This is a genomic window from Faecalicatena contorta, assembly GCF_001404335.1.
Classification (GTDB): Bacteria; Bacillota; Clostridia; order Lachnospirales; family Lachnospiraceae; genus Faecalicatena; species Faecalicatena contortus_B.
Genome location: NZ_CYZU01000009.1, coordinates 1 through 113,118, shown reverse-complemented (window position 1 = coordinate 113,118; position 113,118 = coordinate 1). Strand labels below are relative to the sequence as shown.

At 44.6% G+C, this 113,118-nt stretch carries 133 protein-coding genes, 1 pseudogene and 1 riboswitch (1 of these 135 only partly in view); of the genes and pseudogenes, 27 read left to right on the top strand and 107 right to left on the bottom strand.

Translation table 11 applies throughout. The annotated features are described in order from the left end of the window. The 21 genes from ARB69_RS06850 to ARB69_RS06750 all read right to left on the bottom strand — a co-directional run. Positions 1-1,778: the 5' portion of a terminase large subunit gene (locus tag ARB69_RS06850; protein WP_055152186.1), read on the bottom strand. The gene continues 7 nt to the left of window position 1, outside the view; only the first 1,778 of its 1,785 coding nucleotides appear in the window; its start codon is at positions 1,776-1,778; the stop codon falls past the left edge of the window. 42 nt (positions 1,779-1,820) lie between these two features. Then, on the bottom strand, positions 1,821-2,303 hold the full coding sequence (locus tag ARB69_RS06845) for a phage terminase small subunit P27 family (protein WP_055152184.1): 483 nt from the start codon (positions 2,301-2,303) through the stop codon (positions 1,821-1,823). Positions 2,304-2,394: 91 nt separating this feature from the next. Beyond that, positions 2,395-2,820, bottom strand: coding sequence for an HNH endonuclease (locus tag ARB69_RS06840; RefSeq protein WP_055152182.1), 426 nt, complete (start codon positions 2,818-2,820; stop codon positions 2,395-2,397). A gap of 69 nt (positions 2,821-2,889) precedes the next feature. Beyond that, on the bottom strand, positions 2,890-3,555 hold the full coding sequence (locus tag ARB69_RS06835) for a hypothetical protein (RefSeq protein ID WP_055152180.1): 666 nt from the start codon (positions 3,553-3,555) through the stop codon (positions 2,890-2,892). Position 3,556: 1 nt separating this feature from the next. Further along, entirely contained in the window at positions 3,557-3,946 is a 390-nt protein-coding gene (locus tag ARB69_RS06830) for a hypothetical protein (RefSeq protein ID WP_055152178.1), read from the bottom strand. Beyond that, positions 3,939-4,781, bottom strand: a complete 843-nt coding sequence (locus tag ARB69_RS06825; protein WP_055152176.1) for a ParA family protein — start codon at positions 4,779-4,781, stop codon at positions 3,939-3,941. Before ARB69_RS06825 ends, ARB69_RS06830 begins: the two co-directional genes overlap by 8 nt. A 306-nt stretch (positions 4,782-5,087) precedes the next feature. Beyond that, complete coding sequence (locus ARB69_RS06820; RefSeq protein WP_055152174.1) at positions 5,088-5,513, bottom strand: hypothetical protein; 426 nt, start codon at positions 5,511-5,513, stop codon at positions 5,088-5,090. Continuing rightward, positions 5,510-5,743: a hypothetical protein gene (locus ARB69_RS06815; RefSeq protein WP_055152172.1), complete on the bottom strand. Its 234-nt coding sequence runs from the start codon at positions 5,741-5,743 to the stop codon at positions 5,510-5,512. Before ARB69_RS06815 ends, ARB69_RS06820 begins: the two co-directional genes overlap by 4 nt. A gap of 303 nt (positions 5,744-6,046) precedes the next feature. Continuing rightward, positions 6,047-8,530, bottom strand: a complete 2,484-nt coding sequence (locus ARB69_RS06810) for a bifunctional DNA primase/polymerase (protein ID WP_055152170.1) — start codon at positions 8,528-8,530, stop codon at positions 6,047-6,049. A gap of 19 nt (positions 8,531-8,549) precedes the next feature. Beyond that, complete coding sequence (locus ARB69_RS06805; RefSeq protein ID WP_055152168.1) at positions 8,550-8,918, bottom strand: hypothetical protein; 369 nt, start codon at positions 8,916-8,918, stop codon at positions 8,550-8,552. Then, a complete protein-coding gene (locus ARB69_RS06800) occupies positions 8,902-9,483 on the bottom strand; it encodes a hypothetical protein (RefSeq protein WP_055152166.1) in 582 nt (193 codons plus the stop codon). Before ARB69_RS06800 ends, ARB69_RS06805 begins: the two co-directional genes overlap by 17 nt. A 489-nt stretch (positions 9,484-9,972) precedes the next feature. Then, positions 9,973-10,185 carry a hypothetical protein gene (locus tag ARB69_RS06795; RefSeq protein WP_055152165.1) on the bottom strand — a complete coding sequence of 71 codons (213 nt, stop codon included), beginning with the start codon at positions 10,183-10,185 and terminating at the stop codon, positions 9,973-9,975. Continuing rightward, positions 10,182-10,385: a hypothetical protein gene (locus ARB69_RS06790; RefSeq protein ID WP_055152164.1), complete on the bottom strand. Its 204-nt coding sequence runs from the start codon at positions 10,383-10,385 to the stop codon at positions 10,182-10,184. The genes ARB69_RS06795 and ARB69_RS06790 overlap by 4 nt, the downstream gene beginning before the upstream one ends. After that, a complete protein-coding gene (locus ARB69_RS06785) occupies positions 10,382-10,597 on the bottom strand; it encodes a hypothetical protein (protein WP_055152162.1) in 216 nt (71 codons plus the stop codon). The genes ARB69_RS06790 and ARB69_RS06785 overlap by 4 nt, the downstream gene beginning before the upstream one ends. Before the next feature lie 5 nt (positions 10,598-10,602). Beyond that, entirely contained in the window at positions 10,603-10,803 is a 201-nt protein-coding gene (locus ARB69_RS06780) for a hypothetical protein (RefSeq protein ID WP_055152160.1), read from the bottom strand. Further along, on the bottom strand, positions 10,800-11,078 hold the full coding sequence (locus ARB69_RS06775) for a Lar family restriction alleviation protein (protein WP_055152158.1): 279 nt from the start codon (positions 11,076-11,078) through the stop codon (positions 10,800-10,802). The genes ARB69_RS06780 and ARB69_RS06775 overlap by 4 nt, the downstream gene beginning before the upstream one ends. Before the next feature lies 1 nt (position 11,079). After that, on the bottom strand, positions 11,080-11,889 hold the full coding sequence (locus ARB69_RS06770) for a Bro-N domain-containing protein (protein ID WP_055152156.1): 810 nt from the start codon (positions 11,887-11,889) through the stop codon (positions 11,080-11,082). A gap of 117 nt (positions 11,890-12,006) precedes the next feature. Continuing rightward, positions 12,007-12,336 carry a hypothetical protein gene (locus ARB69_RS06765; protein ID WP_055152155.1) on the bottom strand — a complete coding sequence of 110 codons (330 nt, stop codon included), beginning with the start codon at positions 12,334-12,336 and terminating at the stop codon, positions 12,007-12,009. A 214-nt stretch (positions 12,337-12,550) separates the two neighbouring features. After that, positions 12,551-13,219, bottom strand: a complete 669-nt coding sequence (locus ARB69_RS06760) for a hypothetical protein (RefSeq protein WP_055152153.1) — start codon at positions 13,217-13,219, stop codon at positions 12,551-12,553. Between the two features lie 3 nt (positions 13,220-13,222). Beyond that, positions 13,223-14,080 carry an ORF6N domain-containing protein gene (locus ARB69_RS06755; protein ID WP_055152151.1) on the bottom strand — a complete coding sequence of 286 codons (858 nt, stop codon included), beginning with the start codon at positions 14,078-14,080 and terminating at the stop codon, positions 13,223-13,225. A 79-nt stretch (positions 14,081-14,159) separates the two neighbouring features. After that, complete coding sequence (locus ARB69_RS06750) at positions 14,160-14,351, bottom strand: helix-turn-helix transcriptional regulator (RefSeq protein ID WP_055152149.1); 192 nt, start codon at positions 14,349-14,351, stop codon at positions 14,160-14,162. A gap of 148 nt (positions 14,352-14,499) precedes the next feature. Here ARB69_RS06750 and ARB69_RS06745 point away from each other — a divergent pair, with 148 nt between their 5' ends. Beyond that, positions 14,500-15,027, top strand: coding sequence for a helix-turn-helix domain-containing protein (locus ARB69_RS06745; protein WP_055152147.1), 528 nt, complete (start codon positions 14,500-14,502; stop codon positions 15,025-15,027). Positions 15,028-15,201: 174 nt separating this feature from the next. Here ARB69_RS06745 and ARB69_RS06740 read toward each other — a convergent pair whose 3' ends face one another. Continuing rightward, positions 15,202-15,720 carry an antA/AntB antirepressor family protein gene (locus ARB69_RS06740; RefSeq protein ID WP_055152145.1) on the bottom strand — a complete coding sequence of 173 codons (519 nt, stop codon included), beginning with the start codon at positions 15,718-15,720 and terminating at the stop codon, positions 15,202-15,204. 14 nt (positions 15,721-15,734) lie between these two features. Next, positions 15,735-15,971, bottom strand: a complete 237-nt coding sequence (locus ARB69_RS06735; protein ID WP_055152143.1) for a helix-turn-helix domain-containing protein — start codon at positions 15,969-15,971, stop codon at positions 15,735-15,737. Between the two features lie 152 nt (positions 15,972-16,123). Here ARB69_RS06735 and ARB69_RS06730 point away from each other — a divergent pair, with 152 nt between their 5' ends. The 7 genes from ARB69_RS06730 to ARB69_RS06700 all read left to right on the top strand — a co-directional run bounded on the left by ARB69_RS06730 (position 16,124) and on the right by ARB69_RS06700 (position 20,796). Further along, entirely contained in the window at positions 16,124-16,849 is a 726-nt protein-coding gene (locus tag ARB69_RS06730) for an XRE family transcriptional regulator (RefSeq protein WP_055152141.1), read from the top strand. Positions 16,850-16,916: 67 nt separating this feature from the next. Then, a complete protein-coding gene (locus ARB69_RS06725; protein ID WP_055152140.1) occupies positions 16,917-17,828 on the top strand; it encodes a BRCT domain-containing protein in 912 nt (303 codons plus the stop codon). Between the two features lie 38 nt (positions 17,829-17,866). Continuing rightward, entirely contained in the window at positions 17,867-18,412 is a 546-nt protein-coding gene (locus ARB69_RS06720; RefSeq protein ID WP_055152139.1) for a Uma2 family endonuclease, read from the top strand. Between the two features lie 42 nt (positions 18,413-18,454). Next, complete coding sequence (locus ARB69_RS06715) at positions 18,455-18,748, top strand: type II toxin-antitoxin system HicB family antitoxin (RefSeq protein WP_055152138.1); 294 nt, start codon at positions 18,455-18,457, stop codon at positions 18,746-18,748. 75 nt (positions 18,749-18,823) lie between these two features. Then, positions 18,824-19,012 carry a type II toxin-antitoxin system HicA family toxin gene (locus ARB69_RS06710; protein ID WP_055152136.1) on the top strand — a complete coding sequence of 63 codons (189 nt, stop codon included), beginning with the start codon at positions 18,824-18,826 and terminating at the stop codon, positions 19,010-19,012. Positions 19,013-19,044: 32 nt separating this feature from the next. Continuing rightward, complete coding sequence (locus ARB69_RS06705) at positions 19,045-19,440, top strand: type II toxin-antitoxin system HicB family antitoxin (RefSeq protein ID WP_055152134.1); 396 nt, start codon at positions 19,045-19,047, stop codon at positions 19,438-19,440. Between the two features lie 201 nt (positions 19,441-19,641). Continuing rightward, complete coding sequence (locus ARB69_RS06700) at positions 19,642-20,796, top strand: tyrosine-type recombinase/integrase (protein WP_055152132.1); 1,155 nt, start codon at positions 19,642-19,644, stop codon at positions 20,794-20,796. Between the two features lie 600 nt (positions 20,797-21,396). On the opposite strand, the gene ARB69_RS06690 is transcribed toward ARB69_RS06700, so the two are convergent. Continuing rightward, positions 21,397-21,594 carry a helix-turn-helix domain-containing protein gene (locus ARB69_RS06690; protein WP_050639624.1) on the bottom strand — a complete coding sequence of 66 codons (198 nt, stop codon included), beginning with the start codon at positions 21,592-21,594 and terminating at the stop codon, positions 21,397-21,399. Between the two features lie 393 nt (positions 21,595-21,987). Here ARB69_RS06690 and ARB69_RS06685 point away from each other — a divergent pair, with 393 nt between their 5' ends. Then, a complete protein-coding gene (locus ARB69_RS06685) occupies positions 21,988-22,596 on the top strand; it encodes a hypothetical protein (protein WP_055152129.1) in 609 nt (202 codons plus the stop codon). Positions 22,597-22,814: 218 nt separating this feature from the next. Beyond that, the gene (locus ARB69_RS28030) at positions 22,815-24,047 is read left to right on the top strand and encodes an Ltp family lipoprotein (RefSeq protein WP_083487037.1); all 1,233 of its coding nucleotides are present in this window, start codon (positions 22,815-22,817) and stop codon (positions 24,045-24,047) included. Positions 24,048-24,152: 105 nt separating this feature from the next. Here the strand turns inward: ARB69_RS28030 and ARB69_RS28445 are convergent, their stop codons facing one another. Together ARB69_RS28445 and ARB69_RS06670 are read right to left on the bottom strand one after the other, a co-directional pair. Next, a complete protein-coding gene (locus ARB69_RS28445) occupies positions 24,153-24,575 on the bottom strand; it encodes a YkgJ family cysteine cluster protein (protein ID WP_055152127.1) in 423 nt (140 codons plus the stop codon). Continuing rightward, on the bottom strand, positions 24,572-25,162 hold the full coding sequence (locus tag ARB69_RS06670) for a hypothetical protein (RefSeq protein WP_055152125.1): 591 nt from the start codon (positions 25,160-25,162) through the stop codon (positions 24,572-24,574). The genes ARB69_RS28445 and ARB69_RS06670 overlap by 4 nt, the downstream gene beginning before the upstream one ends. A gap of 267 nt (positions 25,163-25,429) precedes the next feature. Between ARB69_RS06670 and ARB69_RS06665 the strand changes: the two genes are divergently transcribed. Next, positions 25,430-25,648 (top strand): hypothetical protein, encoded by a 219-nt coding sequence (locus ARB69_RS06665; RefSeq protein ID WP_055152123.1) that lies wholly within the window; start codon positions 25,430-25,432, stop codon positions 25,646-25,648. A 188-nt stretch (positions 25,649-25,836) separates the two neighbouring features. After that, on the top strand, positions 25,837-27,387 hold the full coding sequence (locus tag ARB69_RS06660) for an exonuclease domain-containing protein (protein ID WP_055152121.1): 1,551 nt from the start codon (positions 25,837-25,839) through the stop codon (positions 27,385-27,387). 281 nt (positions 27,388-27,668) lie between these two features. Here ARB69_RS06660 and ARB69_RS06655 read toward each other — a convergent pair whose 3' ends face one another. The 6 genes from ARB69_RS06655 to ARB69_RS06635 form a co-directional block, all read right to left on the bottom strand. Next, the gene (locus ARB69_RS06655) at positions 27,669-28,637 is read right to left on the bottom strand and encodes a LysM peptidoglycan-binding domain-containing protein (RefSeq protein ID WP_055152119.1); all 969 of its coding nucleotides are present in this window, start codon (positions 28,635-28,637) and stop codon (positions 27,669-27,671) included. Between the two features lie 46 nt (positions 28,638-28,683). Next, positions 28,684-29,115 (bottom strand): sigma factor-like helix-turn-helix DNA-binding protein, encoded by a 432-nt coding sequence (locus ARB69_RS06650; RefSeq protein WP_055152117.1) that lies wholly within the window; start codon positions 29,113-29,115, stop codon positions 28,684-28,686. A gap of 86 nt (positions 29,116-29,201) precedes the next feature. Further along, positions 29,202-29,405 (bottom strand): hypothetical protein, encoded by a 204-nt coding sequence (locus tag ARB69_RS06645; RefSeq protein WP_050639606.1) that lies wholly within the window; start codon positions 29,403-29,405, stop codon positions 29,202-29,204. A 37-nt stretch (positions 29,406-29,442) separates the two neighbouring features. Beyond that, a complete protein-coding gene (locus ARB69_RS06640) occupies positions 29,443-29,652 on the bottom strand; it encodes a hypothetical protein (protein ID WP_055152111.1) in 210 nt (69 codons plus the stop codon). 2 nt (positions 29,653-29,654) lie between these two features. Then, positions 29,655-29,777, bottom strand: a complete 123-nt coding sequence (locus ARB69_RS27890) for a hypothetical protein (RefSeq protein ID WP_255350406.1) — start codon at positions 29,775-29,777, stop codon at positions 29,655-29,657. An 80-nt stretch (positions 29,778-29,857) separates the two neighbouring features. Next, on the bottom strand, positions 29,858-30,064 hold the full coding sequence (locus ARB69_RS06635; protein ID WP_242857546.1) for a toxin-antitoxin system, antitoxin component, Xre family protein: 207 nt from the start codon (positions 30,062-30,064) through the stop codon (positions 29,858-29,860). Positions 30,065-30,201: 137 nt separating this feature from the next. On the opposite strand from ARB69_RS06635, the gene ARB69_RS27635 reads away from it, so the two are divergent. Together ARB69_RS27635 and ARB69_RS06625 are read left to right on the top strand one after the other, a co-directional pair. Continuing rightward, positions 30,202-30,519 (top strand): helix-turn-helix domain-containing protein, encoded by a 318-nt coding sequence (locus tag ARB69_RS27635; RefSeq protein ID WP_082202811.1) that lies wholly within the window; start codon positions 30,202-30,204, stop codon positions 30,517-30,519. Between the two features lie 55 nt (positions 30,520-30,574). After that, positions 30,575-31,045 (top strand): hypothetical protein, encoded by a 471-nt coding sequence (locus ARB69_RS06625; RefSeq protein ID WP_055152105.1) that lies wholly within the window; start codon positions 30,575-30,577, stop codon positions 31,043-31,045. Between the two features lie 54 nt (positions 31,046-31,099). Here ARB69_RS06625 and ARB69_RS06620 read toward each other — a convergent pair whose 3' ends face one another. The 26 genes from ARB69_RS06620 to rplS all read right to left on the bottom strand — a co-directional run bounded on the left by ARB69_RS06620 (position 31,100) and on the right by rplS (position 51,151). Continuing rightward, the gene (locus ARB69_RS06620) at positions 31,100-31,393 is read right to left on the bottom strand and encodes a phage holin family protein (RefSeq protein ID WP_050639602.1); all 294 of its coding nucleotides are present in this window, start codon (positions 31,391-31,393) and stop codon (positions 31,100-31,102) included. Between the two features lie 4 nt (positions 31,394-31,397). Then, complete coding sequence (locus tag ARB69_RS06615) at positions 31,398-31,622, bottom strand: hypothetical protein (protein ID WP_050639601.1); 225 nt, start codon at positions 31,620-31,622, stop codon at positions 31,398-31,400. A 95-nt stretch (positions 31,623-31,717) separates the two neighbouring features. After that, entirely contained in the window at positions 31,718-32,314 is a 597-nt protein-coding gene (locus ARB69_RS06610; protein ID WP_055152102.1) for a hypothetical protein, read from the bottom strand. 11 nt (positions 32,315-32,325) lie between these two features. Then, a complete protein-coding gene (locus ARB69_RS06605) occupies positions 32,326-32,874 on the bottom strand; it encodes a collagen-like protein (RefSeq protein ID WP_055152099.1) in 549 nt (182 codons plus the stop codon). Between the two features lie 13 nt (positions 32,875-32,887). After that, a complete protein-coding gene (locus ARB69_RS06600; RefSeq protein WP_055152095.1) occupies positions 32,888-33,649 on the bottom strand; it encodes a hypothetical protein in 762 nt (253 codons plus the stop codon). A 13-nt stretch (positions 33,650-33,662) separates the two neighbouring features. Then, a complete protein-coding gene (locus ARB69_RS06595) occupies positions 33,663-34,658 on the bottom strand; it encodes a phage tail tip lysozyme (RefSeq protein ID WP_055152092.1) in 996 nt (331 codons plus the stop codon). Beyond that, complete coding sequence (locus ARB69_RS06590) at positions 34,658-36,493, bottom strand: phage tail protein (RefSeq protein WP_055152089.1); 1,836 nt, start codon at positions 36,491-36,493, stop codon at positions 34,658-34,660. The genes ARB69_RS06595 and ARB69_RS06590 overlap by 1 nt, the downstream gene beginning before the upstream one ends. Positions 36,494-36,503: 10 nt before the next feature. Then, positions 36,504-37,166 carry a hypothetical protein gene (locus tag ARB69_RS06585; RefSeq protein WP_055152086.1) on the bottom strand — a complete coding sequence of 221 codons (663 nt, stop codon included), beginning with the start codon at positions 37,164-37,166 and terminating at the stop codon, positions 36,504-36,506. A gap of 1 nt (position 37,167) precedes the next feature. After that, positions 37,168-39,402 carry a hypothetical protein gene (locus ARB69_RS06580; protein ID WP_055152083.1) on the bottom strand — a complete coding sequence of 745 codons (2,235 nt, stop codon included), beginning with the start codon at positions 39,400-39,402 and terminating at the stop codon, positions 37,168-37,170. Between the two features lie 15 nt (positions 39,403-39,417). After that, positions 39,418-40,020, bottom strand: a complete 603-nt coding sequence (locus tag ARB69_RS06575) for a Gp15 family bacteriophage protein (protein WP_050639593.1) — start codon at positions 40,018-40,020, stop codon at positions 39,418-39,420. Beyond that, positions 40,020-40,466, bottom strand: a complete 447-nt coding sequence (locus ARB69_RS06570; RefSeq protein ID WP_055152080.1) for a hypothetical protein — start codon at positions 40,464-40,466, stop codon at positions 40,020-40,022. Before ARB69_RS06570 ends, ARB69_RS06575 begins: the two co-directional genes overlap by 1 nt. Positions 40,467-40,504: 38 nt before the next feature. Further along, positions 40,505-41,002: a phage tail tube protein gene (locus ARB69_RS06565; protein ID WP_050639591.1), complete on the bottom strand. Its 498-nt coding sequence runs from the start codon at positions 41,000-41,002 to the stop codon at positions 40,505-40,507. Positions 41,003-41,014: 12 nt separating this feature from the next. Continuing rightward, the gene (locus ARB69_RS06560; RefSeq protein ID WP_050639590.1) at positions 41,015-41,404 is read right to left on the bottom strand and encodes a hypothetical protein; all 390 of its coding nucleotides are present in this window, start codon (positions 41,402-41,404) and stop codon (positions 41,015-41,017) included. Positions 41,405-41,437: 33 nt separating this feature from the next. Continuing rightward, positions 41,438-41,779 (bottom strand): putative minor capsid protein, encoded by a 342-nt coding sequence (locus tag ARB69_RS06555; RefSeq protein ID WP_050639589.1) that lies wholly within the window; start codon positions 41,777-41,779, stop codon positions 41,438-41,440. Continuing rightward, a complete protein-coding gene (locus ARB69_RS06550; RefSeq protein ID WP_050639588.1) occupies positions 41,763-42,164 on the bottom strand; it encodes a hypothetical protein in 402 nt (133 codons plus the stop codon). Before ARB69_RS06550 ends, ARB69_RS06555 begins: the two co-directional genes overlap by 17 nt. 31 nt (positions 42,165-42,195) lie before the next feature. Beyond that, entirely contained in the window at positions 42,196-43,560 is a 1,365-nt protein-coding gene (locus tag ARB69_RS06545) for a phage portal protein (protein ID WP_055152077.1), read from the bottom strand. A 277-nt stretch (positions 43,561-43,837) separates the two neighbouring features. Continuing rightward, positions 43,838-44,236: an SRPBCC family protein gene (locus tag ARB69_RS06540; RefSeq protein WP_050639586.1), complete on the bottom strand. Its 399-nt coding sequence runs from the start codon at positions 44,234-44,236 to the stop codon at positions 43,838-43,840. A gap of 48 nt (positions 44,237-44,284) precedes the next feature. Further along, positions 44,285-45,481 (bottom strand): metallophosphoesterase, encoded by a 1,197-nt coding sequence (locus ARB69_RS06535; RefSeq protein ID WP_055152076.1) that lies wholly within the window; start codon positions 45,479-45,481, stop codon positions 44,285-44,287. A 14-nt stretch (positions 45,482-45,495) separates the two neighbouring features. Next, the gene (locus ARB69_RS06530; protein WP_050639583.1) at positions 45,496-46,386 is read right to left on the bottom strand and encodes a mechanosensitive ion channel family protein; all 891 of its coding nucleotides are present in this window, start codon (positions 46,384-46,386) and stop codon (positions 45,496-45,498) included. A gap of 12 nt (positions 46,387-46,398) precedes the next feature. Further along, positions 46,399-47,259: a peptidoglycan editing factor PgeF gene (pgeF, locus tag ARB69_RS06525; protein ID WP_050640009.1), complete on the bottom strand. Its 861-nt coding sequence runs from the start codon at positions 47,257-47,259 to the stop codon at positions 46,399-46,401. Positions 47,260-47,273: 14 nt separating this feature from the next. After that, a complete protein-coding gene (locus ARB69_RS06520; protein ID WP_055152073.1) occupies positions 47,274-47,636 on the bottom strand; it encodes a YraN family protein in 363 nt (120 codons plus the stop codon). Positions 47,637-47,783: 147 nt separating this feature from the next. Further along, positions 47,784-48,548, bottom strand: coding sequence for a ribonuclease HII (locus ARB69_RS06515; RefSeq protein WP_050639581.1), 765 nt, complete (start codon positions 48,546-48,548; stop codon positions 47,784-47,786). Beyond that, positions 48,541-49,086: a signal peptidase I gene (gene lepB, locus ARB69_RS06510; RefSeq protein ID WP_050639580.1), complete on the bottom strand. Its 546-nt coding sequence runs from the start codon at positions 49,084-49,086 to the stop codon at positions 48,541-48,543. The genes ARB69_RS06515 and lepB (ARB69_RS06510) overlap by 8 nt, the downstream gene beginning before the upstream one ends. Before the next feature lie 33 nt (positions 49,087-49,119). Then, the gene (ylqF, locus tag ARB69_RS06505) at positions 49,120-49,971 is read right to left on the bottom strand and encodes a ribosome biogenesis GTPase YlqF (protein ID WP_050639579.1); all 852 of its coding nucleotides are present in this window, start codon (positions 49,969-49,971) and stop codon (positions 49,120-49,122) included. 13 nt (positions 49,972-49,984) lie between these two features. After that, a complete protein-coding gene (gene lepB / locus ARB69_RS06500; protein ID WP_050639578.1) occupies positions 49,985-50,653 on the bottom strand; it encodes a signal peptidase I in 669 nt (222 codons plus the stop codon). A gap of 150 nt (positions 50,654-50,803) precedes the next feature. Beyond that, positions 50,804-51,151, bottom strand: coding sequence for a 50S ribosomal protein L19 (gene rplS, locus ARB69_RS06495; protein WP_025656905.1), 348 nt, complete (start codon positions 51,149-51,151; stop codon positions 50,804-50,806). A gap of 448 nt (positions 51,152-51,599) precedes the next feature. On the opposite strand from rplS, the gene ARB69_RS06490 reads away from it, so the two are divergent. The 3 genes and pseudogenes from ARB69_RS06490 to ARB69_RS28440 all read left to right on the top strand — a co-directional run. Then, positions 51,600-52,313, top strand: coding sequence for a CAP domain-containing protein (locus tag ARB69_RS06490; RefSeq protein ID WP_055152070.1), 714 nt, complete (start codon positions 51,600-51,602; stop codon positions 52,311-52,313). 272 nt (positions 52,314-52,585) lie between these two features. Then, on the top strand, positions 52,586-52,972 hold the full coding sequence (locus ARB69_RS06485) for a hypothetical protein (RefSeq protein ID WP_055152067.1): 387 nt from the start codon (positions 52,586-52,588) through the stop codon (positions 52,970-52,972). A 12-nt stretch (positions 52,973-52,984) separates the two neighbouring features. Next, positions 52,985-53,269 (top strand): annotated as a pseudogene (locus ARB69_RS28440) (type II toxin-antitoxin system PemK/MazF family toxin); the annotation flags it as partial. 309 nt (positions 53,270-53,578) lie between these two features. On the opposite strand, the gene trmD reads toward ARB69_RS28440, so the two are convergent. From trmD to ARB69_RS06435, 9 genes are all read right to left on the bottom strand, one after another. Next, positions 53,579-54,271: a tRNA (guanosine(37)-N1)-methyltransferase TrmD gene (gene trmD, locus ARB69_RS06475; RefSeq protein WP_055152061.1), complete on the bottom strand. Its 693-nt coding sequence runs from the start codon at positions 54,269-54,271 to the stop codon at positions 53,579-53,581. Continuing rightward, positions 54,268-54,774, bottom strand: coding sequence for a ribosome maturation factor RimM (gene rimM, locus ARB69_RS06470; protein WP_055152058.1), 507 nt, complete (start codon positions 54,772-54,774; stop codon positions 54,268-54,270). The genes trmD and rimM overlap by 4 nt, the downstream gene beginning before the upstream one ends. Positions 54,775-54,930: 156 nt before the next feature. Then, on the bottom strand, positions 54,931-55,161 hold the full coding sequence (locus ARB69_RS06465; protein WP_025656902.1) for a KH domain-containing protein: 231 nt from the start codon (positions 55,159-55,161) through the stop codon (positions 54,931-54,933). A 23-nt stretch (positions 55,162-55,184) separates the two neighbouring features. Continuing rightward, complete coding sequence (gene rpsP / locus ARB69_RS06460) at positions 55,185-55,430, bottom strand: 30S ribosomal protein S16 (protein WP_009003357.1); 246 nt, start codon at positions 55,428-55,430, stop codon at positions 55,185-55,187. 47 nt (positions 55,431-55,477) lie between these two features. After that, positions 55,478-56,833: a signal recognition particle protein gene (gene ffh, locus ARB69_RS06455; RefSeq protein WP_055152055.1), complete on the bottom strand. Its 1,356-nt coding sequence runs from the start codon at positions 56,831-56,833 to the stop codon at positions 55,478-55,480. Position 56,834: 1 nt separating this feature from the next. Next, positions 56,835-57,206 (bottom strand): YlxM family DNA-binding protein, encoded by a 372-nt coding sequence (gene ylxM / locus ARB69_RS06450; RefSeq protein WP_025656900.1) that lies wholly within the window; start codon positions 57,204-57,206, stop codon positions 56,835-56,837. A gap of 98 nt (positions 57,207-57,304) precedes the next feature. Beyond that, positions 57,305-58,216, bottom strand: a complete 912-nt coding sequence (locus ARB69_RS06445; protein ID WP_055152238.1) for a S8 family peptidase — start codon at positions 58,214-58,216, stop codon at positions 57,305-57,307. Between the two features lie 67 nt (positions 58,217-58,283). After that, positions 58,284-59,012, bottom strand: a complete 729-nt coding sequence (locus tag ARB69_RS06440) for a response regulator (protein WP_055152052.1) — start codon at positions 59,010-59,012, stop codon at positions 58,284-58,286. Beyond that, positions 59,009-61,687 carry a sensor histidine kinase gene (locus ARB69_RS06435; RefSeq protein WP_055152049.1) on the bottom strand — a complete coding sequence of 893 codons (2,679 nt, stop codon included), beginning with the start codon at positions 61,685-61,687 and terminating at the stop codon, positions 59,009-59,011. The genes ARB69_RS06440 and ARB69_RS06435 overlap by 4 nt, the downstream gene beginning before the upstream one ends. Before the next feature lie 434 nt (positions 61,688-62,121). Between ARB69_RS06435 and ARB69_RS06430 the strand changes: the two genes are divergently transcribed. After that, positions 62,122-62,355: a chorion class high-cysteine HCB protein 13 gene (locus tag ARB69_RS06430; RefSeq protein ID WP_081733163.1), complete on the top strand. Its 234-nt coding sequence runs from the start codon at positions 62,122-62,124 to the stop codon at positions 62,353-62,355. 284 nt (positions 62,356-62,639) lie between these two features. Here the strand turns inward: ARB69_RS06430 and ARB69_RS27125 are convergent, their stop codons facing one another. Next, the gene (locus ARB69_RS27125) at positions 62,640-62,786 is read right to left on the bottom strand and encodes a hypothetical protein (RefSeq protein WP_167702483.1); all 147 of its coding nucleotides are present in this window, start codon (positions 62,784-62,786) and stop codon (positions 62,640-62,642) included. 128 nt (positions 62,787-62,914) lie between these two features. On the opposite strand from ARB69_RS27125, the gene ARB69_RS06425 reads away from it, so the two are divergent. Both ARB69_RS06425 and ARB69_RS06420 read left to right on the top strand, forming a co-directional pair. Further along, complete coding sequence (locus ARB69_RS06425) at positions 62,915-63,712, top strand: hypothetical protein (RefSeq protein ID WP_055152046.1); 798 nt, start codon at positions 62,915-62,917, stop codon at positions 63,710-63,712. Further along, positions 63,672-63,950, top strand: coding sequence for a hypothetical protein (locus tag ARB69_RS06420; protein ID WP_025656895.1), 279 nt, complete (start codon positions 63,672-63,674; stop codon positions 63,948-63,950). The genes ARB69_RS06425 and ARB69_RS06420 overlap by 41 nt, the downstream gene beginning before the upstream one ends. Positions 63,951-63,990: 40 nt before the next feature. On the opposite strand, the gene ARB69_RS06415 is transcribed toward ARB69_RS06420, so the two are convergent. The 6 genes from ARB69_RS06415 to ARB69_RS06390 all read right to left on the bottom strand — a co-directional run bounded on the left by ARB69_RS06415 (position 63,991) and on the right by ARB69_RS06390 (position 68,550). Further along, complete coding sequence (locus ARB69_RS06415) at positions 63,991-64,464, bottom strand: acyl-CoA thioesterase (RefSeq protein ID WP_025656894.1); 474 nt, start codon at positions 64,462-64,464, stop codon at positions 63,991-63,993. Further along, a complete protein-coding gene (locus ARB69_RS06410; protein WP_025656893.1) occupies positions 64,465-64,950 on the bottom strand; it encodes a hypothetical protein in 486 nt (161 codons plus the stop codon). Between the two features lie 9 nt (positions 64,951-64,959). Further along, positions 64,960-65,700 (bottom strand): tRNA pseudouridine(38-40) synthase TruA, encoded by a 741-nt coding sequence (gene truA, locus ARB69_RS06405; RefSeq protein ID WP_025656892.1) that lies wholly within the window; start codon positions 65,698-65,700, stop codon positions 64,960-64,962. 66 nt (positions 65,701-65,766) lie between these two features. Continuing rightward, the gene (locus ARB69_RS06400) at positions 65,767-66,168 is read right to left on the bottom strand and encodes a DUF2809 domain-containing protein (RefSeq protein WP_025656891.1); all 402 of its coding nucleotides are present in this window, start codon (positions 66,166-66,168) and stop codon (positions 65,767-65,769) included. A 112-nt stretch (positions 66,169-66,280) separates the two neighbouring features. Continuing rightward, positions 66,281-68,326, bottom strand: coding sequence for a ferrous iron transport protein B (gene feoB / locus ARB69_RS06395; RefSeq protein ID WP_025656890.1), 2,046 nt, complete (start codon positions 68,324-68,326; stop codon positions 66,281-66,283). Continuing rightward, on the bottom strand, positions 68,323-68,550 hold the full coding sequence (locus tag ARB69_RS06390; RefSeq protein WP_025656889.1) for a FeoA family protein: 228 nt from the start codon (positions 68,548-68,550) through the stop codon (positions 68,323-68,325). Before ARB69_RS06390 ends, feoB begins: the two co-directional genes overlap by 4 nt. 217 nt (positions 68,551-68,767) lie before the next feature. On the opposite strand from ARB69_RS06390, the gene ARB69_RS06385 reads away from it, so the two are divergent. Together ARB69_RS06385 and ARB69_RS06380 are read left to right on the top strand one after the other, a co-directional pair. After that, positions 68,768-69,751 (top strand): putative ABC transporter permease, encoded by a 984-nt coding sequence (locus ARB69_RS06385; protein WP_055152043.1) that lies wholly within the window; start codon positions 68,768-68,770, stop codon positions 69,749-69,751. A gap of 63 nt (positions 69,752-69,814) precedes the next feature. Then, complete coding sequence (locus tag ARB69_RS06380) at positions 69,815-71,935, top strand: EAL domain-containing protein (protein ID WP_055152040.1); 2,121 nt, start codon at positions 69,815-69,817, stop codon at positions 71,933-71,935. Between the two features lie 388 nt (positions 71,936-72,323). On the opposite strand, the gene ARB69_RS06370 is transcribed toward ARB69_RS06380, so the two are convergent. The 3 genes from ARB69_RS06370 to ARB69_RS06360 all read right to left on the bottom strand — a co-directional run bounded on the left by ARB69_RS06370 (position 72,324) and on the right by ARB69_RS06360 (position 74,503). Further along, positions 72,324-72,941 carry a signal peptidase I gene (locus ARB69_RS06370; protein WP_055152034.1) on the bottom strand — a complete coding sequence of 206 codons (618 nt, stop codon included), beginning with the start codon at positions 72,939-72,941 and terminating at the stop codon, positions 72,324-72,326. 8 nt (positions 72,942-72,949) lie between these two features. Next, positions 72,950-73,459, bottom strand: a complete 510-nt coding sequence (locus tag ARB69_RS06365) for a hypothetical protein (RefSeq protein ID WP_055152031.1) — start codon at positions 73,457-73,459, stop codon at positions 72,950-72,952. Positions 73,460-73,585: 126 nt separating this feature from the next. Then, positions 73,586-74,503, bottom strand: coding sequence for a LysR family transcriptional regulator (locus ARB69_RS06360; protein ID WP_055152028.1), 918 nt, complete (start codon positions 74,501-74,503; stop codon positions 73,586-73,588). Positions 74,504-74,685: 182 nt separating this feature from the next. Between ARB69_RS06360 and ARB69_RS06355 the strand changes: the two genes are divergently transcribed. Continuing rightward, complete coding sequence (locus ARB69_RS06355) at positions 74,686-75,360, top strand: MgtC/SapB family protein (protein WP_050639559.1); 675 nt, start codon at positions 74,686-74,688, stop codon at positions 75,358-75,360. A 727-nt stretch (positions 75,361-76,087) separates the two neighbouring features. On the opposite strand, the gene ARB69_RS06345 is transcribed toward ARB69_RS06355, so the two are convergent. The 6 genes from ARB69_RS06345 to ARB69_RS06320 all read right to left on the bottom strand — a co-directional run bounded on the left by ARB69_RS06345 (position 76,088) and on the right by ARB69_RS06320 (position 84,497). Continuing rightward, positions 76,088-77,119, bottom strand: coding sequence for a LacI family DNA-binding transcriptional regulator (locus ARB69_RS06345; protein ID WP_050639557.1), 1,032 nt, complete (start codon positions 77,117-77,119; stop codon positions 76,088-76,090). A gap of 135 nt (positions 77,120-77,254) precedes the next feature. Further along, complete coding sequence (gene malQ, locus ARB69_RS06340) at positions 77,255-78,736, bottom strand: 4-alpha-glucanotransferase (RefSeq protein WP_050639556.1); 1,482 nt, start codon at positions 78,734-78,736, stop codon at positions 77,255-77,257. A gap of 17 nt (positions 78,737-78,753) precedes the next feature. Continuing rightward, positions 78,754-79,626 carry a carbohydrate ABC transporter permease gene (locus tag ARB69_RS06335; protein WP_025656881.1) on the bottom strand — a complete coding sequence of 291 codons (873 nt, stop codon included), beginning with the start codon at positions 79,624-79,626 and terminating at the stop codon, positions 78,754-78,756. Then, positions 79,626-80,468, bottom strand: coding sequence for a carbohydrate ABC transporter permease (locus ARB69_RS06330; protein ID WP_055152022.1), 843 nt, complete (start codon positions 80,466-80,468; stop codon positions 79,626-79,628). The genes ARB69_RS06335 and ARB69_RS06330 overlap by 1 nt, the downstream gene beginning before the upstream one ends. Positions 80,469-80,537: 69 nt before the next feature. Then, positions 80,538-81,899 (bottom strand): ABC transporter substrate-binding protein, encoded by a 1,362-nt coding sequence (locus ARB69_RS06325; protein ID WP_055152019.1) that lies wholly within the window; start codon positions 81,897-81,899, stop codon positions 80,538-80,540. Between the two features lie 345 nt (positions 81,900-82,244). Continuing rightward, positions 82,245-84,497, bottom strand: a complete 2,253-nt coding sequence (locus ARB69_RS06320; RefSeq protein ID WP_050639553.1) for a glycogen/starch/alpha-glucan phosphorylase — start codon at positions 84,495-84,497, stop codon at positions 82,245-82,247. Positions 84,498-84,701: 204 nt separating this feature from the next. Between ARB69_RS06320 and ARB69_RS06315 the strand changes: the two genes are divergently transcribed. Then, positions 84,702-85,586: an AraC family transcriptional regulator gene (locus ARB69_RS06315; protein ID WP_055152016.1), complete on the top strand. Its 885-nt coding sequence runs from the start codon at positions 84,702-84,704 to the stop codon at positions 85,584-85,586. A gap of 30 nt (positions 85,587-85,616) precedes the next feature. Here the strand turns inward: ARB69_RS06315 and ARB69_RS06310 are convergent, their stop codons facing one another. From ARB69_RS06310 to ARB69_RS06295, 4 genes are all read right to left on the bottom strand, one after another. Next, positions 85,617-86,447, bottom strand: a complete 831-nt coding sequence (locus ARB69_RS06310; protein WP_050639551.1) for a PHP-associated domain-containing protein — start codon at positions 86,445-86,447, stop codon at positions 85,617-85,619. A gap of 151 nt (positions 86,448-86,598) precedes the next feature. Then, the gene (locus tag ARB69_RS06305) at positions 86,599-86,802 is read right to left on the bottom strand and encodes a hypothetical protein (RefSeq protein WP_050639550.1); all 204 of its coding nucleotides are present in this window, start codon (positions 86,800-86,802) and stop codon (positions 86,599-86,601) included. A gap of 131 nt (positions 86,803-86,933) precedes the next feature. Beyond that, entirely contained in the window at positions 86,934-87,917 is a 984-nt protein-coding gene (locus ARB69_RS06300) for a DUF4203 domain-containing protein (RefSeq protein ID WP_055152013.1), read from the bottom strand. Between the two features lie 30 nt (positions 87,918-87,947). Continuing rightward, the gene (locus ARB69_RS06295) at positions 87,948-88,949 is read right to left on the bottom strand and encodes a helix-turn-helix transcriptional regulator (RefSeq protein ID WP_055152236.1); all 1,002 of its coding nucleotides are present in this window, start codon (positions 88,947-88,949) and stop codon (positions 87,948-87,950) included. Between the two features lie 704 nt (positions 88,950-89,653). On the opposite strand from ARB69_RS06295, the gene asnA reads away from it, so the two are divergent. Continuing rightward, the gene (asnA, locus tag ARB69_RS06290) at positions 89,654-90,664 is read left to right on the top strand and encodes an aspartate--ammonia ligase (RefSeq protein ID WP_050639547.1); all 1,011 of its coding nucleotides are present in this window, start codon (positions 89,654-89,656) and stop codon (positions 90,662-90,664) included. Between the two features lie 52 nt (positions 90,665-90,716). Here the strand turns inward: asnA and ARB69_RS06285 are convergent, their stop codons facing one another. From ARB69_RS06285 to ARB69_RS06255, 6 genes are all read right to left on the bottom strand, one after another. Next, complete coding sequence (locus ARB69_RS06285) at positions 90,717-91,328, bottom strand: C39 family peptidase (RefSeq protein WP_242857544.1); 612 nt, start codon at positions 91,326-91,328, stop codon at positions 90,717-90,719. Next, on the bottom strand, positions 91,321-92,850 hold the full coding sequence (locus tag ARB69_RS06280; protein ID WP_050639546.1) for a Na+/H+ antiporter NhaC family protein: 1,530 nt from the start codon (positions 92,848-92,850) through the stop codon (positions 91,321-91,323). Before ARB69_RS06280 ends, ARB69_RS06285 begins: the two co-directional genes overlap by 8 nt. Positions 92,851-93,772: 922 nt before the next feature. Further along, complete coding sequence (locus ARB69_RS06270; protein WP_050639543.1) at positions 93,773-94,648, bottom strand: ribokinase; 876 nt, start codon at positions 94,646-94,648, stop codon at positions 93,773-93,775. A gap of 123 nt (positions 94,649-94,771) precedes the next feature. Beyond that, positions 94,772-95,977, bottom strand: a complete 1,206-nt coding sequence (locus ARB69_RS06265; protein WP_050639542.1) for a DUF6070 family protein — start codon at positions 95,975-95,977, stop codon at positions 94,772-94,774. A gap of 114 nt (positions 95,978-96,091) precedes the next feature. Then, positions 96,092-97,333 (bottom strand): DUF6070 family protein, encoded by a 1,242-nt coding sequence (locus ARB69_RS06260; RefSeq protein ID WP_050639541.1) that lies wholly within the window; start codon positions 97,331-97,333, stop codon positions 96,092-96,094. Positions 97,334-97,494: 161 nt separating this feature from the next. Then, positions 97,495-98,058, bottom strand: a complete 564-nt coding sequence (locus ARB69_RS06255) for a DUF305 domain-containing protein (RefSeq protein ID WP_050639540.1) — start codon at positions 98,056-98,058, stop codon at positions 97,495-97,497. 193 nt (positions 98,059-98,251) lie between these two features. On the opposite strand from ARB69_RS06255, the gene ARB69_RS06250 reads away from it, so the two are divergent. Beyond that, complete coding sequence (locus ARB69_RS06250; RefSeq protein ID WP_050639539.1) at positions 98,252-99,175, top strand: LysR family transcriptional regulator; 924 nt, start codon at positions 98,252-98,254, stop codon at positions 99,173-99,175. A gap of 16 nt (positions 99,176-99,191) precedes the next feature. Here ARB69_RS06250 and metF read toward each other — a convergent pair whose 3' ends face one another. The 8 genes from metF to ARB69_RS06215 form a co-directional block, all read right to left on the bottom strand. Then, positions 99,192-100,055, bottom strand: a complete 864-nt coding sequence (gene metF, locus ARB69_RS06245) for a methylenetetrahydrofolate reductase [NAD(P)H] (RefSeq protein ID WP_055152010.1) — start codon at positions 100,053-100,055, stop codon at positions 99,192-99,194. A gap of 132 nt (positions 100,056-100,187) precedes the next feature. After that, positions 100,188-101,297 (bottom strand): sensor histidine kinase, encoded by a 1,110-nt coding sequence (locus tag ARB69_RS06240; RefSeq protein WP_055152006.1) that lies wholly within the window; start codon positions 101,295-101,297, stop codon positions 100,188-100,190. Position 101,298: 1 nt separating this feature from the next. Then, positions 101,299-101,946 (bottom strand): response regulator transcription factor, encoded by a 648-nt coding sequence (locus ARB69_RS06235; RefSeq protein WP_055152003.1) that lies wholly within the window; start codon positions 101,944-101,946, stop codon positions 101,299-101,301. Positions 101,947-102,001: 55 nt separating this feature from the next. Further along, entirely contained in the window at positions 102,002-102,583 is a 582-nt protein-coding gene (locus ARB69_RS06230) for a hypothetical protein (RefSeq protein ID WP_055152001.1), read from the bottom strand. A gap of 366 nt (positions 102,584-102,949) precedes the next feature. After that, entirely contained in the window at positions 102,950-103,123 is a 174-nt protein-coding gene (locus ARB69_RS26640) for a hypothetical protein (RefSeq protein WP_156320695.1), read from the bottom strand. Between the two features lie 110 nt (positions 103,124-103,233). Then, on the bottom strand, positions 103,234-104,151 hold the full coding sequence (locus tag ARB69_RS06225; RefSeq protein ID WP_055151998.1) for an NAD-dependent epimerase/dehydratase family protein: 918 nt from the start codon (positions 104,149-104,151) through the stop codon (positions 103,234-103,236). A 31-nt stretch (positions 104,152-104,182) separates the two neighbouring features. Next, the gene (locus ARB69_RS06220) at positions 104,183-105,877 is read right to left on the bottom strand and encodes a hypothetical protein (RefSeq protein WP_055151995.1); all 1,695 of its coding nucleotides are present in this window, start codon (positions 105,875-105,877) and stop codon (positions 104,183-104,185) included. A 74-nt stretch (positions 105,878-105,951) separates the two neighbouring features. Continuing rightward, complete coding sequence (locus tag ARB69_RS06215; protein WP_055151992.1) at positions 105,952-106,230, bottom strand: hypothetical protein; 279 nt, start codon at positions 106,228-106,230, stop codon at positions 105,952-105,954. Between the two features lie 234 nt (positions 106,231-106,464). Here ARB69_RS06215 and pepI point away from each other — a divergent pair, with 234 nt between their 5' ends. Beyond that, the gene (pepI, locus tag ARB69_RS06210) at positions 106,465-107,349 is read left to right on the top strand and encodes a proline iminopeptidase (protein ID WP_050639531.1); all 885 of its coding nucleotides are present in this window, start codon (positions 106,465-106,467) and stop codon (positions 107,347-107,349) included. 75 nt (positions 107,350-107,424) lie between these two features. Here the strand turns inward: pepI and ARB69_RS06205 are convergent, their stop codons facing one another. The 6 genes from ARB69_RS06205 to thiM all read right to left on the bottom strand — a co-directional run bounded on the left by ARB69_RS06205 (position 107,425) and on the right by thiM (position 112,731). Then, the gene (locus tag ARB69_RS06205) at positions 107,425-108,321 is read right to left on the bottom strand and encodes a damage-control phosphatase ARMT1 family protein (protein ID WP_055151988.1); all 897 of its coding nucleotides are present in this window, start codon (positions 108,319-108,321) and stop codon (positions 107,425-107,427) included. Between the two features lie 94 nt (positions 108,322-108,415). Beyond that, a complete protein-coding gene (gene cytX, locus ARB69_RS06200) occupies positions 108,416-109,618 on the bottom strand; it encodes a putative hydroxymethylpyrimidine transporter CytX (protein WP_050639529.1) in 1,203 nt (400 codons plus the stop codon). Between the two features lie 2 nt (positions 109,619-109,620). After that, a complete protein-coding gene (gene thiD, locus ARB69_RS06195; protein WP_050639528.1) occupies positions 109,621-110,448 on the bottom strand; it encodes a bifunctional hydroxymethylpyrimidine kinase/phosphomethylpyrimidine kinase in 828 nt (275 codons plus the stop codon). Positions 110,449-110,565: 117 nt separating this feature from the next. Further along, on the bottom strand, positions 110,566-111,243 hold the full coding sequence (locus ARB69_RS06190) for an HAD family hydrolase (RefSeq protein WP_050639527.1): 678 nt from the start codon (positions 111,241-111,243) through the stop codon (positions 110,566-110,568). Beyond that, a complete protein-coding gene (gene thiE, locus ARB69_RS06185; protein ID WP_055151985.1) occupies positions 111,240-111,923 on the bottom strand; it encodes a thiamine phosphate synthase in 684 nt (227 codons plus the stop codon). Before thiE ends, ARB69_RS06190 begins: the two co-directional genes overlap by 4 nt. Next, complete coding sequence (gene thiM / locus ARB69_RS06180) at positions 111,910-112,731, bottom strand: hydroxyethylthiazole kinase (protein WP_055151982.1); 822 nt, start codon at positions 112,729-112,731, stop codon at positions 111,910-111,912. The genes thiE and thiM overlap by 14 nt, the downstream gene beginning before the upstream one ends. A 73-nt stretch (positions 112,732-112,804) precedes the next feature. Beyond that, positions 112,805-112,913, bottom strand: a riboswitch (TPP riboswitch). Positions 112,914-113,118 lie beyond the last annotated feature (205 nt).

Sequence of the window (113,118 nt, the reverse complement as noted above, 5' to 3'; positions counted from 1 at the left end):
TCACTTTCTATAAATTTATCTATCTCATCTAAAAAGCTCGATGTGAACTCATGATAAATAGCCAGTTTAAATGCACACAGCACGGCATCCACCGGGTCAATCCTTTTAGTTGTCGCATCCTTATCAATCTTGATTAGCCCTTGGTTCTGCCGGATCACGGCATTGCTCATAGCATAATTCAGGAGCGGGTTGTATGTATACACAATATTCCGGCAGTAAGCCTGTTCCCGGAAGCCCTGTGTAGATTCATTCAGTGATTTGTGGCTCTGAAATACTTCTTCCACTATGTATCCCTCGTTCGAAAGATCCAGCATCAGCTTCGCCGCGTTGGCCGGGTCGAAGCATAGGCATTCTATTTCCCATCCATTCTCCCTGCATGTGTTCATGACATACTGCATAACTGCATTCTGGTCTACAATCGGCGTATTTGTTACCGTTAAGAATCCCATCCGCTCCCATGCGTCATAATCCACCTTGTCCTTCCTTTTCCGCTCGGCCATTTTCTCTCTATTTGGAATAAATGAATGCGAATACACTATATATTTGATGACTTCTTTCCCGGTGCTGTCATATTCACCTGACTGAAAAGGAATTATGAAGGCAACCGATGTTAAATCTATCTTTGCCGACATGTCAAAACCTACATAGACACTCATTCCCCTTGTGTTGATCGGGATCCCATTTACCTGGCACTTCTTCCATTTTGCCATATCCATGTATCCGTTTTCCTGTGCCTGTACCCAGACATTTAGCATCTTTGTCAGGAATGCGGTCATCTTTTCCGGGATTTCTTTGGCAATTTCAAAAGCCTCCCGTATTTTGGAACGCCCGTTTTCATAACTCATGCGGATAGGGTTTGCTTTCCACCAAAGCCGTTCATCTGCTATATTGTCCTGGTTCTCGTAATCATTCGGATCAAGTTCCAAAATGTCAACAAAATATGACTCATTCCATACATCCACGTCAGGATCCAGTATCCTGGAGCAGTATGCATATTCCTGCACATAACAAGGATATGTCAGATCTACTCCCGCAGTCGTAATGATCATGAGCAGGGACTCTTTTGTGTTCGCCCCCAACCCAAGGTCATAGAATTCTGTTGTCTGGTGCTGGTGATATTCATCCAGGATCAGTCCTGCGGGGTTGGTTCCATCACCTTTTTGCCCGTCCTCCTTACAAAGGGCTTTGATAAAGCTGCCAGTCTTAATGTGTTCAATCCGGTCACGGGTCAGCTTGAACTTAGAGCGGAGACTGGATCCATGAAGCATCAGCTGACATTCATTGAAAATAATTTTTGACTGGTCTCTTTTGGTCCCAGCCGTATAATACTCATATACCTCACCATTTTTTGTGGATTGGGTAGATATCTCATAGAGAGCAACCCCCGCCTCCATCTGGGATTTAGCGTTCTTCCTGCCAACCTCAATGAAACTCTGTTTGAACCGTTTCCGGCCTGTCTCCTCATGCCGCCATCCATATATCTGACAAAGGCAGAACCTTTGCCAAGGCGTTAGTATAATAGACTGGCCGGCTAAATCTCCCTTACTGTGCTTAAGCAGTGAAAACCAGTCAACAATCTTCTGTGCTTCTTCCTCGTCCCATATATATGGGAATGAGATTTCCTGCACATTTCTGGCTTCTGATTTTTTTATATCATCCAGAAACCGCCTGCAGGCCTGCTTATGCTTTTGGCAGCTTATATAATCCTCATTTTCCGTAAGCCTTGTGTCATTTAGGCATAGGCCTGCATATTCAATCAGCTGGTTAAGAATCGTCATACATCCTTTTTTCTCCTCACAAAAATAAGGCCTAGGGCGGCCTTAAATATTCCCAAACTTCTGTTTTATCATATCTTCTGTTTTTTCAGTTTTGGTTACTGCCGCTTTTAAACGGGAATCTATAGTAAGTCCGCATAAGGCAGCAAATCTGCGCATCTCTGCCGCATATCCTGCCTGGATGTCCACCATCGGGTTCTTCACGATAATTTTCCCGGTCCTTGTTTCCCTACTGATGCAGAATTCCTGATCTTTAAGGATCTCAGTTGCTTTAACATAGTTCGAATAAGCATTACAATAGCCGCCTAAATTTCCATAATCCAAGTTTCCAACGATTTCTATTTTCTTCAATTCCCTGATGATTCTGCGCCATTCTTTCTCTGCCACGTCATCAATGAGCCATCCTGGAGGAGTCCTTAAATGGTTGTTACCAACCGTTACTCCTGCTTCTTCCATCTCCTTATTCTGTTTCTCAACCAGTGTTAAATGGGCTTTCTGCATGTCAATCGGCTTCCTTGGTTTTCCCATGTAAATCCCCTCCTCCGTTTAGATTGCCAACTTTTTTATCGTATTCGGAGTTTTGCGTCAGATGTAGGGGACATGCGGTCAGCTGCAAATTTTAAAAACTTTTTTGGCCGCCCCTCCCCGCCCTATATTCCGAGAGCATATCCTGCAAAATCCTTTGTGTTCCGTTTTTATCTTTCCTGTACATCTGCTCAATCATGCTGTGTGTGTCATGATTTAGGCTCATAAGGTTTGTAATATCATTTCGTATCGACCAATTATCTCTTAACGGAATGATATGATGCACAGTATCTGCCAACTCAATCCGTCCTTCTGTCATGAATAGATAGACATCAATGCCTCCGTCTTCTTCCAGTGTCGATGCCCTTGTTAACTCCCACACCTTGCCGCTATAGTACTGTTTGCTTCTGTTGTCACGACTGTATCTATCATATTCCTTGTGTCTGCTCTTGGCGCATAGGCAAGTGCTGCCTGAGGGTATTCGCTGTCCGCATCTGCTGCATCGTTTGTATATTGGCACTATCACCACCTCACTATTCGTCGTTTTGTAGGTATAGAAAAAGCACCCTCGGTGAAGGTGCCTGTAATTCTACAAACTTTTATTATTTTTCGCATATACCTCATAAAGTTTTTTCCCTAGTAAATAGTAAAGAACTTCCTTTTGGTTATGAAATGCCGAACTTATCTGCATACATTCATTGTTTACTATAAACTTCTTACATGACTTATAGAAAGTGACCAATTGTTTAATCAACATTACTTTGTTCTCCATACTTAATTCATCCGATTTAACTATTTCTTCATAATATTGATACATTTTCAGATCTGCATTATAATTGCTGTGGATCACCTCACAACATTTTCCATATTCACCTTCAACATAATCGATAAATTCTTTAGAATATGTATACCTATTGCGTAGTTCAGTAAACATATTTCTTACACCCGTAGCATTAATATTTTCATATCTTAGTACCACTCGAACAAAATTCTCAATAACAGATCGAAAGAAAGTGTAATACACTCTCAATGATGACTTTTTAAAAGAATCCATAAGGCTAATCATATCCGTAACCAAGCAATTATAATAATGTTCTTGTTTCTTTTCTGGAAATGCATATGCCTTTTTTATAAACAATATCCCTTTTGCTATGCATGCTAAGTCTGTATCAGAAACGTCTTCCATTTTCACAAATGATATAAATTGATTGATATCTTCTTTGCAAACATCTACTTCTCTATACCTGTTCAACATATCATAATCCTTTTAGCCATTTTTCTAATTTCTTATTCTCATTTTTCTTTTTATTCTTTTTAGGTGTAGAAGACTCTTTGTTCATATCTTCAATGTCAATTTTATCTATGTATTTCAATATGTTTTCCTTAATATTTTCAATCTTGTCATCATCTAATTCTAATAATATGCGGCTTACTCTCGCCGCAATTAATGTTCGAGACCTGATTACATATTCTGGAAACTTAACTTTTAAAATATTATTAACAAATTCACCTACATCAGAATTTTTCTTTATAACATCTTTCTTTATAATTAACACAGTTATAATTCCAATTAAATCTATAATATCTAAATTTGTTTTCTTCAAATAATTGCGTATTATAGCGATATTATTACCCTGATTAATCATACGACTCAACCCTTTCCAAAAATTCTTTACAGATTATTTTTACATCTTCTCGTGATTTTTTATATTTTGATGAAATATTTCCTTGTAATCCTACTAATAAGTCATTAACATAGGATGCCATATTACTAAACATACCAATTTCTCTTACTATTTCATCTCTTTCGAAAGTATCTTTTAATTGTAAAGTTTTTTGCGTTAAGTCCTTTACCATTGTATATACAATTCCAAGTGGTTTTATTCCAATATCTTCATTATCATCTAATCTATCTATCACTTGCTTCAACAGTTTAATCCCTAAAATAGAATAGCGATCTATCCTGTTTGGTACTAAATAAAAATCAGAAGCAATAAGAGCTGCATCAGTATAAACGGAAATTGTTGGTGGACAATCAATAAAAATAAAATCATATGCATTTCGCAAGTCGTTTTCTTGAATAAACCTATTTACCTTCCTTGCTTTTGTTCCATCTTTATCACTTTCTACTAGAATAAGGTCAATAGTTCCTGGCAACAAATCCATATTATCGTTAAGTCTTACTATGACTTCACTTGGTAATGGCAAATCAATCTTTCTTGCTAATGTTGTCTGCGTTTCAAATAGACGCATTATAGTACGGTTCCCTTTCCCCTCGGAATAATCATTAAGATATTCATCTTCCATGTCAAATTCGTTAACTAAACTTTGTGTCGTGTTGAACTGAGGATCAAGATCAATAAACAAAATCTTTTTTTCACAGTAATTCGCTAAATATTCTCCTATACCAATACATAAAGTAGTTTTACCAACGCCACCTTTCATATTAATAAAAGATATGACTTTACCTTGACTTTCCATTCAATTCTCCCAAAACCTTTTCGTTAAATACACCACATTTTATATTAATAATACTCTATTTTATGATATAATTCAACAAAAAACGCCCCACACTTTCATGCAGGACGTTTTTCTATATGTGTATGAAGGAGGATCATACTTCCGAGAAAATCTTTATTGCGGCGGCAAATGAATTCTTAGCCTTTCGACCTACTCCTATTCAGGAACCCAGCCGCCTATACAGTACTGCCTTATTAATGCCCCAAGGGCTGTGTTATTGAGAAAACACCACCGAACAAATGATCCAATCGTTCTAGAATAACTATGTCATACCCTTGCACGGGAATCAAGGGAACTTTCGGTCTTTTCGGTCTTCTTTATGTACCTGTAAAATACTTTTGATACCCAACTTCTGCTATACCCAACAATCGCCCCGATATCATCCCAACTCAAATCATTTATTACACGATAACGAATGATTTCACTTTCTGGATGAGGCGCTGCCGCAATAAACGCCTCCACCTTCGCTCTGTCCCTCCGAAGCTTCTCCTCATAAGTTTTTATCTTCCCTCTCAGCCGTTCCTTCTCCTCGATATACCACGCAGTGACATCTTTCCCCTGTCCTCCTTTCGGCATGTCTGTTATGACATTGTTCCTGTATGGATTAAACTCCTCCAAATTTGCCAGTTCCATACTCAGGCTCTTTAATTTATTTAAATCAGCCTGCATACTGAATAATTCCTTTAGTGTCATATATCTTCGCCTCCTTCTCGCTGCCTTTTTCTTTTCCCTATTTCTCCCAGCTCATTCACTACTGCGCAGATCATCGCGGTTGCAAAGCTGTGATTTTCGTATTTCTCTGCCAGAATACTAGCCTTTTGATATACCTGTTCAAATTCGCTGTCCGTCAATTCTTTTGAATAATATTCCTTATAGAGCTGCCAACACTCCGTTATCATTTGATGTACTTGCATGATTTCCATTTCAATCCCCCTTTTTATTAAGCCATCCCTCCACCATACCACCTCAAAATCTGACATGTGTGCCGTTGAAACCCAGTGTTTACAAGGCTTTCCGAAATAATCCCACGTCCCCACCTATTTTTTGTTAGTAGGGCGCTATACATATACTACATACAGACTCAATGACATAATAATATATATATAGTGTTACTATAATATAGAGTGAGTATGTGAGTATATATATAATAAAGCCTCTCGTTACAAGGCTTTCAAGCATCCCACCACCATCCCACATTTTATTAATAGGTGAGTAGAAATGGGGGATTACCTCTGATTATTAAACGGAATGTTTTCATCGTCTATATCTACATCCTCGTATTCTTCAAAATTGTTCGGTTGCTTAAATAGGACTTTCACGTACCTGGCTTTAGTCTTCAAACCTGCTATCGAGGTGTTCACGGAGTATTTGCCATCCCGCGACTTTTCCAGATAGCCGGCCTCCGCCCATTCCTTTTTCACGGCATTAAAATCATACCCATTTTTCTCCATTGCCTCTCTCAGTACATTCTGGTTTACAAGGCAGTGTGAGTCCGCAACCTTCCCCCAAAGTCGGTTTCCAAATGTAATATTAAAGAAGTTCTCGTTCTCTGCAATCCAGTTCACGACAAATTTATACGCCCTTTCCGCCTGAGACACTTCCTCTTCGTCCCTTAACAGTTCTGCGACTGCTTCCAATTCCAACGGTGCTTCATCCTTAAAAATGCATTCCTGCGCCAGCTGATCAGCAAGTACAATACAGGCCAACGCCTGTGCCTGTTTGCCAGTGCTCTTTGACATTTCAGACAGCTTTCGGCATAACTCCTTGTGTCTTGAAATAAGGCTGCCCGTATCCAGACTTTTAATATATTCAATAAATCTCCGTCCCGCCAGTCCGTTATTTTCCCGAACAGCTTCTAAAATATGTGAATAATCCTCAAATAGCGGCTTGTCTACTTCCATCTCAATAACCCGGTTGAAAGCCCCGGCGCCTGCGTTATCACTTACAATCGGCTTTTCGCCATTGAAGAAAGAAATATTTTCCCAAGATCCCTGCTCCTTCTCGCGGCTTGTTCGGTCAAGTCTTCCGCGTGTTTTTCCTTCTGTTATCGCATAAATCAGTTTCATCAGATCTCCCCTTGCCAGCTGTGTCTCGTCTACGAATATAGGAAGATTTTTCATCAATGCTGCACGACTTGTACAATAATTAACCGTAGAATCCACTGACAGGATTAATTCATCAGGGACTCCCCATATTGAAGCTGCTACTACAAACGCCACAGTCTTTCCTGTTCCCGATGGTCCCCATAGGTGCACCACAAAACAAAGGCATTTCAATATGTGCGTCATCACAGATCCCAGGCTTGCATCCATAAGTAGTCGTACATTCAGATTTTCCCGGCACTTACTGCATGCGTCTCTCCATGCATCAAAACTTCCCCGCGCGCCTAAGGCCCTTACCGTCTTCGCCTGCGCATTATCCCCATCAAACTCAATACCATCCATGTAAGGGAAGAACTCTTTTCCGATCCACCCGAAATGTGACACTGTTTTCTTTAAAGGCAACGCATCCTCATTAAGCCGGTACATATCTGCGATATAGTTTACAAGGTTTTTGGATGTCAGATCTGTAACCATGACACCAATATTTGCCAACTTTATAATCTTTGTCTTAGTGCAGCATAGTTCTGGTTCAACTTTTACGTCTTTCCAAAGGTACCCGCCCTGCCGCTTCACGCTGAATGCCATGTGATATTTTTGCTCCCCTGTCTCGATGTTCTCTGTAGTCCCGATTGGCATAATTTGCTGATATGAGGCCACTATTTTAACGGGAGGATCAGTTTCCTTTTTCCCAGGAACCCACATACACACCCCATCTTTATTACATTCCCAATATCCGCACTTCAATTGTACGGGCTGATCTATAAACTCTGTTTTGTTGTCTCCTTCGGATTGTTTATGTACGTACGGCGCGGTGGATTTCTCATATTTCAGCGCACTTTTCACTTTCTGGATAACAGTCTTTTCATCCAACGGCGGGCGGCATTTCAATTTGTTTTCAGCCTGCGCCGCGGCTAATATTGCATCATCTGACAATCCTTTTGCCTGCAGACTGCATGCCAGCCTAAATATAGTGTCGTCCCTGGCCCCTTGCTCAATCGTTCCTGGAGAAACAAAAGTCCCTACCTCTTTTTTCTTCCCCTCATCTAGGAGCATATAAACCAAATCATCCGCAGGTTCTATAACTGCATCGTCCGGCCCTAATTCCCATTCGTAATGTCTCCCATTGAAATGTAGGCTGGGCGGGGCCACAATATAGCCCCCGTCCCCCCTGACATCAACTCCACTCTTATTCTTAAACAAATCGCGGACACAGGGAATTTCTCTGCCGTCAGATCTGAAGAAGATATGGTATCCGCCACCGCCGGTAATGGAAAGCATTGTATCTTCCGGAAGTTTACCGTGTTCCCTTTCCCACTCACGTATAGCTTCCCGACCGTCTACCCCTTCCTCTTCCTTCACATCAAGATCAATAACAAACACTCCACCGGAAGGCTTGCCTGTCACGATGCCTATATTTGCGTCTGGCCATCTCTCCCACCATTTATTTATTGTGTCAGGATCTGTTGTGGCATCATGAAACCCATTTTTGACCATAGGTCTTTTGTAATCTTCACTGGTTCTTCCGTGTGATGACACGGGAAACACTGCCAGTCCGATCCTGGCATACGCCAGCGCATATTGTCTGATCGTAAATTTTGTATCCGCCAATTTGTCTTCACCTCACGTTCTAATCTTCCTCAGGCCCTATGCAAAATACTGTAGGCAACCAGTGATCCGTCTTGTACTGCCAGAATCTTTTCACCAGCGGCATGTCCAACGTCTTACCATCAATCAGGTATGTCAGCAGCTGAGTAGGTTCCCTATGTATTTTTCCTTCTTTTATCAGTTCTCCGAACACATCAAATATTTCTTTGCTCCATCCGCACCAGAAAACTACATGTTCACATTTTCCGGATAACACATCTAAATCGCCTTTGAACGGTATCTGTTTTTCTGTAAAAAACCATTCCAATTCCGCATAACTGACATAGTTATTCTTAGAAATATAAGCCAGTATGGCCCTTTTTACTTCCTCTTTATTAAACTGTTGCTGCATCCCTCTGCACCTCCTCTATATTGATAATGCCTTTTCCGATTAAATAGCCAAGTAAGAATACGTATTCCGTACCAATTCCTACGCAATTATTCACGGTCTTCCTTCCGGTGTTGTCGGCAAGCACTTTCAGCTCATAAGCCACATATTCTGCATTATGAAAGCTGATCTCAGAATCTTCTGCCATTCTATATTTCTCAATCAACTTAAAGTAATGGCCTGCTGCCGATTTCGCTTTTATTTTTTCACGCTTTTTTCTGCGCTTGGAGTATTCGTCTTGTAGGACGTTCCATACAGGCCAGCCGTATTTCTCGTAAATATAGTCATTTGTCCCCGCAACAGGTGAAGTATCGTCATTGATATAAGGCCCATCGTACTCACATATTTGCAGGAACCTCTCAAAGTCTTCCTCCGGAACTGACTCGTTAACATAAAGTCTATTTAATGTAACGCTGCCTAATACGACAAATTCTCCAAGTTCTGTTTTATACTGGTAATTCAATCTAAAAACCTGACCCTTACTCAGATCACAAGGCTTTACCCTTACTACTTCAATTTTTTCTGACATTTTTAAACCGCCTTTCTCTCTCTTTACTGACAGTTAATAGTTTCGAATACATCTTTTTTCCCGCTATAAGTACTCGCCACAGGTACTCCTCAAATCTTAATTCGATCAACAATACGTTGCCACAATCTTCTTTTCTTCCACAGATAGCACCGATGCGAATAGGCTAGCTGATATCCCCCTGTATAGCACGGCTCCTTTAAATTACTGCGCTTCTTAAATCTGCAATTATCACATACCCTAATCATGTTTCCCTCCTAAATGTCGCTGCGTCAACATCCACATCTCGTCTATCTCAATTTTACTCACGCTCTTCCTCCTCTTCATCCAGCAGAAGCAGCTCTGCTGTGTCCTGATCCACGCCGTAGTTATCCATTATGTCATATAGCCTTTGTTCTCTCTCTTCATTCATTCCACGTTCCTCCTGTCAGTCTTGACATCCTGCCGCCGGGTTCAGGTGTTGGCGCACCGTCCCCCGGAGGGCAAATAATTCTATGTTAAATTTTTCATAGCGATCCATGCCCGCTGCCACTCACACGCTACCCTTGCACTCTCCGGTGCATGCCCGTTCACCTCCGTATAATTATGTATCGCATTCTCTTCAGCCAGCTTCTGCCAGCGTTCATCCGACATCATCGGCATATCTATTACGGGGTAAATCCCGCCTGTTTTGCTTCTTACCTGGCCTATAACCACATAATTCATTCGGCCCCCTCCTTCGCTCTTTTTCTCTCAGCTTTTGCCCCCTGGCAATATCCTAACCTGAATGCCGCAGCAACAAGCTCAAATATGTTTTCATAGTGTCCGATTAAATCAAACATATTACCGCAAGTTAAAACATATCGGGTATTCATTTTGTCTCTCATATCTTCCGATAGTTTCACAACATTTTTTAATCTACTCATATTGCGACACCTGCTTTCATCTCAATCTGAAGCGGCCTATGCCTGTCAGTGAATTCAAACAGCTTCCGCAGATAATCTTGGATCTTTTCGTCCCTACTCCTATATGACAGCAGAATGAGCCTTGTCTGCTCATAATCGGCAGTATCCTTCTGTAATAATGCTGTGATGCTTTCCCGCACAACTCTATTAAATTCTTTATCTACTCTGTTCATATAGCTTATTCCCTCCTCTTACAATTGGATTCTTTCTTTTCGATAACTAAATCCACCGCCTTAATGCAAAAATCCTGTAGTCTTTCGTCAAGTCTTGATTCTTTCAGTTCCATAGCCCATACCTTTTTAAGTTCATATAGTTCTTCAATGTCCATCTTATATAATTCATGTATCAGCTCATCCATCAATCTTTTTAATTCATTCATACTGTCACTCCTCCTGCGACAACCACGTATCCTTCTCTGGCGCGCCTGTTCCATTTTTCAACCGCCTTTTGCCTGCATTCGTCTATAGACACATATCTGGATGGAATATCCTTAAAAGTCATTGTTTGTCCCTCAGTCTGGATACAGGAGACAGCGTGACATGATGTACATTGTATGTATACTCTCTGGTGCCCCACGAATTCATTCTGTTTCATTTCAGCTTCCCCGCCGCAAAACGGGCACCTTTTTAGCTTGTACTCTTTATGCTCTTTCATATCAGCACACCTCCTGATAAACTACCTTGCAAGCATTGATATTCCCATTGGCTAACAGCAATGTAATCTCTTTCGGATAATCATGGTCTTCCAACCAATTCTTCACTTTCTGGAAGACACTGTCTGCGTACTGAACCGTCACGCCGTCATGCCCGTTCCTGCTATATGCAGTCTTCACGATTTCATTTTCTGTTATGTCTAACCTTTGGATAATGGCGCTGATCGCCTTGTCATGCGGCCTGTTGCTCTTAGACATTACCCCCAGCTCCTTTGCCATGCCAGTGCAATCCCAAAGAACAGGTATGGCAACTGGAAGATGTGCGGTTACTGGAAAACCTAAATCCGTATAAATTCTTGTAACTTCCGCAGCTATATACACCGGCTCAACGCCTGCTGCCGACAAAGCATCTTTAATGTTCTTCGCCATCATGTTCGCAGAAGACAGTTTTTCCCTCTTCGGCCTTTCCTTTTTCGACATCTCATAAGAACCGGTCTTGCGCAGAGTTGGCAGAACTTCAACCGCTAACCAATCTTGAAAGTTTTCTGCTACTTCGTTGCTAGCCTTAAATGTTAATTTATATACTGCTGGTTCAGGGATATATGAACCTTTGGCTATTTCGGCAGATGTGCCGAAAAGTTTTAAATATTGGTTCACTCTACGCCACATTACGTATTCTTTATTGCCTTTTCTCTCTGTTAATCCAAGACTTGTCGCAACCGATTCAGCATCGAACATATAATTGCCATCTAAATCAATTTTTACTTTCACGTTAAATGCATCGTTCCCAAATACTTTTATCTCATTTTTCATATAAAATCCCCTTCTACTTCTTGTAAATCTGGTTGGAATCCCATATAATGAAGATGGAATTCCTGTTGTTGACGGGTTTCATGTTTCGAGTAAATACATTGCTTTGGCGGGCGGTATTTACTCTTTTTTTGTCTCAATCGCTTCTTTCTCTCCTTTCCAAACGTATCCAGTTAGCTCATACAGTTTCTTTGGGCTTATGTAAGTATTCCTGTATTCTCGCTTTCCACGCTTTTTTCGTGCCTTGTAAATGATTCCTAAATCAAGTGTCTCGTCTTCCATCTTGTCTCTGATAGTATCCGGTTTCATGTTTAATACTTTAGATACTACCTTCAGCGGCACGCTCCCCACGCTAAACTCCGGAAAATCTGCCATGATATCCCTCCTTTCTACTGAATCCACTCCTCCAAATTTAGAAGAAAACTCTTTCTGTTTTTCGAATACTACCACCTTTCAAAACGCCTGTAAACCCCATGAAATCGCGGTTTTTCGGTGTTTTAATCAACTAAATTTTGATTTAGTTATGTAGTGTGCCACGCTGTGCCACATGCTCACGAATCTGTGTGATTGGGTATCTATAAATTTGATGTGCCACGGTTTCTCCACTAAACTATAAATTTAGTTAAGTAAAAACTTTTTTGACACATTTCGTTTATTCCAATGTTTATACGCTGAACAGCTTCTTCAAATTCTTTTGCGGTTTCAATACCTTATGTCTCTCACCGGTCACATTGTTCACCATATATCCGTCTTCCTCATGATATGTAGTAAAATGCACGCCCTGACTTTCAAAAAACTCTTCAGTGATATCTCTGCCGCCGTGTGCCTGGTGCATACGATTTACTATCCCCATCCATGTACACATGTACATATTAATGTCCCAATTCCAATACTCCATTAGAAATTCTGGCCCATTTTCTTGCCCGATCGGTTTATTTATATCCATCTGGCTTATGTATTCTATACAGTAGAAATAATCTTTGACTTCGTATTTTTCTCCATCGTAATCTTTTGCGATCGGGAACATTTGCATAAATTCATTCGGTGTAAGACACTCCACCATATCATTCACTCCGGAAATTAAGTAAAACCATTCTTCTATTTCCTCTTTCGTATAAGATTCTCCGGAATCAAACGCATTTGAAATAAATTTAATCAGTAGATATAGATATTGCTTAAACTTATCCCGATATGCAGTCAGGAATTTTTCATTGCTCATTTCATTCAAACACCCCATTTTTTCTGAGAACCTTATTATTGCAGATGCATAATGCTTTTTCTTGGGTTTATAATCAATCAACTTTTTGCCGTCCATTACATAAAAATTGTACATATACTATTTCCTCTCTTCTAATGAAACACCATACTTCACTGCCATCTCCTTAATAATCGCTATATATCCTTCTATCAGCTTCGGATCGTCAGCAATAACATCAAGTTGATTCAGCTTGTCTATTTTCGATTTACACACACCGTTCATTGCATAGGCCTTCTTTTTATTTGTCAGCCTGATTCCTAGAGCAACATGCATTCGCTCCTCAAGTATCTTGTATGACTCCTCGCGCACAGCCCGGATGTGTTCAGAGCCTCCTAAACTATACGCAATCTTATTAATGATGACCCCAGTATCTTTACGCCATGCATTCGGTCTGAGTGCGATAACTTCTTTAATAGAATCCACTTTACTATCCAGTTTAGTTATGTCTTCTGTATTTGTATCTACCTTCATCCTGATATTCTTCATCTCCTGCAGGCTCTCTATCAGGATATCTTCGATGCAGTTCGGCCCTCCATCTCTCAACCGGAAGTAATCATCAATCAACTTATCGTGGATATCCCACGCAAGATCTGTGTCCATAATCTTGATGAGCTTTGCATATCCTCTTTCTGATAATATGTAAATGTGTTCCGCCTGTGTAATGGACTGCTTTGCATAGCCTAAATTCTGGAGCAATTCCAACGTGCTTACCTCACAAGCACGTCTCTTCAAGTCGATAAAATCAACATTTTCAGTAAACCTTCTGATATTATCAGTAATACGTGCCCTGACATTTCTCACTTCCATTTCGTGGATCTCTGCAATAGTCCTATCGGAGACACATTTCTTTCCTTCTCCAAATCCTCCTAATACTACCGGGATTTCTCTTCCCATAAACTCCTGTCTTCCTTTTACTACTAATTCATTCTCTTTCATTTAATTCTCCTTTCTGCGCTCACATCGCGCATGTTTACTGTTGCTATTCAGTTTTCAAGGTACATATATGTAAGCCTTTCTATTCAAGTAGTTTTTCCAACGGCACATGAAGAGCATCTGCAATTTTGTTTCCTATTTCATCAGAACAGCTCTTTCCTGACTTTATATAGTTGATTGTGGCCCTGGACACTCCTGCCATCTCCGCCAGCTTCTTTTGGGTCAGTTCCTGCCGTGTAAGTTCTGACACGAATTTGATTCTGTCTATTCTCATTTTTTTCATCTCCTTCCCGGAATTAACACATACATTTGCATGTAACATTCTATTTATATAACAAGCTTTTGTATTTTTCAATGCTTTTTCACAAACTTTTGCTTTTAAATTCTTCTAAAATATGTTATTATTTTTATGAGGTGATAACATGACTATCGGTGAAAAAATAAGGCTATATCGAACAAAAGCTAATATGTCGCAAAGAGAATTGGGAGAAAAATTAAAAATCTCTCAACAGCAAATCGCTCAATATGAAAACGGCACACGAAATCCAAAGATAGAAACCTTAAAAAAGTTTGCATCATTTTTTAAGGTTCCACTTTTAACTTTTACTGGAGATGATTTGGTTTATAGTCTTGAATCCCCGGATCCTTCTGTCGAATCAAAATTAATTCAGTCAAAAGTGGATGCAATAGTAAACGATCCGAATCTTACAAACGAAGAAAAAGCAAAAATGGCCAATGATTTGTTCTTGCAAGTTAAGATTTTGCAAGAACAACACATGTCGAATATCGAAGTTGCTATGGATTATATTTCTAAGAATACCGAAAAAAAGGATTTATTAACCACATACTTCGACCTGCTAAATGATGATGGTCAAGATAAAGCCCTTGAACAATTAGAGCTTCTGACTAAAATCCCACAATATTGGAGAGATGATGACCCAGAGGCTTAAACGTCTCTTCATGCTTTCCCCCAAGGGTACTCTTATGAGTATCCTTAACACCATACTAATCCTTCCGCAGTATTCAATTTTCAAGGTACACTTCAACTTTACAGACTTACTAAACATCCTTGAACGTTTTCGTGTTTTAGTACGAGAACCCAATAATCAGCGTTTTCATCCCGGCTATATATTTACTTTATAGACCACCAGCATCTCCCGGATGACAGCTTCATACACAGGCTTGAAATCCTTATCGCCCTCAATTACTGTTAATTTGGTTATGTCCTTAATTTGGGTCTTTGTAGCTCCCTCCCTTGCAGCCTCTCCCTTTGCCCGATCGAGTCTCTGATCTAATCGGCACGGACGTTTGCGGTTGAGCCGATCATAACTTTCTGTTCTCACAGCGCGGTGCCTATCCTGCATACTTCCTATGTACTGAAAGCCAGAACTCTCTGCTATTGCCGCTAACTTAAAATCTTGTGTAGGATTCGGGTTGAAGTCACGTTCGCCATCCGTGGCGAGCGCCCAATAATCAGCACTTTCTTCTGCAAATTGATTCTCCGTAATATTTGATTTTACCCACCTGGAATAATGACTTTTGTCCATTTCCAAGTAGTCATACAACTTTTTCGCTGTAGTCATCCCATTTTCATCGATCCCCAGTGCAATTTCTATCGGTGTCCGATTTAATTTGTCTTTCATTATCTCGTTCGTCGTTACTTCTCTCCTTTCCCTCTTGTCGCTTCTTGAGCGACTACTTGACTAAAAAAAATTTCCATTGGGGCATCAATATCCAACATAACTATCATAGCCTCTATTTCCGTGCTTGTAAAAACTCCCTTTTTCATCTTTTCATAAAAGGTTTTTGGTGTAATCCCCAGTTTTTTCGCCACTTTAGCACGTGATAGTCCTCTTGAATAAATAATTCCAACCAACCTACTTGTGTCTATCATTTCACACCTCCTTGTCGCTTATTACGCAACAATGATAGCATACAGTTATGTAACGTGTCAATATACATTTTAAACTTTTTTTCATTTTTTGTTGCTTATTAGGTGAAATATGTTATAATTCGATTATAAACAAGAAAAAGGAGGATTCCTTAATGAATTTAGGAGATAGAATAAAAGCCAAAAGGGACGAATTAGATCTTACGCTTGAGGAAGTAGCGAAATTCGTAGGTGTCAGCCGTCAGACAATCCAAAAATATGAAAGCGGAGTTATTTCAAATATTCCATCTGATAAAATTGAATCCCTCGCTTTTGCTCTTCGCACTACTCCATCTTATTTAATGGGGTGGGAGTCCTCGGCCAGTATCACTTTATATAACGTGCATTGCGAGACAGCAGATGAATCAGAATTAATAATCTCATTCCGGAAATTGTCGGATATAGGAAAGCAGAAGGCAACAACGTATTTAGAAAATCTATTGTCATTGGAAACAGCAGAGCACGATGCACTACCACGGCCGACATATTTTATGGCCTATTATCATGAACTTGCCTCTGCAGGGACAGGTGAATACATTTTCGCGGATCTTCCTACTGACACTATAGAAGTACCAGTGAATGAACTATCAGAAAAGGCTGATTTTGTAATAGGTGTAAAAGGAGATAGCATGGAACCGACATTCCACGACGGTGACAAAGTGTATGTGGAAAAGATGCAAGTTGTAGAAATTGGTGACATAGGTATTTTTATGGTCAACGGGGAATGTTTCATTAAAGAAACTGGAGAAAATGGGCTAATATCTCACAATCCGAAATACGATGAAATTCCGGGAACTGAAACCATACAATGTATTGGGAAAGTTTTGGGAAAAGTAAAATGATGTTAAGCCAATAGGCCAAACATAAACGTGGTGTTTTCTTGGTATGCAGAGAAAAGGGAGGAACTTTATGAGTAATCTACAAGAATTGGAAGAATATAGGAAATATACTTCCCCAGCAGAACTTCACAAAGCAATAAACACATTAAAAGGTATTGTCGCCGGCATTACAACGGATTACAAAATAAGTGAAGATGAGGTAAACGAATTAAGCCACTGGTGTTTGTGCCATGCGCATTTAATTGACCGCCACCCTTTTAAAGAATTGATTCCGCTTATTGAGTCAGCATATAAAGACAGTGTTCTTACTGCCGATGAATCAAGTGATATTGTGTGGTTGTGTAATAATTTTGTATCAGATTCTGACTATTATAACCTGGTGACTTCTTCTCTGCAATTTCTAAATGGGATGATACACGGAATACTTGCTGACGGCGTGATCACAGATGAAGAGATCCGCACACTGAATACCTGGATTTCGTCAAATGACTATTTGACTGGGTGCTATCCCTTCGATGAGATTGAAAGTCTGCTTCTTTCTATACTAAACGATGGGATCGTAACTGAAGATGAACGGAATATGCTAAAAGCATTTTTGAGTAATTTTATTGACCTCAAGTCTTCCTATAATCTTAATAGCAAAGAAATTGAAACTCTGAGGGAACACTACAGCATAAGCGGAATTTGCGCTATATGCCAGGAAATTGAATTTGACGGAAATCAGTTTTGTTTTACAGGACAGTCATTGAGAGCTAAAAGAAAAGAGATAGCCGATCTAATTACGTCACTTGGTGGTAAATTCAATAATAGCATTACGAATAAGACCAGATACCTTATAGTTGGCAATGACGGTAATCCATGCTGGGCATTTTCTTGTTACGGCAGAAAAATTGAGGACGCTGTAAATCGTAGGAAAGCCGGACAGACTCTCACTATAGTAAATGAGGTGGATTTTTGGGATGCTGTCGACGATTTGGTGTAACGATAACAGTATAAAAATAGAAGAAGGAGGTACGAACTATGGCATTAGCACAACAACGAATTTATACCATTGATGATATCTACGCCCTGCCGGACGGGCAGAGGGCAGAGCTGATAGACGGGCAGATATACATGATGTCGCCGCCCAACAGGCAGCACCAGAAGCTTGTATCTGAATTACATTATCAGATTCGTGACTTTATAAAGCGTAAAGGAGACCCCTGCGAGGTATATCCTGCCCCATTTGCCGTGTTTTTGAATGAGGATGAGGAAAATTACGTGGAGCCGGATATAAGCGTTATATGCGATAAAGACAAGCTCACAGACAAAGGCTGTAGCGGAGCGCCCGACTGGGTAATAGAGATAACATCACCGTCTAATCCACAGATGGATTACGGTGTGAAGTTATTCAAATACCGCACTGCCGGAGTCCGGGAATATTGGATCGTGGATCCGCAGAAACGCACCGTCATGGTATATGATTTTGAGAAGGAAAAAGAGTCCAATCTGTATACCTTTGAAGAAGATATTAATGTCTGCATCTATGATGATTTCACAATCAATGTTGCAAAATTAATACCCTAACCCCCTTCCAAAGCCTGCTAACCGAAAAAGGAGTGAAAATATATGCGTAAAATAACCTATTTAGCAGTTATGGAACCTACAAAAGATGGATACAGCGTATACTATCCCGACCTTCCGGGATGTATCAGTTTCGGCGCTACAATTGATGAGGCACAGAAGCAGGCTGCAGAAGCGCTGGAGCTTCACGTATATGGGATGGTAAATGATCATGAAGACCTGCCTGCCCCATCGGTTGACCTAAAGCCTGATGAAATTGAAGGCTGCGTTGTGTCTCCTATATCTGTGTTTCCAGTTATTGTAAAGAACGAAATGGATAACCGGATTTTTTCTACGTAATACTACGTATTTTTATTGACATACGTAATATTACGTGTTATAATATAACTATGATAAGGAGAGGAGATACCAAAGATGCCAATGACTTCTAAAGAGATGATAAAACATCTCAAAAAACATGGTTTTGAAAGCATAAGCCAAAACGGATCTCATATTAAAATGAGAAACCCGGAAACAGAAAAACAGGTAATCGTTCCTTATCACTCTGGATCCCTTAAAAAGGGATTGGAGCAAGCTATATTAAAACAGGCGGGACTTAAATAGTCTCGCCGCCCAAAACAAACGGAGGCGGTCTGATGAGTAAATTATTTTATCCAGCAATTTTTCACGAGGCAGAGGAAGGCGGATTTTGGGTATCATTTCCTGACTTTCCTGAATGCTTCACAGATGGGGACAATATGGAACAAGTTTATGAAATGGCGGTTGATGCTCTCGGCCTTGCGATAACAAGCAGAAAAAAAGAAGGGCAGGAAATACCCGCGCCCTCTTCCATTACCAGACTTTCTGCCGATAACGGGGTTTTTGTTATCGTAGAATTTGACATGATGGAATACCAGAAAAAACATAACGCAAAGGCAGTAAAAAAGACATTGAGTATTCCGGAATGGATGAACGAGGAAGCAACTGCTGCCGGGGTGAACTTCTCACAGGTGCTGCAGGAAGCGCTGATGCAAAAACTGAATATAAGCTAAGAAAATAACTGTTTCTATATCAAAAAAAACGCCCGGTACGCCAATACCGAGCGGGTTTGAGAAACTATCAACCACATTTCAATCTGAACCACAGACGGAATATGGCGACAATACTCTCCGAACAAGAATATTGTACCATTCCAAGCGTGGTTTAGTCAACTACGCTATTTTTCTGCCATTTTATAAAAGGAGTGATACAATATGGCAAGATACAAGAAAAGAGCTGATGGAAGATACCATACCACCATCCCCACAGGAATCTTTGATGATGAAACAGGGAAGGAGATACGCGTCTCCGTCTACGGAAATTCCGTAGCTGAGTTCGAGTCCAACAAAGACTCCGTAAAGGCCCAGTTGCTGAACGGAACCTATGCCAACGACAAGGATACCACATTCAGCGAATACAAGTGGCATTGGTTTGAGACATATATCGAAAATACAGATAAATCCTATAATCGAAAAAGGATATATAGAAACACACTGAAGAACCACACCGCGGGTCTGGATCCAATCCCCTTAGGCAGCATAAAGAAATCCCAGGTACAGGAAGGATATAATAAGCTCAACGGCAGCCCGGATCTGCAACATGAATACAAGATCACCCTCAATCAGATATTTGAATGCGCGATAGACGATGGGCTGATTTCCAAGAATCCTACCAGGAATATCACTATAACAAAGCGCAAAAGGAAGAAGAAGCGTGCTTTAACAAAAATTGAACGGGCCGCAATAAAGAAAGCTGATTTTACTCTCCAGGAACGTTGCTTTGTAGGATTACTTCACTATGCCGGCCTTCGGCGTCAGGAGATTCTCGCAATAACAAAACCAGACATTGATTTGTTCGATGATAAAATCCGGATCAACAAAGCCATTGAATTCATCGGTGAACGTCCCAACTTGAAGGACACTAAGAGTGAAGACGGAGAACGCTTCATTGATATTTTGGCCCCGCTTAAACCTGTCCTGGAAGAATATATGCAACAACTGAACACGCTTCTGCTCTTCCCAAACTCAGCCGGATCGGTAATGTCCAGGACACAGTACAGACGGTTCTTTGAGAAGATAAAGCTAAAAATAAATACTGCTGCCGGCGGCAGGCACCATTACCAAAAGAACGACAAAGGAAAATACAATCTTGTGTACGACATAGATATGTGTCAGGGCCTCTCAGCACACGTTTTCCGGCACGAATACGCTACTATCCTATATTATTCCGGCATAGATATTTTAGAGGCTATACGGCTGTTTGGACACGCTGATTCAAAGACTATGACAGACATATATGCGGAGCTTAGAAAAGAAGAATCAAACTCAAAGGATAAATTAAATCAATACCTGGAAGAAAAATATAGTTAACCAAAACACTGCTCCCGGAAATTTTTTTCAAAAAAGCAAATTTGAAGTAATTTAGTCAAATTTTAGTCAAAATGAATTTTTTCGCCGAAGAATGGCTTAAAATGGGCGTTTGCGGGACTATGCCCGAACACTCGTAATGAAGGGGTCGTCGGTTCAAGTCCGATTTCCAGCTTTCGTAAAAAAGGCCGCAAACCCCGGGGTATTAAGGGGTTGCGGCCTTTTTTATATCGTTGGAAAAGATAGATAAGGAACCAGATCTGTTCAAGATAAATACTGAATATCACAACCATCTGAAAACGGATGTCAAAGTACATATATATCAAGAAGAAAACTCCGTGTTATGAATATTTTCAAAAATTCTTTCGCTATATGAATATTTTAGTGGATAAGCGGCACATAATGTTGCGTATTCATCATGAAATGTGTTAATATATATACAAGATTGGAACTACTCCTCAAAATAGTTCCTTTCCCACCACATTCAAGCCCGGAGTCCTGAAGATTCCGGGCATTACTTTATTTGAATCACAGTAATGTACTTTCCATTTTCTGATCTCATCATGAAGAAAACGATGGTTGCAGTTAGCCATCTTTTTACCACTATCCCTCCAAAAGAGAATCTATTGAAACCTCAAAGATATCTGCAATCTTCTTAATCATATAAATATCAGGCAAACGCTTCCCCCGTTCATAATTTGAAAGAGTCGTCCTTGTTATATGCAGAAATCTTGCAAGCTGCTGTTGTGTCATGTGTTTCTGAAGCCGTAACTTACGTATACTAAAACCGATATCTGACATAAAATCGACCGTCCCCCCTATATTTCTACATTATCATGCTTTCCAAGAAAAGTATACGTAACGTGTCGTATATTAACTATTTTCATTTTTTAACGAGTTCATTCCACCTCATATAATGACAAGTCAATTTTGGAAATGTATCTATATTACAGCATATAAATACTGTCATTCACTGAAAGCAATTTGAATGCATTTCTAGATCCTCTCTTTTGCGCCTCTCTTTTGTGAAATCTCCTTTCCTTGCTTATTGAATATGTCTATGGTACAATACAAAAAAGCAATTTGGATATAAAAGAAAAGATGTGCTTAATGAAATAATTATTAAGCCAAAAATGTTTTATGGAATAGGACGTGTAGGTTCAAAATAAGGTTAAAAAGAAAGGAAGGCATCATATGAAAAACAAAATACTTAAAGTTTTAACAATCCTGGGAATGGCGCTTTTACTGACCGCTTGTTCAGCAAGCGACAAACCGGCAGAATCAACAGACAAAACGGCCGATGAGAGCTCCGATACAAAACAGTCTCAAGATAAGAGTACTGACAAAGAAGAGAAAGTTCAAAATTCTTACACTATTGATCAGATTACAATCACAGCAGAACATTATTCAGTTGAACCATATAATGATCCGAACGGTAAATTTACAAAACGAATCTCTATCATGTTCAATATCAAGAACGAAACTGACAGTGCCTTTGGCTATGTTAAAAGCTGGGAAGGCAGATTACCTGACGGATTCAAATTGGAAAGCCTGATTGAGGCACAAGATTTAGACTTAATACAGGTTCCCTCCGGTGGTTCTATTGATGACGCAGCTTATTTACTTGCGGATGATTCCGCGAATCTTGATGAGATAATAGCGACATATTCGTTTATGGATTACAACGAAGATTATTGGAAGGACTTTGGCAAAATCGTGTCGGGAGAGATGAATGAAGAGGAATTCAAAAGCAAATATGGAACACCTAAAGAATTAACATTTGATCTGACACCAATTAACTAAACACAAGCCGCTCCCTCATCAGCAGACCATTCCAGCCTTAATTCGGCAATGATTTATCCGATGATAAAATCTGGGCTGATAAGGTAATTGAATCCAGGAGGGAGCGGTTTTTCATCTAAACAAGCAAACGCCGCCATCAAGTTTAAAGGAGAAGAATTAACACATCTGTCGTGTTTTTTCTATAATATAAACTAAGGAAAAAGAGGGAGGAATTATTTATGAAATGCAGCAAATGTGGAGCAGAAATTCCAGAAGGAGCAAAGTTTTGTACTGAGTGCGGAACAAAAATATCCGGGGATGCAGCCGTTCAAGAGACCCCGCCTGTACAACAGGAGGCAGAACAAACTTATTATACCATGGACCAAAATAATGGAAATCATCCAAAAGCAAATCCTCCGGTACCAAAAAACGCGGCTTTCAAAACATTCCGTTTGGTATTAGGAATCATTTCAATTATATTGTTTCTAATAGTCTCGCTGCAATCATGTGTTGCAGGAGCAGCAAATGCCTTAAGTTCAAATGGTGAAGTCAGTGGATCTGCCGGATTTTTATTGGCTGTATGCATGTTGATTGCCGGAATTGTTACAATATGCTTAAAGAAAAAACAAACAACAGCTGCGTATCTTGTTCCTGCCGGATTTTATATTGTCGGCGCACTTCTCGCTGCAGCAAATGTAGGAAGTTACTCTGATTTAGGAATATGGGCCGTGTTAGCATCTATATTCGGTGCACTGCATGTATTATTCATGTTCAGAAGTAAGAACACTAAGGCTTTAATCTCTATCATTGTCCCTATAGTAATTGTAGTCATCATATGCTTGTTCGTCGGAATTTCAGGATCTGGGACAAGAAATGCAGGGGATAAAACCACAAAGAATACGGAGAATAAAACGGCAAGTTCGACAGCAAAAGAAAATGAGACAGCGCCAAATGATACTGCAAAAACGCCTGAAACCAAAACAGACAGCACAGCGAAACCAGAATCCGAGCCAGAAGTTCCTGCTGAGTATAAAGCTGCATTAACAAAAGCTGCCAGTTACAGTGATATGATGTATATGTCTAAAGCCGGAATATATAACCAGCTTACTTCCGAATATGGTGAGCAATTTCCTGCAGAAGCAGCGCAGTATGCAGTGGACAATCTGAATGCTGATTGGAATGCCAATGCATTGGCAAAGGCTAAATCTTATAGCGATTCCTTGCATATGTCAAAATTAGGTATATACAACCAGCTTATCTCTGAAAATGGAGAGCAGTTCACGGCCGAAGAAGCTCAATATGCCATGGATAATTTGGAGGCTGACTGGAATGCCAACGCATTAGCAAAAGCAAAAGACTACCAGGAATCATTGGCTATGTCTGCTGAAGCTATCCGGGAACAGCTGACCTCCGAATACGGTGAACAGTTCACAGCCGAAGAAGCTGATTATGCAATTTCACATTTGAATTAATATCTGCGTTGAGAACATATTTCAGTTGAAAAAAATTACTCAAAAAAGCCGCAGCCCCATTCCCCGGGATTGCGGCTTTTTATTGAATGGAAAAACCCGTAGTATCTATACTTTAGATTCAATATTATACCCTCTCAATAATTCTAACACCAACTCCTCATCATTTTCAGCGCTATTGCTTTTAGACATTTCCTCCAGATCAAAACAAGGCATATGTTCCCATATATCCTCGTATGCAAAATAGCTGTAAGGTGCCTTCCGGCATTGTATAGGCCTGTGTTCAAATATTTCACATAAATTGTTATCAGATAAAAAAATGCATTGATTATTGATATTTTTTAGTATATATATTTTTATAACATACCCTTCACATTGGATATCATCCTTCTCACAATACTTGTGGATAAACTCTTTTTTGCTTATGTGAAGTTTATTTGATATATGTATCAGATCACTTGGATAAATAATTACAATTCTTTTTTCTAAATCCGTACTTCTACAGCACTTGCCGCATTTCCTGCAACTCATTTGGTTTCCCCATACTTTTTTACCGTTTCGTCAACCGTTTTATAATTTGAAAATGTTCCCCTGTTCCATCTCAGATCTGCTCTTTTTAAAAAGGGTATTTTTAACTTATAAACCTCATATGCCCCAAATGGATAGAATCCCTGGGATTTAGCTCTTTCTGAATTTATCTCATAGTAGGTACCTTTCATACATATATCATTAATATCATGCGAAGAGATTTTCAATGTCATAACACCATTTTGTCTCAGATCTTTACTATCTGAGCAATAGAATAAAGAAACCACATCTGTGGTGAAACCCCCTCTTCCCCGGAATGTATATCTGTTCTTTTTATGTTCTTTGTATTGTATAAGTTTAAATAGGACATCTTCCCTGTTTTGCTTAAATTGAATGATCTCAATAATATTTTCTCCCTGAAAATTATTATGGCGGGAATACCAGAGCCCGTCTATGGAGAAGCTCATAGCCCTTTTGTAAAAAAAGCTCCGTATCTTTTTATATGTCTTTCCACATATAAAACCTAACATTGAAATGATAGCAGCTATAACAATCTCATCAAGTAACTTGACTATACTCCCCCACATCATAATCAGCGCTCCTAAGTTACAAACTATTTCTTATTTTTATTGTTCTTTTCAGTTTCTTTATTTTTATCGGCAATATGTTTAATATGTTCTTTTAAAGCTTTTCCTCCGCCATCTGGCATATGATTCACCTCTCATAAAAAGATGTGGGGTTAAGGCTATACTACCACTCTTACCACTAAGAATCAATCGTGTCTTATTGATTATTTCCATATTTTTTCAGATATTTTTTATTCTTATAGCGTTATAATTATTACAGGGGTGCGTTATATGGATGAAATAAAATTATCCTTAAAAGAGGAAATCGAAAAGCAGGCACAAATAATAGAGGAAGATATATTGTATAATAAGGAAAATGAAAACCTGGAAGTTTCTGACCGGATGGAAAGCGCTCTTCTTAAGAAAATAAAACAGCTTGAAAGCGAAAAGGATACAGCTAACTCATCAAAAAACGCTGAGATACATACCTCTTTACAGGAGGATACCTAAGATAGAAAGAGACCCTGGAAATGTCTGATCCCAATATTATGGTATTCTTATTGATTTACTTTCCAGCAACTGCTATTATTAATTTATGTTGATTTATATTTATCATGCAAGCAATGTTAAGCCAAATACTTAACATCATTGTGGTGTTTTTCTCAGTGCGGGTATTGACTAAAGAGGATACTCAGGCCATGAAACAAAAATTATATGATTTTTCAGACTACATCTCTTTTGATTTAGAGACCACAGGGCGTAACTCTAAAACATGTGAAATCATTGAAATCTCAGGGATTCTTGTCCGAAATAATGAAGTCAAAGAGGAATTCAGCAGTTTAGTTAATCCAGGAATCCGTATTTCGTCAGAGATTGAAAACTTAACCGGTATTACTAATGATATGTTGTCTGCTGCTCCGTCACTGGATAATGTTCTTCCTGAATTCATTGCTTTTATTGATGATAAGCCTCTCATTGGCTATAATATTGCAAGTTTTGATCTGCACATCCTGAACAGGTTTACCGCAAAATTATTAGGAAGGTTTATCGATAATTATTACATCGATCTTTTAACATTATCCAGAAAGATGCTTCCTGAATTGAGCAGTCACAAACTCGGTGCGTTAGCATCATTCTGCCATTGCAGTGCAGTATCTGCACACCGAGCACTGTCTGACTCCCTTATGGTACACGAATGTTTTCAATATATGAAAGAACATCTGCCAGATACTATCGTCACCACTAAGCAATTCCAATACACCGATGACCGCTCAAACGCGAGAACATCTTTGCAGAAAAAAGAAAACCAGGCGCTCCACATACTACACGAATCTGTTCCAAGTGTGATTACAGATGATGCTTTAACAGAATCCTGTCATGATAAAGTTGATGCTGTAGCCGGAATGGCTTTCTGCCTTACCGGAGATTTTTCTCACGGCAGCAAGTCAGAAATCAAGGAAATCATTGAGAGCCACGGCGGGCGATGCGTCGGATCTGTTTCGGGTAAAACGGACTATGTAATTGTCGGTACCTATGGCAGCGAACAATGGGCATGCGGTAATTATGGTTCAAAAATCAAAAAAGCTATGGAATTGCAGGCAAAGGGATCTGATATCAGGATTTGCAGTGAGAAGGATCTGTTTGATATGTTAAATCTTCTGGAAAAGGAGGCGATTTCTAATACTTTTGCTGCCGTCACCTCTTTTGAAGCAGAACTTAATCAGATGCTTTTATCTATTATCCAGGAAAAAGAGCTTCCATTGAACTCTCTGCATCTGTATGCAAATCTATCGACCACGTCAAAGGAGGAAATGTCAAAGTCCATCTGCATATTCGAGCCCGAATACCCTCCGGTAAAAGATGACTGCGTGAATCCCGGAAAGAACTTCGTCGTAATGAATATTCAGATGAATGATACCATAGAACTGCTTATAAGGAATCTGCAATTTGAAAAAATACCTCTGCCGCATACCGGAAAGCGAAAAGCTGTGCCGTCAGATAAGACATTCCGACATATTATCTTTGATTATTCTGATCGATCAATCTTTGGGTATATAAAAGAAAATGTGCTGTACTGCTTAAAAAACTATCATTCCAGAGTGAGAAGTTTCGGATGCTGCAGTAAATTCATGGAATGTTCTAATGCCAAAAAGTGTATTCATGTAAATAAACTTTATGCAACTGCCTGCGCCTATAAGTATAATCTTGAGAATGGAAGGATATTTTATGGGGGTAACAAAAATATATAACTAAATAAAAAGTCGGCGCCTGCAGCTATATTTTTTGAATCCTCCGTTTGTTTGAACGCCGACTTATTTAGGCAGATTACCTTAAATATGAAAAACAAACCTGCTAAACCTCAACATATAGACAACTAACCGTGATAGCCAGTACATCGTAAAATAAGTAAATTACTTATTTTACGATGTACCAGTTATCTATTTATGTTCAAGACAAAACCAGTAGGATATCATATTAATTTTGATGTATCCGGCTCTTGCATAAGCTTTATCTAAGCCGTAAATATTTTTTATCCTATTTTAATAACCTGTCCCGGATGTATAAGATCCGGATTACCAATCCCATTTATTTGGGCCAATTTCTGGTAGGCAGTGTTGTATCTGGCTGCGATTCCAGACAGCGTATCTCCACTTTTAACAGTGTACATTTTTACAGCCGGATCTGCTGTACCGTTAATCTTCAGCTCCTGCCCTGAGTAGATTAGATCCGGATTTGAAATCCCATTCATTTGTGCCAATTGCTGATAAGTAGTTCCATATTTTTCAGCAATGCCTGACAAGGTATCTCCGCTCTTCACAGTGTATATCTGTGTTTTATGGTGTATCTCCGGTGTTGGGGCCGGTGCCGGTTTTATTGAGTTATTGCCGGAACTGCTGCCTCTTATCTCCTTTACAAAGTCTCTGTAACATAAGTTCATATCTACATTTCCGGAAATGCCTCCCACGGTTCCGACACTGCTATACTGCCAGATATCCTCTCCGATATTCGGCCGCGTTTGTGGCTGCCCATTATTGGTGCCGTAGGCAGCGCACCACTTTGTAAATCTGTTCAATTTTCCGCCAATACAATTATGAAACCAATTTAAATTTGCATAAACGCCAAACCAGTACCCCGCATCTTCGATGGCCTGCCCCATCCTGATAAAATAATCAGCTTTAAATGTAGAAAACGAAAGTCCCGGGTCCTCAATATCAATATAAAATGGAAGACTCAATTTCCGCCCGGAAAGTAATCTCTTAATATGGGCAACTTCACTCTCCAGATGGGATTCACTGTTACAGTAACTATACAGATATGCTCCATAAGGAATACCAAGCCTCTCACACTCTTTGGAATTTCTGTTCCATTGTATATCATCCTGAGATGTTGCATTATCTCCATATCCGCAGCGAATAACCGCACCGTCTATCTGGCTTTTAACAGCCTCCCAGTTAATTGTTCCCTGATGTTCACTTACGTCAATTATTTTCATACTCATTTTAATTTCCTCCACTAAAAGAACTTTAAGATGTAATGTTTCAAATCTATATAAACGATTCCTCCTGATCCTTCAAATATGTACTTATGATTTGAGAAATCCGTCCTCGGCTGTACCCTACAGACTCTCCTACTTCACGTTGTGTTTTTCCGGCCAGAAAACAGAGTTCAAAAATCTGCCGGACCATACTATCCGTCATATCTGCTATAAACTGCTCAATTCTTGTTCTTTCTTTTTCAATTTTTTCCAGACGCTTTTCTTTAATTATAATTTGTCTCTTAATCTCAACCATAGTCCCTGATTTTGTGGCAGGCTCAGGTTTGTCAGATTCTGTTTTTATAAACATGTCCTCATTACCTATTATTTTTCCTTCTGCGGCTTTGCATTCCAGATATCTATGCAGCCTGCTGATCTCCCGCTCCAGTTCCGGCTGTTCTTTTAGAAGAGCCCGGTACTGCACTAACTGCTTCTTATCCATATCGCTCCCTCCTTTCCCTCAGGCGTATCTGAAAATTCATTGTGGCAAACTGGAACAATATCCTGCACAGGCAATTTTCAGACATGCTATACGCCATATTTCTCAGCAAGATATTCGGACACGGTCTTATGTTCCAACTGTCTTCCCTGTTCCTGAAGCAATTTCCCAGCCTGATATGCCGGACGCCTGAATATATTTCCGGCTTTTGCATCCGGATTATCATTGGCCAGTCCCGCATAATGGCTTTGACGGTCTCTCCTGATTTCTTTACGGTTTCTCCTGTGTTTCATATTCTCATACTCCTTATTTTTTACTTCCATTCCAAATTTAAACTTCTATCTGATACATCCAATTACCGGCATACCACCATTCCACTAAGGTTTCTGCAAAGTCTTCCATATCTTCGCAAATACGGGCCAGATAAAAAAATGTATCCTGTTCCTGTGCACATCCATACCTGATCCTGCCGCACGCATACGCAAATGCCTCTTTATCGCTTACCTGCTTTTTATTTTGGTCATCCAGGCTTATATACATGTTTATCCCTCCTCGTACTGAATCCCAAGTATGGCACAGATAATTTTAATATCCGGATACTTTTCTTTGTCAACATATCTGGCCACCGCATCAATTAATGCTCTGTAATATTCATTATCACTCATTCAAATTTGCCTCCTTATCATCATTTGCACGTTGTTTTCAAGTTCTTACGCTTTATGTTGGTTGATTTTTATTCAACCTTTCACATAAAAAAAATTCTATCTCGTTCCAAATTGGAAAGATTAAGTATCTGTTTTACACTAACGATTTCTGAGGCCAGAAACTCTGAAATATTGTGCATTTTCATAGAAAACGCCTTATTTGTGATTCCAATCTTTTCGGAAATAAACGAAATTGAAGCGTTTGAACGGATCATCATTTCTTCCAATGCTTCCGTATCTGTCATCATGCGCCCTCCCTTTTGTTGATTTTGGTTCAACCTAAGACAAGCATACATCAAAGTTGAATTTATGTCAACTATTTAAATTGATTTTGTTGAATTTAATTCAATTTTGTGGTATCCTTCTAATATACGGAGGTGTTAGAATGGAAACCATGTACGACAGAATCAAAAAATTAAGAAATAGCTTAGGATGGTCTCAGGAAGAGCTGGCAAAAAAAGTAGGCTACGCTGATAAGACATCCATTGCTAAAATTGAAGCAGGAAAGGTGGATCTTCCACAAAGCAAAATAGTGGCTTTTTCCAGGGCGCTCAGCACAACAACATCCTATCTGATGGATGGCGAAACAAAATCTCAGCCAACTACGATTGCGGCTCATTTGGACACAGAGGATCTGACTCAGGCTGAGCTGGATGATGTTGCCACTTATATTGAATTTTTAAGAAACAGAAGAAAGTTGTAAAGTCCTGTTTATTGTACATGTTTCTTTGTATAATGTAGAAACAGGAGTTGATAAAATGAATAAATACGAAAAATTATTAAACGAAGCCTATGAAGATGGAGTCAACGTTGATGAAGATTTTCCATTCGAGGGTAAGACTTCCGGTTTATATATAGATGGGAATATAGCACTTTCGAATAAACTGGAGACTTCGGTGGAAAAAAATTGTATCATCGCGGAGGAATTAGGCCATCATCACACAACAACAGGAGACATTCTGGATCCAACAGATGCATGGAACCGCAAACAGGAACGGCAGGCAAGGCTGTGGGCTTATAATAAGCGCATCGGTCTGCAGGGTCTCATCGACGCCTATGAACACGGCTGCCAGAACTGCCACGAGACGGCTGATTATCTGGAAGTAACAGAACAGTTCCTGCAGGAATGTATCTCCAACTATACTGCTAAATATGGGGAAGGGATCGTGATCAACAATTATTACATCATGTTCATCCCTTATTTCGGTGTAGGAAAACTTGTAAAGTAAAAAGCGAAAGGAGAGCGGATACACCGCTCTCCCGATCTCCAGTAAGTCTTTGGATTATTCTTTCTTCCCTGCCTGTTTAACAATCTGATTCACATATGTACTTAGGCCTGCAACAAGTATTCCCTGCGTAACCGCTGTAAATACTGCCGTCGCCGCCTCCTGTCCGCCTGTAAGCGGGCTGCCCGCCAATACCCAGACGGCGCAAAGTACAATGCCCGCACCGCCCAATATCAGCGGAATAAATTTGTCCTTCACTGCTTGCGCACTCTTGAGCCCTAAACCAATAAAATAAAGTACAACAGCCACCACTAGCAATTCAGGTTTGACATAATTCATTATCTGCTCCATGTATTCACTCCTCTCTTTCCGCATAGAGCTCGTCCAGCCGGTGGTGTGCCGACTTTGTAGACTGCTCCACGATTATCATACGTTCCATTAGGTTATTATGTTTTTTAACTTTTTCTTCCAACTGCTCAATCCGGTATGTAGACAACTTATTCGCTGTCATGATTCCAGCTAAGCTGCCGACTAGTGTACCTATGAGTGAGCAGATGGCAACTGCGATCTCTGGTTCCATTTAAATGCTCCTTTATAATTCTGACTTCATATCACAAAGCACATAGATTTTCAATTTAAAACGATAAAAATCCCAGAATTTATACTCAACAACAATTATCTTACTCTTGCAATGAAGGTCTCATTGATATTTACACCTACGTTTGCTGCAACGGCTGCTGTAGCTTTATAGGTTACTTTACCGTCAGCATCAATGCATATCCGAAACAATCGACCTGTTGTCCCTGTTCCAAGTACGTATTTAATGATTGTATATGCAGGGCGATATGCTTCCGGCAGCGTACCAATTGTAAGCTCTGCGTCTATAGGGACATCTTTTGCCAGCAATCCAGCGCAATGTAGCTGTACAGTGCGCCCACTTACAATAACATTGGTTGTAGGGTAATAGGTGGATACAGTAAGATTAAAATTTGCAGTGTTCAAACTGCTATTCAGTTCATCTATACCAGTCTGCAGCGTTTTTCCCATTCTGCCATCAAGTACCGTATTTGCGGCTGTTGTTGTTGCATTATTTACGACAGAACAAAATGCAGCTGTCCCCAAATCTGCAAACCACTTTTTAATTTTCCCAAATATCACACTTCCCTTTTCTCCGCTTACGATATTAGTACGCGTCTCAGACTGGGTAAATGTAGCCTGGGAATCATTGATATCTCCCCGGACTTTACCGAGGTCAACTTCTCTGATTGCCATATCATCTCCTCCTATTCATAAGTAGCGATCAAATGTCCGCTTGCATTAATAGAAAACGTCGGAACAGCACCGGTATCCCCTTTCGGTCCCTGCGCTCCTGTGTCACCTTTAGGGCCTTGTGCGCCAGTAGCACCTTTTGCTCCTGTTGCGCCCGTATCGCCTTTTAGTCCCTGCGGCCCCTGAGGGCCGGTAGCACCGGTATCACCTTTTACGCCCTGCGCCCCTGTAGCGCCTTTGATATTCCCTGTTTTAGCCCAGCTTCCCGTGGATTTGCTGTAAATATCGTAATTCGCAGTGTTTAAAAAAAAGTCTCCCGTCTTCCCCTGCGTAGTTGGAGCCGTTGTTCCAAAAAGCCAGGTTGCCCCATCCGCTCCCTTGGCCCCTGCAGCCCCCTGTGGGCCGGCGGCACCCGTTGCGCCCTTTGCGCCGGCTGGCCCCTGCGGGCCTGTTGCCCCAGTATCGCCTTTTGGCCCCTGCGGCCCTATCGCGCCTGTTGCGCCTGTTTCTCCTTTCGGTCCCTGGGGGCCTATTACGCTGCCTAAATCTATTGTCTGTGCCATAATCTTTTCCTCCTTATGATAAAGTGTAAATCAGCCGTCCATCCTGTATTGTTAATGGCGGCGCTGGTTCATTGTCATTGTGTCTGAGCATCAAATGCCCTGAATCGTTCACATACATTTCGAAAATCCCGGGTGACAAGGATGTCGACACCCCCGGCATTCCTCTGGGGATTGTAAAATCAAACACTGCATCTTTGGCAGTTCCTGAATTTCTGACAATGGCCGTTGTGCCCGGTTCACCTGTTATTGTATTGCCTGCATCTACTGTTGCTGAGAACTCTCCATTTTGAGCCTTTTGTTTCATCTCCTCTGTTGTCTTTTTTGACGATTCCGTTGCTTCCTTCGACTCATCTGTTGCCGTTTCTGCCTTTGCCGTTGCCATCTCCAGCTTTTCAATACATTCGTCTATAAATGAAGATCCATTTTCCGAATTCACCGGAATAGCTGATTTTGAAATTGTTAGCGGGTGATTAAACGTAAAAATGTTTTTCTCATTCAACATCAACTGCATCTGTAGAATAGATTCTCCAACTTCTGCGGTCATCTGTGTCGTCGTATTTACTGTAACAGAGTCTTCATTCACACTAACTGCCCCTGCAGCCTGTATCGCTTTTCCTGACGGTTTCTGAATAAATACACTAGCAGTTGTGCCTGTCGGTATATCATAGTCTCTAAAATAAAAAATCAATGGAATTCCATTTGTTCCCTGAACCATCTCTATTGGTTCTTTGTATGTATTTGTAAGGACGTATACGTCCCGTTCCATGTTGTTCATAGTTTTCACCTCCTTATGCCGGGATCCACCGGACTATATACACCCCTTGCGGCACTGATCCGCCACCCGGATACCGCAGTACGCAGTTCCACGGGTAATTGTAGTATCCAGTTACCCATATTTCCTGCCCTGTCTGATCCCCCGGCTGTCCCCCGACCTCATCACCAAACTCATTTATGCTTGCCTGGACAACTTGTCCATTCCCGACCGACATCGCAGTATGGCTCTCGTGATTTAACAACACATCGCCACGTTGCACTCCTGCTCCAGTAGCCATATTGACTTCCGACGTTACATCTTGAAATCCACAAGCCGTAAATACAGCGTACATGTTCCTGGTATTTGCGGCACCATTAGACTTAACCGGAACGCCCGCGTTCTCCCACGCTTGTATAAGCAGAGACGAGCAATCATAGTCTGGTCCCCATCGGCTGCCCTGATCGTAACCATGTGCAGGATCATTCGCTATATCAACAGCCCACCGTACTGCATCCTCTATCTTCTGGCTGCCTCCGGCATACTGGTTCAGGTAATCGTACCAATAACGGGCCTGGGAACGTCTGGCAGATTCTACCTCAACTCCTGCACGTTCAAAATTTTTGAGAAACGCACTTGCGAGATATTCTGGACTCTCTGTGCTTGTTTTAAAGTTGTCCCACGATAAGGGATATCCACTGGTCGGTATCCATTGCCCCGATGACGCTGAAAGCGTATCGATCCAGATCATCTGCCCTATGGGATCCGTTATATCGTACCCATTAGCAGATGCCCAATTCGTATAGTTTGTGGCCGGAGTCCATTGTACCAGGCCGTAACCACCATAATAATTCCCATAGATTAAGTCTTGCCATATGCCGGGGTTGATATTTGACTCACTCTGCATATTGCCGCACATTCCGGCTATAACATTCAATGACCATCCCCGGGCAGCGAAAAATGTATAAATCTCCAGGGCATTACCTTGCATCTGCGGCATTGTAAGGTAGTAGTTCCCTATTGTCCATCCCATCAGAATGCACCTTCTTTCGTATTTCCACCAGATAAAATACCGCAGTGGAAGTCCAGGTAAGTACCATCCGAGAACTCTGCTCTGCCTGTCTTTCCTAATGCACCATCGACCTCTAATGTTTTTGCATTAATACGAAAACATCCCAAATCTCCCAACATGAGCACGGAAACATTTTCTCCTGCTTCGATCCGCACCCAAGAATTAGAAATCGCGAATATTCGCCCTGCAAAACTTCCGTCTTTCGCTCGTATATTGAACGCTCCTTCTGATATTTCTATACTCCTGCCATACTTGTCACTTGCGCAAACATACTTACCTTTTGCGTAAACTCCGTTTTTGTCCAATCTTACAATTTCATTTCCAGCGGAATCCATTAACCTTGCTTTCCCGTTCTGGTCATTTTCACCTCCCAAGGTTATTGATGTCCCTGACAGGCTTCCTTTGGTAATCTCAATTCCATCTTTATCCCATTTTCCAATCTGTTTTCCATCCGTTCCTACCATTTGTAACACGCCGTTTCCATTTTCCTTGCCGCCAAGCTCAAGCGTCCCGCCTTTAATTCTATCCGCCAGCATAGTCCCAGCAGTAATAAAATTAGCGACAATAGAACCATCCATCGTCATGGCCAGATCGTAAGGACCATTGTAACCATTCAACGAATGCCCAAAGCCATTCTGATTCCATCGCCAGACATTCTTAGCCTTCTCAATCTCAGGGGTATCCATTATAAGGATTTCATACGGAACATCATTCTCGTCCTTATGAAAGATTACATACCCCCCATTCACCCCCGTAATCCAGTCTGTAGCCGACGAAATAGCGTTGTTCATAACGCTCCAAAAGCCACTGTTCGGATTCGTAATTTCATTCTTTATATCTTTAACAGACTCCTGTACTTTAGGTGCCGTGCTTGATAAAGTAACAACATTCTTCTCGGGATAAAATGGGTACTCCCAATACTCAACCACCTGATAGTTTATCGAAATATTTTTGATCTCATCAATCAATTTAATCACCGAAAAGAGTGAGAAATCCTGGAAACTATACATATCAGGATTAGTCTTCGCCAAATCCACTACAGTACACTCGTATGACCGTTCGGGTATAGATGCCGTCTTTAATCTCTCTTTGGCATCGTCCAGCAAATCCTTTTTTTCCTCATATCTGTCATCCTGCCAGTATGCGCACACAACTTTATCAGAATACTGAAAGTTTTCAACATATGGCTTCCCATTATTGATATCTTCGAAAGATAAACCTTTTTTCCCATAAGCATATAACCTTGTATAAAAAGAAGTCGACTTCCCTTTGTAGTTGATCTCCCTCAAATTCAAATCGCCTGATGCGAATGCACCAAGCGGTTCAAAATTATCAAGATGATATGATGATATTCTTTTCCTTTTAACATCAAATCTGAATACCACCTTGTAGGCATCCATACATTCCATAATAATGTCGAATGCGGTATACCCGCCTTCTATAGTCTGTTCTGCTTCTGAAAATGAATGATCAAAAAATGTCCACCCGGAAGGGAGGACACCGCTAATTGTTTCATATAAGGCCGCGTTATTATTTGTGTAATTAGGATTCATGTCCGCTTTCAGCTCATCCAGATTAAGCTGGCATTTCACCTTAGCCATTTGCATTCCTGCATCAATTGCTTTTACAAGGTAAGGCTGCTCGTATTCGACTACTGCTTCCTCTATGATCTTCGGATAGTTTTCATCATGTACAGATATGTTAAATATGAGTTCGTCAATTCCAGAGGCTTTCTGTACAATATAAAAATCATCGGTGTTAATTACTGCGCCTCCATTTGATACTAATTTAAGCATTCAATCCCTCCTAAAAATATACTGGATAATAGCCAACCGTCAGTAGATCTTTGCATGTGACATTGTTTAGTCCGGGAACTAGTGATGGGAAAGCCTTCCATTCAGCCCTGTTTGCATTAGGCCCGCCATTTACAAGAATTCTTTTATTTATCCCGTCAACCGTTATTTTTTCACCCTTTTTCACTTCTGGAAATTTTACTGTCCCAACAAAATAATTGGTCCCATTCTTTCCTACGGTAACTTCCAGAATACAGTCCGTTCTGGGCAGCGTGCTTTCACAATAAACCGTATTCTTCTTAACTTCCCGATACCTCCCATGCCGAATCCCCTTAAATACATAAGTAACTTCGATCAGCTGACCAGAAGGAAATGATGCCTCCCCAATACTTTCCAGAAAAGCAAAATACATGAACCCGTCCCCAATAATGATATCGGAACGCCCAAAAGCTTCGTTCTCAAATTTAGACTTTTTCAGGGCTGCATCGTGACTGTCCTTCCCCTCAAATACAATAGGCAAGGTTAATGTCCCCAAATTATAATTATTCGCCAGAAGGGTAAAGCCCGACCTGTTCCTCCCCTGAAAATATTCATTTTCCAACTCGGGGGAAGTATAGGAATAATCCATACGGAGTTTTCCCCCGAATAAATATAATGGCTTATTATTAATCCACATCTTACATCTCCTCCCAACTTAGCTGTTCGCCCATCCACCAGGCTATTGCCCTGGCAGCTTCCCGGCCTTCTATGTTCACCGGAACCTCTATTCTGACCGGAGGCCCCGCTTTACTGGAAATGTTTACATCCACGGCATGCAATGCTGCCTCCATGGCCGGCATTCCGCTTACATTTAACTCCGTTGCAGCCAGCATTTTTTCTATCCCTGCCAGGCCGCCTAGCTGATGCAGCTTTTTGTTTTCTTCTGCGGTCAGCACTGCCTCTCCCCTGTGTAATAATGCCGGAAAATCATCCGATGGGACATAATCCATACCCACACGCAGTCTTGACAGTGTTGGAAGACTGAATGACTTTCCTCCTACCAGTGGTATCCCGTCTGGTATTTTGATACTACCAAATTTACTAGACAGGCTATTCCAGCCATCGACAATGGCATTTATTGGTGTCTTGAATATATCTGCAAACGCACCAACAATATTTGAGAATATATTTTTTATATTCTCCCATGCCCCCTGCCAGTTACCTGTAAACACATTCTTTATGAAATCAATCAGCCCGTTGAAAATTCCTTTTACGTGGTCTGCCAGGGACAACATATTATCAGAAAAAATCATAGAAAAAATATTTTTAATATTTTCCCAGGCTCCCTGCCAATTGAGTGTAAATACATTTACAATAAACTCTCCTAGTTCTTTTAATGCGGCAGTGATTACCGCTAAATCCTCCTTAACTATAGCCATAATTACATCGAATACAAACTCAAATAATGGCATTAAGAAGGATTCCAGCAATTCCATAAGCGGCTTTAGTGCCGTATCTATCAGCACGATAAACGTATCTATCAGCGGCTTTAATGCCTCTCCCGCCAAAGCGAAGATAGGTTCCAGAAGCTCGCCAAATATTGTAATCAAAGGGGCAAGCACCTCCTGCACCAACGGCAGAACAGATTCAACCAACTCCATCATCAACGGAAGCAGCGCCTCCCCCAGAGGTATCATCAGCAGTTCAACACTCCGCTGCAGTTCTCCGAACATGGATCCCAGATCGTCGGAATTCATTTCTTTCATCTGCCCCATCGCATCGGACGTACCATAAACACCATCCTGTATTTCCGTCAGCTGTGCCACCGCTTCCGGCCCCAGTTCTTCCCACATGCTGCCGAATAACTCCATTCCCGCAGCATTCTGTTCCATCGGGTCTTCCATCCCGGCCAGGGCTTCCATGGTTTCTTCAAAGGCTTCCTTTGCGCTTTCTCCTCCGGCTGCAAATTTTTCCGTCATCTCGTCGGCGTTCAGCCCGATTGTCTCAAAGCTCTTCCTGGTCTCCTCTGAGCCCTCCAGTACACGGCTTGAAAATTCCCCCATGGCTTGACTAATGCTCTCCACACTCCAGGCCCCCGAGTCTGCACCTTTCTGGAATATGTTGAACATGTCATCCGCATCCAGTCCAATGCCTGAAAAACTTTCCGAATACTTGGATATACTTTCCAGCAGTTTTCCGGAAGAATTCAGATTTCCCTCATATCCGGCAGCAAGCAGATTCATCGCCTCTTCGCCCGATGTTCCGAACTGATCCATCATTACTTTGGCTGCCTTTGTGGTATCCTTAATCTCCAGTGCCCCGTTCGATACATCTTTCAACGTAAATGCCGATTCTGTGATACTCTGCAGGCTTACATCATCCATATCTCCCATGTTTGTTGTAACCTGTGCCATCGCATTTGCAATCTCATCAAAGCTCTGTCCATAATTATTGGCATATATATCTTCCAGGACACCCTGATACCGGTCCATTTCCTCGCTGCTCTTACCGGTTTGGATCATAAATCCATTCATCGCGCCGCGCATATCGTCTGCTGAGCCTAAAACAACTGCACCTACATCCAAAAAAGCGGATCCCATGTCGAATGCTAACTTTGCTGTACCGGTCATCCCCTCACTGAGACCGGCTATGCTTTTAAAAATAGGAGAAATACTGCCTGCGGCATCATCAAGAGAACTTTTTATCATTTTTCCTGTATTTTCTTTCAGGATAGTCTTAGGATCTTTCTTTTTTTCCTCGGTTTTCTTGTCAGCCTCGGCCATTTCTATGTAGTCTACATCAATAATGTCATCCTCTACATCAATTACTATATCCGGGGGTTTATATTCCACAATCTGATTCGGAAGTTTGTATTCAGCAATCTGATTCGATGGTTTCCATGGCACGATCTGCGCGTTTTCATCTACTGCCATATTTCTCACCTCCTTTTATTGTTTTGCCATACCCTCCAGTGCGGCGAAGAGTGCATCCAGCCCCCTCTGCCCTCCGTTTCCGCGCACTGGCAGAGCATAATAAGATTTCAGCTCCGAGAGTTCCTGGATTTGCTTCTGGTTCTTTCCATTGAACGGCGGCATCTCCATACTCCGGATCTTCATTACCCTTTTTATTTTTGTATCATCCGACAGGCCATCAAACAGAGCAATGAATTTACGCCACGATAGTTGTCCCTGCATGTCGATCAAATCCAACCCGTAATCCTGCATAAAGGAGGCGTAAATATACTCCCCGTCCTCCTCAAAATCCAGAATCGGAACCGGATTCTTCCTGATTTCAGGGCGTCTCTTCATGCTGATGCAGCGATTATAAATTTCGTTCAGAAGCTCTGCTTTTTCGTTAGCAGAAAACAGTTTCAGGTTCCACTCATTTTTCACAAGCATCTTAAGAGCAGTATCCAGTTTCTCCCACTCTGTCAGTTTTTCTTCACGAAAGAGCTGCTGTACCTCCAGCACAACATCAAAAGCAGGGATCACAAAGACAGCGGCCTTATCGGTAGGTATCCGGGTAGCGGGAATATCAGTCAGAAATCCCATCAGCCCACCTTCTTTTTTGAGAACCGCTTTTTCTTCCGGCTGTATTTCTCCAGTGCGTTCTTCCGGTTCTCCCGGGCCAGCTCTCTTACCTTGGATACAACAATCTCGGTAATAAACGGCATCACTTCTGTTAGAATCTGGTTATAACGACTGCCGTAAAATTCGTAAATTATTTTTGTATTCCCGGCTCCGAATACGGACTCAATCATCGCCATTACCGCGTCGCCTAATTTTGTGTAAGCTTCTGTCAGGGATTCAGGGCTGGTGATATCAATTCCCTGTGCTTCGGCTCTAATACGCAGCAGCTCTACATACTTTTTACTCAGATTTTCCGCCACTTCATCCGGATCCAAATCCACATTCAGTGTATGAACAATGCTGCCTGCCTCGTCGACAAGCTCCAACTGTTCTATATAATGCTGGTTTCTTTTTGCCTGATATGCCATATCTTCTTCCTCCAAAAAAAGGAAGGCTTTACGCCTTCCTAAGCCTCCGTTTTTCCAATCACCGGTTTTCCATTTCCATGGATGGTGACAGTCAGCGCGTTCGGCTGATTGGAGTCCCCATAGCCCGGTGTAATGTTAGCCAGTGTTACAGGCCAGATAATCACATCGGAACCCTTCTGTAGTTTCAGGTGTGTCTTTCTGGCGCTTCCCAGCTCATACATTACTGCGTCGCTGAGAATATAGTCGCACGCAGGATCTCCCGGTTTTACATCGCCGGTCAGGGTCAGGGTCAGCTGTGCTCCCGTTACTTCTGTGCTGCCCCAGCCCTTATCTTTGTAATAGCTGGTCTGATAGAGTACTTCGTTCAGGGTCTGCGTCATATTCTTTGTCAGGGCTGCCAGAGACTCCCATTTTGCAGTCTCAGCATCCGGCGTTGTGTTGATAAATGCTTCTGTCTCATAGTTAATCTCTGGTGTAACTGTGTTTACCGGAAGTCCCGGTTCTGCAAATAACTGCATGTCATATTTTTCCATCATAATCTTTTCCTTTCAAAAATAAATTTTACAATTTAAAAGGCAGGAATAACGGTATGTTCCGTCTTCGTCCCTGCCTGTTTTACTAGGTTCCTCAACAACAGCTGTATCCAGCCAGGCGAATGTTTCACCATGGGGATATATTTTCAGCCGCTGCAGATAATCGCATATACTGCAGAGCCAGTCCATACACTGTTTCTGGCTCTTATGCCTGCTCATGAACATTGCCGGGATGACTTTGATCATCTGTTTATTATAGTAAACCGTATCCGTGGATCCCTGCCCCAATTCCACATATATGCCTTCATTTGCTCCCAGCTCCTTTAAGGATATCTCTGTACCCAGGCTGCAGTTTGCCTCTACTGTATTCAGCAATACATCCAAAAACTCTGTTTGCGGTGCCATTTTTTTGCCTCCTTCTCATTCATACCCGGAAGTTCAGGCATGTTTCATCAGTTCTATTTCATAATGGTGCAGGCGCTTTTCATCGTACATCGCCTCTACAGACCGGATCTTAAGTTTCTGTCCATTGAAAAAGATTACATCATCAACGGCAAATTTTATATCTTTTGGGAGACTGTTTTTACAATCATAAAATAAAGTGGCGGCCGACTGGATTTCCGCATTATTCTTATCGCGCACCATCTCCTCTGACGGTTCTATGCGCACGAATTGCAGATCCTGCTGGTTGGAAATCGCTGCCTCCGCCCAGCGTCCGGCGCTATCTTCCCTGGCATATAAAGCTGTATGGATGAGCAGTCTCTTAGGAATCGGACGCATGACTGCCACCTCCCCGGTATAGCAGCCCTGTGGCTGCTAAAATGCGCATCGCGCGGGGTGCATAAACCGCCGGCTGGCTTCTGCTGTCCTTCTCCCGGCCGCTGCTATATTTGAATTTCCCAAGCCGTGCGCTCTGCAGTTCAAATCCATGATCCAGTTCAGGTCCGCCATTGGCATCCAGATACTCAATCTGGGCGCAGACTGCCTTCTTTACAAGCTGCTGTATATGATCCGGCATAACCAGCATTGCCTCTGAAGTCAGACGGTACATGGTTATCTCTTCGACGATCTCCCCTGCCCGTTCGCAGAGGGCCTGGAATTCCGCATGCTCGACCGGCTCACCATGAAAAACTTCATGATAATATTGCTCTGTCACATATGGCATATTACCGCTCCTCCTTCCTTACTCGTGTACTTCATATAAGTACCTCCTTTTGTGGATTCGCAGCAATCAAAGCCAGTTCCTGCTCTGCCTCTTCCTTCGAGCACTTCATGATCTCACGAATCGCGGTCTGCTTTGACCTTAATCCCGCCTGTACCAGCCTGATATTTCTGTCAACGACTGTATCGGGATCCTCTAATACTGAATCATCAAAGTAAACCTGAACCTCAATCTCATCCGTGGCATTTTCTAAAAAGTGCAGACACTTGACCATTGCCCTAACGGCCATTTTTATGGGAATCCTATGTTTCTGCAGATTACGGTATAAATCTGTTTTATCCGCTATACTCCCCCTGTCCGCTTTTACCCTGCCGTCCTTTAATCTGTACCATCCGGCCCCCATGCCGCACTTCAGCGATAAAAGTTCCAGACATTTCTGAAGCCCCTGCTCGTGCTCGGTAATACGGATGTTCATATCCTGCTCTGTCAGCTTCAGGTCTCGTTCCTGCTCTCCCGGCATGGTAAAATAAACTGCGGCATTAGGGTCAAATACAGGCATTGCGCCCCCTTCGTTTTGTGTCTGCATCATCCTGGCGGCAGAATAGGGAACGAGAAGCCTTTTCCTACCCAAAATATACTCATTCATGTAACTGTCATAGATCAGGTCACAGCCTTCAATCAGGTCAATTGCATCCGCATAAACAGAACTTCCCATCGGGCTGTCAGGCTCCTGGGTGTTTACTATATTTGGAGTAGTAATTTGAAACATCGGCATATTGCACCCTGTCGGAACGACTTCCTGCATACCTGTCGGAAGTTCGGCTGTTTCCCCGGTCACTGCATCCAGGTATTTATTCTCTATGTAGTAAAGACTGCTGTTTTCTCCGATTCCCGGCATCCCCTTCCTGTGAATCTGAAGATAAATGTAATCATTCCCATTTACAGTCCTGACTGAACCAAATGCACATTCTGTAATTTCTCCTCCATTCCAGGTAATCGGGCAGATCATATCGCCCCGAATGCAATCAAGCCGTATGTTTCCATCCGGATCCCGATACTCTGTAAATGCTCCTGTACCAAGTGCGAAGGACGTTTCTAACATGCGTTTTGCTCTGACTGTAAAGTGATTTTCTTCCAAAATCTGATTCAGCCGGCTGTCAAAACTCCCTGCCGTTACAGAGATCCCTTCATTCATCAGCAGATCTGCCCAGTCCTCACAGACTTTTTTTGCCAGCCCCAGCCTGCGGTATTTCAGCATACTCTCTGCAGCCCCTTCCGAAACCACAGGTCCGCCGGCATTCTGATACCAGGTAAGCCATTCGCCTATCTTGTCATACATCGAATCGCTGACAGTTCTGTAGGATGTTTGTGTTTGTAAATAATTTTGTATAACTCTCATTTTTCACCTCTCATTCTGCAATGTACAGGATATAAAATATCTGGTAATTTCTCGTTTATTAAATTGATGCTGGATTTTATCCACAAAAAAAGCACCCTGTTTCAGGATACTTGTTTGGCGGATTACATCGCGGCATATTTGAAAGGTCATGACTAAAAGCCCCCTAGGATCATAAAAATCGGCGCCGTATCAAAGGAGACATGTTAATGAGAAATACCTCGAACAATTCCTTGAACTGTTCTATAATTATAATAGCATATTGCTTTTGTTAATTGTGTTAGAGAGTGGAGACTGCCTTTTCAAGATCCGCAGCATAAGCAGACTGCTGTTTTTTCAGGTACGACTTGACAAAAGGCTTCATCATGAGTTTTTTGGCCGTGACATTTTCTGTGAAATCGATGGTGGTTATTCCGTTCGCGTACGTAAAAATGCCAATCCAGTGCCCGCTCATGTTGTCATTATCCATATCAAACTCCCATCGCCGGCAAGGCTCTGTATTTGTAATTGTAAAGGTTGTGGCATATCCCTCTTTTGTATATTCAATAAATCTGTTTTCGTCGATCACTTCTATCCTGTCCAGATCACTTCTCCATGAATAATTATCAAGTGAAGTTACGATATTCCATACTTTCTGGATCTCACATTGGAACGTTGCTTTCATATTTGAAATAGCCATGTTTGTTCTCCCTGTATTATTAACATTATAATTTCTGATCCATGCCCCTCATCCGTTAAACTCAACTCTCACCGTACAAATCTCCGCCTTAGTCCCTACTCTCATATAAGGCCCGAACACGCCGACTCCCGAGGTCACTATATTATGCATCTGCCCTTTCTCCAGATAACCATAAGGATTTTCCCACATCAGGCCGATTGTCAGATTACCAGGAAATGTCTGCCCATTATGCGTATGTCCGCACAGATCCATATCCACTCCCGCGCCGGCAAGCGCATCCAGTTCAGCCGGTTCATGGTCGATCACGATAATCGGCAGGCGCTTGTCCATGTCCGCCGTGATTTCTTCCGGAGTCTTCCGCTCTCTAATCCCCCTGCCGGGCCGGTGCAGATCCGGCCGCCCGTACAGATAAAAGCTGTCATCCACCAGCAGGCCCTCATCCTGCAGAAGTGTGATCCCCGCCTTTTCCAAAAAGGCATCCATACGGACATCACTTTCCTTCTTATCCCTCTTTCCTCCAAATGTAAAGCCAGCCAGAATCTTCTCCTCTATATCATGGTTTCCATAACATGCATAGGTTCCGTACCGGCTCCGAATCCCTTTTAAGATAGATATTAGGCGTTCAGGATCGTCCAGCGCCTCATACTCATTATCAAAAATATCCCCTGCAAGCACTACGATATCGGGTCTCTGCTCATTAATCCTGTCCACCATCTTCTCAATCTGGCTACAGCCCACATTGTACCCCATATGCAAATCCGCTGCCAGCACAATCCTGAGCTCTTTCAGCCTTCCCGCATCTTTATTCACCGTAATATCATAATCCGTAGCCCGCACAATCCTGGCATTTACCGCTCCCGTTATACACAGAACAGCCGCCGCTGTAATACAAACAGCGCCGGTCACAGCAAGCCGCTTTCTGCCGGCCTCCTCAGACCCGGATAACCGCCCGAACCGCCGCAGGATCAGCCGGATCGCATCCGCCGCGCCAATCACAGGCAAGGAGTAAAGCATTACCCCCAGCCAGTAATTTCCGGTCAGCTTCAGCAGACGTCCCAGCTCCCCCGGCGGAAACAGAAATCCGGTCAGTACTGCCGTCGACAAAATGATATATACTGCGATTATAGCAGCCCGCACGCTTTTTCTGCCAAAATGGCTGCTGCAGGTCTTCATCCACCGCAGCAGCCATCTAAGCATATAAACATTCAGCAAAATATAAACAGGTGATAAAAAAACTGCCAGCATTTAGTCCAGCTCCTTTACTTTTCTTCCCCGTACATATGCACCGTCAGCTGATTATATGGTATCTCAATTCCTTCCCTGTCAAAAGTCAGCTTAATCTCTTCCAAAAGCCGCCATTTCGTGGGCCAGAACTCATCTGTTTTTACCCACGCTCGCAGGCCCAGAATCACCGCGCTGTCCGCCAGAGAATCCACAAACACCTTGATATCCTCATCCTGCATAATCGCGTCATCCTTTGTCAGCAGCTCCTCCAGCAGCGCTTTCGCCTTTTTCAGATCGGCATGATAGGCGATCCCCACTTTCAGGTCCAGCTGACGCTCCGGCCTGGCGGTAACATTTGTCAGGCTGCTGTTCGCAAGCGTACCGTTTGGAATCACAATCGTCTTATTATCAACGGTAGACAGCTTTGTATAAAATATCTGAATCTCCTTTACGGTTCCCTCGTTTTTCCCTGTGTCCTCTATTATATAATCTCCTACCACAAAGGGCTTCAGCAAAAGGATCAGCACGCCTCCCGCAAAGTTGGATAAACTGCCCTGCAGCGCCAGGCCGATTGCGACACCGGCAGAAGCAATCAGTGCCGCTACAGAAGACGATTCCACGCCCAGCTTTGTAGCAATCGTAAAAATCAGCAGCGCATATAAACTGAATTTTAACAGAGAATCTACAAACTGGATGACGCCCTGGTCGGCGCTGGTGCGCTGCAGCGAATGCTTCACAATCCTTTGGATCCATCGAATTACCACACGCCCTGCCAGAAAGAATACAAATGCAAGAACGACTCTTATCCCAAATCCGATCAGCGCCGGAAGATGTTCCTGAAAATACTCGGCCACACGGTTCACTTCCCCTGTCACCTCTGCCGCCACTTCCTCCGCCGATTTCAAATCAGATGCTGCTAATATCATATTCAAGCCTCCTTATTCTGTCTTTTCCCTCAGGGCCAGAAAAGCACACAGGTTTCCCCGCTTATCTCCTGCCGTTCTGTGGGAATATAAGATTTCACTGTTGCAGTGTGTACACAGATTTGTCACCGCAATATGTTCCTGTTTTATCCCCGCCTCAAGAAAGACCAGCTCATTTGCCCTCCAGAGATTCAGCTGATATCTGCCGTTTTCTTTCCTGTAAAATAACTCTCCCCAGAATTCCTCTTTATAATGCAGTTTAAACTGTTCAATCACATCTTCGCTTACTTCATAACATTCCTGGCAAATCGACGGCCCTACCGCCGCCAGGATATCCGAAGGGTTGGAGCCATACTGTTCCTCCATCAGTTCTACCGTCACTTTGCCAATCTTGGATACAGTTCCTCTCCACCCTGAGTGGCTTAAGCCCACCGCCTTTCTCACCGGGTCCACAAAGTACAGCGGCACGCAGTCCGCAAAAAACGTAACCAGACATATACCGGGAACGTTTGTCACAAGCCCATCCACATCCGTATAACTTCTCTCCCGGGTTATCCCCATTCCGCGGTCTGCTTCCGTAACCACGCGGACATTTGCGGTATGAGTCTGCTGGGTGAATACCATGTTTTCACATTTTATCCCCATAGCTTCCCCAATCCTCCTGAAGTTTTCCCTCACAGATTCTTCTTTATCCCCTCTGGTAAAGCTCAAATTCAGCGAAGAATAGCACCCCTCACTGACGCCCCCCAGTCTGGTTGAAAATCCATGATGCACGATCCCCGTATTTTGAAACAACGGATATTCCAAATATGGAGTATCCGTCTCTATCTCTTGAAAAATCTTTTTCTGATCTTTATACTGCAGTCCTAAGCTCATATACTCCCTTTCTGTCATCCGCAAAAAGCATTCCGGATATGTGTAATCCTACCTCTTTCAATCCCGATCACATCAAACCTGCACGGTATCTCCGTAAGGCCATGCACCATCAGATAATGTGAGGCACAGCGGTAAATCACCCTCTGCTTCTTTGAGCCTACCGCCTCCAGAGGGCTGCCCTTCCCTGAATCCCGACGGTATTTCACCTCACAGAATACGAGATATTCCCCGTCTCTTGCGATCAGATCGATCTCTCCGATGCGGCAGCGGTAATTATATTCCAGAACTACATATCCCTGCTGCTCCAGATAGTATCCGACCGCCTTTTCATAGTCCGTGCCGGTTCTCCGGTTATTCTGCTTTTCTGCATATTTCATATTCTGTTACTACTGCAATTTCACGTTACTTTTCACGGCCTATGGGCCGTGCATAGTAACGATTCCACACCCTATTGCCAACACCTGCCATACCGTCTGTATTTGCGGTATGGCATTTCATCCTGTACCCAGAAAACACCACAAATCTTATTCTGAAACAAAGTTTTTTATAAAAGATACCCGATGAATCGGTGTCGGTCCCAATTTTTTCAAAGCCTCGATATGAGCAGCAGAGCCATATCCCTTATTCTCTGCGAACCCGTAACCGGGCAGGATCTTGTCATATTCTGCCATCAGCCGGTCTCTGGTCACTTTGGCGATGATACTTGCCGCGGCGATTGAAACGCTTTTGGCATCCCCCTTGATGATCGGTACCTGGGGAAGCGTGATTCCCGGTATGGTAACCGCATCATTCAAAAGAAGCGTGGGAGCCGTTTTCAGCTCCTGCACTGCTATGCGCATGGCTTCGTATGTAGCCTGGAGTATATTGATTTTATCAATGGTTGCGGGGCTGGCCATCCCGATCCCTGTGGCTACCGCTTTATCCAGAATCTCGTCGTAAAGCTCTTCTCTCTTTTTCGCTGAGAGCTTTTTAGAATCGTTGATATATAAGATTTCACAATCTTTGGGAAGGATCACTGCTCCCGCTACTACCGGGCCTGCCAGAGGTCCTCTGCCCACCTCGTCAATGCCGCAGATAAATGTATGTTCCTGATACTTCTTTTCATAGCATCTCATCTGCTCCAGACGGAATCGTTCTTCCTTCAGCTTTGCTTCCTGTTTTTTATACCTGGCAATCAGATTCTGTACCCCGCTGCGGGAATCCCCCTCATATTTTTCGTATAGTACCGATAATTCACGGGGCTCTGCCTGTTCAAACTCTAATTTAATACTGCGGATACTGTTACTCATGTTTGATCACCCCGAACCTGTCTAATGGCCATATGCGAATCCAGGCCCTTCCCAGCAGGTCTTTTCTATGCAGGACTCCTACACTGGCGTCACGGCTGTCCGCGCTGTGGTTCCGGTTATCTCCCAGTACAAAATACTCATCTTCTCCCAAAGTGATCGGATTCTCCGCAATCCCCGGATCCTGCATCTCTTCATTTCCATAGTGTTCATCAAGTTCTTCCCCGTCAACATACACACGGCCTCCCATCACCTGCACAGTCTCTCCCGGCAGTCCGATAATCCGTTTTATATAGTATGTATCCTCCTCATACTGATAAGGGAATACGATGATTTCATATCTCTTTGGTTCTCGAAAACGGAATGAGATCTTATCCACAATCAGATTATCTCCGTCCGACAGTGTCGTCTCCATAGAAGAGCCGCTGACACGTGTGCGCTGACCAACAAATGTAATAATCACATAGGTCAGCCCAACAATAATCAATATATACACGATCCAGCCAAGCAGTTCTCTTATGATGCTTCTTTCCTGGTCCATATCTTAACCTTCTTTCTGGCGTCTCTTTCTATATTATGCATAATCCTGAGGAAATTCAAGTGTTATTTTTCCCAGCCTGCCATTGCGGAAATCGTCCATCATAAGACGGGCGGCTTTTTCCGTGTCCAGCTCGCTTCCCTTTACCAGACAGTGCCTGCTCTCCGCGATATTTCTAAGGCAGGCAAAATGATCTTCCGATTCCTCTATCTGATATTTTTCCTCCAGAATTCCGGGATAGGACTGCTTCAAAAATCCAATTAATTCCATAGCCAGTTCCTCTGTATTCAGTATCTCATCCTTTATAGATCCGATAAATGCCAGCCGAAGTCCCACGGTCTGATCCTCAAATTTGGGCCAGAGTATTCCCGGAGTATCCAGAAGCTCCACATTTTTATTGAGCCTGATCCACTGCTTTCCCTTTGTTACGCCGGGTTTATTGCCGGTCTTTGTACAGGCCTTCCCTGCAAGTGCATTAATAAACGTAGATTTTCCAACATTCGGAATCCCCACTACCATTGCCCGGACGGGACGGTTCAGTATTCCCCGTTTCCTGTCTCTTTCTATCTTCTCTTTGCAGGCCTCCTGGATTACGCCCTGTATGGACTTAATCCCTCCGCCTTTTTTGGAATTCACCTTTACTACGGAATATCCTTTTTCCTTAAAATATTCTGCCCACGCATCATTCCACTTGTCCTCTGCTAAATCCGATTTGTTCAGCAGTATCAGCCTGGCCTTGTTCTTTCCCAGATCATCGATCTCGGGATTTCTGCTGCTCACCGGAATTCTGGCGTCCACCAGCTCAATGACAAGGTCTATCAGCTTTATATTTTCCTGCATCATGCGTTTTGCCTTGGTCATATGACCCGGGTACCACTGAAAATGCATCTGTACTCCTCCTCTATCTCCTGACAAAGCCAAAATCCGGGCCCGGACTGGCCACGAACCAGACCTTCCCAAAGATTTCGCTTCGTTTTACATTACCGATGTCTGCCATCCGGCTGTCATCGCTGCCGGCATGGTTATCGCCCATCACAAAATATTCATCCCCGCCCAACTGCAGCGGCTCATCGGCGATTCCTGCCTCCTCTATATCCTCCGCAAAAATATGCTGTGTCACTTCTTCTTCATTAATAAAGACTTTTCCGTCTTTAATCTGCACGGTTTCCCCCGGAAGTCCGACAATCCTTTTAATAGAATAATGAGTATTTTCGTTTCCGTTTGGCTTAAACGCAACAATATCGCCGCGTTTTGGTTTGCTTGCATTATAAACAAGCCTGTTTACCAGAACAACATCTCCATTCTTCAAAACAGGCTTCATGGAGTCCCCTGCATTGCTGACCCGCTGTCCAAAAAACCAGACGAGCATAAAAGCTATGGCGCAGACAATGATAATCTGCACGATCCAGTTCGCAATCTCTCCCCTGTTCTGCTTCTGTGCCTGGGTCTTTTCTCTCCGGAATCGGAGTTCCGGCCTGCCGGTGTCAAACTTCAGCTCTTGTTTCTTTTTCCGCCTGCGCTTCTGATTCGCCCGTCCCCGGCGCTTTTTCCGAAAGTTTAAATCCCGCATATTCTTCCCCTATAAACTGCCAAAACTGGTACTGTTCAAAGGCGAGCCTGTAAACAGCAACCCGAAACTGTCTGCAGTAAAATTCACTGAATATCTTCATGATATATAAAAGGGACAATATACATGTTGTACTTGTCCCTCTCATAGTTACTATTTTACTAATTCTTTTACCTTTGCTCTCTTACCAACGCGGTCTCTCAAGTAGTTCAGTTTCGCTCTTCTTACTTTACCTTTACGTACAACTTCTACTTTTTCAACGTTTGGTGAGTGTAACGGCCAAGTCTTTTCAACGCCGATTCCGTTGGAATTCTTTCTTACTGTGAAAGTAGCTCTTGTGCTTCCCCCCTGTTTCTTCAGGACTGTTCCCTCAAAAACCTGGATTCTTTCACGGTTACCCTCTTTAATCTTGGCATATACTTTAACGGTATCACCTACATTAAACTCCGGTACATTCTCTTTTAACTGCTCTGCTTCAATACTCTTAATAATATCGTTCATTGTGTGACCTCCTTAATATTTAGACGTTCTTAATGCCTGCTTACATGTTCCTATCAGTATTCCTGTCACACAGCACACACGATTCCGTGCAGATGCTCTGCAATAAAATATCCGATACCAGCAAGTCTGTTATTGCATCAGAGGACCATCGCTTTTCATTTCACAACTGTTGTATTTTACCATACTTTCCTATAAGTTTCAAGCCTTTTTTCGTCTCTTTTCCACGTTACTCGTAACAGTTCAGGCAAGCCTGAACTGTTATCGCTGCTCAGCCTATCTGGGGGCTTTTGCCCAATTATACCTTCTTGCGGCAGCAAATTAAATATAGTTTACCATAGAAACTGCCGTCATTCCAGATGTTACCTGTATATTTCTTCTTTTTTTCATGATACGATCATTCCGTAATATTTTTGTAACAATTAAACAACATTTTAGGAGGTACATATTCATGAAACATAAGATATTACCGGCTCTGCTCACTGCAGCAGCCATAGGAACAGCAGGATTCTCGCCCCTCACAGTACAGGCGGTATCTATTGAAGAAACCAGACAGGTGCTTCAATCCAAAGGGATCTATATTGCAGGCCCTCTGAGCAGCACAGAGGAACTCAAACAAAAACTTGAAGCACTCGGCTATGACTGCACCATCCCGGACTGGCTTGACTGCATCATTCCGGGACAGCCGGAGAATCCGGATCTCCCGGACGGAAACCAGCCTGGTACCCCAGAGCTTCCGGACAATAATCAACCGGAAACTCCCGAGCAGCCGGATGTTGACGAGAGCGATAACGCATTCATCCAGCAGGTCGTAACTCTGGTAAACCAGGAACGCGCCAAAGCCGGTCTTTCCCCTGTCAAAGCAGACGTGTCTGTACAGGCAGCCGCTCAGGTCCGTGCGAAAGAAATCGAGACCTCATTTTCACACACACGCCCGGACGGCAGTTCCTTCAGCACTGCATTAACACAGCAGGGCGTCACCTACCGAGGTTCCGGCGAGAACATTGCCTGGGGACAGAAAACTCCTGAGCAGGTTATGAACGGCTGGATGAACAGTGACGGACACAGAGCCAATATTCTCAATAAGAATTACACCACAATAGGGGTAGGGCTCTATCAGAACGCCTCCGGAACTAACTACTGGACCCAGTTGTTTACCTATTAAACTCAGATTCAGTAAAACTCTGCCAATATTAAGGAATGGGATATCTGAGGAAGCATCACGAAATGCGCACAGATATCCCTCTTTAAATAACCTGCAAAATGTTTGCCCGCAGTTTGTCCTGAAGGTGCACTAACAGAATACTCGTCTAGACCTTATTTAAGAAACCCTTCCTCCAATTCATCACTTTTAGTTTGTTAGTTTGATTCTTTCTCCTGTTGTACTATGCCAGAAAATCTGCTAAAATAAAATCATAATTCCAAAAGGAGAAATCTATGAAGCATACAGCAACACTGGAAGATGCAAGCCACTCTTTTGATGAAGCCGTTTACACATTGCGGAAACATTTTACTCATACAAATCACACCGAACCAGAACAGATTAAATTAGCAAATGAATACTATAAATGGACATCCCTAAAAACTAATTTAATTATGAATGAAAAGTCTTTTCAAATCCCTCCCTCTGCCTTGCCTAATACCATCAAACCATCTTCTTTTCAGTGGCTCCTCCCTGAAAAGCAAGCTGTCGTAACCAAGTATTATCAATACAATAAAGACACCGGTAAATACGTTATTTCCGTCAAAAAAAGCGCTATTCCAAATGATGCTATAGAACTAATTTCCCGTTCTTTGGTTTTAATACGTAAAGCTGTTGTATGAGTAGATTTTGGATATAACATCGGCAGTGAATTTGGCGGCAGACATCCTGCCATTATATTAAAAAACCTCAAGGATTCCCTGGTTGTTATACCGCTTTCCTCTCAAGAGCCTAAAAGTATGGACTATAATGTAAAAGTGGACAAAGTATACGGATATCCTTTGATGGACAGGTGGGCTAATGTGACACGTATTACACAGGTAAGCTTATCCAGAGTACATTACCAAAAGATTGGTGATGTGAAGCCAGCCATTTTGAATGAAATCAGTAAGAAAATGAAAACTTGTGGTATAGCTTAAAACCTAGTACATATGCTAATATAGATTACAAAATAGTTTGACATATCTACTGCTTTATGCTAGTATGATGTTGTAAACGTAGGAGAAATCCTAGTAATTTTGTAACCGAGAGATCGTCATTTATGGCGATCTCTTTTTATATAATAGGAATGTGCAGTGCACTTTCCTATTATATAACCCCCTCCGGGGGATGCCGCAATAAGATATATAGCCATAAGGCGCACTGCGGCATTGCCAAAGTATGCAAGCCCCTCACTCTTGAGGGGCTTGCATACTTTGTTCTTCCATACTATTAAAGGAAATGGCTCTTTACACCCCGCCCCTCTTCTCCAGCAGATCCGGCCGCCGTTCCCTGGTTCTCAATACAGCCTGTTCCCGCCGCCACTTTTCAATATTTGCATGATGCCCGGAAAGCAGCACCTCCGGCACTTTTTTTCCATGCCATTCCTCCGGCCTGGAATACTGCGGATATTCCAGCAGGTTATCCTGAAAGGATTCAAATTCCGCCGACACGTCATTGTGCAGAACACCCGGAACCAGCCGTGATATCGCATCCACCATGACCATAGCGGGAAGTTCTCCCCCTGTAAGCACATAATCCCCAATGGAGACATAATCCGTCACAATCTCTTCCAGCACCCTCTCGTCGATCCCCTCGTAATGCCCGCAAAGAAGCACCAGTTCACTTTCCTGCGCCAGTTCCTCCGCCATCTTTTGAGTAAAAGTCTTTCCCTGCGGTGAAAGATACACCACCCTGGGCTGTTTCTCCAGCCTCCCGGCGATCGATTGGTACGCCTGATACACCGGCTCCGCCTGCATCAGCATGCCGGCCCCTCCACCGTAAGGATAATCATCCACGCTCTGGTGTTTATTAAATGCATAATCCCGGATATTTACGGCCTCAATTGACAGCAGGCCGTTATTCACAGCCCGCCCTATTATGCTTGTATTCAACCCGTCCATCACCATTTCCGGGAATAAAGTCAGTATATGAAAATTCATGATATAAGTCCCTCCAGCAGATGCACCTTCATCGTCTGTTCCTCCACATTCACATCCAGTATACAGTCGTGAATCGCCGGGATCAGCACCTCTCCATGTTCCGGTGACTCTATCACATAGACTTCGTTCGCTCCGGTCTCGATCACATCCTTCAGCACGCCGAACTCACCGTCCTCTGTGTACACCTTCATACCGATCAGATCCGCGATATAGTACTCGTCCTCCTCCAGGCTGACCGCATCCTCCCGGGACACCAGCAGGCTTTTTCCTTTATATTTTTCTACATCATTTATATCATCAATTCCCTTAAACTTTACAATGACGAACTGCTTAAAAAACTTTACGCCCTGTATCTCCATGAGAATGTGTTCTTTTCCCGTATCAAGTATCACCTGTTTTAAACTTTTAAATCTAGCCGCATCGTCCGTCGTCGGGAACACCTTGACTTCCCCGCGGATTCCATGAGTAGAGGAAATCACCCCTACCTGTAAGAACTGTTCCATATTCTTCTCCTGTATCTGTTTTCTTAATTTAACGTCACATAAGACTGCATCTCGTCCAGTCTCCATAAAATGAGTCAGACACCCGCCATTTTACAGATAAAAGGAAAGGGGCAGTCTCTTTATGCTGGCGCATGAAGGCTGTCCCCTTAAATTCTGCTATTGTATAATATCAACAACAACTCTCTTATCTTCCTTGGCAGCAGCTGCCTTCACTACAGAACGGATCGCCTTTGCAATACGGCCCTGTTTTCCAATAACCTTGCCCATATCGCCGTCAGCGACACGAACTTCTAACACAGTAGTCCTGCCGTCCTGTCTTTCAGTCACAACAACGCTGTCCGGTTCGTCTACTAATGCTTTCGCAATTACTTCAACTAATTCTTTCATCTAAGCCACCTCCGCGGAACAGCTTATTTCTCAATGCCTGCTGCTTTCAAGATTTTTCCTACTACTTCTGTAGGCTGAGCTCCGTTGTTTAACCACTTCTTAGCTGCTTCCTCGTCTACCTTGATTCCGCTTGGCTCCAGGTTCGGATCATATGTTCCGATTTCCTCGATGAACTTACCATCTCTTGGAGATCTGGAATCTGCAACTACGATTCTATAGAAAGGAGCCTTCTTCTGTCCCATTCTTTTTAATCTGATTTTTACTGCCATTTTTTTCACCTCTTCTTATTATTTTTTCTTTTTTGTTAATTTATGTGTTAAAAAGGAAGCCTAAACTTGCCTTTCTTACCACCTTTGCCGCCCATCATGCCCGGAAGTTTCTTCATCATCTTCCTGGCCTCATTGAACTGCTTCACCATACGGTTCACTTCTGATATATTCACGCCGGCGCCTCTGGCTATTCGGTGCTTTCTGGATGGATTTAACAGATCCGGGTTGCTGCGTTCCTCCAGTGTCATGGAATGGATCATAGCCTCCATCCGGGCCATTTTCTTGTCATTTTCCTCGGAATCCAAATCCGGCAGCTTCGAGTTCATGCCGCCGAGTCCCGGCATCATGCTCATGACGCTTGACAGACCGCCCATCTTTTTCATCTGGCTCATGCTTTCCAGATAATCATCAAAATCAAACTGGGCCTTCTTCATCTTCTCTGTCATCTTTTTGGCTTTTTCTTCGTCTATCTCCGCCCCTGCTTTTTCAATCAGAGTCAGGACATCCCCCATACCCAAAATACGGGAAGCCATTCGATCCGGATAAAACTGTTCCAGGTCGGAAAGTTTTTCTCCCATACCTACATATAAAATCGGCCTTCCGGTTACGGCTTTGATTGACAGCGCCGCACCGCCCCGGGTGTCACCGTCCAGCTTCGTAACAATGACTCCGTCAATTCCGATCTTTTCATGGAAACTTCCGGCAACATTAACCGCATCCTGTCCGGTCATTGCATCCACGACCAGGATCGTCTGATGCACTGTGACTGCCTCCTTAATCTCCTGAAGCTCCCCCATCATATCTTCATCAATGTGAAGACGTCCGGCGGTATCCAGTATCACAATGTTGTTGCCATTCTTTACCGCATGTTCATAAGCGGCCTTTGCAATGTCCGCAGGCTTGTTCTTATCCCCCATGGAAAATACTTCCACACCCTGCTTCTCTCCATTTATCTGTAACTGCTTGATTGCTGCCGGCCTATATACATCGCATGCCACAAGCAGCGGTTTCTTGCCCTTTAACTTGTACTTTCCGGCCAGCTTAGCTGTAGTCGTCGTCTTACCGGCTCCCTGAAGGCCCGCCATCATAATCACCGTGATCGCACTGCCCGGCTGCAGCTGTATCTCCGTCGTCTCGGATCCCATCAGCTTGACCATCTCTTCGTTTACGATCTTAATAACCATCTGGCCCGGATTCAGTCCGTTCATCACGTCCTGCCCGACCGCGCGTTCCTGTACATCTTTGACAAATCCCTTGACTACCTTAAAATTGACGTCTGCTTCCAGAAGCGCCATCTTTACTTCCTTCAGGGCCGTCTTCACATCGTCTTCCGTAAGCCGTCCCTTACTGCGGAGGTTTTTAAATACGTTTTGAAGCTTTTCAGTTAAACTGTCAAATGCCATTCTATAACTCCTCTATAATAGTATCCGAAATCCTCCGGATTCTCTCAGCCATTACTTCCGGCTCCACATCCCGACTCTCGTAAGAGTCAAGCACATCATTAATCTCCTGCACCATCTTTTTTACAGAAAGAAACTTCTCAACAAGATGCAGCTTGCTCTCGTACCCTTCCAGAATCTTCTGGCAGCGCCTGACCAGGTCGTGGACACCCTGTCTGCTGATCCCTTCAGACTGCGCAATCTCGCTTAATGACAGATCTTCCAGCACAAACTGCCCATAAATCTCTTTTTGGTGATCCGTGAGTAGTTCACCATAAAAATCATATAACAACGCCTGTTCCAAAATCTCATTCACAATCATCACCTTTGTTATCATACTAAAAAGCAGGGCAGGTGTCAAGTATTTTTTCTTGACACCTGCCTTATTTTTTTATCCGCTTTTAAACTTGTTTTTCCAAACTGCATTCCAGCAAATTACATCGTAAGCAGTTTTCCTACGTTGAGCATCCCCCAGCCCTGTGCCGAGCACTCATTTCTGACACAGGACTCACGGAGCTTGAGCTTTACCTCCACATTGGTTATATCCGGAAATTTTGACAGCATGCAGGCGATCGCTCCCGACACCACAGGCGTTGCCATCGAGGTGCCGCTTTTTGTGACATATGGCTTCTGCCAGCGGTTGGTATAATCTCCGTTACAGCTCAGGATATTCGTCCCAGGTGCCAGCAAATCCGGCTTAATAACGCAAGCATCCGTAGGGCCGTTCCCCGAATAATTCCATTCTCTGCCGCCGCGCCCCGCAACGATCGATCTTTTCTCCCCCACTGCCCCTACGGTTATCACTTTCCTGCTGGTACCCGGAACGGCGACTGTCCCCGCGCCCGGTCCATAATTTCCTGCTGAGACGACCACCACAAGCCCTTCATCCCAAAGCGCTTCCACAGCATCCACAAGTCTTTGTTCCTGTGCCCTCTCCACTCCAGGCTGTGTTCCCACAGAGATATTCACAATGCGGAGTTTCACCCTTTTGTGGATCATAAGCAGCCAGTCAATTCCCTCAAGAACATCCTCCACCGAGCCGTTCCCCGTATGATCCAGTACCTTTCCTACCAGAATCTCCGCCCGCGGTGCCATCCCGGCGTATACCCCCGAGGACAGCCTCCCGCTCCCGGCAAGGATTCCAGAAACATGCGTTCCGTGCTTACCATCATCATATATTTTATCTTTATGATTAACAAAATCGCGAAAACCAATAATTCTTCTATCAAAATCAGGGTGAAGCGTGATTCCGGTATCCAGTACCGCTGCGCGCACACCCTGTCCCAGGTACTTATTAGTAATGATATCCGGGCACCAATATCCAACAGTCTGCTTTACCCATTTCATGAAAACACCTTTTTTAATATGATATTCAGAAATGTTGTCCCTGTCTACTAATTCCACGCCCCGTCTGTTAACTAGCCTCCGTCTTCTCATCTACCCGCAGCATCCGGTACCCTACGCCTATATGAGTCTGGATATACTGCGGATTGGATTTATCTTTTTCAATTTTTTTGCGAAGTGACGCCATATACACTCTGAGAGAGGACATATCGCTTTCAATCGCATTCACCCAGACTTTATCCAGAATAAACTGGTATGTCAGCACTTTCCCAACATTCTGCGCGAGCAGACAGAGCAGGCTGTACTCCAAAGGCATGAGATGAATCTCTTTTTCTCCCACAAAGACAGTTCCTGCGCCGTAATCAATCACCAGATCCCCATCTTTAAACACACTGGAGTTCTGATCCTTCGTCCGCATGAGATACTGCACCCTGCGCAGCGTGGAACGCAGTCTTGCCAGCAGCTCCTCCACACTGAACGGTTTTGTCAGATAATCATCAGCCCCGGCGTCCAGAGCCTCCACTTTATCCCTGTCATCACTTCTTGCGCTGATCACGATCACCGGCGCAACAGACCACGTCCGGATCTTTCGGATCACCTCGATACCGTCCATATCCGGTAGCCCCAGATCCATCAGTATGATATCCGGGTTGCCGGAAGCCGCAGCCATGACCGCCTGGTTTCCGTTAGCAGCAGTCTCATATTTATAATCCTGGGATTCCAGCGTTGTGGTGATCAGATTTCTGACCGGCATATCATCCTCGACAACAAGAATAAAAGGTTTGCCGTTCACTGTCATAATGTTACTTCCTCCACTTCCAATTCAAAACAAAATACGGTTCCCTTCGGAACATTGTCAAATACTTTTAACTCGCTTCCATGAGCATTGATAATGGATTTGCACAAAGTCAGCCCCAGGCCCATCCCCCGCCTGCCGTCGGTAACCGCATGGCCTGCGGTATAAAACATCTGGAACAGCTTGGGCTTGAGCTCTGCCGGAATCCCCGGTCCATTATCTGCTACCGAGATCACGGCTTTATTTCCCTGTTTTAGCGCTTTAATCCAGATCTCGGAGCCTGCCGGCGTATATTTTACCGCATTGTCCGTCAAATTAATCAACACCTGAAGCATTAATTTTACATCCATCTTCGCCATCAGCAGCTCATCACATTCCACGTGGATCTTCTGTTCTTTTCCGCGCCGGTTCACGTGATGCAGCGCTTCTTCGATCACATCTTCCACAATCTCGCCCTGAAGGTTCAGTTCCATCGTGCCATTCTCAATCCTGGTGACAGAAAGCAGATTTTCAACCAAATTAATCAGCCACATGGAATCATCATAGATATCTTTGTAAATCTTCTTTCTCTGCTCCTTTTCCACTTCGCCTTCATTGATCAAAAGGGTCTCGGCATTGCCCGATATGCTGGTAAGAGGCGTCCGCAGATCGTGGGAAATAGAGCGCAGCAGATTCGCACGCAGCTGTTCCTTCTGCAGCTTCAGGTCAATCTCCTGCTGTTGTACGAGGAGCGCCTCCTTCTCCAATGCAAACGCGCACTCGTTCAAAATAGCCCCCATAACGCCTTCTTCAAAAGCTGGTATCGCCTTCTTCTCCATATCAATCCCAACCACCGCAAAGACTCTCTCCCCGCTCCTGACCGCGGCAAAAAGGAAGCGGGAACCCGGAAGCGTCTGGGTGGAGAAGCCTGCATGCTTATTGTTGCGGAAGGTCCATTGGGCAACTCCCAACTCCTCCTCCCCCAGCACATCCGGAGCATCCGGATCTTTCTTATATACAATCGGTCTGTTTTTCGCCGATGGTTTCCCGAGATAGAAATAAATATTCTTCTCCAGAAGCATTCCCAGCTGCTGAATCGTTCTTGAAGCAATCTCCTGGGTGGTACCCGCATCCTGCAGCTTTCTGCTGGTTTCCAAAAGCAGTTCCGTACGGTAGGCCTTCCTGGCATTCTGGCGGGCATAGTTCTTCACCTGCTTGGTAAGCGCCGAGCTGCACAGGGAAGTGACAAACATCACAAAAAATGTAATAAAGTATCCCGGATCATTGACAGACAGCGTCCGCACCGGATCCGTAAAAAAATAATTAAACACAAGCACGCTGAAAACACTTGTAATTATACCCCAGATCTGATGGCTGGTAAACATAGCTGATGTCAGCACACCCAGGATATATACCATGACCAGATTGGCGTCGCTGAATCCGAGCCTGGTGAAGATCAGGGCAATTGCCGTGGACACGCCCAGGCTGACAATACATATGAGCGCATCAAGCCAGGCCTTCTTATATGTCTCCTCCCGCCTCTTTTTTACGCGGCCTCTGTATCTCTTATCGAATGCATCCGGGATCAGAAAGATTTCCAGGTTCGGCGCCAGCCTGGATAGCTGTTCGGATACGCTGTCCCGGATAAACAAAAGCCTTCGTTTTGTATAAGTTCTGCCCAGAACAACCTTGGAGACTCGGGATGCCTGCGCATACGCCGCAATTTCTTCTACGATATCAGTCCCATAGGAAGTGACGATTTTTGCTCCCAGCTGTTCCGCCAGCCGCGTATTATCATTCAGCCCCTTCTGATCTGCCTTCGACATATTGGCCGAATCGGGCGTTTCCACATAGAGCGCAGTCAGTTTGCCGTGAAATGCATTCGCCATCCGGGCCGCCTGCCGGATCACCTTGCCGTTGGAAGGCGAAGGGGACAAGCATACCATGAGATGTTCCGCTGTCTCATTGCTGGCATGGATCATGCTGTCCTGGGCAAGATTCACACGATCAGCCATACGCCGCAGTGCAATTTCCCGCAGAGAGATCAGGTTATCCTTTGTAAAAAAGTTGGAAAGCGCCCGGTCCGCCTGCTTTTCCTTATAGATCTTCCCGGCCTTCAGCCGCTCCAGCAGCTCCTCCGGCTCAATATCCACCATCTCCACCTGATCCGCCTCGTCAAACACGCTGTCGGGAATCCGTTCCCGCACAAGCACCCCCGTAATCCCTGCTATGGTGTCGTTCAGACTCTCCAAGTGCTGTACATTGACCGTAGTATAAACATTAATCCCCGCCTTCAAAAGCTCCTTTATATCCTGGTAACGTTTGGCATGGATACTGCCCTGTGCGTTTGTATGCGCCAGTTCATCCACCAGAATCAGTTCGGGTTTTCTGAGCAGGGCAGCCTCCAGGTCAAATTCATGGAGACGCATGCCGTGATATTCCACCTCTTTTACAGAAAGCATCTCCAGGCCCTGCGTCAGAGCCATCGTCTCCGGCCTAGTATGCGGTTCTATGTAGCCTGCGACCACGTCAATTCCTGCGTCTTTCGCCTTGTGGGCAGACGACAGCATGGCATAGGTTTTTCCTATGCCTGCCGCGTAACCAAAAAATATTTTTAATCTGCCTTTTCCGCTTTGTTCTTTCTCAGCCTCCATCAGCTGTTTCAAAAACAGATCCGGCTTTCTGCTGTCTTCCTTCATCCTATCAATTCCTTTGCCGTTTCCTTTCTGCTATCTTACTTCAGAATCTTCTGCATTGCAAGATGAAACCCTTTCAGACATTAGGATAAATCGCTGTCCGGGTTATTCTTAGAACAAGTGGGCAAGCCCACCTCAACTCTCCACCCCCTCACTCATGAGGGGCTTGCACACTTTGGCGCCGCCGCAATGCCGCTTTGCGGCTATATACCTTATGGCGGCGTGTGCATCCCCCGAAGGGTTTTATATAATAGGAAAGTGCTAAGTACTTTCCTATATAAAATAACACATACACCATAAAATAGGTGTGAAAGAACCCCGGCCGGATATTAAAATGGTATAAAAATCTTTTTAAAATTAATTAGGGGAATCTTTTCACACATTTGTAACCACCTACATATTATGAACTGTAATCAAACATATATGGAGGATTTAACATGAGTGATTTAAGTGCTACAAACTGCGGATGTGGATGCGAAACTAGCTGCGGAGGATGCGGAAACGGAATGTCTTCTTGTCTGTGGATCATTATCCTGCTTTGCTGCTGCGGCGGCAACGGCTTTGGCGGCGGATGCGGCAATGGCTGCGGCGGCAACGACAGCTGCCTGTGGATCATCATCCTGCTTTGCTGCTGCGGCGGCTTTGGCGGCGGAAACAACTGCGGATGCTAATTCCAAACCAGTAAAACTTACCAGAACAGGAATTTCTGCCCGGGCCATCCCGTAACATTTACGTTTCGGGCGCCCAAAGGCAGGAAATAAAAACAGCCCCGGTACAGATCTTTGTACCGGGGTTATTTTATGATATAGGAAATTCATTCAGAATTTCCTATATCATAAAACCCTATGGGAGAATGCACACGCCGCAATAAAGTATATAGCCGCCAAACGGCATCGCGGCGGCGCCAGCTTGCCCACTTTGTTCTAGCATTCTAAAAATGGATTTACCCGCATGGTTATGGTTTTGCCTTATTCTGATCCTGCGGCCTTTTTTTCCCCTCCGGCTCTTTGTTCCCTTTCTTCTCTTCCATTCGTTTCTTCAGCATGCAATCCTCGTCTATCTCATACACCGCATTTCCATCGATAATCAGTTTTCTTTTCATTTTGAAACCGCCCTTTCCTTTCTATTCCCTATTATAGTATGTAGGAGTCCTCACTTTAGTCTTATCCCATCCTCATATTTTTATACTTCTCATCATATATATTTACAACGTGATAAACAGGAGTGAATATGGAAAAGAAAACGCCAAAACCAATGACACCGTTTGATGAACTGGTTACACCGCCCCAGCTTCAGATGCTGAAGCTGCTTCTGCCCTACACTCCTGCTTCTAACCAGCAGTTTTTGGGAATATTCATAAAATTCCAGGAGCTCCAGCAGACAATTTCTTTTTTTCAGAATTTCGAAAACGATTTACATAGCCAGGCCTTTGGCAGCGACCAGGCACCATCGATGATGGAGATGCTCCAGGAGTTAAGGCCCTATCTGCCGCAGCAGCAGGCGGAAATGATGGACACATTTCTGAATATGATGAATATAATGGAAATGGTACAAATGTTCCAGGAAAGCTCTCAGGGCCAGGAAAATGGTTTTTCAGGCACAGACAGCGGTTTTTCATCCGAAAACAGTTTTGCCGGAGCTTCCGGCGGCGGAACTGACCACATGGGCGGCATGGGAAATATGTTTTCCGGAGGCTTCAATCCCATGGATATGATGATGGGGATGCTGACTCCTGACCAGCAGAATATGTTCCAGATGTACAATAGCATGTTTTCCGGGGATACGTCCTTTGACCCAGGTACAGGGGAGGATTCTGCTCATGCGGAAGCCCCAAAAGAAACCTCCTCTATGGAAGATACCACAGAAGACATCTCCCATGGAAATGAACCATGGGCCCCTGCTTCGGCGGAAAATGCACCAACCCAAACTGATACAGCAGACAATGCCCCTATGGGGAATGATTCATTTATGGAAGGAGATGATATAGATGAACGAATGGATGAACAATCCGGCTATGAAAAATATTGACCCCATAAAACTGGAACTGATTCAAATGGCTGCTTCCCAGACCGCCGGCAAATCCGGCAGAGACCTGGCCCCCATCATGATGGCCCTGATCACAAATGCAAACAAAAAGGGTATCAGTTTTTCCGGGGACGAGATGTCACTGATCCTGGAAATAATGAAAGATGGAAAGTCCAAAGATGAGCAGGCGCAGATCGACAGAACCATCAATATGGTCAGCTCTTTTATGAAGAAAAAATGATCCCCCAATAACCCGGAGGATAAAAAGGAAAGAAGAAGGCCTAAAAACCTTCTTCTTTCCTTTTTATCCTCATCTCTCTTCTCTTTTTTGCTGCTTCCCATTCTGCCTTTTCTTCCTCACTCTCCAAAATCAGGCGCGGCACCCGCTTAGGCTTGTCATTCTCGTCCAACGCAACCATCGTAAAATAGGCACGGTTAATCGGCCTGCGCATCCCGTCCATATTTTCCACATAAGTATCAACCCTGACTTCCATGGACGTATTACCCACATAAGTCGCCTTCCCGATAATCACAATCACATCCTTCTGATAAGCCCCCTGAATAAAACGCAAATTATCCACCGAGGCCGTAATAATGTTGCTCCTGGTATGGCGCTTCGCCACCAGCCCGGCCACATCATCCAGCCACTGCATCAGAATCCCGCCAAACAAACGCCCCGCCGCATTCAAATGATTCGGCCGTACCATATGCACCGTTTCCACCCTGGAATCCGCAACTCTTCTCTCTTCTATCATCTAACCCAACTCCAATCCGCATTCCTGCGCTATATTTTTATAACCCTCCAGCGTCTCCCCCTCTTCACAAAACAAAGGATATTCCAGACCATAATTTCCCCAGACCACCGCTTTTTGCTTCGTAAAATAAAAAGTAGAAAACAGCCAGTTCCTGGCAGTAATCTCCGCAAGAAAAACCAGATTTTCCGCCACCAAAGGATAGTATACCTGCCTGGGTTCCGTTTCAAACTGCAAAAATACACTTTTTTCCTCATCACTCAACCCAGCCACAAATCCACGCTGTTCCTCCTCAGTCAGCACCGAATAATAAAAATCCGCAAAAGAAGCGCCCTCATTCACCACCAGACACCGCTCCAAAAAGCACTGCATCGCCAGCTTATCCCCTCTAAGAGTCACAGCCTCAAACCGCAAAAAACCATCCTGAACATTCTCAATCAAAAGCGCCCCCCGCGCCGCCAGTTCCCCTTCACTCAAAGACCGAAACATAATCTCCTCCTATAAATACCCCTCCACCTTCTCCAAAAACATCCCTTTCGGATCACAAGGTGCGCTCGCCTCTTCCGCCCCCGAAAAGACTGCCTCAATACATTCCACCTTCCGTTTCCCAAGCCCGATATCAAGCAAGGTTCCAACAATCATCCTCGGCATATTATGCAAAAAATCATTTGCCCGAATACGAATCTGAATCTCTTCCGCATCACCATGGATGTCTATATTATAAATCTCTTTTTCCGTAGACTTACTCTTCTTAACAGTTGAAAAATGTTTAAAATCGTGTCTTCCGGCCAATAAAAGAGCCGCCTGCTGCATAACACCCACATCCGGGGTGCGGAACGCATAATAAGTATATTTCCGGTTAAATACACTGGGCACCGCGCCAATAGCAATCCGATACAGATAACTCCTGGACTTCGCATTCAGTGAAGCATGAAAACGCTCCGGCATCTCCTCCGCAGAAAGAACCGCAATATCCATAGGCAGATAACGGTTCAGATACTGCCGTATTTCATCCGCTTTCATATCCGAAGTAGTCTTAAAATTAACCACCTGCCCATAAGCGTGAACCCCAACCTCAGTCCTGGCCCCACAAAACAGTTCCACATCCTCCGCGGTCATTTTATGAATCACATCCAGCAGCCTGTTCGCCACCGTATTTGCCGACTCCCCCTTACCAAGCCTCTGCCATCCCTGATAGCGCGCCCCGTCATACTCCAAAACTAACTTAATATTATGCATTCTTATCACTCCTCCATATTGTCGAATTCCGCGAAACTCACACTTGCAGCGGCCGCATCATGCCAGCTACTTTTTCTGCCTCATTCCCGTCCAGTTCAATATCCCAATCTCAATACCTACTCCTATCAGAATTCCAACGGTATAACACACTAAATCACTCCATAAAAAACCATATTCCAAAATCAATCCTCCCAGTGTAGTGTGGCGCAATACATTTATCCAATCTGCTTGATACAATTGGGAAAACTCTATTGCAAAAGAGAACACCAATGCCGCCAGCATCACTTTTGCAGCAGCCATTTTAGAAAATAGGAATCCAATTCCCCAAAATACCATCATAGCCCACAAGGCATCACCCGCATAGTTCCTCAGAAATACCGGCAGACAGTCACCAAATTGCCTTGACGCAAGCCCTAATACCATTGTAATTACAATTAAAGCAAAATAAATAATTCTACTCCTTTTCATAAATACTCCTTTTATATAGGCTGGCCTGCACGCTCCCTTTATTGATGTTGCCAATTACAGCTATAGGCGGCAGACATCCTTTTTACAAAAGTACCTCTGCCACTTAAACTCCTCAGAAGAATATCCCCGCTATGTGATAGGCCAGGAAACTTACACACCACGCCACTGCCAGCTGGAATAACACGATCCCGACTGTGATCTTTTTACTCCCCACCTCCCGGTTAATCGTAGCGATTGTAGCCGTACAAGGTACATAGAGCAGACAGAATACCATTAATGCATAGGCGTTGGCCGCTCCGAAGCCCATAGCCCCCAGTGTTCCCACAAAGCTTGCCATTCCATGGCCCGTGGTAATATTCTGGATACCAAACAGTACACTGCAGCTGGATACCACGACTTCCTTTGCGGCAATCCCCGCAATCAGGGCTACAATGATCTGCCAGTAGCCAAGACCCAGCGGTTTAAATATTGGCACAATAGCCTTTCCGATCATAGATCCAAAACTCTGGGAAATGTCTGTCACATATCCAGCAGTTCCAAAATTCAGGATGATCCACATAATAATCGAAGCTATAAAAATAACGGTTCCCGCCTTGGTAAGATAATCTTTCACCTTTTCCCAGACATAGATCGCAATTGTCCTCGCGTTCGGGGTCTTATACTCCGGAAGCTCAATTAAAAGGGAATGTTCCGCCTTACTTCCGTCGATTTTCGAAAGGACAAAGGCCGTTGTGATCGCAACAATAATTCCCAGCAGATACATGGAATAACAGGCCATCATCGCATGTTTTCCGAAAAACATGGAAGAAAACAGCACATAGATCGGCAGCCTTGCGCTGCAGGACATAAAAGGCGTTACCATGATTGTTTTCAGCCTGTCCTTTCTATTTTCCAGTGCCCTGGATGCCATAATCGCCGGAACGGAGCATCCGAATCCAAGCAGCATAGGCAGGAATGCCCTCCCGGAAAGCCCCAGGTGCCCCATGATATCGTCCATGACAAACGCCACTCTCGCCATGTACCCGCTATCCTCCAAAAAGGCAAGCGCCAGGAACAGGATAAAGATATTCGGCAGAAATGTCAGAATCCCTCCGACGCCTGAGATAATTCCATCCACGATCAGAGACTGCAGCATGGCGTTCACATTCCAGGCGGTAAACAGGCTGCCTGCTGCTCCGGATATCCACTCAAGCGCGATCTCAAAGTATCCCTTCAGCCAGTCCCCCACGGTAAAAGTCAGGAAGAAGACAAGAGCCATGATTCCAAGAAAGATAGGCAGCCCCAGCCATTTGCTGGTCATGAAACGGTCTGCTCTGTCCGTCCGTTCCTCTTTCTTACTCTTATTCACCAGGGTCTCCTGAATAATCTCTTCTATAAAATCATATTTCTGGTTAATGATATCCTTCTCATAACTACGGTCCATAACCTCCGGCATATTCACGGGGTATTTCTCCATAACTGCATGGTCCTGTTCCAGCATCTTTATGGCATGCCATCTTTTATTTTCCATCCTTGGATACAAACGCAGGAACTGTTCTATAATCAGATCGATCTTATCTTCTATCTCATCCTGATAAACCATTGCGTAATCGCGGTGATGATTATGTATATGTTTTGTGTTCTCAGCATGGTGATGGATAAAAGGACTCTGTCTTGCATAATCCTTGTGGTGTGCCACCGCATGCATCAGGATCTCCAGCCCGCTCATCTTTCTGGCGGAAACCGGTATTGCCGGGATGCCCAGCATCTCCGGCAGACGGTGCAGGTCAATCTCCATGCCGCGTTCTTCCACGATATCCATCATATTTAGTGCCAGTACCACTGGCTTTCCCAGCTCAATGAGCTGCAGCGTCAGATAGAGATTGCGCTCCAGACAGGAGGCGTCAACCACATCCACAATGACATCCACCTCTCCGCTCATAATGCATTCTCTGGATACCTTTTCCTCCATTGTATACGAGGTCAGACTGTAAATACCCGGAAGATCAATCAGTTTGAACTCCTGGTCCTTGTAAAATGCCTTTCCTTCTTTTTTTTCTACCGTAACTCCCGGCCAGTTCGCCACCTTCAGGTTGGCGCCTGTGTATGCATTAAATAACGTTGTCTTCCCGCAGTTCGGATTTCCTATAAATCCAACATTAATTACCCGATCGCTCATGCCCGGACCTCCTCAACCACAATGTTGTCTGCGATCCGTTTTCCCAAAGCAAATCTTGTGCCCCGGAACCTTACCGTAATCGCGCCCTTTTTATCATTATTCAATATTGTGATATTAGACCCCGTAGTAAGTCCAAGCGCCTCCAGCCTGCGCTCCAGATTCAATTCTGTATTGATCTCCTGTACCTGGTAAGTATGATGGTTTCTGCCTTCTTTTAACCTCATGGCTTTCTCCTGTAAAATGTATTTGGTATTGATAATTATTCTCCATAAGGAATTATAAATCTTTTCACACAGTAAGTCAAATAGATTGACATTTTTTGTCACAAGATTTACTCTATAAATAATAGCTTTCCGATTTCTGCGATTCTGATATGCGGGATTCATATGAGATGCAGAACATCAAAATATAAAATAACTGCCACTAAAGAGGGATATGATTATGGACATTTATTACATATTACTTTACTTTTTTGTATACGGATTTTTAGGCTGGTGCTCTGAGGTGGGATTTGCCGCTTTCAAGGAGCACAGATTTGTGAACAGAGGATTCTTGAACGGCCCTATCTGCCCTATCTATGGTGTGGGAGTCACTATAGTTATCGCATTTCTCACACCCTACAAGGACAACCTGATTATTCTCTATGTTTCTTCCGTCATTCTGGTTACCCTTCTCGAAGGCATTACTGGATGGGCAATGGACAAGATATTCCACAATAAATGGTGGGACTATTCGGAACAGCCTTTTAATATCGGCGGTTATGTATGCCTGATTTTCTCTCTGGTCTGGGGAATCGCCTGCGTGGCCATCATGGATTTTATCCACCCGCTGATCCATAAACTGCTGACTTTTCTTCCCCATACGGCAGGGATTATACTGATTGTGTTGCTGGGAATTGCTATGTTTGCGGATCTCTATGTCACTGCAACCGCAATATTCAAATTTAACAAACGTCTGGCCAGCATGGAAAAAATTGCGGGAGAACTGCACGAGATATCCAATCAGATCGGTGAAGATATCTATGAAAAAGTAATCTTCGCCATGGAAAAGCAGGAGGTTTCCAAGCAGAAACTGGACGAGGCCGCTGCTGAACTAAGGGAAAACATACAGGAGGCCGCCTCCGGACTGAAAGAAAGAACACAGGAAGCCACTTCCGGACTGCTGGGTAAGACGCAGGAAGCCACCTCCGGTTTACGCGAAAAGACACAGGAAGCCGCCGCTGATCTGAAGGAAAAGACACAGGAAGTCTCCGAAGAAATGCGCAGCCGCATTGCAGAACTTAAAAACCACTACCAGGAACTTGGCAGTAAAACACCGCGTGTCAGCCGCCGTCTTGTAAAAGCATTTCCTAAGATGGAATCCAGAAGCAGTAAGCATCAACTGGAAGAATTGCGAAAAAAATTTAATCTTAAAAAGAAAAAATAGCCTGCTATGAAATAATAATTCATAACATGGAAATGGCGCTGCCATAGGGAAGGGATTATATTTATGGAGAATAATTGGGAGTTTTTTGAAAATCTGCAGGAACTCATTTTTGTGATAGATATGGAAAACCACACAATGGCCTACATGAATCATAGTGCCAGGAATGCCTTTGGCTGCCCCGATCACAAGGAATACCAGAACAGAAAATGCTATGAAATTCTTCAGGGTCTTTCGACACCATGCCCGTTTTGTACGGATTCCGTCCTTGCAATGGGCAGGTTCCATGACTGGGAATACACCAATCCTCTGACTCATGTAACTTATATATTAAGAGATACACTGTTCGAACTGAACGAAAAAATATATAGAATTGAACTCGCCTATGATAAAAACAGCAGGGATATAGAAAAAAGTGAAAGGCAAAGCTTTACTCCTGACACAAAAAAGTTTTGGGATGACAATATAACCCCGCTTTCTGATGGCAGCACAGCTTTTCAGACCTTTATCCGTAATAATTATTTTGACGCGGAAGCCTTTTTCCGGTCTGTTGCCATACCTGACGCGCCTTATTACCTGTATTTCGGCGATTTACAGAGCAACCTTTATTACATATCGGATAATATGAAAGATGATTTCGGATTCCTGGACAACATTGTTTACAATCTGATTGATGCATGGGGAGAGAAAATCAGCAATGAGCAGGACCGTATGTTATATCACGAGGATCTTCGGCACATAATGGAGCAGAAAAAAGGGGTGCACAGCCTGCGCTACCGGATTACAGACAAAAACGGTATTACTACATGGGTACACTGCCGCGGTATTGTAAAATGGTCAGGGGATAAAAACACGGCCCTCTTTTTTTCCGGCTGTGTCTCAAGGCTGGACAGCGATTTCTCCCTGGATGCTGTCACCGGTTTTCTGCGTGAGCAGTCCGCACTGAATGACCTGGCGGCACGCAATGGCACAATGGAGACCACCCTGATTGTGGGCTTTGGCCTCAACCATTTTACCTACATCAACGACTCCAAAGGACGTGCATCCGGCGATATGCTGCTGCGTGCAATTTCAAACTGCCTGCTGGAGAAACTGGGAAGTCTCTTCACCTTCTACCGGCTCGATGGGATCCGCTTTATGGCTGTTTCAAAACAGAATGTGTCATATAACGAAAATGAAGCCGTTGAAAACATCAGGCTCACCATTGAGGAGTGCTATTCCAAACAGAAGCTGTCCACAAAGCAGGCGGCTTCCTTCGGGATTCTGCATTTCCCGGATAACGGCGACACTCCGCAGGAAATTCTTGAAAATACAATGACATTGATCAGCATTGCCAAACTTAATTCTGATCTGAAATACAGTAAATTTTCTTCCGATGTGATAGCAAAACAGAAAGATAAGTCCAGCATGGCCCTGAGCCTGAGTGAAAATGTAGAAAAAGGCTGCGAGGGCTTCCGGATCGTGGTACAGCCCATAGTCTCCCGCGATACAGGAAAGATCATTGGGGGAGAGACACTGCTTCGCTGGCGCTATCGCGGACAGGAAATATCTCCTGTGGTATTTATCCCCCTGCTGGAGGAGACACGCATGATACTTACCGTGGGGAAATGGGTTTTTGGGCAGGTTGTCTCACTCTGCAAACAGATCCTGGTCTTCCAGCCTGATTTTCTTTTATCCTTTAACGTTAGTTATCTGCAGATACTGGATGACACGTTTCTGCCTTTCATCCAGCAGACCATAGCGGAAATCGGGCTTTTGCAAGGGCATCTGATGCTGGAACTGACAGAAACCCATTTCGATGAGATGCCCATCCGGCTGCAGGAATTCGTCGCCGAATGCCTGAAAATGGGAATCAAATTTGCATTAGATGACTTTGGGAATGGATTCTCTTCTCTGCAGATGCTCTTTAAATATCCGGTAAATGTCATCAAGCTGGATCGTACATTGATGAATGAGATCACGCATTCTTCGGAGAATCTTGATTTTATAATGAGCATTGTCTACGCCTGCCACCGGTCAAAGAAACAGGTCTGCGTGGAGGGCGTGGAGACAGATGCGGAATTGGAGATTGTTCGGCAGACGGACTGCGATATGATACAGGGGTTTTACTTTTATCGGCCTTTGGAGGTTGCGGATCTTTTACGGGGGCTTGAAGGGGACGGAGGAATACTGGCTGAGGGGCGCTGAGAGAAAGGGGAGTCCGGCTTCTGCAGGGGATGCCTGTGCCGTTGTAATATCCGGCCGCTTGCTGAGAATCAGTAACAGACAAAATATGGGGAATAGAGGTACTTGCCGCAGTTGGCGTGAATGCCGATGCATTCACACCGCCGGCGGCAACAGGATTTGATTTTGTGAATCAAATCCTGCCCTCTATTCCCCATATTTTCTCTGTAACTGATTCTATGCGCGCTCTTAGGATTTTACAACGGCACAGGCATCCCCTGCAGAAGCCGGACTCCCCTTTCTCTCAGCTGGACGCATCAGGGCGGGAGGATTTTCTCGTCCCTTTGGGACTCGCGGCGGGTGCGGCGGATTGGACTGGCTGTGCGGGGCCTGTATCTCATTTTTTTCTGGTTTAACTGGTGCATATATTGTTTTTTGTCTCTGTGCCCTCTAATGTTTTTTGGTTCTCTGGTTTTTGTTCTGTCTCCTGTTTTTCTTTTTCTGCCTGCTCTTCCTGCTCTTCTTTGTCGAATTTGTCCCAAAGTAATTGGTGGATTATCATGATAATCATTATGATACCTAGTTCTATTAATGCAAATGGACTTTTTAGGAATAGGACGATCCTGCCGACATAGAGGATGTGAAAAACATAGGTGCCTATGATGTCCTGGCGATGGGTTATATAGTCGTCTGGCCGCTCAGCCGTTGCCCCCTGGGTCAGATATCGGATAGAACCGTCTTCCTCGGTTTCTGTTCCACGGTAATAGTGAGTGAAGACGGCATCCTCACCCAGACGGTCTACACGGAAGGATACGATGTCTCCTTTTTTAGGTTCTTCGTCATCTTTTAGGTTTTTAACAAGCACAGCAGAGCCAGTCGGTATGACTGGCTCCATGCTGTCTGTTAAGATTACAAATGTTTGGTATCCTAAAAATTTATTTATCTTTTCCGGACAAATTTTCATTAAAACTATATATGCAACAAGTATAATTAGTAAAACATTCGGCAATATCTTTAATATTTTTTTCATATACCTGTTTATGGCGTAGTATCTTTAGATAACGCTCCGCTTAGAACAACTGTATATTGTCCTGGCGTAGCCCCATCTTCAGGAGTAATTTCAACAGTATACTCCTTTCCTGTTGCAGCCGCAGTCTCATCAGCAAATGGAGTTTGTGTCACAGTTGTATTTCCATCTTTTATTACTGCTTGAACATTATCAACCGGCGTACCCGTGGTATCAGTTCCCGGATACACAGTCGCTGTAAGGGCTAATATTGTTTTCGTGCCAACTGGTACTCCTGTAGCCTGAATTTTAATAGGGGCGCTTTTATATACAGGTGCCGTTCCCCATGCAGTATCTGTTTCAGTATATTGAATTGGATCAGCAGGTGCTGCCACTTCTATCTTATTTCTTAGTGTTACTGTACCTGATGCAGTATCGCTCAACTGATCCCAAGCCGCATAAGACCCCGCCATTGTTACCACGATTGCTCCTGCTGTTAAGAACCCCAGCATTTTCTTTTTACTTAATTGCCATTTTTTCATACCAAATTCCCTCCTAAGGTTTGCTCCAATTTTTAACTGACTTCATTATATACTGGGACAGGAGGTTTGGCTAATGCTTATATCTTATTGTCCCGTGATACGTATTAATTATCACAACTATGGTTTTTAGTCGGCATAGCAATCCATGAAGAGTTTCAAAAAGTCCTCGGCCTGCGGGGACAATATCTCTCTTTTGCGCTTTATCCAGATTAATTTCTGGTGTACATCACAGTGATTCAGTAACAGGCTGTTGATCTGGCCTCTTTTTAATTCTTCTACCTGCCATTTGTTTCCAAATATGAAGGAATCGGTTCTTTTTACCATGTTGATGATTGCATGGTAGTTGTTCATTTGGATTGTTTTATCAAAATCGCTGACCTGGAGCTTACCATCTATTGTCGTGCTGTTGTTTATATTGGCAAAGAAGTCGAGCGGAAGCCTGACACGGCTGTATGGCAGCAGTTCTTCAGCATCTATTGTAGTCCTCTCATAAAATGGATTCTTTTTACCTATGTGGATATACAGGGTGCCCTCGCCGATCTCATGCATTTCCAGCTCCTTTAATTCGGTCAGCTTGTGGAAAGCGGCTCTCTGCATGTTGTTGATTGTCACAATTCCGATGTCAGCCTTGGTCTGTTCAACCTGGTTCAATACATCTTCGATCGTCGTCTCTATGATATGAATACCGGTCCGTCTGGCGCGAATTGTCTCGTAATACTGGTAGATCATGTCATCCCTCATTATCAATTTGCCGATTGCGATACTGATTCTGGATTCTATGTAGTTTTCAGTACTCATCTTTATCTTAGAAATCTCATCGACCTGCTTTAAGATTGATTTGGCATAATAATAGAACCCCTCGCCAAATGTGGTCATCTCCACACCCTTATTTGTTCTGTTCAAAAGCGCTGACCCGAATTCATGTTCCAGACTCTGTATCGCCCGGGTCAGATTCGGCTGCGAAACATACAAGCTGGCTGCAGCCTTTCGCATACTCTTCTGCTCCGCTATCTCTACAAAGTATTTTAAATCTTTTATCTCCATTCGTTCCGCCCTCATAATTATATTCTTTTCAAGAATTATACCTTATTTGCGCATACAATGATAGCAGAAGAGCCTGAAAAACTTTTCCAGTTTTTGTGTTTTCCCCTCTTCCATGGTAAAATAATATTAAGCATAAAAATCTTTTATCTAAACAAACCCGGATACGGGAAGGAGGAACCCTTATGTTGCCACAAGTACTAGTACAGCTTGAATATCTTGCCAGAATTTTAGGTGCGGCTCTTTGCGGTATGGTCGTGGGGTATGAGCGGGAAAATCATTTTAAAACCGCCGGAATCCGTACCCATACAATCGTAGCCCTCGCTTCCGCCGTCATGATGATTATCTCCAAATATGGATTCAATGATATACTGCCGCTGAATCACATCGGTCTGGATCCCTCCCGTGTGGCGGCAGGCATCGTAACTGCCATCGGATTTCTCGGGGCTGGCATCATCTTCACCCGCAATGTAACCGTCAGCGGCCTCACAACTGCCGCCGGCATCTGGGCAACCGTAGGAATCGGAATGGCTTTCGGGGCTGGAATGTATGTGCTCGGGGTAATGACGACCATCTGCATTATCATAATCCAGTTCATCCTGCACAAAAATTTCCGCTGGCTCAAAACACTTTCAATCCAGCAGATCACCCTCGAGATCCGGGAAACAGATCATCTCAAAAGTATCCTGAAAGATTCCTTCGCCATCCGGGACCTTAAGATTCTAACGATGAAAGCAACCCGTATAGACGAAGAAACATTAAAACTGAAACTGAACGTGGCATTTCCGGACGATTATACATTTCAGGATGTCATAGACCTGCTCAAAGAAAACCCACAAATCAAATCCGTGGACATCTAAGCGGAGCGAATGTGGTTTAGTTATTTATGCGGATGGGGGACGCGTATCGGGAGCAGCGTATTTGTATATACTATAATTTTCCTTATACATACCTGGAATATATTAACAAATATATACACATCTTCCATATAGGATAACATTGCGCACATCCTATAACCATCCGATGCCGATGCCCCTAGCCTCCCACCAGGGAGCATTTCCTGCAAAGCAAGCTTCTGCTTCCGCATTGATGAACCAGTCTGCCGTGGAACGGGACGGAGACGAGCCGGGAAGGGAGCGACGCGGGCAGTCGGAAGGGCAGATATGTCATTTCAATAATGCTAAAGCGGAGCTTAGAAATTCTTGGAGGGAAACAGCCGTGAAAATGGGGAGATTTTTTGATCCCGAATCAAAATCAGCTGACCCAGCGCGAGAAATTATCAAATTTCTCACGATGTGTCAGCTGTGCGGTTCTTTCTGAACATTGGGTAATGCAGGGTTTTTGAAAAAACAGCAGGAGCCTTAAGTCTGTGATAAATACAGACATAAAGCTCCTTTGCTATTTGACGCAATTATCATTCTATACCCGGAGTTCAGAAAGAACCGCTGTGCCCCATTTTCACGGCTGTTTGCCTCCTAGAATTTCTTAGCTCCGTGTCCGCATTATAAAATGACATATATGCCCTTCCGACTGCCCGCGTCTATCCCTTCCCGGCTCGTCTCCGTCCCGTTCCACGGCAGGCGTCCCTCACACCAATCCTCTGGTAGACTCCCGAACCAGCAATTCTCCCGGAAGCACAACCTTTTTATGCTGCCCGTTCTTCCGTATTATGTTAAACAGCAGATCGATCGTAACCTTCGCCATCTTCTCTACCGGTTGACGGATGGTCGTCAGTGTCGGAGTATAGTATGACCCGATCTCCAGACCGTCAAATCCCGCCACTGAACAGTCCTGCGGAATCCGGATACCGGTCTCTGTGAGTGCACGGCATGCCCCGATTGCAAGACTGTCAGCAATCGCATATACCGCAGTGAACTCCTGCTTTTTTGCCAGCAGGGACTTCATGAGACGGTAACCGGTCTTCATTGAATAGCTGTCCGTCACGTAGTCCATATGGCAGATCAGCGCTTCATCCGGCTGTATATGGTTGTCTTCCAGAGCCTTCAGATATCCCTCAAACCTAAGCTTACCAATGCTTTCATCCTCTTGATCCGCAGATATAATCGCAATCTTTTTGTGGCCCGCCCTGCACAGATAATCCGTCATCTTATAGCTCTCGGCATAATCATCCACCGACACGGAAGACCAGAGCGGCCCCTCCTCAGTCTCTTCATTGACGATCCCGGAAGTGCTCAGGACAAAGGGGACATCCAGTTGTGCAAGATGCTCACTGGAGTGCGTAATAAAGCCGCCCAGGAAGATAATTCCCTTCAACTTTTTTTCTTTAACCAGCTCAATCGCCGCATCCAGTTCGTTCTCGTGTTCCTCCACCCTCTGCAGGATAAACGTATACTTCTTCCGCTGTGTTTCCTGTTCGATAATGCCTATCATGTCATTGAAGAAGGGATTCGTTATCCCTTTGACCAAAACTGCTATGGCTTTGGCATCGGAACGTTTCAGGTTCCTTGCACTGTTGTTGGGGATGTAATTATGCTCCTTAATCACCCGCATAACCATCTCTTTCGTCTCCGGATTGATATCCGGATGATTGTTGATTGCACGGGATACGGTGCTGACTCCAACCCCGCATATCCTGGCTATATCCTTAATTGTCTCCATGCTGATTCCTGCCCTTATTAAGTATTTTGGACATGCACGCTCCACCGGGCCAATTTTATTTTTATAGAAGTTTCTCTTCGGTATGCTGTCCTTTACGAGATAGAAGACCGTAACAGTTCCGACATGTCTAAACTGTTACAGACGACCGTACAGTTTCGTTATCTTACGTATCTCTTCTATAAGAGTATCATTTAACTCATCTTTTTTCAACCGCCATACCCAATTATTTCCCAGTGTCGAAGGTGTATTGATCCTTGCCTCACTGTCTCTGCAAAGATAATCCTGAACCGGTATCACACACAGCTGCGCCACACTGCCCATGGCCATGGCGATAAAGTCCCATGCCAGCTCATCTTCATCCAGCGCATGCTTGTGCAGATATTCTTTTGCAAAATCACGGCACTCCTTATCCACATGATGATACCAGCCCCGTGTTGTATCGTTGTCATGGGTCCCGGTATATACCACGCAGTTTGGGGTATATGTGTGCGGCAGATAGTTCGCCGATTCTCTGGAATCAAATGCAAACTGTATGACTTTCATTCCCGGAAAACCAGTGTCTTCCAAAAGCTTTAAGACACTGTCTGTTAAAAACCCCAGATCCTCCGCAATAATATTCAGTCTGCCAAGCTTCTCCTCCACTGCCCTGAAAAAACCGATTCCCGGCCCGGGCATCCATTTGCCGTTCACGGCGGTCTTCTCACCATAAGGAATCGCATAATATTCGTCAAATCCCCGGAAATGGTCGATACGGACGATATCGTACAGCCGGAAGCAGTAGGCGATTCTCCGCATCCACCAGGAATAACCAGTCTTTTTATGGTACTCCCAGTCATACAGCGGATTTCCCCACAGCTGCCCTGTGGCGGAGAATCCATCCGGCGGACAGCCTGCCACCGCGGTCGGCTCCTTATTATCATCAAACTGGAACAGCTCCGGAGCCGCCCAGGTATCAGCACTGTCAAACGCCACATAGATCGGAATATCACCGATGATCTCTATGCCATTTTCATTGGCATAGGCATGCAGCCGTTTCCACTGCCTGTTGAATTCAAACTGCTGGAAACGGTAGAAATCAATCTCTTCTGCCAGTTCCCCTCTGGCCTCCTCCAGGGCTTTCTCATCTCTGTCCCTGTAAGGAGCTTTCCATTCCCTCCAGCTGACACCGCCATGCTGGTTTTTCAGGGCCATAAACAGACAGTATTCGTCCAGCCATTCCCTGTTATCCTCCAGAAATGCATGGTACTCCCCACTCCTGCTGCCGTCAAACCTGCGGTACGCCTGCTCCAGGATTTTGAATTTGCCCAGATACAGCTTTTCATAATCTATACTGTCCTTCGTTTTCCCAAAATCATATGCTTTACATTCTTCCTCCGTCAGAAGTCCTTCCCGGATTAAAGTCTCCAAATCTATGAAATACGGATTTCCGGCAAATGTAGAGAAAGACTGGTACGGAGAATCTCCGTATCCGGTCGGCCCCAGCGGAAGAATCTGCCATTTACTCTGTCCCGCCTTTTTTAACTGATCCACAAACTCATAGGCTTCTTTTGAAAAACATCCAATCCCATACTCAGAAGGCAATGCGAAAACGGGTAATAAAATTCCACTTTCTCTCATCGCGTTTCCCCTTTCTGTTAACCTTTCACTGCCCCTGCAGCCACGCCTTTAATAATATATTTCTGGCAGAGCAGGTAGAATACGATGATCGGCAGGATTGCCAGAACCAGCATACCCATCATGGCTCCCATATCCACCGAACCATATCCGCCCCTGAGATACTGCACTGCGATCGGAATCGTCTGATAATCGCTTCCCAATACAAGCAGGGGAAGGAGATAATCATTCCATATCCACATCGCATTCAGAATTGCAACGGTGATTGCAGTTGGCTTTAGTACCGGCAGCACAATCCTGAAAAACGTCTGGATCGGCGTGCAGCCGTCGATCATCGCAGCCTCCTCCAGGGAAATCGGTATCGCCTTAATAAAACCTGCGAACATGAACACCGATAGTCCTGCACCGAACCCAACATATACAAAGATTATCCCAACCGGATTCCCCAGATTTAACGTATCCGTCACCTTGGACAGCGTAAACATCACCATCTGGAACGGTACAATCATAGCAAATACGAACAGATAATACAAGACCGTAGATATTTTACTTTTTACCCGCGTCAGCCACCATGCAGTCATTGCCGTCAGCAGTACGATCAGCAGCACCGAAAATACCGTTATGAAGATGGAATAACCGGCCGCCTTGATCAGTCCTGTTTTAGCCACGCCGTCAATATAGTTATTCAGGCCCACAAACGTATCGCTGCTGGGAAGCGCAAAAGGCTGATCACTGATATAAAGCTTACTCTTAAAGGAGTTGATAAATACCAGGATAATCGGGAATATAAATACCAGGGCCAGTACGGCAAAAATCACGGTCATCAAAGCCCCTGTGCCTTTTGATACTTCCATTGTCTGTACTTCTTCCTGTTTTCTCTTCTTTCCAGCCATTAGCTTTCCACCTCCTTATTTCTCGTAAAATAAAGCTGCGTCAGAGCCAGGATTCCTACTATTACAAAGAATATAACCGCCTTTGCCTGGCCTACGCCTTCCCAGCCGTTTCTATTATAGAAAGTCGTATAAATGTCCAGCGCCAGCATTGCCGTTTTCTTGGACGGAGCGCCTGCCGTCAGCGCCAGGTTCTGGTCAAAGAGCTTGAAGGAGTTGGTCAGAGTCAGAAACAGGCAGATCGTCACGGAGGACATCACCATCGGTATGGTCACCTTGAACAGCGCCTGCAGCTTTGTGGCCCCGTCAATCTTAGCGGCCTCCACCAGTTCTGTGGGGATATTCTGGATGCCCGCGATATAGATAATCATCATATATCCGATGAGCTGCCAGTTCATGAGAATAATCAGGCCCCAGAATCCGTATTTCGCATCTGTCGTTATAGTCACGCCGAATCTGGCAAGCACACCGTTGATCATCAGCTGCCAGATATAACCGAGCACGATACCGCCGATTAAGTTCGGCATGAAAAATGTAGTACGGAACAGATTTGTTCCCTTGATTCCTCTTGTCAGCGCATATGCAAAGATGAAGGCGATCACATTAATGCTGATGACAGAAACAATTGTAAACTTTACGGTAAACCAGAGGGCATTCAAAAAGTCTTTATTTGCAAATGCCTTCAGATAGTTATCTAATCCAACCCATCTTGCATTTGTCACTGTGGTAAATTTACAGAATGATAATCCAATACCAAGAACAAATGGAATCACGAAAAATAATGTAAATGCAATCAGTGTCGGAAGCACGAATATGCAAAAATATTTTTTATATGTCTTCTGCATAATACTCCTCCTGTTCTGTATTTGAGGGTGAGGCAGACCGATTTTCCGCACTCACCCTCCTTGTTTTCTTTATTCAGCTGTTGCTTCTTTTTCTGCTTTCCAGTCTTCGATACAATCTGTCACGACTGTATTCCATTCCTTATTGCCTGACGCATATTCCAGGAGTGATGCCCCAAGGTTGTCTTTGAATGTCTGGCTCGGGAATGTCTGGAAGTCCCAGGATACACTTGTCAGGTCGGGATTCTCCATATAGCGGATCACTTCCTGTGCCAGCGGGTCGGTCGGCTTCTGGTCGTCCTCAAAGGTGTTGAACGGTGTGATAAATCCCAGTTCATTTGTTACTTTGTCCTTGCCTTCATCTGAACTGAACAGCCACTGGATGAAGTCCAGAGACGCCTTCTGGTCTGCCTCAGAAGCCTCGCTGTTGATGCAGAAATAGTTCTCGCCACCTACGCATAAGCCCTGTTTCTCTTCTCCTTTGATGCCTGTATAAATCGGAAGATATTTAATCTTATCTTCTTTTACCGTATTACCGTCAACGCCGCTGATGTCTCCCCAGGCCCAGTTACCGTTCTGCACCATCGCTGCTTTTCCAAGCGCAAATTCAGCCATGGAATCAGAAACGGTCTTAGAACCCAACATAGCCGGCTCTGTAACGGAATTATTCAGATAAAGATCAAAAATATTCTTGAACTCTTCGTTATATTCAAAAGTAATCTCTTTCTCATCTTTCACCTTTTTATCCTGGTACTCATAATAGATCGGAAGGTTCATCAGATGTGTCTGCCATCTCCAGTCCTCGCCAGGTGCAAAGGATGTGGAAGCAAATACGCCTTCAATTCCCAGCTGGTCTTTCTTGGCTGTCATGTCCTCGGTCACTTCTTTTAACTTCTCAAAATTGTTGATCTCTTCGATGGAAGAAACCTTCGCGCCGTCGAGAGCAAAGTATTTATCCATAATCTCTTCATTGTAGATGATGCCGTATCCTTCCACCGCGTATGGAATACCATATACGCCTCCGTCTTCACCCTTAATGGCCATATCCTTGTCATTCAGCCAGGAGTAAAGATCTGTATCGGACAGATCCATACAGTAGTCTTTCCAGTTTTGGTATCCCACTGGTCCATTGACCTGGAACAGCGTGGGGGCATCCTTCTTTGCAATCTCGGACTTCAGCGTCTGCTCATAGGTCCCGGAAGCCGCAGTCTGCACTTTTACCTGCACTCCGGTCTCCTCCGTATATGCTTTGGCAACTGCTTCCCACTGTTCTGCCTGCTCCGGCTTAAAGCTTAAATAATAGACAGAACCTTTATCATCTTTTTTGGATGAATCAGAGGATGCGGAATCTGTTTTATTGCTCCCGCATCCGGCTAAAAGGCCTGCAGTCATCGCTGCTGCCAGTGCTGCTGATAAAAACTTTTTCATCTTCATACTTACTTCTCCTTTTCTGAATAAACTTTTTCTTGTTTCCTTATGTTTTGGAATCGTTGTCGGTATCGATCTCGGTAACGTTTCCAATCCTGGTATTAAATATACACCTGCCACATCATAATTGCAATCCCAGAATTAAGATTCTGTAATTTCTCACAGTTTTTTCTTACGTATTTTGTGCAATTTGTACAGGTGTATTGAGATTCGGGACGGGCCTCCGCCGCAAGGCTCCGCCCCTAACTGTCTTCTTGTTATAACATCGCTTTGCGGTGCACTGTGTCCCCAGTCATTAGAGCAGATACGGTGCAATGCCAGGCTGTTTTCTGAAGCCAGTATTATACCTTTTTATAGTTTCCAGATATCTCTATTATATTCCTCTATTGTCCTGTCTGAGGAGAAATATCCCGCCTTTGCAATATTTACCAGCATCTTCTTCGCCCACTCGGTCCTGTTCTCATAGGCTTTGAGCGCTTCCTCTTTTTTCTTCACATACTCTTTGAAGTCCAGAAGCGTCATGAACCAGTCCTTGCTCATCAGTTCTTTCTGCAGGCGCTTTAAGTTTTCCTCATTCCCCACCGCCAGCATTTTTTTGCTGGTGATAAAGTCCACGGCCGCCTTGATATCCTTATCTTTTTCATAGAAATCCCGGGACACATAGTCTGCCTTTGCATAGTGTTCAATGACTTCATCGCTGGATGCTCCGAATACAAAGATATTATCATCTCCCACCAGCTCATGGATTTCCACATTAGCCCCGTCTTCCGTGCCCAGTGTAACAGCTCCGTTCAGCATGAACTTCATATTACCGGTGCCGCTGGCCTCCTTGGATGCCAGGGAAATCTGCTCGGAAATATCACAGGCAGGGATCAGTTTTTCCGCTTTCGTCACGTTATAATTTTCTACCATAACCACCTGGAGATAAGGGCTTACCTCTTTATCCTTGTTGATGATCTCCTGCAGACATAAAATCATATGGATGATATCCTTTGCAATTACATAGGCCGGCGCGGCTTTTGCCCCGAAGATGACGGTAATCGGAGTGGACGGCCGTCTGCCCGCTTTGATTTCCAGATATTTATGGATCACATACAGGGCATTCATCTGCTGGCGCTTGTATTCGTGGAGACGTTTTACCTGGATATCAAAGATAGAATCCGGATTCAGTTCAAGCCCCTGGGTATCTCTCAGATAACCGCAGAGAACCTTCTTATTCTCCTTCTTTATTTCCAGGAGACGGCTCAGTACATTCTTATCCCCGCGGTAATTCATCAGCTTTTCCAGCTGTTTTGCATCAGAACGGTATCCCGTACCCACGATAAAATCAAGCATTTCGGTAAGCTGCGGATTGCAGTGAAGCAGCCATCTTCTGAATGTAATTCCGTTCGTTTTATTATTGAATTTTTCCGGATAAATCTTATAAAAATGATTCAGCTCATTGTCTTTGAGAATCTCCGTGTGCAGAGATGCAACCCCATTCACACTGAATCCGTAATGGATATCGATATGAGCCATATGGACCGTATCATTTCTGTCTATAACAGCCACGCTCTCATCTGCATACTTTCTTCTCACCTTATCGTCCAGCACTTCGATGATGGGGACCAGCTGGGGCACCACCTTTTTCAGATAATCCACCGGCCATTTCTCCAGTGCCTCTGCCAAAATTGTATGGTTCGTGTAGGCACAGGTGCGTGAAACAACATCGATGGCCTCATCCATCTCCAGCCCCCGCTCCATAAGCAGCCGGATCAGCTCCGGAATCACCATTGTCGGATGCGTATCGTTGATCTGTATGACCGCGTAATCCGGCAGGTCATAGAGTCTGCAGCCTTTTGCCACACATTCATCCAGAATAAGCCTTGCACCGTTGCTGACCATAAAATACTGCTGATAAATCCGCAGCAGGCGTCCATCCTCATCACTGTCGTCCGGATACAAAAACAGAGTCAGATTCCTGGCGATGTCCTTCTTATCAAATTCAATCCCCTCCTCCACAATACTCTCATCTACAGTCTCTACATCAAAGAGATGCAGCTTATTTGTGATATTGTTGTATCCCGTAACTTCGATATCATACATTCTGGAATTCAGGGTCATTCCCCTAAAGCTGACCGGATAGGACACATCCGTTTTAGTCAGCCAACTCTGCTTCTCAATCCATGGATTCGGGGTCTCTTTCTGCAGTTCCTCCTTAAACTCCTGTTTAAACAGGCCGAAATGATAATTTAGGCCAATTCCGTCCCCGTTCAGCCCCAGTGTAGCGATCGAGTCCAGAAAACAGGCCGCCAGCCTTCCAAGCCCCCCATTTCCCAGGGATGGCTCAGACTCGATTTCTTCGATCTCACAGATGTCTCTGCCGTTTCCCGCGAGAACATCCCGGACCTCATTGTAGATACCCAGATTGATCATATTGTTGGAGAGTAATTTTCCAATTAAAAATTCAGCAGAAATATAATAGAGCTTCTTTTTGCCGCCGTTTTTCTCTTTTTGCCGGGCCATTTCCTGCACGATCTCCAGAAGTGCGAAATAGATCTCCTCGTTAGAAGCTTCTGAAATCCCTTTCCCCAGCTTCTGTGTCATTGTATCCTGTATACTCATAATATTACTCCTTTCATAAAAACTCTAATTGGCCTTACATTAAGTCTATGTCAGAAACAGTCCAGGAAGGCCTGAACTGTCATCTATGTTATGCATTTTAATACGATTCCTGTTCATTTTCTTGCAAAATACTCTTAAATTATAGTACAATACTATCATTCTTTTATAACTCACCTACATTGCTACAGAAAGCGAGGCACCGTTTTGAATCTCACGGAGTACCAGAATTACCATGAAACCAAATCCCATACAAATGCTGATTTTCCTTATAATACTTATCTATGTTCCATTCCGCTTGATTTTATACAAGTTCCGCTCCACTGGCACGAAGAAATTGAGTTTATTGTTATAAAAAAGGGACAGGGCCTGGTATCTGTTAACCTTCAGACCCGGGAAATAACCGCCGGAGATATCGTCTTCATCCTTCCCGGCCAGCTCCACTCGATCCGGCAGAAAGACGGATGCAGCATGGAGTACGAAAATATTCTGTTTAAGCCTGCGCTGCTGGTGTCAGATAGCAGCGATCTTTGTACCACACAGTTTCTGCAGCCTCTGCTGAGTGCAGAACGTGCCGTCCTCACCTTCCTCACCCCCTCCTGTTTAGCATATGCGGATCTTGCCGGCTGCATCAGCCATATTGATGACTTATGCGCCGCCCGGCCGGAGGGATACCAGCTGGCGGTGAAAGGATATCTCTTCCAGTTCTTTTTTCTGCTGGTCTCCTCACAGACAAACAGAGATTCCGCCGCAAAAATCAAGGCGAAATCTCTGGAAAAATTAAAAACGATTTTGAAATATGTTGAAGAACACTATGCCGATACGATCACGATAGCGGATATGGCCGCCCTTACTTTTTACAGCAAATCCCACTTTATGAAATTCTTTAAGGACCACATGGATATGGGGTTCACAGAATATCTGAACGACTACCGCCTCAGCATGGCCGCCCGGCTGCTTGCCGCCTCCGGCTTATCTGTACTGGAGATTGCCACAAGGACGGGTTTTGACAATCTCTCCTACTTTAACCGGCTTTTTAAACGCAAATATGGGCAGACCCCCAGAGAATACAGAAAGACCCTAACAGATTAGGCAAACCTGAACTGTCACAAAAGCTGCCGTTTATGACAGCTTTTGTTCTCCTGTATAGTACATTTCAATCGGATCTATGGGATCGATGGGGTTCTCTACCTCCATCTTCTCTTTCCTTCCGTGGCGTTTGAGAAGTTCTCCGCCTTTGTTGTAAAACCAGAAAGAGTAGACAAGCACTTTATTGACCTTCCCGATCCGGTCTTTTGTCGTCTTCTCATACAGCGTTCCTCCGGTCTCCAGCTTTGTCTTTTTATGGATCATGGAGATCAGTTCCGTCTCACAGTTCACCGGCTCGGGCAGAATGGTATAGGCCCGTCCCACACAGCCCGGCTTATGGGAATCGCTTCCACCTACCGTAACCTTGCCATACTTTTCGGCCAGCTTCCGGGCACCTGCATTGGATGCCTCGGATTCACAGGAATTAAATACTTCCACAAAATCAAAACGCTTCATCACTTCCGGGTTCGTATAAAATCTCTTTGTATTCGTAATGCTCAGATACTTCTCGCCGCATGGGTGCGCAGGCCCGAGAATCCCGCCGTTGCGGTGCACCAGGTCGATCAGGACGGATACGGGCATGCCGCGCATCTCCAGCAGTCTCATCTTAACCCCCTCCGGCATGATAACCAGGATGTGTCCGGCATCCCTTGTGTCATACTCGATTCCCTTCAGTACAATAAAATCGGTATGGATCTTCCCCTTCATGTGATGTTTCCAGTAGCGGTATCCCTTATAAGTATTGTGATCTGTCACCACCATACCCTGAAACCCTTTGCTCTTTAGAATCGTAATGTATTCATCCAAGCTTACTTTGCTGTCTATAGAACCTTCCTTTACATGGCAGTGCATATCAATCTTCATAAGTAAGCCCCCTTTTTTAGTTTATATATTTATATGTATTATACAACTTTGTCAGAGGGCTGGCAATAAATTCACAGTCTTTTCATCTGCCGCATTTTTTACCGTCATGTGCTTTCCTTTATTTCAGGGGGTTTACGATTTAGTTTTATATTTATTTAATATTCTGTCCATTTTCCTGCCGTTCTATCTTTCCAACTATATCCACTATGGCCAGGATACTTCCGATCCATCCAAATATATAAACATATCCCGGAACCTGAACCTCGGTAAAACAATATAATACGGCCATAATCAACAGTACAGCCGCTCCGATTCCCATGACAGCTCCGCTCAGCAATGATTTTCTTAATGACATAAAAACACACCTCTCTCTCATATGAATCCATCATATCAGAAAGGGTGTGTCATAAAACGGACTTTACTTTTTTATTTCAAATCATTTTACACTAATTTTAAACTATTGTAATTGGAACTAAAAGTATATTATTATCTCATTGTCTCTTTATCATCGTCCAGATCCAGAATAGTAATATCATCATCCATGTCTCCGTCCAAATACTCCTCATCACCAGGAAGATCTTCGTCGTCCAGATACTCTTCCTCATCCAGCAGATCATCGTCTTCCATAAATTCTTCTTCATTCAGGAACGCTTCGTCTGCATCTGCTTCGTTCTCTGCCTCCACAGCCGCTTTACTGGCAGCAGCCCCTGCTGCAGCTGCCGCACCGGCAGCAGGATTCTTCTTTTTGACAGGCTCTGTACTGTCCAGATTGTCGATCATTGCCCTTGCCTTGTCCACTTCATTGGCAGTAGAATGCTTTTTCCTTATCTCTTCCGCTTTTTTCAGATGAAGTCTTTTGCGCTTTTTGGATTCCAGTAAGAACTGTACGATCACACCCAGAATAACCAGAACCGCAATCGCCGCAATCCGCACAATCTCATTTTCCAGAGGAAGCAACCCATAGACCGCCTGTCCCGCAGTAAATCCGCCGAACAGTGAAGTAACTACCATCGTGACCGGCTCCGCGAACTTCAGGGTAATCAATCCGATCACCAGGCCGATTCCAACACAAACAAGCGTATAGATCCAATCCGCCGGCTGTATAAAGTAGGCACTGGCCACGGTTCCCAGGAACCACCCGACAACAAAGACCCCCGCCAGATAAAACCGCGCTCCCAGAACTGCCAGAATAATACCTGCAACAAGGCCTATAATCCAGGCAATATTATCACTGACGTTAAAGTAATAGGCCGCATAAGTACCGCCTGTCACTCCGATCACCAGGCCAAAGAAAGCAGCCCAGAAACGGACCATCTTCAGCCCAAAGAAACAGAAGAGCAGGCCAATAGCTGCAAACACGGCCAGAGTAATCATATCCTCCGGCGTCAGGTTCCGCCCCTTCGTTGTCAATGCCGTCAGGCCGCCGTTGATCTCGACCTGCAGTCGTTGAAATATTAAGTTTACTTCCATTTTGTAAATCTCCTTATCCCTTGTTAATATTTACCTTTGTTCCCCGCTGTCATATACCTCCGAGATCTCCCGCAGCAGAGTCAGATATGCATCCGCCACATGCGCCGGTGAAAGAATCCTTACATCCTTCCCAAGTCCCGTCAGCCATCCAAAAAACGGATCGCTCACCGCCACTTCGACCCTGGCGATAAAATGCTGCTCACCATCCGGCCTCACAGATACATCTTTCCCAAATCTGTCAATGACAACACCTATGTATTTATTATGAAATCTGATACGTAAGGTCTCCTCCTCCCCACCAAACATACCAAATGTTTTTTTCGCATAATGGGCCAGATCAAACCGGCCAAACTCCTCCCTGCCAGACCTTGGCTCCTCCAAAAGCTCGATCTCCAGCATCTTATCCACTCTGAAATGCTTCAGCATCCCCGCATCCATATCGAATCCGATGAGATAATAATTCTCGTCATCCCACGTCAGCGCCCACGGACTGACCTGATAGGGGCTGCCGTCCTTCTTCAGACGGATGGTTTTGTCAATCGTCCACTCAAAATACTTGAAAAGAATCTGCTGGTTCGAAGCAATTGCCGCGTGCAGCTTGTCTATATTATAATAGATACTTTCATTCATCGCCTTGATCCTGTTGGTTACCACGACCTGGCGCTGCAGCTGTTTCGCCTCATGGCGGCTGGCCAGCCCTTCAATCTTGTGGATCAGGCTGTGTGATTTCTTCTCAGTGATAAATCTGGAGGACTGGACTGCATCTACTAAAAGTTTCAGCTCTGCCAGTTCAAATTCATGTCCTGCCAGATAGTAGCCTTCCGGCCGCTCCTTTCTGTACGCAATGTCCAGGCCAAACCTTTTCAGCGATTCTATATCACTGTACAGGCTCTTTCTCTCTGTCTGGATTCCATACTCTCCAAGCTTTTCCTCCAGCTGTTTTCTTGATAATGGATGATCTGCATCTGTTTCTTCCAGAAACAGCCTCATCAGATACAGGATTTTCTCCTTTTGGTTGCAAGATTTTGCCATAATATTCTCCCCTGTATAATCCCACATTTTAGGGTATGTTTGAAAATTCATTGCCGCAAAAGCCACTCCATTTTGCAACCATGAATCTTAAACACGTCCAAACCTGTACCTATCTTATTTTAACAACATTCCTTAAAATATACAATATAAAGATGGATGCTAACCTAATAATGATTAACACCCATCTCTATTCTGATATCTCTATCATTCTTTTTTTACCTCTTTCTCTATCTTTTGATAGGGTTTGGTTTTTAAATTAAGTATGCTGGCGGACCGTACCTCCTATTCTTAGACTTCCTTACCGGACTTAGATTCTCTGATCTTCTCTCCCTGATGGATTTTACTTCTCTCATAACTTTCTCGTCATTATGATAATTTCTCCATCTCTCTTTTCTAACCATTCACTGTGATCCGATAAGCTAAAACTGTATTGAGCTTTCATTTACGAAGAATTTTCCTCTTGTTTTACAAGATTACTTCTTCTTTTTAAATGATTGTTCAATCAGTTTTATTCTTGTTATAATAATAACATTTATCTCTTTCATTGTCAACATATTTTTAGTTATTTGTCATATAATCTTCCAATTATCTGTTAATTTATCATTCTTCACTCCTCATTGACTTCTTTATCATGAGAATGTAGAATAGGAATATCGGATTTTCAATAATATTAATGTATAGAAAATAACAAAGGAGTTTATATTATGGAACAATTGACAATTCCCCAGGGGTACCGCTCTCCCCTTACCATACGGGAAACCGAAGTCGCCATCAAAGAAATAAAAGACCATTTCGAGCGTTCACTGGCAAAGTCACTTCATTTAACCCGTGTGTCCGCACCGCTTTTTGTCCGCCCCGAATCCGGGCTGAATGACAACTTAAACGGCGTGGAACGTCCCGTTTCCTTCGGAATCAGGGAACAGGAGGATGCCCCCGCTGAGATCGTGCATTCTCTTGCAAAATGGAAAAGGTATGCACTGAAGCATTATGATTTTCATTCCGGAGAAGGGTTATACACGGATATGAGCGCGATCCGCAGGGATGAGGATACCGATAACATCCACTCCCTCTATGTGGACCAGTGGGACTGGGAAAAAATCATCTCGAAAGAAGAACGCAATACGGAAACGCTGGAATATACAGTTCGCAAAGTATACGGCGCATTGAAGGAGACAGAAGATTTCATTTCCAGGCGCTATAATTACATAGAGCCCCTGCTGCCGGATGATATTTACTTCATAACAGCCCAGGAGCTGGAAGAGATGTATCCGGGCAAGCCGCCGAAAGAAAGAGAACATTTGATCGCCAAGGCTAAAAAAGCCGTGTTTATTTCCCAGATCGGAAAGACACTGGCTTCCGGCCAAAAGCATGACGGCCGTGCCCCGGATTATGATGACTGGGAACTGAACGGGGATATCATCGTCTACTATCCGGTACTGGATATCGGTCTGGAACTTTCCTCCATGGGAATCCGTGTCGATGAGGACGCTTTGAGAAAGCAGTTAAAGCTTGCAGGCTGTGAAGATCGGGCCGAACTTTCTTTTCAGAAGGCGCTCCTTGCCGGAGAGCTTCCCTATACCGTGGGCGGCGGAATTGGGCAGTCCCGAATCTGTATGTATTATCTGCGCAAGGCCCACATCGGAGAGGTACAGTCTTCCATCTGGCCCGAAGATGTGCTGAACCTGGCTTTGGAGAACGGAATACAGCTTTTATAATTAGGAACAGGAGGGAATCTGAAGGCATACGCCGCAGATTCCCTCCTGTTTTCTATTCTACTCTCACTTTCCTAAGCCCCACAGCCATTGAATGCTGTGCCGCATGACGATCCTCCACTACATCTTTTGCATAGCGGATCACCCCATTATTGTCATAGGGATCATTAAAATAATATCCTTCCTCATCATAACCTACCAGCAGCATACAGTGCTCGTTGGATATCCAGGTAAACTCGCTGCCGCAGCCCCTTAGCTTCCAGCATGGGCCGGTAATTGGTTCACGCATGTTGATACATGCCCAGAAAACAACGGGCATTCCCTGGTCAATGTACATTTTCAGCAGTTTCTCAATCGGAGTCCCTGTCTCATCTATGACTTGGTAGGAATCTCCAACCGCTTTCTCCAGTGCATTTTTGATGACCGGCGCATAACAGCCAAAGGATTCTTCGTCATAAGGGCTTCCACAGAAGCATTCGTTAGGATTTGGTCCGTAAAGCTCTCCATCCTGCTCTTCCAGCTTCCCAAGCTCCAGATATTTTTCAATAAACTCGTCCACAGTTATAGAATACCCCAGATACTGGAGCAGCATAACTGCTGATACACTCTCACACCCTGTCGGGTATTTGACACTTTGGTCTATGTAAGGTACCTCAAGTTTAATCATCTGCATTCACCACATCGCATTTCGGCGTAAACTTTTTCATGAGTGACAAAACAATAAACAGAATTGCAAGGCTCAGCAACAACGTAATCCACCATACCTTTACAAATCCGGCAATAATATAACCAACCACGCAAACGATTGCAACAACCATCGCATACTGCATCTGCGTCGATACGTGATTGATATGATTGCTCTGTGCCCCTGCCGAGGACATAACTGTCGTATCTGAGATCGGAGAAATATGGTCTCCGCACACTGCGCCTGCCAGAACTGCAGATACAGCAATAACCATCATTTCCATATTATTAGCGGAAGAGAACATGGCAACAACGATCGGTACAAGGATTGCGAAAGTTCCCCAGGATGTTCCCGTAGAAAATGCCAGGAAAATTGCCACTGCAAACATAATTGCCGGGATTGCCACGCTTGCGGATGCATTTGCCCCTACTATACCGCCTACAAAATCAGCAATACCAAGCGCATCGCCCATTCCTTTCAGAGACCATGCAAAGATTAGAATCGCAACTGCCGGAATCATCAGCTTGAACCCTTCCACAAAACTGTCCATAAAGCCCCTGAATGTAATTACCTTTCGCGGCAGATATAAAAGAAGCATAAATATAATAGTCAGCATGGTCGCAAAGATCAGGCTTGTCTCCGCATCACATCCCGCAAATGCATCGACTACGCCCGTGGCGCCGCCCTGAAAACCGGTAAATATCATAGCCCCTATGGCCGAAATAATCAACACTACAACAGGAAGTACCAAATCAATAACTCTTCCCTTTGCAGAAGAAGTCTCCTCCTTGATCTGATCAAACTCTTCCGCACCTGTTGTAAACAAATCCCCTTTTGCCGCATTGTCCTCATGTTTCTTCATTAGGCCGAAATCAAAACCTGAGATGATAATAAAGAACACCATGGCAATCGTCAGCAATGCATATAAATTGTAAGGTATCGTTCTTAAGAACAACTGGAAACCTGTGATACCAGCATCCTCAGGAACATAAGAATTCACTGCTGCAGCCCAGCTTGAAATCGGAGCGATAATACAGACCGGCGCCGCTGTGGCATCAATGATATACGCCAGCTTAGCCCTGGAAACTTTATACCTGTCCGTTACCGGCCTCATAACAGAACCAACGGTCAGGCAGTTAAAATAATCGTCCACGAAAATCAGAAGACCCAGGCCCGATGTAGCAAGAAGCGCACTCTTCTTCGTCTTAATCTTGCTCCCCGCCCAGTTTCCATAGGCGGCAGACCCTCCTGATTTCGCCATCAACACGATAATCATACCAAGCAGTACATCGAATATCAGAATATTCAGATTCATACTGCTCTTCATGATATCAAAAAATGCAACAAAAGAATCCCACGGCTGGAACCCGGTGTACAGCAACGCTCCCACCGCAACACCGATGAATAAAGAGCTGTAAACCTCTTTTGTTACAAAAGCCAGAATAATGGCTAAAAGCGGCGGTACCAAAGACCACCATGTTCCGATAAACATTGAACCGTCCATAAATCAACCTCTCTCTCATTTTTATTCCTGTATCTTATTCCAAAGTTTTGCTCCTGCACCGCCCACAAGGTATAAATAACGGGATGTTCCTGTGGATACCTGATTCTGCAGTTCTGCTGAAGGCCCGTCCGCATGGCGCCAGGTGCGGGGTATCTCCATGGATACTTCACCGCACAGCCTCTCTCCCGGAAATATGTATGGCAGGCGTTCTCCGGGGCGAAAAAACGGGAAAATACAGATATGGACGCGTCTGCTTTTGCCGACACTATACTTATTTTATCGAATTAACGCGCAGAATACAATCTTTTTTTGTAATTTGTGCGGGAACCAGGCCCGCCTTTCACTTAGCTTGACGCATCCAATCGGTAGGAAAAGATCTCCCTGCCGGATGGGGCTTCTGGACGAGAGCAACGGATGCTGGTTGTAGGGGCCGGGCTGCATGAAAGGGGGAGTTTATCGGAATATAGCGTGCCCAGCAGTAACTCCTCTATTTTACTTCCTATGGGGGTATCGTATGCCCTTATCCAACTCCATCCGCTGCCCCGTCAGGTTGCCTCCATGGAGCGGGTTTTCCTGCGCCTTGATGAACGCAGCCTGTCTGTAACGGTACTCCTGCCGCAGCCCGGGAAACTTTCCTGCCCCTTTTGACGGCATAGAATGTGCCGTAGTATCACTAGATAAAAACCACACCGGATTGGGAGGCTAAATGCTGCTTCCGAAGCAGCATTTAAGGCGGCCTGAGCCGCGCAATTCATCAGAATTGCGGGGTGAATGCCGCCGGTGCCTCCCAATCCGGTGTGGTTTTTATCTAGTGATACTTGGCAAATGGGCTGCCGTCAGAAGGGGCAGGAAAGTTTCCCGGGCTGCGGCAGGAGTGCCGTTACAGACAGGCGACCTCTCAGCCGCTAATACCGCCTCCCCCTTAAACCACCACCTCTGCGCGTGCCGGGATGGAGGCAGCTGCCCCCGCCCTGGATACCGCGATTGAGGATGCTTTTGCCGCGAGTTTCAGCCCCTCGGACGGTTCCATTTTTTCTATGATGGATGTGATGAAATATCCGGTGAAGGTATCTCCGGCTGCGGTGGTGTCCACTGCTTTTACGGGGAAGATTGCCTGACGGCAGATGCTGTCACCGTCCTGGTAAACTGCGCCGTCGCCTCCGAGTGTGAGCACGGTTTTTACTGTGGGATACCGTTCTCTCAGCTCCTGCAGGATCTCTTCCGGCTCCTGCTTTCCTGTTACCTGTGCTCCTTCTATTTCGTTCATAAGGAACATGGACACTTTGGAATAGTCGCAGGTATCCAGGGCGCTGTTATATGGAGATGGATTCAAAATGATCATCATCTGTTTTGCATAGGCCTGGTCAATCATGTAGTCTACAAGGTTCACCTCATTCTGCAGCAATAGGATGTCCCCTTTGTCAAAATGTCCGAGTACTGTATCTATGTATTCTTTTGTCATCTTCTGGTTTGATCCGCCGTACAGGAGGATGCAGTTCTGGCCGTTTTTGTCAACCTGGATTATGGTATGTCCGCACGGTCCCTCCAGTTTTTGAATAAAGTCTGTGTGCACGCCCGCTTCTCTGCAGGTATCAATCAGAATCTCCCCGCCGTCTCCTACAAGTCCGGCATGATATACCTCTGCACCTGCCCTTGCAAGCGCGATGGACTGATTAAGCCCCTTGCCCCCGCAAAATGTCTCCATTCCATAAGAACTCAGCGTTTCACCTGGTAACACCATATGGTCAACCGAATAAACGTAGTCCAGATTTAAAGAACCTAAATTTAATACCTTCATGACTCCCTCACTTTCTTTGCCGGACTCCCGCCCGCCAATTTATTTCAGTATTTTACATATACAGATTATTATACAAAATCCGGCCCGCAAGTACAAGGACAGATATCCGAATATCCTATTATCTTATTCTCCTTTCCTTTTTATATATGGAGGGATTTTTTGATCCGGAGTTGGAAGGATGTGATTCGATACGTATTGAAACTTTTCATCTCTTTCCGGGCGTACAGTCACCTCATGTGTAAAGGCACAATCCGTATTTTCGTCTTCCCAGACGGCCTCCACTTTTAACGTAAGGGTGCCGTCCCCATTATCTCTGTATGAGGTCGTCTCCGGAACCGGCAGAATACAGGAAGGAAAGTCTCCCATACCGCGCACTTTCCACTTATAGCTCCCTTCATCTGCATCAAATGCTGACATGATTAGCAGTACCGCTTCATCTACCCGGAACCAGGGCTGCATCACTTCCGCAAATTCCTGCTGCGTTACACGTATTTCATCATCGTGTGCATCGGCCCGGCGGCCATGTTCTATCTCGTAAAGTTTTTCATACAAATCTTCAAAACTGAGTTCACCATAATCATTTTCTGACCAGTCTGTTAAAAACAGATTGTTGTCCTCATACCCTATCGGCAGAATGTATTTTCTGTTCAACTCCCGGCATTCCTGATCCAACGGTTCTATCCGCACTGCATGATGGCCGGTTGGACCGTCATAGCCCGGAGGCTGGTATTTTTCAAATAATAAATAACCTTTCTCTGTATAATTCCATGTACAGGCCGTAAATGTATCCAGATAAGAGGCAGCAGATGTGCCGTTTACCCAGGATACGGCATACCGATCTATCTTAAGTTCTTTTTTACCGGACTTAAGGCTGTACCAGATCAGGCCTCCGTCATCCAGCAGGCGCAGCAGGACTTTATCTCCGGCTTCCCCCTGTACCGCACGGGTACAGAAGTCTTGCATAGATTTAAAATTGTACATGTCCAGTTGATTGTCCCAATCCACGGCAGAATATCCAGCATCTCCAAGCTTTTTTAAGATCTTATCCTTCGTTGCCAGACTGTCCAGTGCCTGGCTGCTCCGTGCTTCCCTGTATATTTTTTCATACAGGCCGGCAGCATTTTCTGCCTCACGGAGAATCTCTTTGTCTTCCAGTTTCTTCCGGCCGTCTGGTTTTTCAGTTGTATCGTGCGTATCCACACCGGACTGAATCGGACTGCCTTCCAGGGCCGGCTCCATCTGTCCCTGACAGCCGGATAAGGAAAGTATAAAACCTGCCAATATAAACAGCCCACTTCTGCAGCATTTTTTTATTCTATTCTTTTTCATTATGCCTGCTCCTTTTTGTATCCACCCTGAGTATATCTAACGTGCAAGATTTCAGTTCCCGCCGCTATAGAAAGACCTGCCGCAGTTTAAACCAAATCAGCCTATTTTTTCCTTTTACTTATAGTCCATCCTTGGTATGTAGTCAGGAATCCTGTCTTTTCCGGCCTCCAGGATATGATTGCTCACATACTTCATATGTCCGCTTTCATCAGGCTTCATCGTCACTTCATGTGTAAATGCGGCGTCCTGCCCCTCCAGAATATATACTGCATCCACTACCAATGTCACCGTACCGCCCGGTTCATGCCTGACCTCTACAACCTCAGGTTCCTGTTGCGATTGATGCGACGTATTCCATAGTCCCACAGCCGTCCAGTCATAGCTTTTCTCTTCTTCATGATATCCCGGCATCTGCTGCAGCTTCTCCGCTGATATCGGTAACCAGGATGTTATTACGCTCTCATACAGTGCAGCGGGTACCTTTCCCGGACTCTGCCGGTCATCGTAGACCTGCCCGTATTCCATCTCATATAAGGTATCAAATATATCATTGAACACAAGCTTATCCATCGTCTCCTCATCCCATTCCGTCAGGAAAAGATTGCTTGTTTTATATTTTACCGGCTCAATATATTTTCTGCAGTACTCCCTGCACTCCTCTGTAAGGGGCAGTACACGGTACATGCTGTGCATGTCCAGTTCATGGTTTTTGGACTTCGCTTTCTCCAGCATAAGCCAGCCCTTTTCCGTATATCTCCAGTCATACATCCGAACCTTTTCCATATAGGAAATGTTCGCATCCCTGCCTTTTTCCCACGCTGCCGAAGCATAGGTCATCACCAGCTCACCTGCATCAAATTCCAACTGCCTCCACTCAAATGTCCCGCTTTTGGTGACAGTAAAAAACTCCGTTGATACTGACTTTCCCTGCTCTGCCTGCCTCAGCGCTTCATCCAAAGCTTCTGCGCCCTGCATATTAAAGTCATTGGAACTGCATGCCGAAGCATATCCCTGGCCGGCAAGGCAGACTGCCAGCCGGTGCATATCCTCCTCCTTCAGCACAACATTATCTGCACTGCCCTTATCCACACTTTGGTAAATATCACCGCAGCCTGCCACTGCCTGCAGGACCGTCTCACGTATCCTGCTCTTCTCTTCTTCGCCCATCGTAATCAGGACCGGTTCCATATTCTCCGTGCTCTCCCGCTCATCCGGGCGAAGCATTCTTACATCGATCGTCTCTTCCTCCCCAGAATCCGGTTCCCGTTGTGCTTTTCCCATGCCCCAGACCAGCATAATGCCCGCAAAGGCTAATATCACCATTATAAAAATAACAGCCGCTCTTCTTCTCCCCATGCCGCCTCCTTAATCTTACAATTGTAGGATTTCATAATTTTACACCTCTGTCCTGCAAAAGTCAAGAGCAGCATAAAAGGGAGATTCCAAGATACGCGGCATGGTCTGACAGTAACCATATAATCCCCGCGGCCGGAATCCCCCTTTACACTTTGTTAAATTCAGATACATCGGAGCAGCCGCTCCATCTTATTTACACCCTCCCGCTGTGATGTTATGATTGCCTGCAGGATGGGAACCAGCTCCGGACAGATATCGAAGCGAAGTACATTCTGAGACATTTGAATCGCGCCCTGGTGGTGCGGGATCATTTCACGCATGAAATCAGCATTGATGTTATTGGCTGCACAGGCATTTTCCATTTGGCTGAACATCGTCTGCGTAATCTGCTGAAAGGCATTTTGATATAAGCATATATCCTGCTGTGAATTCTGCACTTTACTGCAGCACTGAAGTATATTCTGCATATTCCCGATGCTTTTTGTCTGTTCTTCTATGATATTTAGGGCAATGTCCTGTAACGGCACGCAAGTGGTATACTGCAGCAGATTATGTGACATTTCAATTGCTGCTCTGTGGTGCGGAATCATCTGAACGATGAAGTTATGCGAAAGACTGTCCGTAAGCGCTGCTCCTGTCATATTCTCAATCATTTCCTCCAATATCCCGTAAAAGCAGCAGAGGTATGATTTTGTAACATTACTGAATCTTTGCTGATCCTGCATAATTTATTCTCCTCTATGATGGCCTGATCTCGTTCACTTATGCTATTTTATGCGTAAGAACACAGTTTGGTTCCGGAGGCTCAACATATGTGATTCTGTAAAAATGATTCAGGAGCCCCAGCCACCGGCATAGCAGACTCCCTTGTGTTTTCCTTCATTATGTTTTAGAATATTCTCAATATGAGGTGATATTATGACAATTCAACAGTTAAAATACATAATTAAGATTGTAGAATGCGGTTCCATTACGGAAGCCGCACGGCAGCTTTTTATTTCGCAGCCCAGTCTGTCTGCTGCCGTGAAAGAACTGGAACAGGAATATGGCATCGAGATATTTTACCGCACGCCTAAAGGGATCTCTTTATCCGCAGACGGCACGGAGTTTCTCTCCTATGCACGGCAGATTATCGAACAAACGGAATTGATGGAATTAAGATATACAGACAGGAAGCCGGCTAAGCAGCTCTGCTCCGTATCCACGCAGCATTATGCATTTGCAGTCAACGCTTTTGTTCATCTGATTGCGTCCCTGGATGCGGAGGAATATGAATTTACACTGCGTGAGACGAGAACTTATGAGATTATCGAGGATGTAGCCAATTACCGGAGTGAGGTAGGTGTTCTTTATTTCAGTGATTTCAATCAAAAAGTATTGCAGAAGCTGCTCAGAGAAAACCAGCTGGAATTTACACCGCTTTTTCATGCCCACCCCCATGTATTTGTCAGCGCTGCCCATCCGCTTGCTAAAGCAGAAGAGGTCACTTTGGAAGACCTGGAGCCCTATCCTTTCCTGACATTTGAACAGGGAACATACAACTCCTTCTATTTTTCGGAAGAGATACTAAGTACAGAACCCCGCCGGAAAATCATCCATGTCAGCGACAGGGCAACTCTGTTCAACCTGCTGATCGGACTCAACGGCTATACGATCTGTACCGGCGTGCTGAGCAGTGATTTAAACGGTGATCATATCGTTTCTGTCAAATTAAAAACCGGGGAAATCATGCGTGTCGGCCTCATCACAAACAAGAAGGCGCCCTTAAGCTCTGCCGCCAAAAAATATATCGCAGAGTTGAAAAAACTGATCGGGGAATACGGATATCCTGTGCTGCAGTAGCCGCTGTATCTTCTTTCTATGCTGCAAGCACCCGGTGTACCGCTTCATATATCTTTGCGGCTATGTAAGGATTATTCATGGTATACAAATGAATCCCGTCGACGCCCTGTGCCGTCAGATCTATGATCTGGTCTGCCGCGTAGGCGATACCCGCATCGCGCATTGCTTCCGGATTATGCTCGTAGCGCTCCATCATTGCGGCAAACTTGCGGGGCAGATGCACACCGCACAGCGATACCATGCGCTCGATCTGTTTTTTATTGACAACCGGCATGATTCCGGCTTGTATTGGTACATGGATTCCGGCCAGAAAACATCTTTCCCTGAATCTGTAAAAATAATCATTGTCAAAAAACAGCTGTGTGATCAGCTGATCTGCACCGGCATCTACTTTTGTTTTCAGGTTACGGATGTCCGCTGCAATATTTTCTGATTCTGTGTGCCCCTCCGGATAACAGGCCGCTATCACGTTCAAGCTGCAGTGTTCCCGGATGAAAGCGATCAGCTCGCCGGCATACCGGAAGTCTCCGCTCATCTCTCCGTCCTTTGGGATATCGCCCCGAAGAGCCAGTATATTTTCTATCCCTGCCTCCTTAAAATGCCGGATCTGCGATAAGACATCCTTTTTGCTCAGGCCAATACACGGCAGATGCGCCACACTCTCGATGTGGTAATTATTCTTAACGGCCGATGCGATCTCAAGAGTTGCCTTGCAGTTCTCGCTCCCTCCCGCCCCATACGTAACACTGATAAAATCCGGATGCAGCTTCTGCAATTCCTCAAGGGTACTGTATATGGTGTCTACTGCCCCCGTCCGTTTCGGTGGAAAAACCTCAAAAGACAAAACGGTATGTTCTTTAAATATTTCTGTTGTTTTCATGGCTGATTTTCCTTTCCCTAGTAGTGTGAAAAGAGTATAGCATGAAAAGAATGTTATCAGGTAATATGCATTTTATATAGATTGGCATAGAAAATAACTATCGTCAATCGTTTTCCGGCTCTTTCCCCGGACTCACAGCAGGATCTCCGCCGTCGTCCCATCCGCCTCAGATGATCTATAAAACAATTTCCAGCCATGCACGCCGGCAATGTCATGACAAAGACTGATGCCAAACCCATGCCGGTCTGTATAAGATGCCGGAGTCCCCTGGCTTCTGTTCATCCATTTCAGCTTCTTTCCACTGACTGCCTGGCCGTCATTCCACACAGTGATTCGGTAAGCATCCGCACTGACTCTCACCTGACTGCCCCCGGCGGCCGCATTCTGGATCAGATTTTCCAGCATACACCGCACCAGTGTCCTGTCGCCCTGCACGATATCCCGTGTGCATTTCACCTCAATGTATGGATACAGACTCTGAATATCATTTAACATACGGGCCAGATCTATCTTCTGCATCAGAACCCTGCCTTCCCGCACGCCGCCCATAATCAGCAGCTTTTCGACGATATCATTCATTTCCCGCGCACTTTGTTCCATCTGCTGTGCCGCAAAAAAACGATCCTCTTCGCGTAGATTTCCAAGCATCAGGTACTGCGCATACCCCTGGATTCCCGTGAGCGGAGTCCTTAACTCGTGGGCGATCCGGCTGACGGGCCGGTTGATCCTCTTCATCGTAAAGTACAGCATTCCCCCCACAACTGCAGACAGAAGTATCCCCATCCCAGCCATGAAAAGCGCACGCCGCTGCTGATTCTGCTGCAGGGGAGCCATACTTTCCATATATGCAATTTTTGTGACCGATCCCGCATTTTCCAGCCTGTCCTGAATCAGTACATAGGAGATGTTCTGATGCTCGATGATCTGTACAGGTTTATCGTTCGGCAGATCCGCCGGCAAAAGGTCTGCTTTGATTCTCCCATCCTGCTCCACTCTCAGTTTCACACCCGAGAGCATATAACTCCGAAACACCGACGACAAATTGATTCGTGATGTTTCACCTTCATCAGTCTGGATTTCCCGCAGAAAGAGTGCAATTCCCTTTTCTTCTGAAACGGCCCGGGATATCCACTGCTCCAGCTCATTCCTGTAGAGAAGGCCGTGGAGAAGAAGCAGGCTTCCGTAGATAATAAGCAGGAACATCATAAATGTAATCAGAAAGTTTTTCTTCCATAACTGCATGTTATATCTCCAATCGGTAACCGTATTTAAATATGGTCCTGATGTAATCTTCCAGTCCCAGTTTCTGCCGCAGACGCCGGATATGAACGTCCACAGTCCTGTCGTCCCCACAGTAGTCCATCCCCCACGCCAGATCCAAAAGCCGGTTCCTGGACAGTGCGATATTCTTATTCTCCAGGAGCACCTTCAGAAGTTCATATTCCCTGGTTGTCAGCTCCACCGGTATCCCGTCTTTTCTGGCCACGGCCTGCGCCGTATCTACTTCCACACTGCCCAGCCGGTAAAATGTCTGCTCCTTGTGCCGGCGTCTCAGAGCAGCCTGGATTCTGGCTACAAGCTCCTCTACTGCAAAGGGCTTCACAATATAGTCTTCTGCCCCGTCGTTAAGGCCTCTCACCCTGTCTTCAATCTCTCCCCTGGCAGTCACGCAGATCACCGGAATTTGTTTCCAGTGCTTCAGTAGTTCAAATCCGCTGATGTCAGGCAGGTTCATATCCAGCAGAATCAAGTCCGGTGCCTTCTGCTCCACGGCCTTTAAGGCCTCCCGTCCGTCATGGACAGGAAGCCCCCTGTGACCGGTCATCCGGACGGTTCGCCTGATTAGTTCATTAATACTCTTATCATCCTCAACAATCAAAATATCTGCCATTGATGTCCCTCTTCTCATTTTGTTATGATATATCTGTGTCATTAAGGCAGCGCTCTTATTTGGGATGATCCGATGTATTATAGGCCCTGATTCCGATCTCAATCAGATCTTCTTCGGAAAGATTCGAGACAACTGCGGTATCTCCGTTAATACTTTTTTCACGGCAGAACTGCTCAATCACTTTTTCAGCTCCGGTAAATGCATAAATATCCCCGATATAGGCTTCCAGCGACCACTGTGTCGTACCGTCCGCCTTTTTCTCTGCATGTTTCGCATACAGCGGACAGTCTCCGATATTCTTCAAAAGCCAGAGTGCTTCCTCATAATTCGTCATCTCCCGGGTAACCTCACCCATAGTCAGCGTCTCGAAATCCTTGCCGAACTTCTCGCAGGTTTTCTTCCCGAGATCTGCATCTTCCACATGGTCTCGATACAGATCCGTATCCTTCCATCCAGGTGAATATGTAATTTCTCCCTCCATCAAATTCTCCTCGACTTCCTTCGATGCAGCCTTCACCACGTCCTTTTCTGCCATGGAATTAGACCAGCCGATCCCTGCACCCAGCGCAGCCGTCATACAGCTCACAAGCCCTGCTGCCATCAGTGCAACTTTGTACCTGCTCCATTTTTCCTTCATCGATATACTCTCCTTTCTGCTTATTATAACTTCCTATTGCGTAATGCGTAAAGAGGAACTCCCCTTACAAAACAATCATACTCTCCACATATTGCAGACTTATTACAGGGGCAGGGGAAAGTTTATAAAATAAAAAGAGCCGTTGGCAGACAGGCGGGGGCTTGTCCGTCAACGGCGTTAGGCACATACAAATTATTTTCTGCTTATGATGTTACTGTTCACACCCTACGGGCGTGCACAGTAACGGCATCTGCCCATTTAAAGTCGCCTACGGCGAGGTGCAGATGCCCCAAGACCATCACTTCACCGGCTCTTCCTTTATCTGCGAAATGCTGACGGAAATCAGGCCTTCATATCTGGCGTTTTTTAGTCCGCTCTTCCTGTACCCAGCACAAAATTCCCATTCTCATCCGATAACCAGAACCGGGAATTCTCTTTCATATATACATTAATCATGTCCCGGACTTTATTTTTAGAAATGCTCAGCATAATATATCCGATTCTTACATTCGGGGAAAATGCTTTTACCGGATAAAACATACTGGATCTGATTGTTCAAAATCATCATACGGTAATTTATAAACCAAAAACATAAAAAAATGATCACGCCCATAAGGATGCTTTATTTGGGGATTTATTGACAACTCATTTTATTTTTGGTACACAGAGCGCAAGTTCTGATATGTAAACTTCATTTTTTCCTGCAGACTGCTGTACTGGAAAGGCAGATCCTTTGTGATTTTTTCACCGGCAAATAATTCATTATCCGCTTCGGTAAGCGGGAATGGCAGGGGCATGTTCTTTTCTGTGATCTCTTTGAGCGGCACTTCCTCTACTGTAAACGGCAGATCGCTGATGTCTCTGAGCAGCTGGATGAATGAATGATAATCCAGCACTTCCGGGGCGCTCAAAATATACGCCTGATTCGCCGCCTTCTCTTCTTCTATACAGCTTACAATCGCATTTGCCACGTCTTTTACAAAGACCATCTGGAACTTACCCGAAGTTTCTTTCGGCACCGGAAGGGGCGTTCCCTCTATTATTTTCTTAATATAATAGGATTCCCTTGGCGCATAGTTGAATGGGCCGTAGATAAATGTGGGACGCAGGACTACATATTCAGCCTCATGCTGCCTTGCGCTTACAAATAATTCCTTTTCTAAGAGCATTTTGTTGTATGTATAGCTTTGTACCTGGTCTGCTCCTCCTTCGCTCATCATTGGGGACTCTTCATTCCTTATTCCTGCTGTCTTCTCATGTACATCTGCAGTACTGATATAGATATATCTATGGGCGCTGCACGGCAGGTAATTCCACAAGTTCTCAATATCTCCCGGCGCATATGCGCAAAAATCCACCACCGCATCATATTCTTTTTCCAGCGGAAGTTTGGACAGCGTCTGATAGTCATGCCTGTCACTCGCATATTCTGTTACATTCTCATAGGACTTCACGGAGAATCTTCCCCTGTTCACCACCGTCAACTCATACCCTCGCTGAGATGCCACCATTACAAATACTCTTCCTGCAAAATAACTCCCGCCCAACACTAAAATCTTTTTACTCATTGTCTTCCCTCCTCTAAGAATAGTTGATTCGTTATTCCGTGTTATTAATATTCACCTTTTTTATATGGCTTATCACAATATACAATAATATCCCCAAAAGTGCTACCAATGAGATGATACTGGAAATCTTCTGTAGTGCAGTCCCATCGTACTCTATCCGTACTTCCCCTTCTTTCCCCTCTGTATTGTGCACACGAACAAGCGAATTATCTGATTTATCCAGCATAAGCCGGACTGAGGAACCGTCCCCGCAAGAGAGCCATGCTTCATAGCCTTTATAGTACATCAGGGGAAGTATATACGTATGTGCATCATCCTCTGTAGTGAAATAATAGTATTTTCCTTCATGCCTCAGCTTCTGGTTCGTTAGTTCTTCATCTGCTTTGACCGTCTTACCCGCCGTCAAACCGGTCACATCCGGGTCAAGCCCCTGTGGCAGCCATTCTCCTGCGCCCACATAACCCGTATTCTCCTCCAGATAGGCGGCATCAATCTGCTTAGACTCTTCACTGCTTATAATCGTTGCATTCTGCACAATTCCCCCGAGCACGGAACCTGCGATCACAAATACTAAAACTGCTTTGCGCCCTTTCACTCCCGTCGGGAAATTCTTTACTAATATCATCGTAATTCCTACGATAAGAAAAAATAACGCGTAGGGATAAAAACGATAAGGAAATTGTATCATATTAAGAATGGTATCATTCAGCTTTTCCCACGGAAATAACGGTGTTGTCAGTAAAAACATCCCGCATCCCCCAACAAAAAAAGCTGCTGTCCATTTATTCTTCGGTTTCTTCAAAAAAAGGCATACAATGAGGAGAATCAGAATCGGAATTCCAATTCCTACGTATGCAATGTGGGAGAAGTATCCTGTAACCCTAAAAAATGTAGAAAAGGGCTGTACATAATCTCCGACCTTCGCCCATGGAGTCATGTATTGAAATGTTCCCGAAATCATCTGCTCTAACATGGGAAACGTAAAGTATGCGGTACAAAGAATCACTGCTCCCGCCGTAACAAATAGTCTCCGCATACGTTCCATATCTAATAAAAAGAGATTCTCCCTGCGCACAAAAAGCATTCTGACAAATATAAGAACCGTAAGTATCACGCCGATGAAGGTCATAATTGTATGTGAAAGAAGCAGCCCCGCAAACCCGATTCCCATGAGCCATGTTTTTCTTCCTCCATATACAAAAAAATCATAAATTCCTGCAATCAAGACCGGGATAAATATAAATGCGAGATATTCACTCAGCCCGACCCGATGGCACAGATCTGCCAGGTAAAACTGGGACAGCATCAGCATAAAGGCTGCCGCAATTGAAAATTCCCGGTCCCGGCAAATGTATTTTATAGAAAAGTAACTTGTCAGTGATGTCCCAACTGTCAGGCACAGTGCGAATATTTTCCATACTGCTAAGGGGGGAACCGATAGTATTCTGAGTAAAGCTGGAAAAATCAGGAAAATATCCGGATAAAACAACGGGCTTCCATAGCCGTATCCATTGAAGAATCTTTCATAGATACGGACAGGGAACACCCCTTCCAGTAATGCATCTTTTACCGCTTCAATCCGCAGCATGTGGTACATTAGATCCGGGAAATACCCGCACAAGCCTTTTTGCAGATATGGAAAGCCGGTGACCGCTGCGATTGTGATAATCATAAGGGCAACCTTCTGCTTATGAAACTGTTTTGTCTTTTGCGAGCATTTTCCCATCGTGTATCCGCCTTCCGCTCAATCCCTTACTTCAAAATGACGCTGCCCGCTCTAGAGCAACCGCACTAAATATATCATCTGTCCAGTTCCTTATCGGAGCCACTGTAAGCAATATCTTTCCCTACATCGGCGCTAAGATTGTCAACGGCCACAAACGCCCTGCCTTTCCACCACTCATTGAGAGCGGTGCGGTCAATTCTGCCCTTTTTTACGGCAATACCAACCGGAACATGAGCCGGTGCGTATATTTCACCAATGGCGGAAACAGAAGCAGAAGCATTGTCAAGCTCAATCTCCGCAACGGGTATATTTTTGTGCATCTGGATGTATTTTTGGTATAAACTGTCCGCCATTTCATCATCTCAAATCTTATTCTTATTATTTTACCAAACCGGATGTTCTAAAACAAGAGAATTGTATGAATTTAGAAAGCCGGTTTTTGAGTTTTTTATCCATTTTATAACATTTTTGTTATTACTTCCCATATAGATTGTAAAAGAATCCACATAGTCCGAATTGAAAGTGCCTATTATGTCTGTTATAATCGAAAAGTATGAAAAAGCCGAAAACGGCAAGGAGGAACTTATATGAAAGTCATTGAAGGTTATATGCCTTATCTAGGGTATCAGACTTATTACCGCATTGTTGGGGAATGCAAAGGTAATAAGAAACCGCTTGTTTTACTGCACGGCGGACCCGGATCCACACACAACTATTTTGAGGTGCTGGACAGGCTTGCGGAGGAGGGACGCGCCATCATCTCCTACGATCAGATTGGCTGCGGCAATTCTTATGTGGACGGCCATCCTGAGTTATGGTGTTCCGAGACATGGGACAACGAGCTGATTGAACTGAGAAAGCATCTCGGTTTGGACGAACTGCATCTGCTCGGACAATCCTGGGGAGGCATGCTTGCAATTGAATATCTCTGTGATTACAAACCTAAGGGGATAAAGTCGGTCATTCTCTCCAGCACGCTGCCTGCCGCAGAGCTGTGGGCTCACGAACAGCACCGTATGATCAGGTTTATGTCGCAGGAAGATCAGGATGCTATTGCAAAAGCGGAAGTAACCGGGGATTTTGATGATCCGGCTTATCTTGCCGCGAATGACAGATTTATGCTGCTTCACTGTGCGGGAGCTGTAACTGAAGATTCACCGGAATGCCTGCGCCGTCCGAAAAAATCCGGAACCGAGGCTTATGTGGCAGGCTGGGGACCGAATGAATACAACCCGACCGGCAGCCTGGGCGGATGGGAATACAGGGATAAGATCGTAGATATGAGGGAACCTGCACTGATAATCAGCGGTACAAATGACCTTTGCACACCGCTTGTAGCCAAAACCATGTATGATCTGATCCCGAATTCACGTTGGGAATTATTTGACGGATGCAGGCATATGTGCTTTGTGGAAGAAAATGAGAAGTACTGTACACTCCTGAATGAGTGGATGGATCAGTACGATTCATAGGGCGACTTCTCAGATGACAGGCGAAAGAATTTGTAACAGTTCAGACAATTCTGAACTGTTACAAGAATTTCACTTCTACTTTGCAATATAGATACCGCCCGCTCCAAGCGCGCTTTCGTGTATAAATATCCCTCCGTTCTTCTCCATCCGGAAACGTTTAACAAACCAGTCGCATTTGCATAGAAAAAGATAATAAATGTTCAGCCCGCATCCATGAAGCGACTCAAAATTTCCCTGCCCTTTGGATATAATCATATCAGCACCGTGAATCAGCCGGGAGGCCTCATCGCTGATATCAGAAAGGGAAGTTCCCGGGATATCAGTTCCATTTCCTATTACGGGCACGATATCTGTTAGTCCGGTCTCAATTGCATCCTCAACAGTTGCATCATTGATTACCGCCTCTCCTCTTACAATTGCTGTAATCCGAAGAGCCGGGTACTGCTTCTTCAAAAATTCGATCAGCAGCTTATCCAATACGATCTCACCGCAGTTATCGGTCAGATATACCAGGCTGCCGCCTTTCTCCAAATCCCTTTCAAAGCGTTTTAGCGTATCCTTATCTACCTCTTTTTTACCCGCCTCACGCACCAGCATATCCAGAACTGAGTCTTCAACTTCCCGCAGGGCGCCAAAGTCTATGTAATTTCCTGTTCTTGCAAATGAAAGGGCACAAGAAAGCGGATCCTGGGCGGCTTCGATTTCTTTCCTGATACACTCCTCCGCCAGCTGCATTTTCTTGTTAAAAGAATGCTTAATTGTGCTGTAATCCATACTTTCCCCAAAGTATTTTTCATATGCCTTCTGTACGCAAGCCGACAAAACGGGTGTCGTGTCCTCTTCCCTGCTGTTGCCAATTATGCGGAGGACTTCCTTCAGATATGCTGATTTTATCTGCTCATCCTCAAAATCCTTTATGTTTTCCGACTGTTTATCCACCATGCACTGGATACATGCTGCACTTATCCTCATTCTTTTCCACCTCCTTATAATTGAACCGGCAGCCTGTCTCCAAGCTGCCGATTATCCCTCTTTTACCGTTCACAGTCAAACCTGTAAACAATAACTATGGATTCTCACTATTCACATTATAGGTGTTTTTTCCCAATAGTGCAACCTTTCTGACTGCAAAGCAGATTACAATCGTGATCAGCATATCCGGCAGCGTATTGCCCACGGGCATATCTACATGCATCAGCCCTCTGTAAGCCAGAAATCCGATCACCCATATAACCAGATTCGGCACATTTGCTGCTTTGCTGCTCTCGTCCTTTTTCAACAGGAAGAAATCTGCTATCTGGATGGCGATCATTGGGGCAAAAACAGAACCGATCAGGTAGAGGAAATCTGTGATATCATCCATGGGGAATGCAATTGCCGCCACGGTTCCAACTACTGTCACCACGATTCCCACCTGCTTTGGGCTGATTCCTTTGATAATAGATTCACTGGATACACCCGCAGAGTATGCATCCAAAAACGTGGTTGTAACTGTAGAAAAAATAATGATCAGAAGCCCGGCAATGCCCAGCCCCGCCTTCACCATGATGGAGGCAATATTTCCTTCACCGGTAAAGATGGCGGCTCCCATACCGATGGTATACATCCAGCAGCTTACGATCCCATAGACAATGGCGCTGACCGCGGTTGCTTTCACCGGCTTTGCCGCCTCACGTGTATAGTCGCTGATCAGCGGCAGCCAGGACAGCGGCATGGCAACGGAAAGCTCTACCGCCGCTCCAAAGGTCATCCCCTCCGGACTGATCATTCCGGGGGCTCCGCCTCCAAAGAAAATCACCTTGCACAAAATCAGGGTCAGGATAAACAGGGCTGTCATTGCCACTGTATTAATCTTTCCAAGATTTGTTATCCCGATTGCGATCCAAAGAATAATCAGTGCTCCAATCACAAGGCACCATACCCAGGCGCCTGTCTTCACAACACCATTGGCGGCCAGAGCTCCGTCATATATCATGATGGATGTCCAGCCCACCAACTGGAGCACATTCAGGATCGAAAACAAAAGGCTTCCCTTCTGTCCAAAGCTCATCTTAACGGTTTCCATCGAACTCTTTCTGGTCTTAGCACCAATCAGGCCGGCCAGGAAAAGCATGGTACAGCCAATGACGTGGCCCAGTATAATGGCGAGCACTCCCTTAGAAAACCCCAGAGGGGCCAGGTAGGTCCCCGTCAGGATCTCAGCAATAGAAACCCCTGCGCCAAACCAGATCAATCCGTTTTCAAAAATAGATGTTCGTTTTGTTTTCATGTTTAGCCCACCTCCATTTCTGCTTCAGGTGCCTCCGCCGTAAAGCTGCCATCTATTGCAAAACCATGATTCATCGGCCCGCTGCCCTGCCCCAGATCCAGCATGGCCCCCAGGGCACCGGATATATAATCTTTTGCGCGTTCTACTGCCTGCTCCATCGGAAATCCTTTTGCCAGATTGGAGGCAATGGCGCTGGAAAGCGTGCATCCGGTGCCGTGTGTGTTCGGATTTTCAATCCGTTTACCATAAAACCAGTGAGCACGTCCTCTGCTGTGTAATAAATCATTCGCGTCGTTTAACTCGTGACCGCCTTTTAAGAGCACCGCACACTGATATCGGGTACTGATTGCTGCGGCAGCTTTTTCCATGTCCTCTTCTGACAAAATCTGCATGCCGGAAAGAACCTCTGCCTCTGGTATATTAGGCGTGATTACCTCTGCCAGAGGAATCAGTTTCTCTTTTAGTGTCTGCACAGCGTCTTCGCTGATCAGCCTGGAACCGCTCGTGGCTACCATAACCGGGTCCAGAACAACATGTTCTGCCCGATACTCAAGCAGCTTGCCGGCAATCGCCTCTATGAGCGGAGATGATGATACCATCCCGATTTTCACTGCATCCGGCCGGATATCTGTAAAAATACAGTCCATCTGCTCCTTTAAAAATTCTGGTGTTACTTCCATAATTCCTGTTACGCCGGTCGTATTCTGAGCGGTAAGAGCGGTAATTGCACTCATGGCGTACACGCCATTTGCTGTCATCGTCTTAATATCTGCCTGGATGCCGGCGCCTCCGCTGGAATCACTTCCAGCGATTGTTAATGCTGTTCTCATAATCTTTCGTTTCCTTTCTTTATGTCTGCATTAATTTTATAGAGCGGCAGAGAGTGGTGCCCCCGGTCTGCCGCTGGGTCTGTTGATTTTAATAACTTATGATCTGGCTGAATTCAGTTACTGTTCAGACCGTACCGTGCACTTTGCTGCGCAGGTACTGAATTCCTTAAATGTTTTCAAATAATAATCGGCTGTTTCTCTGATTTCCTTCTCCTGTCCAGCACTATATCTGTCGAAAACGGCAGCAGTTTGAAAGCCTGCTTTTCCTGCCGTTTTCAGGGCATGCAGAACATCTTCGAAAACCAGGATATCTGCAGGCGCTGCCTGCAGCCTGCGTGCCGCTTCCAGGAAAATATCCGGTTTTGTCTTATCTGTATGCATCTCCGAACAGGTCAGGATCTCCTGAAAATAGGACAGAATTCCATGTCTTGTGAACGCTGCTTCTACATTCACGCGGTCACTGGAAGTCACAACAATCATAGGAATCTTCTGCCTTTTCAGTTCTTCCAGGCATTCCGCCACGCCTTCTTTGAGAGGGGCTTCGCAGCTGTAGAACCCGTACAGCATTTTATTGATCCCTTCCATGGCCTGCCGGATATCCAGCTGCAGCCCATAGTGTTCAATCAGATATTGCGTTCCCTGCCTTGTACTCATCGTGTTCAGGATTCTGCTCAGTCCCGGCTCTGGTTTCACACCCATGGATTCCAGATATCTCTCGCTGAGATTCTCCCAGATTTCCATGGAGTCCAGAAGTGTTCCGTCTACATCAAATACTGCCCCCTGTATCTGCCTCATCTTTTCTGCTGCAGCCCGGATACAGCTGCGTCCTCAAAAGGCGCCTTTAGCATCTTTTCCGTTAATTCCTTCAGTTCCCGCGCCGCTTCTTTAATATCCTGCTGTGCAAAGAGTGCGCTGATGACCGCAATACCGCAAATACCGCTGCCGGCAAGCTCCATGACATTGCCCGCCCCAATGCCGCCGATTGCGATAACCGGAATATTCACTGCCCCACAGATTGCCTTGACCGTCTCCATATCCACTTCTATCGCGTCCGACTTCGAGCCGGTCGGAAAGACAGCCCCGACCCCCAGGTAATCGGCCCCGTGTTCCTGGGCCAGAAGGGCTTGCTCTACTGTCTGGGCGGATACGCCGATGATCTTATCTTCTCCCAGCCTCCTGCGCACATCTCCCGCTTCCATATCGCTCTGGCCTACATGCACACCATCCGCATCCACGGCCAGGGCAATCTCTACACTGTCATTGATGACAAAAGGAACCTGATACTTTTTACACAGAGCTTTGATCTCTCTGGCTTCCTCCAGAAATGCCGCCGTCTCCAGTTCCTTTTCCCTCAGCTGGATAAATGTAGCGCCGCCTTCCAGAGCATCCCGCACCTGCTGGTAAAGTGTGGACTCTCCCAGCCAGCTTCTGTCTGTTACTGCATACAAGAGCAGCTCTTCTTTAGCGCACTTCATAGTTTGCACCTCTTTCCAGTTTTTCACCCGTCATATTATAAATGGCATCTATAATACGGTTCCTGTAGGTTGCATTTCCATCCCCGTCCTGCATCCGTGCAAATCCGCTCTCCCCTGCAAGCCCCATAGCGCAGACTGCAGCCGCTGCCGCTTCCAGCTTATGATTCGGATTCGCCGTGATAAAGGCGGTCATCATACCGGACAGCTGGCATCCTGTTCCCGTAATCCTTCCCATCTCGGGACGCCCGTTGCGGATCACATAGCAGGTTTCTCCGTCGCTGACCAAATCAATGGCCCCGGTCACGGCTGCAATGCTGCCGCAGCTTTTTGAAAAGGCTTTTACGAAGGCTGCCGCCTGCTCCAGGTTCTCCTCCGTCACTGCATCCGCCACATCGGCATCCACGCCCTTTGTCGTACCGCTCCCCTGAGCCAGTGTCTTGATCTCCGAAATATTTCCCCGGATTACATCGAATTTTATCTTTGCCATCAGTTCCTTCGCCGTGCCGGTCCTAAGGCCGCTGGCCCCTGCGCCCACGGGATCCAGAAGCACGGTGTGCCCCAGCTCATTGGCCTTCTCCCCCGCCAGGAACATACTGCGGATGCTCCGCTGGTTCAGTGTCCCGATGTTGATATTGAGTCCGCCGCAGATTGAAGTGATATCCACCACATCCTCCGGCTCATCCGACATAATCGGGCTGCCGCCGCATGCAAGCAGGATGTTCGCCACATCATTTACTGTCACATAATTGGTAATATTATGCACCAGCGGCGACTTTTCTCTAACTTTGTCAAAACATTCTCTCATCATGGTACCTACCTCCTGTGTATCGTTATTTTGAATGTAAAAATGCGGATACACCAAAATAAGGCATATCCGCATAAAATGCAGTTCAATGTATCCCTACGTTGGCATTATCCAAATCAGGTTATGGGTCTAAGCAATACAGCTTACTCTCAGCCTGCTTCATGCAAGCTCCCCTTTCCAGGTTTTACAGTAATCATTATACTCTATTCTCAAATAATTTCAACTATAACTTTAATAAAATCGGGATTTAGTCGGCTAGCTTTAGCCTGGTCGACGGATGGGGACGCTTTATGACAGGGAGTCCGGGAAGGCGCTGGGGCTGTATATGCCGTTGCGATATGCACCCATGCTGCTAAGTGATTCTAGAACAGCCGATGCCGGATAGGCGGG

Coding starts and splice junctions, on each gene's coding strand:
- ARB69_RS06845 (WP_055152184.1), bottom strand. CDS start 2,303: ATGGGAAAACCAAGGAAGCCGATTGACATGCAGAAAGCCCATTTAACA.
- ARB69_RS06835 (WP_055152180.1), bottom strand. CDS start 3,555: ATGTTGAACAGGTATAGAGAAGTAGATGTTTGCAAAGAAGATATCAAT.
- ARB69_RS06830 (WP_055152178.1), bottom strand. CDS start 3,946: ATGATTAATCAGGGTAATAATATCGCTATAATACGCAATTATTTGAAG.
- ARB69_RS06825 (WP_055152176.1), bottom strand. CDS start 4,781: ATGGAAAGTCAAGGTAAAGTCATATCTTTTATTAATATGAAAGGTGGC.
- ARB69_RS06820 (WP_055152174.1), bottom strand. CDS start 5,513: ATGACACTAAAGGAATTATTCAGTATGCAGGCTGATTTAAATAAATTA.
- ARB69_RS06815 (WP_055152172.1), bottom strand. CDS start 5,743: ATGGAAATCATGCAAGTACATCAAATGATAACGGAGTGTTGGCAGCTC.
- ARB69_RS06805 (WP_055152168.1), bottom strand. CDS start 8,918: ATGCAGCAACAGTTTAATAAAGAGGAAGTAAAAAGGGCCATACTGGCT.
- ARB69_RS06800 (WP_055152166.1), bottom strand. CDS start 9,483: ATGTCAGAAAAAATTGAAGTAGTAAGGGTAAAGCCTTGTGATCTGAGT.
- ARB69_RS06795 (WP_055152165.1), bottom strand. CDS start 10,185: ATGAATTATGTGGTTATAGGCCAGGTAAGAAGCAAAACAGGCGGGATT.
- ARB69_RS06790 (WP_055152164.1), bottom strand. CDS start 10,385: ATGAGTAGATTAAAAAATGTTGTGAAACTATCGGAAGATATGAGAGAC.
- ARB69_RS06785 (WP_055152162.1), bottom strand. CDS start 10,597: ATGAACAGAGTAGATAAAGAATTTAATAGAGTTGTGCGGGAAAGCATC.
- ARB69_RS06780 (WP_055152160.1), bottom strand. CDS start 10,803: ATGAATGAATTAAAAAGATTGATGGATGAGCTGATACATGAATTATAT.
- ARB69_RS06775 (WP_055152158.1), bottom strand. CDS start 11,078: ATGAAAGAGCATAAAGAGTACAAGCTAAAAAGGTGCCCGTTTTGCGGC.
- ARB69_RS06770 (WP_055152156.1), bottom strand. CDS start 11,889: ATGAAAAATGAGATAAAAGTATTTGGGAACGATGCATTTAACGTGAAA.
- ARB69_RS06760 (WP_055152153.1), bottom strand. CDS start 13,219: ATGTACAATTTTTATGTAATGGACGGCAAAAAGTTGATTGATTATAAA.
- ARB69_RS06755 (WP_055152151.1), bottom strand. CDS start 14,080: ATGAAAGAGAATGAATTAGTAGTAAAAGGAAGACAGGAGTTTATGGGA.
- ARB69_RS06750 (WP_055152149.1), bottom strand. CDS start 14,351: ATGAGAATAGACAGAATCAAATTCGTGTCAGAACTTACACGGCAGGAA.
- ARB69_RS06745 (WP_055152147.1), top strand. CDS start 14,500: ATGACTATCGGTGAAAAAATAAGGCTATATCGAACAAAAGCTAATATG.
- ARB69_RS06740 (WP_055152145.1), bottom strand. CDS start 15,720: ATGAAAGACAAATTAAATCGGACACCGATAGAAATTGCACTGGGGATC.
- ARB69_RS06735 (WP_055152143.1), bottom strand. CDS start 15,971: ATGATAGACACAAGTAGGTTGGTTGGAATTATTTATTCAAGAGGACTA.
- ARB69_RS06730 (WP_055152141.1), top strand. CDS start 16,124: ATGAATTTAGGAGATAGAATAAAAGCCAAAAGGGACGAATTAGATCTT.
- ARB69_RS06725 (WP_055152140.1), top strand. CDS start 16,917: ATGAGTAATCTACAAGAATTGGAAGAATATAGGAAATATACTTCCCCA.
- ARB69_RS06720 (WP_055152139.1), top strand. CDS start 17,867: ATGGCATTAGCACAACAACGAATTTATACCATTGATGATATCTACGCC.
- ARB69_RS06715 (WP_055152138.1), top strand. CDS start 18,455: ATGCGTAAAATAACCTATTTAGCAGTTATGGAACCTACAAAAGATGGA.
- ARB69_RS06710 (WP_055152136.1), top strand. CDS start 18,824: ATGCCAATGACTTCTAAAGAGATGATAAAACATCTCAAAAAACATGGT.
- ARB69_RS06705 (WP_055152134.1), top strand. CDS start 19,045: ATGAGTAAATTATTTTATCCAGCAATTTTTCACGAGGCAGAGGAAGGC.
- ARB69_RS06700 (WP_055152132.1), top strand. CDS start 19,642: ATGGCAAGATACAAGAAAAGAGCTGATGGAAGATACCATACCACCATC.
- ARB69_RS06690 (WP_050639624.1), bottom strand. CDS start 21,594: ATGTCAGATATCGGTTTTAGTATACGTAAGTTACGGCTTCAGAAACAC.
- ARB69_RS06685 (WP_055152129.1), top strand. CDS start 21,988: ATGAAAAACAAAATACTTAAAGTTTTAACAATCCTGGGAATGGCGCTT.
- ARB69_RS28030 (WP_083487037.1), top strand. CDS start 22,815: ATGAAATGCAGCAAATGTGGAGCAGAAATTCCAGAAGGAGCAAAGTTT.
- ARB69_RS28445 (WP_055152127.1), bottom strand. CDS start 24,575: ATGAGTTGCAGGAAATGCGGCAAGTGCTGTAGAAGTACGGATTTAGAA.
- ARB69_RS06670 (WP_055152125.1), bottom strand. CDS start 25,162: ATGATGTGGGGGAGTATAGTCAAGTTACTTGATGAGATTGTTATAGCT.
- ARB69_RS06665 (WP_055152123.1), top strand. CDS start 25,430: ATGGATGAAATAAAATTATCCTTAAAAGAGGAAATCGAAAAGCAGGCA.
- ARB69_RS06660 (WP_055152121.1), top strand. CDS start 25,837: ATGAAACAAAAATTATATGATTTTTCAGACTACATCTCTTTTGATTTA.
- ARB69_RS06655 (WP_055152119.1), bottom strand. CDS start 28,637: ATGAGTATGAAAATAATTGACGTAAGTGAACATCAGGGAACAATTAAC.
- ARB69_RS06650 (WP_055152117.1), bottom strand. CDS start 29,115: ATGGATAAGAAGCAGTTAGTGCAGTACCGGGCTCTTCTAAAAGAACAG.
- ARB69_RS06645 (WP_050639606.1), bottom strand. CDS start 29,405: ATGAAACACAGGAGAAACCGTAAAGAAATCAGGAGAGACCGTCAAAGC.
- ARB69_RS06640 (WP_055152111.1), bottom strand. CDS start 29,652: ATGTATATAAGCCTGGATGACCAAAATAAAAAGCAGGTAAGCGATAAA.
- ARB69_RS27890 (WP_255350406.1), bottom strand. CDS start 29,777: ATGAGTGATAATGAATATTACAGAGCATTAATTGATGCGGTGGCCAGA.
- ARB69_RS06635 (WP_242857546.1), bottom strand. CDS start 30,064: ATGATGACAGATACGGAAGCATTGGAAGAAATGATGATCCGTTCAAAC.
- ARB69_RS27635 (WP_082202811.1), top strand. CDS start 30,202: ATGGAAACCATGTACGACAGAATCAAAAAATTAAGAAATAGCTTAGGA.
- ARB69_RS06625 (WP_055152105.1), top strand. CDS start 30,575: ATGAATAAATACGAAAAATTATTAAACGAAGCCTATGAAGATGGAGTC.
- ARB69_RS06620 (WP_050639602.1), bottom strand. CDS start 31,393: ATGGAGCAGATAATGAATTATGTCAAACCTGAATTGCTAGTGGTGGCT.
- ARB69_RS06615 (WP_050639601.1), bottom strand. CDS start 31,622: ATGGAACCAGAGATCGCAGTTGCCATCTGCTCACTCATAGGTACACTA.
- ARB69_RS06610 (WP_055152102.1), bottom strand. CDS start 32,314: ATGGCAATCAGAGAAGTTGACCTCGGTAAAGTCCGGGGAGATATCAAT.
- ARB69_RS06605 (WP_055152099.1), bottom strand. CDS start 32,874: ATGGCACAGACAATAGATTTAGGCAGCGTAATAGGCCCCCAGGGACCG.
- ARB69_RS06600 (WP_055152095.1), bottom strand. CDS start 33,649: ATGAACAACATGGAACGGGACGTATACGTCCTTACAAATACATACAAA.
- ARB69_RS06595 (WP_055152092.1), bottom strand. CDS start 34,658: ATGGGATGGACAATAGGGAACTACTACCTTACAATGCCGCAGATGCAA.
- ARB69_RS06590 (WP_055152089.1), bottom strand. CDS start 36,493: ATGCTTAAATTAGTATCAAATGGAGGCGCAGTAATTAACACCGATGAT.
- ARB69_RS06585 (WP_055152086.1), bottom strand. CDS start 37,166: ATGTGGATTAATAATAAGCCATTATATTTATTCGGGGGAAAACTCCGT.
- ARB69_RS06580 (WP_055152083.1), bottom strand. CDS start 39,402: ATGGCAGTAGATGAAAACGCGCAGATCGTGCCATGGAAACCATCGAAT.
- ARB69_RS06575 (WP_050639593.1), bottom strand. CDS start 40,020: ATGGGATTTCTGACTGATATTCCCGCTACCCGGATACCTACCGATAAG.
- ARB69_RS06570 (WP_055152080.1), bottom strand. CDS start 40,466: ATGGCATATCAGGCAAAAAGAAACCAGCATTATATAGAACAGTTGGAG.
- ARB69_RS06565 (WP_050639591.1), bottom strand. CDS start 41,002: ATGATGGAAAAATATGACATGCAGTTATTTGCAGAACCGGGACTTCCG.
- ARB69_RS06560 (WP_050639590.1), bottom strand. CDS start 41,404: ATGGCACCGCAAACAGAGTTTTTGGATGTATTGCTGAATACAGTAGAG.
- ARB69_RS06555 (WP_050639589.1), bottom strand. CDS start 41,779: ATGCGTCCGATTCCTAAGAGACTGCTCATCCATACAGCTTTATATGCC.
- ARB69_RS06550 (WP_050639588.1), bottom strand. CDS start 42,164: ATGCCATATGTGACAGAGCAATATTATCATGAAGTTTTTCATGGTGAG.
- ARB69_RS06545 (WP_055152077.1), bottom strand. CDS start 43,560: ATGAGAGTTATACAAAATTATTTACAAACACAAACATCCTACAGAACT.
- ARB69_RS06540 (WP_050639586.1), bottom strand. CDS start 44,236: ATGGCTATTTCAAATATGAAAGCAACGTTCCAATGTGAGATCCAGAAA.
- ARB69_RS06535 (WP_055152076.1), bottom strand. CDS start 45,481: ATGCTGGCAGTTTTTTTATCACCTGTTTATATTTTGCTGAATGTTTAT.
- ARB69_RS06530 (WP_050639583.1), bottom strand. CDS start 46,386: ATGATATTAGCAGCATCTGATTTGAAATCGGCGGAGGAAGTGGCGGCA.
- pgeF (WP_050640009.1), bottom strand. CDS start 47,259: ATGAGCTTAGGACTGCAGTATAAAGATCAGAAAAAGATTTTTCAAGAG.
- ARB69_RS06520 (WP_055152073.1), bottom strand. CDS start 47,636: ATGAAATATGCAGAAAAGCAGAATAACCGGAGAACCGGCACGGACTAT.
- ARB69_RS06515 (WP_050639581.1), bottom strand. CDS start 48,548: ATGAGTAACAGTATCCGCAGTATTAAATTAGAGTTTGAACAGGCAGAG.
- lepB (WP_050639580.1), bottom strand. CDS start 49,086: ATGGACCAGGAAAGAAGCATCATAAGAGAACTGCTTGGCTGGATCGTG.
- ylqF (WP_050639579.1), bottom strand. CDS start 49,971: ATGCATTTTCAGTGGTACCCGGGTCATATGACCAAGGCAAAACGCATG.
- lepB (WP_050639578.1), bottom strand. CDS start 50,653: ATGCGGGATTTAAACTTTCGGAAAAAGCGCCGGGGACGGGCGAATCAG.
- rplS (WP_025656905.1), bottom strand. CDS start 51,151: ATGAACGATATTATTAAGAGTATTGAAGCAGAGCAGTTAAAAGAGAAT.
- ARB69_RS06490 (WP_055152070.1), top strand. CDS start 51,600: ATGAAACATAAGATATTACCGGCTCTGCTCACTGCAGCAGCCATAGGA.
- ARB69_RS06485 (WP_055152067.1), top strand. CDS start 52,586: ATGAAGCATACAGCAACACTGGAAGATGCAAGCCACTCTTTTGATGAA.
- trmD (WP_055152061.1), bottom strand. CDS start 54,271: ATGAATTTTCATATACTGACTTTATTCCCGGAAATGGTGATGGACGGG.
- rimM (WP_055152058.1), bottom strand. CDS start 54,774: ATGGAACAGTTCTTACAGGTAGGGGTGATTTCCTCTACTCATGGAATC.
- ARB69_RS06465 (WP_025656902.1), bottom strand. CDS start 55,161: ATGAAAGAATTAGTTGAAGTAATTGCGAAAGCATTAGTAGACGAACCG.
- rpsP (WP_009003357.1), bottom strand. CDS start 55,430: ATGGCAGTAAAAATCAGATTAAAAAGAATGGGACAGAAGAAGGCTCCT.
- ffh (WP_055152055.1), bottom strand. CDS start 56,833: ATGGCATTTGACAGTTTAACTGAAAAGCTTCAAAACGTATTTAAAAAC.
- ylxM (WP_025656900.1), bottom strand. CDS start 57,206: ATGATAACAAAGGTGATGATTGTGAATGAGATTTTGGAACAGGCGTTG.
- ARB69_RS06445 (WP_055152238.1), bottom strand. CDS start 58,216: ATGAAATGGGTAAAGCAGACTGTTGGATATTGGTGCCCGGATATCATT.
- ARB69_RS06440 (WP_055152052.1), bottom strand. CDS start 59,012: ATGACAGTGAACGGCAAACCTTTTATTCTTGTTGTCGAGGATGATATG.
- ARB69_RS06435 (WP_055152049.1), bottom strand. CDS start 61,687: ATGAAGGAAGACAGCAGAAAGCCGGATCTGTTTTTGAAACAGCTGATG.
- ARB69_RS06430 (WP_081733163.1), top strand. CDS start 62,122: ATGAGTGATTTAAGTGCTACAAACTGCGGATGTGGATGCGAAACTAGC.
- ARB69_RS27125 (WP_167702483.1), bottom strand. CDS start 62,786: ATGAAAAGAAAACTGATTATCGATGGAAATGCGGTGTATGAGATAGAC.
- ARB69_RS06425 (WP_055152046.1), top strand. CDS start 62,915: ATGGAAAAGAAAACGCCAAAACCAATGACACCGTTTGATGAACTGGTT.
- ARB69_RS06420 (WP_025656895.1), top strand. CDS start 63,672: ATGAACGAATGGATGAACAATCCGGCTATGAAAAATATTGACCCCATA.
- ARB69_RS06415 (WP_025656894.1), bottom strand. CDS start 64,464: ATGATAGAAGAGAGAAGAGTTGCGGATTCCAGGGTGGAAACGGTGCAT.
- ARB69_RS06410 (WP_025656893.1), bottom strand. CDS start 64,950: ATGTTTCGGTCTTTGAGTGAAGGGGAACTGGCGGCGCGGGGGGCGCTT.
- truA (WP_025656892.1), bottom strand. CDS start 65,700: ATGCATAATATTAAGTTAGTTTTGGAGTATGACGGGGCGCGCTATCAG.
- ARB69_RS06400 (WP_025656891.1), bottom strand. CDS start 66,168: ATGAAAAGGAGTAGAATTATTTATTTTGCTTTAATTGTAATTACAATG.
- feoB (WP_025656890.1), bottom strand. CDS start 68,326: ATGAGCGATCGGGTAATTAATGTTGGATTTATAGGAAATCCGAACTGC.
- ARB69_RS06390 (WP_025656889.1), bottom strand. CDS start 68,550: ATGAGGTTAAAAGAAGGCAGAAACCATCATACTTACCAGGTACAGGAG.
- ARB69_RS06385 (WP_055152043.1), top strand. CDS start 68,768: ATGGACATTTATTACATATTACTTTACTTTTTTGTATACGGATTTTTA.
- ARB69_RS06380 (WP_055152040.1), top strand. CDS start 69,815: ATGGAGAATAATTGGGAGTTTTTTGAAAATCTGCAGGAACTCATTTTT.
- ARB69_RS06370 (WP_055152034.1), bottom strand. CDS start 72,941: ATGAAAAAAATATTAAAGATATTGCCGAATGTTTTACTAATTATACTT.
- ARB69_RS06365 (WP_055152031.1), bottom strand. CDS start 73,459: ATGAAAAAATGGCAATTAAGTAAAAAGAAAATGCTGGGGTTCTTAACA.
- ARB69_RS06360 (WP_055152028.1), bottom strand. CDS start 74,503: ATGGAGATAAAAGATTTAAAATACTTTGTAGAGATAGCGGAGCAGAAG.
- ARB69_RS06355 (WP_050639559.1), top strand. CDS start 74,686: ATGTTGCCACAAGTACTAGTACAGCTTGAATATCTTGCCAGAATTTTA.
- ARB69_RS06345 (WP_050639557.1), bottom strand. CDS start 77,119: ATGGAGACAATTAAGGATATAGCCAGGATATGCGGGGTTGGAGTCAGC.
- malQ (WP_050639556.1), bottom strand. CDS start 78,736: ATGAGAGAAAGTGGAATTTTATTACCCGTTTTCGCATTGCCTTCTGAG.
- ARB69_RS06335 (WP_025656881.1), bottom strand. CDS start 79,626: ATGGCTGGAAAGAAGAGAAAACAGGAAGAAGTACAGACAATGGAAGTA.
- ARB69_RS06330 (WP_055152022.1), bottom strand. CDS start 80,468: ATGCAGAAGACATATAAAAAATATTTTTGCATATTCGTGCTTCCGACA.
- ARB69_RS06325 (WP_055152019.1), bottom strand. CDS start 81,899: ATGAAGATGAAAAAGTTTTTATCAGCAGCACTGGCAGCAGCGATGACT.
- ARB69_RS06320 (WP_050639553.1), bottom strand. CDS start 84,497: ATGAGTATACAGGATACAATGACACAGAAGCTGGGGAAAGGGATTTCA.
- ARB69_RS06310 (WP_050639551.1), bottom strand. CDS start 86,447: ATGAAGATTGATATGCACTGCCATGTAAAGGAAGGTTCTATAGACAGC.
- ARB69_RS06305 (WP_050639550.1), bottom strand. CDS start 86,802: ATGTCATTAAGAAAATCATTGCTGAGCGGAGCTGTCATGGGAATCGGA.
- ARB69_RS06300 (WP_055152013.1), bottom strand. CDS start 87,917: ATGGAAGTAAACTTAATATTTCAACGACTGCAGGTCGAGATCAACGGC.
- ARB69_RS06295 (WP_055152236.1), bottom strand. CDS start 88,949: ATGGCAAAATCTTGCAACCAAAAGGAGAAAATCCTGTATCTGATGAGG.
- asnA (WP_050639547.1), top strand. CDS start 89,654: ATGGAACAATTGACAATTCCCCAGGGGTACCGCTCTCCCCTTACCATA.
- ARB69_RS06285 (WP_242857544.1), bottom strand. CDS start 91,328: ATGATTAAACTTGAGGTACCTTACATAGACCAAAGTGTCAAATACCCG.
- ARB69_RS06280 (WP_050639546.1), bottom strand. CDS start 92,850: ATGGACGGTTCAATGTTTATCGGAACATGGTGGTCTTTGGTACCGCCG.
- ARB69_RS06270 (WP_050639543.1), bottom strand. CDS start 94,648: ATGAAGGTATTAAATTTAGGTTCTTTAAATCTGGACTACGTTTATTCG.
- ARB69_RS06265 (WP_050639542.1), bottom strand. CDS start 95,977: ATGAAAAAGAATAGAATAAAAAAATGCTGCAGAAGTGGGCTGTTTATA.
- ARB69_RS06260 (WP_050639541.1), bottom strand. CDS start 97,333: ATGGGGAGAAGAAGAGCGGCTGTTATTTTTATAATGGTGATATTAGCC.
- ARB69_RS06255 (WP_050639540.1), bottom strand. CDS start 98,058: ATGCAGGATCAGCAAAGATTCAGTAATGTTACAAAATCATACCTCTGC.
- ARB69_RS06250 (WP_050639539.1), top strand. CDS start 98,252: ATGACAATTCAACAGTTAAAATACATAATTAAGATTGTAGAATGCGGT.
- metF (WP_055152010.1), bottom strand. CDS start 100,055: ATGAAAACAACAGAAATATTTAAAGAACATACCGTTTTGTCTTTTGAG.
- ARB69_RS06240 (WP_055152006.1), bottom strand. CDS start 101,297: ATGCAGTTATGGAAGAAAAACTTTCTGATTACATTTATGATGTTCCTG.
- ARB69_RS06235 (WP_055152003.1), bottom strand. CDS start 101,946: ATGGCAGATATTTTGATTGTTGAGGATGATAAGAGTATTAATGAACTA.
- ARB69_RS06230 (WP_055152001.1), bottom strand. CDS start 102,583: ATGAAGGAAAAATGGAGCAGGTACAAAGTTGCACTGATGGCAGCAGGG.
- ARB69_RS26640 (WP_156320695.1), bottom strand. CDS start 103,123: ATGTTTTATCCGGTAAAAGCATTTTCCCCGAATGTAAGAATCGGATAT.
- ARB69_RS06225 (WP_055151998.1), bottom strand. CDS start 104,151: ATGAGTAAAAAGATTTTAGTGTTGGGCGGGAGTTATTTTGCAGGAAGA.
- ARB69_RS06220 (WP_055151995.1), bottom strand. CDS start 105,877: ATGGGAAAATGCTCGCAAAAGACAAAACAGTTTCATAAGCAGAAGGTT.
- ARB69_RS06215 (WP_055151992.1), bottom strand. CDS start 106,230: ATGGCGGACAGTTTATACCAAAAATACATCCAGATGCACAAAAATATA.
- pepI (WP_050639531.1), top strand. CDS start 106,465: ATGAAAGTCATTGAAGGTTATATGCCTTATCTAGGGTATCAGACTTAT.
- ARB69_RS06205 (WP_055151988.1), bottom strand. CDS start 108,321: ATGAGGATAAGTGCAGCATGTATCCAGTGCATGGTGGATAAACAGTCG.
- cytX (WP_050639529.1), bottom strand. CDS start 109,618: ATGAAAACAAAACGAACATCTATTTTTGAAAACGGATTGATCTGGTTT.
- thiD (WP_050639528.1), bottom strand. CDS start 110,448: ATGAGAACAGCATTAACAATCGCTGGAAGTGATTCCAGCGGAGGCGCC.
- ARB69_RS06190 (WP_050639527.1), bottom strand. CDS start 111,243: ATGAGGCAGATACAGGGGGCAGTATTTGATGTAGACGGAACACTTCTG.
- thiE (WP_055151985.1), bottom strand. CDS start 111,923: ATGAAGTGCGCTAAAGAAGAGCTGCTCTTGTATGCAGTAACAGACAGA.
- thiM (WP_055151982.1), bottom strand. CDS start 112,731: ATGATGAGAGAATGTTTTGACAAAGTTAGAGAAAAGTCGCCGCTGGTG.